At 60.9% G+C, this 115,343-nt stretch carries 103 protein-coding genes, 1 tRNA gene and 1 pseudogene (2 of these 105 only partly in view); 70 read left to right on the top strand and 35 right to left on the bottom strand.

Annotated elements, in window-relative coordinates:
• From A6D6_RS03615 to A6D6_RS03560, 12 genes are all read left to right on the top strand, one after another.
• A protein-coding gene (locus A6D6_RS03615) for an NAD(P)H-hydrate dehydratase (protein ID WP_133491735.1) crosses the window boundary here: on the top strand, positions 1-277 show its 3' portion. Its footprint begins 1,214 nt before the window's first position; 277 of the gene's 1,491 nt are visible here — the last part of the coding sequence; its start codon lies off the left edge, out of view; the stop codon is at positions 275-277.
• On the top strand, positions 267-698 hold the full coding sequence (tsaE, locus tag A6D6_RS03610; RefSeq protein ID WP_133491736.1) for a tRNA (adenosine(37)-N6)-threonylcarbamoyltransferase complex ATPase subunit type 1 TsaE: 432 nt from the start codon (positions 267-269) through the stop codon (positions 696-698). The genes A6D6_RS03615 and tsaE overlap by 11 nt, the downstream gene beginning before the upstream one ends.
• A gap of 43 nt (positions 699-741) precedes the next feature.
• Entirely contained in the window at positions 742-2,058 is a 1,317-nt protein-coding gene (locus A6D6_RS03605) for an N-acetylmuramoyl-L-alanine amidase (RefSeq protein WP_159659958.1), read from the top strand.
• Between the two features lie 48 nt (positions 2,059-2,106).
• Positions 2,107-3,954: a DNA mismatch repair endonuclease MutL gene (gene mutL / locus A6D6_RS03600; RefSeq protein ID WP_159659957.1), complete on the top strand. Its 1,848-nt coding sequence runs from the start codon at positions 2,107-2,109 to the stop codon at positions 3,952-3,954.
• Between the two features lie 104 nt (positions 3,955-4,058).
• Positions 4,059-5,030 (top strand): tRNA (adenosine(37)-N6)-dimethylallyltransferase MiaA, encoded by a 972-nt coding sequence (gene miaA, locus A6D6_RS03595; protein WP_159660018.1) that lies wholly within the window; start codon positions 4,059-4,061, stop codon positions 5,028-5,030.
• A 199-nt stretch (positions 5,031-5,229) separates the two neighbouring features.
• Positions 5,230-5,526, top strand: coding sequence for an RNA chaperone Hfq (gene hfq, locus A6D6_RS03590; protein WP_133491738.1), 297 nt, complete (start codon positions 5,230-5,232; stop codon positions 5,524-5,526).
• 156 nt (positions 5,527-5,682) lie between these two features.
• Positions 5,683-7,050: a ribosome rescue GTPase HflX gene (gene hflX / locus A6D6_RS03585; RefSeq protein ID WP_133491739.1), complete on the top strand. Its 1,368-nt coding sequence runs from the start codon at positions 5,683-5,685 to the stop codon at positions 7,048-7,050.
• 11 nt (positions 7,051-7,061) lie between these two features.
• Entirely contained in the window at positions 7,062-8,246 is a 1,185-nt protein-coding gene (hflK, locus tag A6D6_RS03580; protein WP_133491740.1) for an FtsH protease activity modulator HflK, read from the top strand.
• Positions 8,246-9,307: a protease modulator HflC gene (gene hflC, locus A6D6_RS03575; protein WP_133491741.1), complete on the top strand. Its 1,062-nt coding sequence runs from the start codon at positions 8,246-8,248 to the stop codon at positions 9,305-9,307. The genes hflK and hflC overlap by 1 nt, the downstream gene beginning before the upstream one ends.
• 75 nt (positions 9,308-9,382) lie before the next feature.
• Positions 9,383-9,580 carry a DUF2065 domain-containing protein gene (locus A6D6_RS03570; protein ID WP_133491742.1) on the top strand — a complete coding sequence of 66 codons (198 nt, stop codon included), beginning with the start codon at positions 9,383-9,385 and terminating at the stop codon, positions 9,578-9,580.
• 16 nt (positions 9,581-9,596) lie between these two features.
• On the top strand, positions 9,597-10,775 hold the full coding sequence (locus A6D6_RS03565) for an ATP phosphoribosyltransferase regulatory subunit (RefSeq protein WP_133491743.1): 1,179 nt from the start codon (positions 9,597-9,599) through the stop codon (positions 10,773-10,775).
• Positions 10,776-10,795: 20 nt separating this feature from the next.
• Positions 10,796-12,088 (top strand): adenylosuccinate synthase, encoded by a 1,293-nt coding sequence (locus A6D6_RS03560; RefSeq protein ID WP_159659956.1) that lies wholly within the window; start codon positions 10,796-10,798, stop codon positions 12,086-12,088.
• A 57-nt stretch (positions 12,089-12,145) separates the two neighbouring features.
• Here the strand turns inward: A6D6_RS03560 and A6D6_RS03555 are convergent, their stop codons facing one another.
• Together A6D6_RS03555 and A6D6_RS03550 are read right to left on the bottom strand one after the other, a co-directional pair.
• Positions 12,146-13,780, bottom strand: coding sequence for an Aq_1262 family (lipo)protein (locus A6D6_RS03555; protein ID WP_159659955.1), 1,635 nt, complete (start codon positions 13,778-13,780; stop codon positions 12,146-12,148).
• A gap of 82 nt (positions 13,781-13,862) precedes the next feature.
• Positions 13,863-15,608, bottom strand: coding sequence for a PhoX family protein (locus tag A6D6_RS03550; protein ID WP_159659954.1), 1,746 nt, complete (start codon positions 15,606-15,608; stop codon positions 13,863-13,865).
• 321 nt (positions 15,609-15,929) lie between these two features.
• On the opposite strand from A6D6_RS03550, the gene A6D6_RS03545 reads away from it, so the two are divergent.
• The 3 genes from A6D6_RS03545 (at position 15,930) to A6D6_RS03535 (ending at position 19,650) form a co-directional block, all read left to right on the top strand.
• The gene (locus tag A6D6_RS03545; RefSeq protein ID WP_201303694.1) at positions 15,930-17,387 is read left to right on the top strand and encodes an alkaline phosphatase; all 1,458 of its coding nucleotides are present in this window, start codon (positions 15,930-15,932) and stop codon (positions 17,385-17,387) included.
• Between the two features lie 26 nt (positions 17,388-17,413).
• A complete protein-coding gene (locus tag A6D6_RS03540; protein ID WP_159659953.1) occupies positions 17,414-18,820 on the top strand; it encodes an alkaline phosphatase in 1,407 nt (468 codons plus the stop codon).
• Between the two features lie 131 nt (positions 18,821-18,951).
• Positions 18,952-19,650, top strand: a complete 699-nt coding sequence (locus tag A6D6_RS03535; RefSeq protein WP_133491748.1) for a hypothetical protein — start codon at positions 18,952-18,954, stop codon at positions 19,648-19,650.
• A gap of 12 nt (positions 19,651-19,662) precedes the next feature.
• Here A6D6_RS03535 and A6D6_RS03530 read toward each other — a convergent pair whose 3' ends face one another.
• The 6 genes from A6D6_RS03530 to A6D6_RS03505 form a co-directional block, all read right to left on the bottom strand.
• Complete coding sequence (locus A6D6_RS03530) at positions 19,663-19,917, bottom strand: hypothetical protein (protein WP_133491749.1); 255 nt, start codon at positions 19,915-19,917, stop codon at positions 19,663-19,665.
• Between the two features lie 88 nt (positions 19,918-20,005).
• Positions 20,006-21,754 (bottom strand): alkaline phosphatase D family protein, encoded by a 1,749-nt coding sequence (locus tag A6D6_RS03525; protein ID WP_159659952.1) that lies wholly within the window; start codon positions 21,752-21,754, stop codon positions 20,006-20,008.
• 60 nt (positions 21,755-21,814) lie between these two features.
• A complete protein-coding gene (locus A6D6_RS03520; protein WP_159659951.1) occupies positions 21,815-23,053 on the bottom strand; it encodes a RhtX/FptX family siderophore transporter in 1,239 nt (412 codons plus the stop codon).
• Positions 23,054-23,104: 51 nt separating this feature from the next.
• Positions 23,105-25,246 (bottom strand): TonB-dependent siderophore receptor, encoded by a 2,142-nt coding sequence (locus A6D6_RS03515; protein ID WP_201303693.1) that lies wholly within the window; start codon positions 25,244-25,246, stop codon positions 23,105-23,107.
• A gap of 132 nt (positions 25,247-25,378) precedes the next feature.
• Positions 25,379-26,251: a helix-turn-helix transcriptional regulator gene (locus A6D6_RS03510; protein WP_159659950.1), complete on the bottom strand. Its 873-nt coding sequence runs from the start codon at positions 26,249-26,251 to the stop codon at positions 25,379-25,381.
• A gap of 382 nt (positions 26,252-26,633) precedes the next feature.
• A tRNA-Leu gene (locus A6D6_RS03505) sits at positions 26,634-26,720 on the bottom strand.
• A 240-nt stretch (positions 26,721-26,960) separates the two neighbouring features.
• Here A6D6_RS03505 and rnr point away from each other — a divergent pair.
• From rnr to A6D6_RS03450, 11 genes are all read left to right on the top strand, one after another.
• Positions 26,961-29,393 carry a ribonuclease R gene (gene rnr / locus A6D6_RS03500; RefSeq protein ID WP_133491751.1) on the top strand — a complete coding sequence of 811 codons (2,433 nt, stop codon included), beginning with the start codon at positions 26,961-26,963 and terminating at the stop codon, positions 29,391-29,393.
• Positions 29,390-30,199 carry a 23S rRNA (guanosine(2251)-2'-O)-methyltransferase RlmB gene (gene rlmB, locus A6D6_RS03495; protein ID WP_369412811.1) on the top strand — a complete coding sequence of 270 codons (810 nt, stop codon included), beginning with the start codon at positions 29,390-29,392 and terminating at the stop codon, positions 30,197-30,199. The genes rnr and rlmB overlap by 4 nt, the downstream gene beginning before the upstream one ends.
• Before the next feature lie 367 nt (positions 30,200-30,566).
• Positions 30,567-30,908: a 30S ribosomal protein S6 gene (gene rpsF, locus A6D6_RS03490; RefSeq protein WP_022993840.1), complete on the top strand. Its 342-nt coding sequence runs from the start codon at positions 30,567-30,569 to the stop codon at positions 30,906-30,908.
• Complete coding sequence (priB, locus tag A6D6_RS03485) at positions 30,878-31,219, top strand: primosomal replication protein N (protein WP_309599193.1); 342 nt, start codon at positions 30,878-30,880, stop codon at positions 31,217-31,219. The genes rpsF and priB overlap by 31 nt, the downstream gene beginning before the upstream one ends.
• 17 nt (positions 31,220-31,236) lie before the next feature.
• On the top strand, positions 31,237-31,467 hold the full coding sequence (gene rpsR, locus A6D6_RS03480; protein ID WP_014993157.1) for a 30S ribosomal protein S18: 231 nt from the start codon (positions 31,237-31,239) through the stop codon (positions 31,465-31,467).
• Between the two features lie 15 nt (positions 31,468-31,482).
• Complete coding sequence (gene rplI / locus A6D6_RS03475) at positions 31,483-31,935, top strand: 50S ribosomal protein L9 (protein WP_133491754.1); 453 nt, start codon at positions 31,483-31,485, stop codon at positions 31,933-31,935.
• A 504-nt stretch (positions 31,936-32,439) separates the two neighbouring features.
• Entirely contained in the window at positions 32,440-33,831 is a 1,392-nt protein-coding gene (dnaB, locus tag A6D6_RS03470; protein WP_022993838.1) for a replicative DNA helicase, read from the top strand.
• Positions 33,832-33,851: 20 nt separating this feature from the next.
• Complete coding sequence (alr, locus tag A6D6_RS03465; protein WP_159659949.1) at positions 33,852-34,940, top strand: alanine racemase; 1,089 nt, start codon at positions 33,852-33,854, stop codon at positions 34,938-34,940.
• Positions 34,941-35,064: 124 nt separating this feature from the next.
• On the top strand, positions 35,065-36,432 hold the full coding sequence (radA, locus tag A6D6_RS03460) for a DNA repair protein RadA (RefSeq protein ID WP_133491756.1): 1,368 nt from the start codon (positions 35,065-35,067) through the stop codon (positions 36,430-36,432).
• Between the two features lie 51 nt (positions 36,433-36,483).
• Complete coding sequence (locus tag A6D6_RS03455) at positions 36,484-37,134, top strand: potassium channel family protein (protein ID WP_133491757.1); 651 nt, start codon at positions 36,484-36,486, stop codon at positions 37,132-37,134.
• Positions 37,131-38,501 (top strand): TrkH family potassium uptake protein, encoded by a 1,371-nt coding sequence (locus A6D6_RS03450; protein ID WP_159659948.1) that lies wholly within the window; start codon positions 37,131-37,133, stop codon positions 38,499-38,501. Before A6D6_RS03455 ends, A6D6_RS03450 begins: the two co-directional genes overlap by 4 nt.
• 135 nt (positions 38,502-38,636) lie before the next feature.
• Here A6D6_RS03450 and A6D6_RS03445 read toward each other — a convergent pair whose 3' ends face one another.
• The 5 genes from A6D6_RS03445 to A6D6_RS03425 form a co-directional block, all read right to left on the bottom strand.
• Positions 38,637-39,713, bottom strand: coding sequence for a PepSY-associated TM helix domain-containing protein (locus tag A6D6_RS03445; RefSeq protein ID WP_159659947.1), 1,077 nt, complete (start codon positions 39,711-39,713; stop codon positions 38,637-38,639).
• A gap of 15 nt (positions 39,714-39,728) precedes the next feature.
• On the bottom strand, positions 39,729-41,861 hold the full coding sequence (locus tag A6D6_RS03440; RefSeq protein WP_159659946.1) for a TonB-dependent receptor: 2,133 nt from the start codon (positions 41,859-41,861) through the stop codon (positions 39,729-39,731).
• A gap of 176 nt (positions 41,862-42,037) precedes the next feature.
• On the bottom strand, positions 42,038-42,829 hold the full coding sequence (locus tag A6D6_RS03435) for a DUF547 domain-containing protein (protein ID WP_159659945.1): 792 nt from the start codon (positions 42,827-42,829) through the stop codon (positions 42,038-42,040).
• A gap of 11 nt (positions 42,830-42,840) precedes the next feature.
• Positions 42,841-44,985: a dihydrolipoyl dehydrogenase family protein gene (locus A6D6_RS03430; RefSeq protein ID WP_159659944.1), complete on the bottom strand. Its 2,145-nt coding sequence runs from the start codon at positions 44,983-44,985 to the stop codon at positions 42,841-42,843.
• Positions 44,986-45,004: 19 nt separating this feature from the next.
• Entirely contained in the window at positions 45,005-46,045 is a 1,041-nt protein-coding gene (locus tag A6D6_RS03425; protein WP_159659943.1) for a methyltransferase domain-containing protein, read from the bottom strand.
• 184 nt (positions 46,046-46,229) lie between these two features.
• Between A6D6_RS03425 and A6D6_RS03420 the strand changes: the two genes are divergently transcribed.
• The 3 genes from A6D6_RS03420 to A6D6_RS03410 all read left to right on the top strand — a co-directional run bounded on the left by A6D6_RS03420 (position 46,230) and on the right by A6D6_RS03410 (position 50,487).
• Positions 46,230-46,733 carry a sigma-70 family RNA polymerase sigma factor gene (locus A6D6_RS03420; RefSeq protein ID WP_159659942.1) on the top strand — a complete coding sequence of 168 codons (504 nt, stop codon included), beginning with the start codon at positions 46,230-46,232 and terminating at the stop codon, positions 46,731-46,733.
• Positions 46,730-47,680 (top strand): FecR domain-containing protein, encoded by a 951-nt coding sequence (locus tag A6D6_RS03415; RefSeq protein WP_159659941.1) that lies wholly within the window; start codon positions 46,730-46,732, stop codon positions 47,678-47,680. The genes A6D6_RS03420 and A6D6_RS03415 overlap by 4 nt, the downstream gene beginning before the upstream one ends.
• A gap of 428 nt (positions 47,681-48,108) precedes the next feature.
• The gene (locus tag A6D6_RS03410) at positions 48,109-50,487 is read left to right on the top strand and encodes a TonB-dependent receptor (RefSeq protein ID WP_159659940.1); all 2,379 of its coding nucleotides are present in this window, start codon (positions 48,109-48,111) and stop codon (positions 50,485-50,487) included.
• Positions 50,488-50,513: 26 nt separating this feature from the next.
• Here the strand turns inward: A6D6_RS03410 and A6D6_RS03405 are convergent, their stop codons facing one another.
• Positions 50,514-51,278 carry a YiiX/YebB-like N1pC/P60 family cysteine hydrolase gene (locus A6D6_RS03405; protein ID WP_159659939.1) on the bottom strand — a complete coding sequence of 255 codons (765 nt, stop codon included), beginning with the start codon at positions 51,276-51,278 and terminating at the stop codon, positions 50,514-50,516.
• Between the two features lie 145 nt (positions 51,279-51,423).
• On the opposite strand from A6D6_RS03405, the gene A6D6_RS03400 reads away from it, so the two are divergent.
• Complete coding sequence (locus A6D6_RS03400) at positions 51,424-52,215, top strand: helix-turn-helix transcriptional regulator (protein ID WP_159659938.1); 792 nt, start codon at positions 51,424-51,426, stop codon at positions 52,213-52,215.
• Here A6D6_RS03400 and A6D6_RS03395 read toward each other — a convergent pair.
• The 4 genes from A6D6_RS03395 to ettA form a co-directional block, all read right to left on the bottom strand.
• The gene (locus A6D6_RS03395) at positions 52,166-52,864 is read right to left on the bottom strand and encodes an HvfX family Cu-binding RiPP maturation protein (protein WP_159659937.1); all 699 of its coding nucleotides are present in this window, start codon (positions 52,862-52,864) and stop codon (positions 52,166-52,168) included. The genes A6D6_RS03400 and A6D6_RS03395 overlap by 50 nt on opposite strands.
• Positions 52,865-52,934: 70 nt before the next feature.
• Positions 52,935-53,171, bottom strand: a complete 237-nt coding sequence (locus tag A6D6_RS03390; RefSeq protein WP_133491788.1) for an anti-sigma factor family protein — start codon at positions 53,169-53,171, stop codon at positions 52,935-52,937.
• Positions 53,165-53,779 carry an RNA polymerase sigma factor gene (locus tag A6D6_RS03385; protein WP_159659936.1) on the bottom strand — a complete coding sequence of 205 codons (615 nt, stop codon included), beginning with the start codon at positions 53,777-53,779 and terminating at the stop codon, positions 53,165-53,167. Before A6D6_RS03385 ends, A6D6_RS03390 begins: the two co-directional genes overlap by 7 nt.
• Positions 53,780-53,807: 28 nt before the next feature.
• Positions 53,808-55,475: an energy-dependent translational throttle protein EttA gene (ettA, locus tag A6D6_RS03380; RefSeq protein WP_159659935.1), complete on the bottom strand. Its 1,668-nt coding sequence runs from the start codon at positions 55,473-55,475 to the stop codon at positions 53,808-53,810.
• A 203-nt stretch (positions 55,476-55,678) separates the two neighbouring features.
• Between ettA and A6D6_RS03375 the strand changes: the two genes are divergently transcribed.
• From A6D6_RS03375 to fos, 6 genes and pseudogenes are all read left to right on the top strand, one after another.
• Positions 55,679-57,268: a methyl-accepting chemotaxis protein gene (locus tag A6D6_RS03375; protein ID WP_159659934.1), complete on the top strand. Its 1,590-nt coding sequence runs from the start codon at positions 55,679-55,681 to the stop codon at positions 57,266-57,268.
• A 136-nt stretch (positions 57,269-57,404) separates the two neighbouring features.
• On the top strand, positions 57,405-58,661 hold the full coding sequence (glyA, locus tag A6D6_RS03370; RefSeq protein WP_133491792.1) for a serine hydroxymethyltransferase: 1,257 nt from the start codon (positions 57,405-57,407) through the stop codon (positions 58,659-58,661).
• A 125-nt stretch (positions 58,662-58,786) separates the two neighbouring features.
• Positions 58,787-58,921: pseudogene (locus tag A6D6_RS21805) on the top strand (four helix bundle protein); the annotation flags it as partial.
• Positions 58,922-58,974: 53 nt separating this feature from the next.
• Complete coding sequence (gene nrdR / locus A6D6_RS03360; protein ID WP_159659933.1) at positions 58,975-59,460, top strand: transcriptional regulator NrdR; 486 nt, start codon at positions 58,975-58,977, stop codon at positions 59,458-59,460.
• A complete protein-coding gene (gene ribD, locus A6D6_RS03355) occupies positions 59,457-60,575 on the top strand; it encodes a bifunctional diaminohydroxyphosphoribosylaminopyrimidine deaminase/5-amino-6-(5-phosphoribosylamino)uracil reductase RibD (protein WP_159659932.1) in 1,119 nt (372 codons plus the stop codon). The genes nrdR and ribD overlap by 4 nt, the downstream gene beginning before the upstream one ends.
• 105 nt (positions 60,576-60,680) lie before the next feature.
• Positions 60,681-61,127: a fosfomycin resistance glutathione transferase gene (fos, locus tag A6D6_RS03350; RefSeq protein ID WP_159659931.1), complete on the top strand. Its 447-nt coding sequence runs from the start codon at positions 60,681-60,683 to the stop codon at positions 61,125-61,127.
• Between the two features lie 135 nt (positions 61,128-61,262).
• Here the strand turns inward: fos and A6D6_RS03345 are convergent, their stop codons facing one another.
• Complete coding sequence (locus A6D6_RS03345) at positions 61,263-61,886, bottom strand: TetR/AcrR family transcriptional regulator (RefSeq protein ID WP_159659930.1); 624 nt, start codon at positions 61,884-61,886, stop codon at positions 61,263-61,265.
• Between the two features lie 118 nt (positions 61,887-62,004).
• Between A6D6_RS03345 and A6D6_RS03340 the strand changes: the two genes are divergently transcribed.
• The 12 genes from A6D6_RS03340 to A6D6_RS03285 all read left to right on the top strand — a co-directional run bounded on the left by A6D6_RS03340 (position 62,005) and on the right by A6D6_RS03285 (position 72,851).
• Positions 62,005-62,385, top strand: coding sequence for a cupin domain-containing protein (locus A6D6_RS03340; RefSeq protein WP_133491803.1), 381 nt, complete (start codon positions 62,005-62,007; stop codon positions 62,383-62,385).
• A 412-nt stretch (positions 62,386-62,797) separates the two neighbouring features.
• Positions 62,798-63,793, top strand: a complete 996-nt coding sequence (gene paaA, locus A6D6_RS03335; RefSeq protein ID WP_159659929.1) for a 1,2-phenylacetyl-CoA epoxidase subunit PaaA — start codon at positions 62,798-62,800, stop codon at positions 63,791-63,793.
• 25 nt (positions 63,794-63,818) lie between these two features.
• Positions 63,819-64,100 carry a 1,2-phenylacetyl-CoA epoxidase subunit PaaB gene (gene paaB, locus A6D6_RS03330; protein ID WP_133491805.1) on the top strand — a complete coding sequence of 94 codons (282 nt, stop codon included), beginning with the start codon at positions 63,819-63,821 and terminating at the stop codon, positions 64,098-64,100.
• 11 nt (positions 64,101-64,111) lie between these two features.
• Entirely contained in the window at positions 64,112-64,867 is a 756-nt protein-coding gene (gene paaC / locus A6D6_RS03325) for a 1,2-phenylacetyl-CoA epoxidase subunit PaaC (RefSeq protein ID WP_159659928.1), read from the top strand.
• On the top strand, positions 64,854-65,393 hold the full coding sequence (gene paaD / locus A6D6_RS03320) for a 1,2-phenylacetyl-CoA epoxidase subunit PaaD (RefSeq protein ID WP_133491807.1): 540 nt from the start codon (positions 64,854-64,856) through the stop codon (positions 65,391-65,393). Before paaC ends, paaD begins: the two co-directional genes overlap by 14 nt.
• A gap of 16 nt (positions 65,394-65,409) precedes the next feature.
• The gene (gene paaE, locus A6D6_RS03315) at positions 65,410-66,486 is read left to right on the top strand and encodes a 1,2-phenylacetyl-CoA epoxidase subunit PaaE (RefSeq protein ID WP_159659927.1); all 1,077 of its coding nucleotides are present in this window, start codon (positions 65,410-65,412) and stop codon (positions 66,484-66,486) included.
• Between the two features lie 126 nt (positions 66,487-66,612).
• Positions 66,613-68,664: a phenylacetic acid degradation bifunctional protein PaaZ gene (paaZ, locus tag A6D6_RS03310; protein WP_159659926.1), complete on the top strand. Its 2,052-nt coding sequence runs from the start codon at positions 66,613-66,615 to the stop codon at positions 68,662-68,664.
• A gap of 146 nt (positions 68,665-68,810) precedes the next feature.
• The gene (locus A6D6_RS03305; protein WP_159659925.1) at positions 68,811-69,854 is read left to right on the top strand and encodes an SIR2 family protein; all 1,044 of its coding nucleotides are present in this window, start codon (positions 68,811-68,813) and stop codon (positions 69,852-69,854) included.
• A 107-nt stretch (positions 69,855-69,961) separates the two neighbouring features.
• Positions 69,962-70,240: a SymE family type I addiction module toxin gene (locus tag A6D6_RS03300; RefSeq protein ID WP_159659924.1), complete on the top strand. Its 279-nt coding sequence runs from the start codon at positions 69,962-69,964 to the stop codon at positions 70,238-70,240.
• Between the two features lie 319 nt (positions 70,241-70,559).
• Positions 70,560-70,979 (top strand): very short patch repair endonuclease, encoded by a 420-nt coding sequence (locus A6D6_RS03295; RefSeq protein WP_236563962.1) that lies wholly within the window; start codon positions 70,560-70,562, stop codon positions 70,977-70,979.
• A 10-nt stretch (positions 70,980-70,989) separates the two neighbouring features.
• The gene (locus A6D6_RS03290) at positions 70,990-72,204 is read left to right on the top strand and encodes a DNA cytosine methyltransferase (protein ID WP_159659923.1); all 1,215 of its coding nucleotides are present in this window, start codon (positions 70,990-70,992) and stop codon (positions 72,202-72,204) included.
• Positions 72,201-72,851 carry an Eco29kI family restriction endonuclease gene (locus A6D6_RS03285; RefSeq protein ID WP_159659922.1) on the top strand — a complete coding sequence of 217 codons (651 nt, stop codon included), beginning with the start codon at positions 72,201-72,203 and terminating at the stop codon, positions 72,849-72,851. The genes A6D6_RS03290 and A6D6_RS03285 overlap by 4 nt, the downstream gene beginning before the upstream one ends.
• Before the next feature lie 41 nt (positions 72,852-72,892).
• Here A6D6_RS03285 and A6D6_RS03280 read toward each other — a convergent pair whose 3' ends face one another.
• Positions 72,893-73,162 (bottom strand): type II toxin-antitoxin system TacA family antitoxin, encoded by a 270-nt coding sequence (locus A6D6_RS03280; protein WP_159659921.1) that lies wholly within the window; start codon positions 73,160-73,162, stop codon positions 72,893-72,895.
• Between the two features lie 438 nt (positions 73,163-73,600).
• Between A6D6_RS03280 and A6D6_RS03275 the strand changes: the two genes are divergently transcribed.
• From A6D6_RS03275 to A6D6_RS03265, 3 genes are all read left to right on the top strand, one after another.
• The gene (locus A6D6_RS03275) at positions 73,601-75,205 is read left to right on the top strand and encodes a tannase/feruloyl esterase family alpha/beta hydrolase (protein ID WP_159659920.1); all 1,605 of its coding nucleotides are present in this window, start codon (positions 73,601-73,603) and stop codon (positions 75,203-75,205) included.
• Between the two features lie 285 nt (positions 75,206-75,490).
• Positions 75,491-75,781, top strand: coding sequence for an FAD-dependent oxidoreductase (locus A6D6_RS22085; RefSeq protein WP_159659919.1), 291 nt, complete (start codon positions 75,491-75,493; stop codon positions 75,779-75,781).
• A 141-nt stretch (positions 75,782-75,922) separates the two neighbouring features.
• Positions 75,923-76,714, top strand: a complete 792-nt coding sequence (locus tag A6D6_RS03265; protein ID WP_159659918.1) for a helix-turn-helix transcriptional regulator — start codon at positions 75,923-75,925, stop codon at positions 76,712-76,714.
• 35 nt (positions 76,715-76,749) lie between these two features.
• Here the strand turns inward: A6D6_RS03265 and A6D6_RS03260 are convergent, their stop codons facing one another.
• Positions 76,750-77,358 carry a GntR family transcriptional regulator gene (locus A6D6_RS03260; protein ID WP_159659917.1) on the bottom strand — a complete coding sequence of 203 codons (609 nt, stop codon included), beginning with the start codon at positions 77,356-77,358 and terminating at the stop codon, positions 76,750-76,752.
• A gap of 301 nt (positions 77,359-77,659) precedes the next feature.
• Between A6D6_RS03260 and A6D6_RS03255 the strand changes: the two genes are divergently transcribed.
• Genes A6D6_RS03255 through A6D6_RS03245 form a run of 3 tightly spaced genes read left to right on the top strand, consistent with a single transcriptional unit; the run spans position 77,660 to position 79,980 of the window.
• Positions 77,660-78,430: a glucose 1-dehydrogenase gene (locus A6D6_RS03255; protein ID WP_159659916.1), complete on the top strand. Its 771-nt coding sequence runs from the start codon at positions 77,660-77,662 to the stop codon at positions 78,428-78,430.
• Positions 78,431-78,474: 44 nt separating this feature from the next.
• Positions 78,475-79,254: an SDR family oxidoreductase gene (locus tag A6D6_RS03250; protein ID WP_159659915.1), complete on the top strand. Its 780-nt coding sequence runs from the start codon at positions 78,475-78,477 to the stop codon at positions 79,252-79,254.
• Positions 79,255-79,290: 36 nt separating this feature from the next.
• Positions 79,291-79,980, top strand: coding sequence for a histidine phosphatase family protein (locus tag A6D6_RS03245; RefSeq protein WP_159659914.1), 690 nt, complete (start codon positions 79,291-79,293; stop codon positions 79,978-79,980).
• On the opposite strand, the gene A6D6_RS03240 is transcribed toward A6D6_RS03245, so the two are convergent.
• The 5 genes from A6D6_RS03240 to A6D6_RS03220 form a co-directional block, all read right to left on the bottom strand.
• Complete coding sequence (locus A6D6_RS03240) at positions 79,977-81,026, bottom strand: phosphotransferase family protein (protein WP_201303692.1); 1,050 nt, start codon at positions 81,024-81,026, stop codon at positions 79,977-79,979. The genes A6D6_RS03245 and A6D6_RS03240 overlap by 4 nt on opposite strands.
• A complete protein-coding gene (locus A6D6_RS03235; RefSeq protein WP_159659913.1) occupies positions 81,023-82,255 on the bottom strand; it encodes an acyl-CoA dehydrogenase family protein in 1,233 nt (410 codons plus the stop codon). Before A6D6_RS03235 ends, A6D6_RS03240 begins: the two co-directional genes overlap by 4 nt.
• Before the next feature lie 51 nt (positions 82,256-82,306).
• On the bottom strand, positions 82,307-83,467 hold the full coding sequence (locus tag A6D6_RS03230; protein ID WP_159659912.1) for a C4-dicarboxylate TRAP transporter substrate-binding protein: 1,161 nt from the start codon (positions 83,465-83,467) through the stop codon (positions 82,307-82,309).
• A gap of 95 nt (positions 83,468-83,562) precedes the next feature.
• Positions 83,563-84,393 (bottom strand): SDR family NAD(P)-dependent oxidoreductase, encoded by an 831-nt coding sequence (locus A6D6_RS03225; protein WP_159659911.1) that lies wholly within the window; start codon positions 84,391-84,393, stop codon positions 83,563-83,565.
• Positions 84,390-85,724: a hypothetical protein gene (locus tag A6D6_RS03220; protein ID WP_159659910.1), complete on the bottom strand. Its 1,335-nt coding sequence runs from the start codon at positions 85,722-85,724 to the stop codon at positions 84,390-84,392. The genes A6D6_RS03225 and A6D6_RS03220 overlap by 4 nt, the downstream gene beginning before the upstream one ends.
• A gap of 289 nt (positions 85,725-86,013) precedes the next feature.
• Here A6D6_RS03220 and A6D6_RS03215 point away from each other — a divergent pair, with 289 nt between their 5' ends.
• Positions 86,014-86,649, top strand: a complete 636-nt coding sequence (locus tag A6D6_RS03215; protein WP_159659909.1) for a hypothetical protein — start codon at positions 86,014-86,016, stop codon at positions 86,647-86,649.
• 41 nt (positions 86,650-86,690) lie between these two features.
• Here the strand turns inward: A6D6_RS03215 and A6D6_RS03210 are convergent, their stop codons facing one another.
• Positions 86,691-88,514 carry a 5'-nucleotidase C-terminal domain-containing protein gene (locus tag A6D6_RS03210; protein ID WP_159659908.1) on the bottom strand — a complete coding sequence of 608 codons (1,824 nt, stop codon included), beginning with the start codon at positions 88,512-88,514 and terminating at the stop codon, positions 86,691-86,693.
• 253 nt (positions 88,515-88,767) lie between these two features.
• Here A6D6_RS03210 and A6D6_RS03205 point away from each other — a divergent pair, with 253 nt between their 5' ends.
• The 5 genes from A6D6_RS03205 (at position 88,768) to lepB (ending at position 94,790) form a co-directional block, all read left to right on the top strand.
• Positions 88,768-90,168 (top strand): hypothetical protein, encoded by a 1,401-nt coding sequence (locus tag A6D6_RS03205; protein ID WP_159659907.1) that lies wholly within the window; start codon positions 88,768-88,770, stop codon positions 90,166-90,168.
• Positions 90,169-90,249: 81 nt separating this feature from the next.
• The gene (locus tag A6D6_RS03200) at positions 90,250-90,708 is read left to right on the top strand and encodes a GNAT family N-acetyltransferase (protein ID WP_201303699.1); all 459 of its coding nucleotides are present in this window, start codon (positions 90,250-90,252) and stop codon (positions 90,706-90,708) included.
• A 292-nt stretch (positions 90,709-91,000) separates the two neighbouring features.
• A complete protein-coding gene (locus tag A6D6_RS03195; protein ID WP_159659905.1) occupies positions 91,001-91,984 on the top strand; it encodes a hypothetical protein in 984 nt (327 codons plus the stop codon).
• Positions 91,985-91,996: 12 nt separating this feature from the next.
• Entirely contained in the window at positions 91,997-93,931 is a 1,935-nt protein-coding gene (locus A6D6_RS03190; protein ID WP_159659904.1) for a WD40 repeat domain-containing protein, read from the top strand.
• A 34-nt stretch (positions 93,932-93,965) separates the two neighbouring features.
• Entirely contained in the window at positions 93,966-94,790 is an 825-nt protein-coding gene (gene lepB / locus A6D6_RS03185; protein ID WP_159659903.1) for a signal peptidase I, read from the top strand.
• 685 nt (positions 94,791-95,475) lie between these two features.
• Here the strand turns inward: lepB and A6D6_RS03180 are convergent.
• The 5 genes from A6D6_RS03180 to A6D6_RS03160 form a co-directional block, all read right to left on the bottom strand.
• A complete protein-coding gene (locus tag A6D6_RS03180; RefSeq protein WP_159659902.1) occupies positions 95,476-96,222 on the bottom strand; it encodes an ABC transporter ATP-binding protein in 747 nt (248 codons plus the stop codon).
• Positions 96,219-97,013 carry an ABC transporter ATP-binding protein gene (locus tag A6D6_RS03175; RefSeq protein ID WP_159659901.1) on the bottom strand — a complete coding sequence of 265 codons (795 nt, stop codon included), beginning with the start codon at positions 97,011-97,013 and terminating at the stop codon, positions 96,219-96,221. Before A6D6_RS03175 ends, A6D6_RS03180 begins: the two co-directional genes overlap by 4 nt.
• The gene (locus A6D6_RS03170) at positions 97,010-98,014 is read right to left on the bottom strand and encodes a branched-chain amino acid ABC transporter permease (RefSeq protein ID WP_133491828.1); all 1,005 of its coding nucleotides are present in this window, start codon (positions 98,012-98,014) and stop codon (positions 97,010-97,012) included. Before A6D6_RS03170 ends, A6D6_RS03175 begins: the two co-directional genes overlap by 4 nt.
• Entirely contained in the window at positions 98,014-98,889 is an 876-nt protein-coding gene (locus A6D6_RS03165; protein ID WP_159659900.1) for a branched-chain amino acid ABC transporter permease, read from the bottom strand. Before A6D6_RS03165 ends, A6D6_RS03170 begins: the two co-directional genes overlap by 1 nt.
• A gap of 70 nt (positions 98,890-98,959) precedes the next feature.
• On the bottom strand, positions 98,960-100,117 hold the full coding sequence (locus A6D6_RS03160; protein ID WP_133491830.1) for an ABC transporter substrate-binding protein: 1,158 nt from the start codon (positions 100,115-100,117) through the stop codon (positions 98,960-98,962).
• 312 nt (positions 100,118-100,429) lie between these two features.
• On the opposite strand from A6D6_RS03160, the gene paaX reads away from it, so the two are divergent.
• The 5 genes from paaX (at position 100,430) to paaK (ending at position 105,684) form a co-directional block, all read left to right on the top strand.
• Positions 100,430-101,356 carry a phenylacetic acid degradation operon negative regulatory protein PaaX gene (paaX, locus tag A6D6_RS03155; protein ID WP_133491831.1) on the top strand — a complete coding sequence of 309 codons (927 nt, stop codon included), beginning with the start codon at positions 100,430-100,432 and terminating at the stop codon, positions 101,354-101,356.
• A gap of 477 nt (positions 101,357-101,833) precedes the next feature.
• On the top strand, positions 101,834-102,625 hold the full coding sequence (gene paaG / locus A6D6_RS03150; RefSeq protein ID WP_159659899.1) for a 2-(1,2-epoxy-1,2-dihydrophenyl)acetyl-CoA isomerase PaaG: 792 nt from the start codon (positions 101,834-101,836) through the stop codon (positions 102,623-102,625).
• A gap of 27 nt (positions 102,626-102,652) precedes the next feature.
• Positions 102,653-103,123 carry a hydroxyphenylacetyl-CoA thioesterase PaaI gene (paaI, locus tag A6D6_RS03145; protein ID WP_201303691.1) on the top strand — a complete coding sequence of 157 codons (471 nt, stop codon included), beginning with the start codon at positions 102,653-102,655 and terminating at the stop codon, positions 103,121-103,123.
• The gene (gene pcaF, locus A6D6_RS03140) at positions 103,120-104,328 is read left to right on the top strand and encodes a 3-oxoadipyl-CoA thiolase (protein WP_159659898.1); all 1,209 of its coding nucleotides are present in this window, start codon (positions 103,120-103,122) and stop codon (positions 104,326-104,328) included. The genes paaI and pcaF overlap by 4 nt, the downstream gene beginning before the upstream one ends.
• A gap of 60 nt (positions 104,329-104,388) precedes the next feature.
• Positions 104,389-105,684, top strand: coding sequence for a phenylacetate--CoA ligase PaaK (gene paaK / locus A6D6_RS03135; RefSeq protein WP_159659897.1), 1,296 nt, complete (start codon positions 104,389-104,391; stop codon positions 105,682-105,684).
• 67 nt (positions 105,685-105,751) lie between these two features.
• Here the strand turns inward: paaK and A6D6_RS03130 are convergent, their stop codons facing one another.
• A complete protein-coding gene (locus A6D6_RS03130) occupies positions 105,752-107,962 on the bottom strand; it encodes a hypothetical protein (protein WP_159659896.1) in 2,211 nt (736 codons plus the stop codon).
• Entirely contained in the window at positions 107,952-108,593 is a 642-nt protein-coding gene (locus tag A6D6_RS03125) for a response regulator (protein WP_133491836.1), read from the bottom strand. Before A6D6_RS03125 ends, A6D6_RS03130 begins: the two co-directional genes overlap by 11 nt.
• A gap of 246 nt (positions 108,594-108,839) precedes the next feature.
• Here A6D6_RS03125 and A6D6_RS03120 point away from each other — a divergent pair, with 246 nt between their 5' ends.
• From A6D6_RS03120 to A6D6_RS03110, 3 genes are all read left to right on the top strand, one after another.
• Entirely contained in the window at positions 108,840-109,370 is a 531-nt protein-coding gene (locus A6D6_RS03120; protein WP_063140333.1) for a hypothetical protein, read from the top strand.
• Positions 109,371-109,479: 109 nt separating this feature from the next.
• Entirely contained in the window at positions 109,480-111,330 is a 1,851-nt protein-coding gene (locus A6D6_RS03115) for a hypothetical protein (protein ID WP_159659895.1), read from the top strand.
• Between the two features lie 109 nt (positions 111,331-111,439).
• Positions 111,440-113,167: a hypothetical protein gene (locus A6D6_RS03110; protein ID WP_159659894.1), complete on the top strand. Its 1,728-nt coding sequence runs from the start codon at positions 111,440-111,442 to the stop codon at positions 113,165-113,167.
• A 33-nt stretch (positions 113,168-113,200) separates the two neighbouring features.
• Here the strand turns inward: A6D6_RS03110 and A6D6_RS03105 are convergent, their stop codons facing one another.
• Positions 113,201-114,085 carry a LysR substrate-binding domain-containing protein gene (locus A6D6_RS03105; RefSeq protein WP_159659893.1) on the bottom strand — a complete coding sequence of 295 codons (885 nt, stop codon included), beginning with the start codon at positions 114,083-114,085 and terminating at the stop codon, positions 113,201-113,203.
• Positions 114,086-114,222: 137 nt separating this feature from the next.
• On the opposite strand from A6D6_RS03105, the gene A6D6_RS03100 reads away from it, so the two are divergent.
• Both A6D6_RS03100 and A6D6_RS03095 read left to right on the top strand, forming a co-directional pair.
• Entirely contained in the window at positions 114,223-114,918 is a 696-nt protein-coding gene (locus A6D6_RS03100) for an FMN-dependent NADH-azoreductase (protein ID WP_159659892.1), read from the top strand.
• 328 nt (positions 114,919-115,246) lie between these two features.
• Positions 115,247-115,343, top strand: partial view of a GFA family protein gene (locus A6D6_RS03095; protein WP_159659891.1) — the 5' portion only. The gene runs 311 nt beyond the window's last position; the window shows 97 of its 408 coding nt (coding positions 1-97); the start codon lies at positions 115,247-115,249; the stop codon falls past the right edge of the window.

Here is a 115,343-nt window from a genome sequence, read left to right as displayed (position 1 = left end):
CCTGCTCAAGGGGCTCGGTACCCTGGTGCGCGGTAAAGACGGTTGTGCCCTGGTCAGCGATGGCAATCCCGGCATGGGCAGCGGCGGTATGGGCGATGTGCTTACCGGTGTCATCGCCGCGCTGCTGGCCCAGGGCCTTCCGCCGTACCAGGCCGCGGCTCTTGGGGCCATGGCGCATGCCCGGGCCGCCGACCGGGCCGCCGCCGAGCACGGCGAGCGCGGGCTGTTGGCCACTGATCTTTTGCTGCCGTTACGATGGGAATTGAATGGAAAATAAACCAAGCGGGTCCCGCTATCTGGCGGACGAGACGGCCACTCTGGCGTTGGGCGCGGAATTGGCCGCCGTGCTCAAAACCGGCCAGTGCGTTTACCTGCTGGGGGACCTGGGGGCGGGCAAAACAACCCTGATGCGCGGGCTGCTGCGAGGGCTGGGCCACCAAGGGGCGGTGAAGAGCCCCACTTATACACTGGTGGAACCCTATGAGCTCGATGGCGTCCATATCTATCATTTTGACTTGTACCGGCTGGCGGACCCCGAGGAGCTGGAATTGATCGGCATTCGGGATTATTTCGACGGCCATGGGCTGTGTGTGTTGGAATGGCCGCAAAAAGGCGAGGGTGTGATTCCGGCGCCGGATCTCACCGTGACACTGACCGTGCAGCCGCCGGGGCGTAATGCGAATTTGGAGTGGGCATAGCCGAACTATGGGTGTAAATCAGCGAAAGTCCGCCTGGGGAACGATGGCATGGCGTCTGCTCATCGGTACGCTGGGCGGCCTTCTGACGATGGCGGCGCAGGCGGCGGTGAAAGTGGACTCCGTGCGCATGCACCGGGCCCCGGATCATACCCGGGTGGTGTTCGATCTGCCCGATCCGGTGGAACACAAGGTGGACATTCTCACCGGCCCGGATCGGGTGGTGGTGGATCTGATGGACACCGACTTTGACTTCGACGTCAAAACGCTGGATGCGGGTAACGGGCCGGTGGCCGATATCCGGGTGGGACAGCATGCGGACAAAACCCGTATCGTGTTCGATCTCAAGGCGGCGGTGCGCCCACGCACCAATCTGCTCAAGCCGGTGGCGCCGCACGGCTGGCGCCTGGTGGTGGATCTCTTCGACAAGGATCCGCCGCCGGCGAAGACCATTCCCAAACCCAAGGCCTCGGCGGAAAAACCCCGTGAAATGATCATCGCCGTGGATGCCGGCCACGGCGGCGAGGACCCCGGCGCCAGGGGGCCGCGCGGCACCAAGGAAAAAGTGGTGGTGCTGCAGATCGCCAAGAAGGTGTACAACATGATCAACAACGAGCCGGGCATGCGCGCGGTGCTGGTTCGTGATGGCGACTACTATGTGCCGCTGGCCGAGCGCCGGCGTATCGCCCGTGAGGACAACCACGCCGACGTGTTCATCTCGATCCACGCCGATGCCTTTACCGATGCCCGTGCCCGGGGTGCCAGTGTGTTCGCGCTCTCGAACAGCGGCGCCACCAGTGCCCGCGCCCGCTATCTGGCCAAGATCGCCAACGAATCCGACCGCGTCGCCGGGGTCTACGAAGAAGAGAAGGACGACTCCAATCTGCTCAGCGTGCTGGCGGACATGCGTATGTCTGGCTCCATGGCCCACAGCCTCTATCTGGGGCGGCAGATCCTGCAGGAGTTTGACGGCGTCACCAAATTGCACGGTAACCGGACCACGGTGGAGCAGGCCGGTTTCGCCGTGCTCAAGGAACCGGAAATGGTCTCGGTGCTGGTGGAGACCGGGTTTATCTCCAATCGGGAAGAAGAAGGGCTGCTGCGCTCCAGTACCCACCAGGCCCGTATCGCCCGGGCGGTGACCAATGGCGTGAAACGCTATTTCCAGACCCACCCGGCGCCGAACAGCTATTTCGCCGCCCAGCGCCGGCAGCAGGGGGACCAATACCGCATCCAGCCTGGTGATACGCTGTCCGCCATCGCCCGTGCCCATCAGGTGTCCGAGGACGCCCTGCGCGCCGCCAACAATATCAACGGTGACCGCATTGTGGTGGGGCAATTGTTGACCATTCCGGGCTCCTGACCCCGGAAAGCGGAAATAACGCAGGGGCCGCGACCCCGGGAGACCATTTTGTCCAAGATTCAATTGCTGGATTCCCGCCTTGCCAACCAGATCGCCGCTGGCGAGGTGGTGGAGCGGCCGGCATCGGTACTCAAGGAACTGCTGGAAAACGCCCTCGATGCCGGCGCCCGGCAGATCAGCGTGGATGTGGAGCAGGGCGGTACCAAGCTGATCCGGGTTCGTGACGATGGCGGTGGCATCGAGCGGGACGAACTGCCTCTGGCGTTGTCCCGGCATGCCACCAGCAAAATCCATGTGGCCGAGGACCTGGAAGCCATCGGCACCCTGGGATTCCGCGGCGAGGCGCTGGCGGCGATCAGCTCGGTGTCGCGGCTGAGGCTGACCAGCAACACCGGTGAGCAGGCGGAAGGCTGGGAAGTGGTGGTGGAAGGTCGCGACATGGCCCCTTCGGTGACGCCGGCGGGGCATCCGCGCGGTACCACCGTGACCATGCGCGACCTGTTCTTCAATACGCCGGCCCGGCGCCGTTTCCTGCGTACCGAGAAAACCGAATTCAACCATCTGGAAGAGGTGTTCCGGCGCATTGCCCTGAGCGAATTTCAGACCGGATTCCGGCTCAGCCACAACCAGAAAGTAGTGCATCAACTGCCCAGTGGCGACAACGAGGCGCTACGGGCCGCCCGGGTGGCGCGATTGTGCGGCAGTGCCTTCATGGAACAATCGATGCCGGTGGAGGTGTCCCACGCTGGCCTGCGCCTGCATGGCTGGCTCGGGCTGCCGACCTTCTCCCGCTCCCAGGCGGATCTGCAGTACTTTTACGTCAATGGCCGGGTGATCCGCGACAAGGTGGTTAGCCACGCGGTGCGGCAGGCCTATTCCGACGTGCTCTACCATGGCCGGCATCCGGCGTTCGTGCTGTTCCTGGAATTGGACCCGGCACTGGTGGATGTGAACGTGCACCCCACCAAGCACGAAGTGCGTTTCCGCGAGCAGCGCATGGTCCATGACTTCCTCTATCGGACCCTGCACCGGGCGATCGCCGAGGTACGCCCGGCGGACCGCATGGAGGTGCCGGCATCGGCGCGGACGATGCCATCCTGGTCGGCGCCGACCCAGGGCGCGATGCCGTTGACTCAGACCCGCGACAGCGGGGCGGGCGTCAGTGGGCATGGCTACCAGGGTGGGGGCGCGGCGCCGGCTTATCGCCCGTCGCCATCCATCGCCGACGGCGACCGTCAGGCCAGCGCTTATGGTTCGCTGGTGACGCCGCGACCGGGGGCCGCGCCGATGCCGGTGCCGGAACCGGGCCAGACGCCGCCGCTGGGCTACGCGGTGGCGCAGATCCACGGTATTTTCATCATCGCCGAGAACGAGCACGGCATGGTGCTGGTGGATATGCACGCGGCCCATGAGCGCATCACCTACGAGCGGCTCAAGCGCGACTGGGCCGAGGAGAAAGTGCGTGGGCAGCCCCTGCTGGTGCCGGTGTCGATGGCGGTGTCCTCGCGGGAGGCGGATTTCGCCGAGCAGCAGCCGGAAGTGTTCCAGCGCCTCGGTTTCGCTGTCGAACGGGCGGGGCCGGAAACCCTGATGGTGCGGGAAGTGCCGGTATTGCTGCGCAACGCCGATAGCGAGACGCTGGTCCGCGACGTGCTCTCCGATCTGCTCGCCCACGGCAGCAGTGAGCGTATCGAGCAGCATCTGGATGCGCTGCTGTCCTCCATGGCTTGCCACGGCAGCGTACGCGCCAATCGCAAGCTGACCATCCCGGAGATGAATGCCCTGCTGCGCGACATGGAAGCCACCGAGCGTTCAGGGCAATGCAACCACGGTCGCCCGACCTGGACCCAGATGAGCGTCAAGGACCTGGATCGTCTGTTCATGCGGGGGCAGTAATGGACGCCGGACGCCAAACGCCGGACGCCGGACGCGAAAAAAAAGAGAGCAGGCCTTTGAGCGTCCGGCGTCTGGCGTCTGGCGTCTGGCCCGTTGTCTTCCTGATGGGGCCAACCGGGGCCGGTAAAACCGCTCTCGCCATGGACGCCGTAAGCCGGCTGCCGATGGAAATCATCAATGTGGACTCTGCTTTGGTGTATCGGGGGTTGGAAATCGGTGCCGCATGCCCCACTAAGGAGGAACTGGCGAAGGCGCCCCATCGATTATTGGGGTTCCGGGATCCGTCGCGACCGTATTCGGCGGCGGATTTTCGTGCCGACGCGCTGGCTGAGATCGAGGATATTCAGCGGCGCGGTAAAGTGCCGCTGCTGGTAGGCGGCACCATGTTGTATTTCAAGGCGTTGGCGGACGGATTGGCGCCGATGCCGCCGGCGGACCCGGCAGTGCGGGCGGAAATCGCCGCCCTGGCCGAACAGGCGGGCTGGCCCGCGGTGCACGCGGAATTGGCGCGCGTCGATCCGGTCACCGCCGGGCGTCTCAAACCCGGCGACCGGCAACGGCTGCAGCGCGCGTTGGAAGTGTACCGGCTCACCGGTGAGCCGCTGTCGGCATTCCACGCCCGGCACGAGACTCGCGCGGAAGCGCTGGAGCAGGGTTTTTATCGTTTCAGCGGCCTGGCTTCGCCGGTGCTGAGTCTGGCGGTGGCGCCGCCGCGACAGGAGTTGCACCGGCGTATCGAGCAACGGTTCCACGCCATGTTGCGGGAAGGGTTGCTGGAGGAGGTGGAAAGACTGTTTGCCCGCGGTGACTTGCACGAGAACCTGCCGGCGATCAAAGCCGTGGGCTACCGACAGGTATGGGCTTATCTGGATGGCCAATGGGATTACCCGACCATGGTCGAAAAAGGTATCATTGCCACACGCCAGCTGGCGAAACGGCAGCTCACCTGGCTGCGAAAATGGCCCGGATTACAGTGGTACGACAGTACCGAGGAGAACCAGCGCATAGCGTGCGCGGCGCGGCTTGCGCAGGTTTGTAAATCCGTGTTTAGTAGCGGTGAGAATGATCTGGGGTGAAACTTTTTCAAGGTCATGTTGCCGGATGAGTCAATGAACGGATTCAGGGCCCGGAGTCAGGGATGGCCGGTCTCGAAGTGGGTCTTGGATGACCGGGTTATAACATTGAATTGAACGTCCGCGGGACGCGGATTCAATGCGCTGATTGCCCGAAACGTTGGGCGCTACTTTTTATATTTGGATGCTGAGGAGAACTGCCATGTCAAAAGGGCATTCGCTACAAGACCCTTTTCTCAATGCGCTGAGAAAGGAACGTATTCCGGTTTCAATCTTTCTGGTTAACGGAATCAAACTGCAGGGGCAAATCGAGTCTTTCGATCAGTACGTGGTACTGCTGAAAAACGCGGTAAGCCAAATGGTGTATAAACACGCCATTTCCACCGTGGTGCCGGCCCGCAACCCGCGTGCCTCCGGCGGTGGCAATCCGGCCATGCACGGTACCTCCGGTACCGGCGGCGGCCAGGCAGGGGCAGGTGACGAATACGGCAATCAATAACCGCGTCGCCAGTTCCGGCTTATGCAAAGCCACGCCCTTGCGGCGTGGCTTTGTTTTGTCGAACACCCCGCAGGACGCTGCTGTAGTGAGGCCGGAAATGACATTCGGACCGTCGTATTTGTGGCGTTCCCGGAGACTGTGGGTACACTGAGGTCCATGGATTTATTCGAACGTACTGAACAGGTACGCACCGGGGCTGGCGAACGGGCCATTCTGGTGCACATGGACCTGCCCGACGCTTTCGGGCGGGAGGATCTGGAGGAATTCCACCACCTGGTGGTGTCCAGTGGCGTGGTACCCGTGGCGGAGCTGCTGGGCAAGCGTGACCGTCCTGATCCGGCGCTGTTCATCGGCAGTGGCAAGAGCGAGGAACTGGCCCAACTGGTACGCCAGGAAGAGGCCGACGTGGTGTTGTTCAACCACGCCCTCAGCCCGGCTCAGGAACGCAATCTGGAACGGGCGGCGAAATGCCGGGTCCTGGACCGTACCGGCCTGATTCTGGACATCTTCGCCCAGCGTGCCCGTACCCATGAGGGGCGCTTGCAGGTGGAACTGGCCCAATTGCGGCACCTGGCCTCAAGGCTGGTGCGCGGCTGGACCCACCTGGAGCGGCAAAAAGGCGGTATTGGCCTGCGCGGCCCCGGTGAAACGCAGCTGGAAACGGACCGTCGTCTGATCCGTGACCGTATCCGTGCCATTGAGGCCCGCCTGGAAAAAGTGCGCAAACAGAGGGAGCAGGGACGTCGTGCCCGTGACCGTTCAGAAACGCCGCTGATTTCCCTGGTAGGCTATACCAACGCTGGCAAGTCCACCCTGTTCAATGCTCTGACCACCGGAGAGGTTTACGTGGCGGACCAGTTATTCGCCACCCTGGACCCGACTCTGCGAAAGGTGAGGGTGCCCGGCGTGGGGCCGGCGATTCTGGCGGATACCGTGGGTTTCATCCGCCATTTGCCGCACCGCCTGGTGGAGGCCTTCCGGGCCACCCTGGAGGAAACCGTCAATGCTTCTTTGCTGCTCCATATCACGGATTGCAGCGCCGAAGAACGCGACGATAACGTGGCATCGGTGAACGAGGTGTTGGAGGAGATCGGCGCCGATCAGGTGCCGGTGTTGCATGTTTACAACAAGGTGGACCGTCTCGGCGACGCTCCCCGGCTGGACCGGGATGAGCAGGGGCGGCCGTGGAGGGTATGGCTGTCGGCCCGGGAGCAGCAAGGGTTTGAATTGCTGCACCAGGCGATCGCCGAACGTCTGGCCGAACATTGGGTTGACCGGTGGCTGCGTCTGCCGCCGGAGGCCGGACGCTTGAGAGCACGTTTGCATGAGGCGGGCGAGGTGCTGGCGGAGGAGGCCGGCACCGACGGCGCCATGTTGCTGAGGGTGCATCTGAACCGGGTGCACTTTGAACGCCTGCTCCGAGAAGCGGGTCTCAGCGAAAAGGATGTATCGGTGCCCGCGCCTCAGGTTGCAGAGGGCTCGGCCCATTCCTACAATCCAGAACGCTCGCACAAAGCGGGATAACGGAGAAATCAATGGCCTGGAATGAACCTGGCGGCAACAAACCCAGGGATCCCTGGGGTGGGGGCGGTGGCGGAGATCAACGTCCACCCGATCTCGATGAAGCGCTGAAGAATCTGAAGGATCGCATCAACGGCCTGTTTGGCGGTAAAGGCGGCAGCGGTGGCGGCGGCAAGCGAGGTGGCGGCGTACCAAAAGGGCTGCTGATCATTCTCGCTCTGGTGCTGGTGGTCGGCTATGTGATGATGGGCTTTTACCAGGTGGACCAGCGGGAGCAGGCGGTAGTGCTGCGCTTCGGCAAGTTCAACCGCATGGTGGAGCCGGGCCTGAACTGGCGCGCGCCGGTGATCGAGCAGGCGATGAAAGTGGACGTCGGCCAGAACCGCAGCTACGAGCTGAGTGAGGAAATGCTCACCCGCGACACCAACATCGTGTCCGTGACGTTGGGTGTGCAGTACAAGGTGCTGGATCCCCAGGCGTTCCTGCTGCGGGTGTCCGCTCCTGAATCCATCCTCGAACACGCGACCAGTTCCGCCCTGCGTCACGTGGTGGGCAGTTCCACCATGGATGATGTCTTGCGCGACCAGCGTGAAGATATTCGCCTGGAAGTACGCAAGCGTCTGCAGGAGTACCTGGACCGCTACAACACCGGCCTGGTGATCAACCAGGTGGTGCTGGACCGTACCGCGGCGCCGGATGCCGTGCGTGATGCCTTTGACGACGTGGCCAAGGCGCGCGAGGACGAGGACCGCTTCAAGAAAGAAGCGGAAGCCTACTATAACGCGATCATTCCGCAGGCTCGCGGTAAAGCCGCCCGGATCACCGAGGAAGCCAAGGCCTACAAAGCCAAGGTGGTGGCCGAGGCGCAGGGTAATGCCGCGCGCTTCGAGGATCTGGTGGCCGAGTATGAAAAGGCGCCATCGGTTACCCGGCATCGCCTTTATCTGGACACCATCACCGAAGTGCTGGGGGCCTCCAGCAAGGTCCTGGTTGACGTGAAAAATGGCAACAACCTGATGTACCTGCCCCTGGATCAGCTGATGAAGCCCAGGGAGGCCGCAAAAGGTGCCGGAAGTGACTCCGGCGGGTCGTCCAATGGCTCACCGCGTACCACCAACGCCGGTGCCGATGACGGCGGAAGCAGCGGTCGTCAGGCGCCGCGCAGCCTGTATAACACCAACCGCACGGAGATTCGCTGATGGGTACACGAGGTTGGCTGATGCTGGTGGCGGTGGGCGTGCTGTTGCTGCTGGCGTTCGATTCATTCTATATCGTCAATGAGACCGAGAAGGCGGTGCTCAAGCGCTTCAGCCGGATCGAAAGCACGGACATCAAACCCGGGCTGTATCCCAAGGTGCCGCTGATCGACGAGGTGATTCGCGTGGATGGCCGTTTGTTGACCCACGACGTGCCCACCCAGGCGTTTCTCACTGGTGAGAAGAAGCTGCTCAATGTGGATGCCTTCGTGACCTGGCGCATTGCTGATGTGCAGCGCTATATCGTCAGTGTCGGGGCCGGTTCCAACAACAGTCTGGTGATGGAACGCCGGGCCCGGGAACTGCTCGATCCACGGGTTAACGAAGCGCTGCGGAACCAGTTCGCCGCCCGTACCGTGCAGGAAGTGGTCGCGGGTCGGGGTGGGGAACTGCCCGACGAGGCACTGGATCCGAACGCGGTGGTCAGCGGCGAAACGCTCGATAAGAGCGAGGAGCAACTGGTCACCGAGGAGGACGAGGAGTTCCGCAAGAAGGTGCAGGAAAAAGGCGCGACTCAGGCCCTGCTGGAAGACAAGCACGATCAGCGCGAAAAACTGATGAACTCGGTGGCCGAGGAAGTGAATGCCGCCACCCTTCAAGATCTCGGTATCGAGGTGGTGGACGTCCGCGTTAAGCAGGTGGACTGGCCGGATGAAGTGCGTGGGCGGGTGTTTGACCGGATGCGCGCCGAACGGGCCCGTGATGCCGCCGAGCACCGTTCCGAAGGGCGGGAAGAAGCTGAGCGGATTCGTGCCTCGGCCGATCGCGAAGAAACCGAGATCGTCGCCCAGGCCTACGAGGAAGCGCAGAAAGTCCGCGGTGAAGGGGATGCCCGCGCCACCGGCATTTATGCCCAGGCTTACTCCCGGGATGAAGAGTTCTTCCGCTTTTACCGCAGCCTGCAGGCCTATCGGGACAGCTTCAAGTCACCCAATGATATCCTGCTGCTGGAACCGGACAGTGACTTCTTCAGGTACCTGAAGGACTCCGAGGGCGGCCGTTAGTCGTCGGCCCTTGGTCCATGGTAGAATGCCGTAACCGGGTGCTTGGCACCCGGTTTTTTTGTGGACAGGCTCCGGATGGACTGGATTCTGCTGATCAAGGCGTTATGTCTGGTACTGGTGATCGAGGGGGTGCCCCTGGCGCTGGCGCCGGAGCGCATGCGCCGCGCCGCCCTCGAGCTGGCCCGTCTGGATGGCCGGATACTGCGCGTTTGTGGCCTGGTGGCCATGGCCGTGGGCGCCGGCATTCTGCTGTTTCTGCGGCCGGGCATGTAACTTTAAGAGCGTGACAATGAATCAGGAAGAACAGTGGTTGCTCCCCGATGGCGTGGAAGAGGTCCTTCCCGAACGCGCCAGGGCCATCGAGCACCTGCGGCGCCGGGCGCTGGACCTGTACCAGTCCTGGGGTTACGAGCTGGTATTCCCGCCGCTCATCGAATTCCTGGAATCCCTGCTCAACGGCGCCGGCCGTGACCTGGAGCGGGAAACCTTCAAGATTACAGATCAACTCAGTGGCCGCCTGATGGGCGTGCGCGCGGACATGACCCCCCAGGTGGCGCGCATGGACGCTCACAGCCTGCGTCAAGGCGCCCCGACGCGGTTGTGTTACTGTTCCACCGCGCTGCGTGCCCGCCCGGCACAGGCCGGCGGCAGCCGCGTGCCTTACCAGTTGGGCGTGGAACTGTTCGGCCATGACGGCGCTGAAAGCGACCTGGAAGTCATCCTGCTGATGCTGGAAACCATGGCGCTGGCCGGCATTCAGGATCAGGTGGTGCTGGATCTGGGCCATGTGGGCATTTTCCGCTCCCTGGTGGCGGCCTGTGATCTGACCGGCGCTGACCAGGCGCGCCTGGAAGACATCTATCTGCGCAAGGCGCGCACCGAACTGAACGCGTTTCTGGCCGAACGGGCGCTGCCGGCGGCGGCCAGCCGGGCGCTGGCGGAATTGCCGTTCCTGGACGGCGACAGCACGGTGTTTGAGCAGGCCCGGGCGTTGCTGGCGGCTTTCCCGGAGGCACTGACGGCGCTGGCCTCCCTTGAGGCGCTGGCCGGCGCCTTGGCTGACAGCCCGGCGCGATTGCACCTGGATCTCGGAGAGCTGCGCGGATATCACTACCATACCGGTGTGGTGCTCGCCGCTTATCTGCCTGGTGACAGCGAACCGCTGGCCAAGGGCGGTCGCTATGACCACATCGGTGAGGTGTTTGGCCGGGCCCGGCCAGCCACCGGTTTCAGCGCCGATCTGAAGAAACTGGCGGCCCTGGCCGCCGTAACCCGGAAGGGCGGTGTGCTCGCCCGGGGCGAGTTGTCCGATGCCTCCTTCGCCGCTGAAGTGGCGGCGTTGCGCGCGGACGGCGAGCGCGTGGTGCTGGCTCTGCCCGGCGCCGATAACGACCCCGGCGAACTGGGGTGTGACCGGCAACTGGTGGCCGCCAACGATGGCTGGACCATTCAACCCATTTCCTCCTGAACAGCGAAGCAGCGATAGCCATGGGCAAGAACGTCGTAATTCTCGGCACCCAATGGGGTGATGAAGGCAAGGGCAAGATCGTCGATCTGCTCACCGATCAGGCGGCCTACGTGGCCCGTTTCCAGGGTGGCCATAATGCCGGCCATACCCTGGTGATTGATGGCAAGAAGACCGTGCTGCATCTGATTCCGTCCGGCATTCTCCGCGACGGCGTGCAGTGCCTGATTGGTAACGGCGTGGTGCTGGCGCCGGATGCGCTGCTCAAGGAGATGCGTGGTCTTGAGGAGCAGGGCGTGCCGGTGCGTGAGCGCTTGCGTCTGTCCGCCGCCTGTCCGCTGATCCTGCCCGTGCACGTGGCGCTGGATCAGGCCCGCGAAGTGGCCCGCGGTGCCCAGAAGATTGGTACCACCGGTCGCGGTATCGGTCCGGCTTACGAAGACAAAGTGGCGCGCCGTGGCGTGCGCCTTGGTGACTTGTTCCACCGGGAACGGTTCGCCGCCAAGCTGGGTGAAGTGATGGATTACCATAACTTCATTCTGCGCGGCTTCTACAATGCCGAGCCGGTGGACTTCCAGAAGACCCTGGACGAGATGCTGGCCATGGGAGAGGAATTGCGCCCCATGGTGTGCGATGTCACCGCCCAGCTGCACGGGGCCCGTGAGCGCGACGAGAACATCATGTTCGAGGGGGCTCAGGGCACTTTGTTGGATATTGATCACGGCACCTACCCCTACGTAACCAGCTCCAATACCACTGCCGGTGGCACCGCCACCGGTTCCGGTTTCGGCCCGCTGTATCTGGACTACGTGCTGGGGATCACCAAGGCCTACACCACCCGGGTGGGCAGCGGTCCTTTCCCCACCGAGCTGTTCGATGAAACCGGCCGTTACCTGGCCGAGAAAGGTCATGAGTTCGGTGCCACCACCGGTCGTGCCCGCCGTTGTGGCTGGTTTGACGCCATTGCGCTGAAGCGGGCCATCCAGATCAACTCCATCAGCGGTCTGTGTCTGACCAAACTGGACGTGCTGGATGGTCTGGAAGAAGTGCGAATCTGTGTGGGATACGAAAACGCCGCTGGCGAGAAGCTGGAATGCGCTTGGGATGCGGACAGCTACGCCGAAGTAACGCCGGTGTACGAATCCCTGCCCGGCTGGAAGGAATCCACCCTGGGTGTGAAGAAACTCGAGGACCTGCCGGAAAACGCGCGGGCCTACCTCAAACGCATCGAGGAAGTGACCGGCGCGCCCATCGATATCATTTCCACCGGCCCGGACCGGGTGGAAACCATCATCAAGCGCAATCCGTTCTCCTGAGTTCGAATTCCGCTGATAAAAAGGCCGGCTATTGCCGGCCTTTTTCATGCTTGTAACTCAGTCCTCGGCGGTGGACCAGTCCAGACGGATTTCGTAGCCGTCGATGCGCTTTTCCGGTTTCAGAGGAGCGATCTCGTCCGGGTTGATATGGCGGAAGACGTTCTCCGCCGGCGCCAGGGTCGCATCGCGTCCGTACAGGAAGCTCTGCTCCTCGACGATCAGCTTGTAGGCCTTGTTCAATGACAGGGCACGATCCTGGCTCGGTGTGATCAGCTCGTGCACATCGGCCTTGGCGACTTTCTCCAGATCGACCTCGCCGTCCTCGTTGAACCAGCGTGCCCGCATCTCGTCATTTTCGCGGAACTCATTGCCGCCGCCGACCAGATCTAGGTATTGGGCGATCTCGCCCAGGGGCTGATTCATTGCCGGTGCATCGCGCATGCCGTGCAGGTTGATATAGCCCCAGCCTTCCGCCCCGGTGACTTTGCGCGGAAATGCGAAGGTCTGATCGATGGTGGTACCGACGGTGGTGTGACAGCCCATGCAGAAACGCTGCTCCTGGTTGCTCTGAGGGCGCAGGGTGCCGTCCGCCTTTTCGATGAAGCCCAACACCATCCAGCCAAAGCCGTTGTCCATGCCACGGTCTCCGTGGTCGGTATAGGTCGGCAAGTTGCCTTCGGCCTTTTCCTGGTGTTCGTTGCCGTACAATGATTTCAACTGGGCATTATTGAAAGAACGTATCTTGTTCATGTAGCGCACTTCCTTCATGCGCCGGGGAATGCCGATGTTGCCCTGATCGTCCACGCCGACGTAACGCACGGTATGAAGAAACTCGATGCCGGCGGGATAGAGCATATCGGTGACGGGTACGTCCTTGGCGTTGCCGAGATAATGATCCCGCCGCAGCATTTCGCGGGCGGTGGTCACGGTACCGTCGCCGTCCAGATCCGCGCAGACCATGGTTTCATCGATGGCTGGCGTGGTGATGCTGTCCAGCTCCTTAATCGCCATCTCCATCAGCGAGAGGTTGGCCAGATAGACGTCCCGGGACTCGCCGGCCTGGCAGGTGCTGGTGCGGAATTTCTCGGGCAGTCGCACCATGACATCGTCGGTGCTGCCGTTGGTGGGCCAGAAGGTGCTGGGAAGAGGTTTGTAGTTGAACGCCACCCAGTGGCTGCCGTCGCGGGCGAAGCCCAGGTTGTCGAAGGCGGTGGCGCCTTCCTGCAGATCGCGGATGTAAGGAACCGGGCCTTTCCAGTCGTTGCTCTCGGCCAGCGCCTTCATGTAAGGCGTGTAGTTATCCCCATTGATATAGCGAATGATGTCGTGGTCCGACATCCTGGCCACGGCGTCGCGGCGGTCCACGAACAGGTTGAGCCAGTGATTGGTCTCTCCCAATTCGGAAAAATCGTAGCTGCCTTGCAGATAACCATCCCACATGGTGTTGGGGCGAGTCCGGTCCGGATAGGTCTGATGGCAGGTGTAGCAGGGATTGAAGTCGCCTTCGGTGCGGGTATAGCACTGCGGCGGAATCGGCGCTTCCTGATTGTAGATGCGGTTGAGGTCCGGTGGAATTTGCCGTTGGGGCCCAGCGTTCCCGGCGGCCTCGACCGTGCGGTTTTCCACTTGGCCGGCCTGGTCGCAGGCGGCCAGAAGCAGGCCGGCGAGCAAGGGCACGAAGGTGTATTTCATCGGGATAAACCTGTTGCAGCGAGACGACAAGGGGGAGGGCGCCTGAGCGCTCCTCCCCCCTTGGACGGTGAAACCGGGACGATCAGGATTCCGGATCCAGCAGCCAGACCATGTTGTTTTCGTGTTTGTTGGTGTCTTCGCCGATCAGCACGCGACCGTCATTCATGACCGCCACGTTATCCGGGCCGGACAGGCCATTCACGCTGCAGGTGTTGGCTTCGTCGGTGGGATCATAGGGGCCGCCGAGTTCCACCATATCCAGTCGGGATACGTTGTAGTCCGCTTCCAGAGGCATGCGGAACACGCCGCCGCAACGGGCGTCGTCGTTGGTCAGTTGAATGGCGCCTTCTTCGTCCAGCATGGCGCCGGAGATGTCGGACATGGCCACGTAGACGTAGGCCTGAGGGCCCTCGCCCTCGACGCTGGCCTTGGCCAGGGCCGGGTTGATGTTGATCCCTTCCATCTTGTTGAACTCGCCGGTGGCGCCCAGTTTTACCGCCGCCTTACGGGACTCCAGGAAGGCCACGCGGTTGTCGCCGAACGGATTGGCGGCGACGTCACCGCTGCCGTCCAGGTCCTGGTTCAGTTTGCTTTCCGCCCAGTCGTTGATCTGCTGATCGCTGATATAGCTGTTCTCACCTTCCACGTAGTCGGCGGCGGTGATGTCGTCGTAATCGGCGACCCAGTCTTTGATCTGGTCGTTGCCGCCATGGGCCAGCTCAACCCACTCCAGATCGAAACCGGCCTGGGCGGCGTCCATGGGAATGGCGTCGGAGGTGACCTTGGCGGCGTAGAGGGTGCCGCTGCTCAGGTCGCCCGCGTTGTCGGCGACGAACTTGAACATGATCACACCGCCGCCATCGTCGCTCATGTACACCGTTTTCTGGTCCGGCATCACCACGGCGTTTTCATGGGAGTAACGTCCCAGAGTGAAGTGCTTCACCGGGGTGGGGGTGCCGGTGGGATCGGTGATTTCGACGATGTAGCCGTAGTTATACGGGTTCGGGTAGGCAGCGGTGTAGTCGGAATTGGCTTTGCCGGCCAGATAATCCGCCAGATCCTGCACTCCGCCTTCGCCGGGTGCGTTCCAGCTCGCGGTTTCGTCAAAGTAGAGCTCTTCGGAGGTCAGCGGAGTGTTCCAGGGAGAAACCGTTCCGAAGCAGTTAACCCAGGTGCCGTGCACGGCGGAGAAGTCCACCATGGACGCATCGTTACCGTGCACCACCCAACGGCCTTCCGCGGTGCGGATCAGGTGCAGACGGCTCATTCCGCCGGGACGGTCTTCCCAGTTGGTGAACAGATAGCCTTCGTCCTCGCTGACTTGGACCCAGCCGTTGAAATCGGGGTCATTGGAAACACGGATCAGGGCGGTGCCGTCGTTTACTTCGATGGCGCCCAGACCGGTGCCAGGGGTGCCGGCCCAGGACTGGCCTTGCTGTCCCAACACGTTGTAGCGGCCTACCGCCACGCGCATGATTTGTTTCTCTTCATCGGTTTCCGGAACGGAAATCGACTCGAAGTGCTCATGGATGTCCGCCCCTTCGATCAGTCCCACGGTGGCGTGTTTATAGACGTGCCCTTCGCCATCAACGGTGACGTTGGCATCGGACGGATGCTGGATGTTGGTGAAGACCTCACCGTCCTCTTTCATGAACAGACCGGTGGCTTCCGAACCCAGCGGCAGGGTGGCGATACGGGTCAGCCGCTCCATCCGCGGCTGCGGGTCAGGGTTGCCGTCGTTATCACTATCGCTTCCGCAACCGGTCAGTGCCATGGAGATGGCAACAGCCAGCGCGCCCAGTTTAAAAGCGTCGTTCCTCAGAGACATGAATAGCTCCGTCTACTATTGTTTGGAATTGGGGTGGCGATCAGGGTGAGGCGGGGAAATGGCGTTTTAATGAGAGAAAAATGACGAAAATATTTCGCCATGATGGGAGGTGCCGGCAACGGAGCGGTCACCGTTGGTTGGGGTGAGGAAAGGAGGTCTCAGGTTGGAATTGGTGTAACTCGGCTTTGTATCGTTATATCGTTACATTTAGCGAAAGATGTCCGCGATTTAGCGGCACATTCCTGGGGGTATCTCAAAACTGTCATAAAGATTTTGAATACTCCATGCCGGGGTGGCCCTCTCCCAGTGGGGCTCGAAGACATGACGATGAGACAGGAAGTGCCGATGAAAATGCTCAAGATGGCGGGGCTCGCTCTCGCCGTAACGCTGACTGGCTGCGGCAGTGACAGCGACAATAACGATGCGCCACCGCCCGCCGCCAAGAAAAACGTGCTGTTCTTCCTCGGTGATGGCATGGGTATCACCACGCTGACCGCCATGCGCATCTTCGAAGCCGGTGAGGCGGGCAGTATCACCATCGATACGCTGCCGGAAACCGCTTTCGTTCGCACCTACTCCGCGGATGGTCAGGTGACCGACAGCGCGCCCTCCATGGCCGCTTACATGACCGGCGTGAAGATGAAGAATGAAGTCATCTCCATGACCACCGAAACCAATGCCTACGCACCGGACGGGTCTCAGTACGTGGATGCCGACGGCAACAGCACCTGTGAGCAAGGTAATGGCGCTCCGGTGGAAACGCTGCTGGAAATGATGAAAGGGCAGGGCTTCGCCACCGGCGTGGTTACCACCACCCGGGTTACCCACGCCACTCCGGCAACCACCTACGCCCATATCTGTAATCGCAATGGTGAAAACACCATCGCGGCGCAAATGGTACCGGGGGGAGAAGGCTTCAATGCCGCCCTTGGCGATGGCGTTGACGTCGTCCTCGGTGGCGGCCGTCGTCACTTCCTGCCCGCGGATCAGAGTGGTCGTCGCACCGACGGTCGTAATCTGATTGAGGAAATGCGGACCGCCGGCTATCAGTACGTGGACAGCACCGACGCTTTGATGGGCGTGACCGACGATACCGCGAAGCTGCTCGGCATCTTCACCAGCAGCGACATGAGCTATGAGCTGGATCGTATTCCCACGCAAGAGCCGAGCCTGGCCGAGATGACCGGTAAAGCCATCGACATGCTCAGTACTCGTGACAATGGCTTCTTCCTGATGGTGGAAGGCGGCCGTATTGACCATGCTCTTCATGCCACCAGCGGCAAGCGCGCGCTGACCGACGGTATTGCGTTCGATAACGCGGTAAAAACCGCGCTCGATAAAATGGAAGAGATCGATCCCGGGCTTGAAAACACGCTGATCGTGGTAACCGCGGACCATGACCACACCCTGGTGATCAATGGCTATGCCGAGCGTACCGGCAAGACCACCGAGGACCACGCGGGCGTTCTGGGCATGGTTCGTAACTACGCCAACGGTCCGAACAAAGGGGAGCCGCGCACCGATGTTGATGGTAACCCCTACACCATTCTCGGTTTCGGTAATGGCCCGAATCGTCCCGCTACCCGCGTCGCGTTGACGGAGACCCAAACCGCCGCGGATGACTACCTGCAGGAAGCGGTCATTCAGCTCAGCAGTGAAACCCACGGTGGTGGTGACGTATTCCTGGGGGCGGTTGGTATGGGGGCCGACGTTTTCCACGGTGTCATCGACAACACTGAAGTCTTCGGCAAGATCAAGGCCGCTCTGGATCTGGATTGAACCGCCAATTAAAGCAGGAGAGAAACATGAAACGTTCCGTTATTGGCGGTGCACTGATCTGCTGTGCCGCCACTCTGATGACCCAGCCGGTCAACGCCGCTCAGGCCAAGAATATTATTTTCTTCCTCGGCGATGGCATGGGCCCGGTTACTCAGACCGCCGCTCGCATCTACGCTGGTGAAAAGGCCGGTCTGGAAGTGCCGGAGACCCATAAGCTGGCGATGGAAAAGCTGGGCTACGCCGCGCGTATCAAAACCTACTCCGAGGATGCTCAGACCACCGACAGCGCTCCCGGCATGGCCAGCTACATGACCGGTATGAAATCCAAGAACGAAGTGATTTCGATGACGCCGGATGCCAACCCCAACGATGACGATGGTAATCCGTACCAGAACAATGGTGACAGCCTGTGCCCGGAAACCGGTAATGGCGAAGCGGCGGAAACTCTGCTCGAGATCCTCAAAGCCAAGGGCTACGGCACTGGCGTGGTGACCACCACGCGCATTACTCATGCCACGCCCGCCACCACCTACGCCCACATCTGCAACCGCAATGCTGAGAATACCATTGCCACGCAAATGGTGCCGGACGGCGACGGTTATAACAACGCGCTGGGGACTGACGGTCTCGATGTGATTCTCGGTGGCGGCCGCCGCCACTTCCTGCCAGCTCCGGAAGGGCGCCGCAGTGATGATCGTGATCTGATTCTGGAAATGCAGGACAGCGGTTACACCTATGTGAGCAGCGGCTCCGAGCTGGCAGGTGTCGACCTGGCCAGCACCGATAAGCTGTTCGGGCTGTTCAATAACAGCGACTTGAACTACGAGCTGGATCGGGTCAATAACGATCTGGATGAACCGAGTCTGGCGGAGATGACCAGTGCCGCCATCGATATCCTGTCCCGCAATCAGGACGGTTATTTCCTGATGGTGGAAGGCGGTCGTATCGATCACGCCCTGCATGGCACCAACGCCAAGCGCGCACTGGAGGACACGCTGGCGTTCGACGAAGCCATCGCCGCCGCGGTGGGCAAGGTGAATCTGGAAAATACTCTGATCATCGTTACCGCGGATCACGATCACGTCATGGCGTTCAATGGCTACTCCAAGATCGGTAACCCGGTACTCGGTTTGCTGAAGGAATACCGCACCGGCGGGCTGGCGCTTGATGCTCAGGGCAAACCCTTCACCACTCTGGTGTTCGGTAATGGTGGCGGTCCCCGCGAGGCGGATCGGACCACGCTGACCGAAGACGAAGTGCTGCGGGATGATTACCTGCAGGAAGTGGGCGTGAAACTGGGCGGACCCGGCAGTGAAACCCACGGCGGTGGTGATATTCGTCTGACCGCGGGTGGTGCCGGCAGCGATCTGTTCAAAGGCACCCTGGATAACGTGGAAGTATTCGGCTTGATCCACGAAGCCATGGGCCTCTGAGTTTTCGGGTATTCATGGGTGGCCCTTCGGCCACCCTTTTTTATGGCCGCCGTCCGTGGCGGTCACTCTTTGGGCCGTCGCGGAGCAACGTTAAAAATTGCTCCCGGCCATTCTTAATGGGTAGTGGAACAATGGTTGTTGAAAGAATCGGGCGTCTGGCCCGGCTGAGCCTGCTGGGGACGATGGTGTCCCTGGCCTGGCCGGTGACCGCCTGGGCGGACGCCGCCTCCGCGCTGCGCGTGGAGTATCACCAGTGGCAGGTGGGCAAGGATGGCGTGCGGCAGGAATTGTCCTACGCGGAAAAGCTGTATCGCCAGGAAAACGCCTTGTGGGTGGAACGGGAGGTCCCGGAAGCGGCGCAACGGGACCATGACGATCATCACCACGGCGGTCTGGGCCACAAGCATGCGGATGTGGTGGGGGCGCCATTGTGGATCCAGAGGGACGGCGACGGTAACGTCGACGTCAAACTGGTGGACCGTTACGAACAGCGCCTCATTGATATCGCGCCACCGTATTACGGCAACGTGGGCTACGACGGCCACTGGGTGGAGACCTGGGCGCTGTTGGACCCGGCCACCTTGTCTGCTCTGGAACCATCCTCGGTGGCTGAGAATGGTGTCGAAACCTACCAGATCCAGCGCGGCTCTCAGTATATTACCCTGGTGTGGAACCCCGAGCGGCGTTACGCGGTATCGATCCGAGCCCGGGACGAGCACGGTTTGTCCGGCCGCACCATCGAAGCAGAGGAAATCACTGACCCCAACCCTCTGCCCTGGACCGCCCTGGAGGGGTACAGGAACCGGGATTACTCGGATCTGCTTGATTGACCATCGGCGGTCTCAGCGGCGTTTGATGATGATCAGCGCGATGGTGATGCCGAGGGCGGCGGCGGGAAACAGTAGCAGAAATTTCTGACGTCGCTCGGCTCGGGCTCTCTGTTCGTTAGCCTTCTGGATTTCCGGGTGTACCTCGGCCTGCGCGGTTGCCGGCAGATAGGCCGGCGCCTGCAAGGCCAGAAACAGGGCCAGTGCCAATACGGGCAGGCGGCGGCCCCGGGAGGCATGAGGGGCGGGGGTGGCTTGATTCTTTTGCATAGGGACCACGTTATCGCTCGGTTCAGCGTGCGGCCCGGATATTGGGCCACTTCGGCGGCGTATGCAAGTTCACCATCCCCCGCTGTTTTCAGTCCGCCTGGGTCAGAGCCGGACTCCCTGCCTGCACCGTCATCGAATGCCCGCGTGCCTCGTCCACCTGATAGTCGCTGCTTTTCACCGTGGAGACAAAACGCCAGTCCGCCCGGGCTTTCTCGGCGGTGAAGGTGACTCGCAGATAACCGCGCTGGCTGGCGTTGAGGTACTGCAGGTCATCCACCAGCAGAGTGATGGCCTGCTCCGCCTGGGGAACTGCCTCCGCCGGTAACTGCAGATAGGACTCCAGGCCCGGCGAGGACACCGAGGCGGTGGCCAGTTCCACGCCGACGCTCTGCTTGTCCTCGCCACTGCCAACGGTGAGATGGCTGGCCCAGGCATTGTGGGTATCGCCGGCCAGTACCACCAGGTTCTTGCTCAGATCCTTCGCCGTTCGCAGCAGGATCTCGCGCTCCGCCATGTAGCCGTCCCAGGCGTCCAGGTTGTAGGGCAGGACGGTGGTCAGACGGGCGACTTCCTCTTCGGTCAGCGTTGGATCGCCTTGCAGATAGCGTCCTTTCAGGGTGGTCAGTTCACCAATAAGAGCGACCAGCTCGGGGCCCGGAGCCAGCAGCCCCTGTAGCATTTCCGCCGGCATCAGCATGCGCCCCATCAGCACTTGCTGGCCCAGCACCTGCCAGGTGGCGCTGGAAGTCGCCAGTGCCCCGCTGAGCCAGTTCAATTGGGTGGTGCCAAGCAGATGCCGCTCGGGATCGGTGGCCGCGGCGGTGAAGGCCTCGGCGTCGATGCCGGTTTCGGTCAGGAAGTCGGTGTAGCTGAGCTGCTGGTCCCGGCCGATGATGCGAGTGTCGAGCATGTGCAGGCTGACCAGGTCGCCGTAGTGGAAGCTGCGGTAGATGATTTCCCGATCGTTGTCGTCGAACGGCCGGATCGGCATCCACTCGAAGTAGGCCTGCAGGGCGTACTGCTTGCGCATCAGATAATCGCCTTCGGTGCTGTCGTGGTTCTCGGCGCCTTCCATCCAGGCGTCGTTGGCGATTTCGTGATCATCCCAGACGGCGATGAACGGCGTCTTGGCATGGAGGGCCTGCAGATCCGCGTCGGTGCGATAGAGCGCATAGCGGCGGCGGTAGTCCTCCAGCTTGATCATTTCCAGGTCGTTGTTATTCGGCAGGGCGCGGCCCATCTCCTCGGCGTTGTCGCCGTCGTAGCCGTCGGTGGCATATTCATAGAGATAGTCGCCAAGGTGCAGCACCGCATCCAGCTGTTCTTCCTTGGCGGCCTCGGCGTAGACATGGAAAAAGCCCGCTGGATAGTTGGAGCAGGACAGCACCGCGAAGGTGACCTGATCCACATTGCCCTCCGGCAGGGTGCGGGTTACGCCCACGGGAGAGGTGACACCGGCGGCGTGGAAGCGATAGTAGTAAGTCTTGCCGGGCTCCAGTCCCCGTACATCCACCTTGAGGGTATAGTCGTAGGCTTGCCGGACTTCGGCGCTGTCCTCATTCACCAATTGGGTGAAGTCCGCGTCACTGGCCACTTCCCAACTCACCGGTACCGGCGCGGTGTCACCGTCTTCCGGGGTTACCCGGGTCCACAGAATGACGCCCTGGGTCTGCGGGTCACCGCTGGCCACACCGTGATGGAACGCCACCCGGCGACCATCGTCATTATTATTGTTGGAGGACGACCCTCCACAGCCGGTCAGGCCGGTGGATACCACCACCGCGCCCATGCCCAGCGCCGAGGCACGAATAAAATCACGACGTGTCAGGCGTCTCATAGTGCTCTTCCCTGTCAGGTTATTGGGTGTGAGCGATGCTAAAGAGACGCCGTGACGATTTTATGTTGGTCGCACGTCCGTGTTGCCAGCGCTTGTGGCCGTCCTGCCTGACTTCCAGACCAGCGCCAGGGCGATCAGCGCGATCAGCATGCCGCCCAGGAACCCACCGCGGTAACCAATGCTGGCGGTCACCGTGATCAGCAGAGAGGAGGACAGCAGCTCCCCCAGGTCCCGGGTGCTTTGAACCGCGGTGACATCGGTGCCGGCCTGTTGTCCGGTGCCGGCGAAGCCCATGGCGGCGGTAAAAATGGACACCGAAGTAATGCCGGTGGCGAGGGCGCCGAACGCCACGCTGATCCAGGCGCCGGTGACGGAAGGCGGGGATTCGCTGGCGGCCTGGATCAGCCAGAGCAGGGCGGAAACGGCGGCCAGCACGACACCGACGGCGAAAGCGCGCCAGGCCCCGAGAGACCGGGCCAGCCAGGCCCCGCCGCCGCAGCCGAGCAATACGGTAATCACGCCGCTGCCCATGCCCAGGCGGCCCACGGCCTCCAGGGACCAGCCGGCGTCGGTCAGATACAGCTTGGACAAACCGAAACCGGAAACCGATGTCATCGCCGAAAGCAGCGCTAACGCCAGCAGCGACGGCGCCAGGGGGCGTCGCAGGAACCTGGGCAAGCTGGCTCTGGTGTCGACGGCGCGAGGGGGTACTGGTGTTGTATCGCCAGCGAACAGAAGGCTGAGCAGGCTCAATAGCGGTATCAGAGAAAGGACCATAAAGGCGGCGGTTTGTCCGAAATGGCCGCTCAGTATCAGGCTGCCGGCGCCACCGGCGAAGAAACCGACCATAACGCCGCCAACCTGGATGGCGTTGACCTTGGCAAGCAGAGTGCCCTGGAACTGTTCCGCCGCCATGCCATCGGTGGCGATGTCCTGGGTGGCGCTGGCCAGAGAGGCCAGCGCCAGAAGCGCCACGGCGCTGCCCGCCGTCGCCAGCGAAATGCCGTGAATCGCAAGTGCGAGCAGGCAGGCCAGGACGATGGTCTGCATCGGCAGGATCCAACTGCGCCGCCGCCCTAGAAGGTCGGACCAGTGGTTGTCCACCACCGGGGCCCACAGGAACTTCACTACCCAGGGCAGGCCCACCAATGGCAGGAACGCGAGAGCGGGCAGAGGGGCGCCATCATGACGCAATAGTGTGGGCAGGGCGTCCATGGCGACGCCGATGGGAATGCCCTGCGATAAGTAAAGAAACACCAGCGGCAGAATGCGCCAGCGATACTGGAACAACTCAAACATGGCTTCCTCCGGGAACGGTTTGGGCGCTCCGCCACGGTGGCGGGCGCTGGCTCATCGGAACTGTCCTCGCAGACTGATGGTGACGTTGCGTGGTTCTCCGTAGCGGTTGCTCCAGGCCGGGCTGAATAGCTCCTGGTAGTAGTGCCGGTCGAACACGTTGTTGACGTTAAGCGCGATTCGCCACTGACGATTAAGGCGATAGCCGGCACGCAGGTTGACCAGGACATAGCCTCCCTGGCGTTGAGTCACTGCCCCCGAGGTCTTGCTGATATCGCTTTGCGCCTGAATGCCGCCGCCAACGCTCAGGCGGCGGTCGTGCCAGGGCAGATCGTAGTGGGACCACAGCTTGAACAGGTGGCGGGGGGTGATTGAGGAAAAGTCTTCCCCCTGATTGTCGGCATCTTTCCTGTATTCGCTGTCGGTATAGGTATAGCCGGCGTACAACTGCCAATGACGGGTAAGGCGGCCATTGACTTCCAGTTCGGCCCCTTCGCTGCGAACTTCGCCGCCATGGATGTAATAGGTATCGTTGCCGGCTCCGGGGTGCTCCGGATCTTCCTGGGCCCGGTCGCTCTGGTCGATGCGGAACACCGCGGCGGATACCGTCAGGGCCTCGCCGGGCGTGGTCGCCTTGATGCCGGCCTCGTAGGCTTCGCCGTCCATTGGATCAAGTACTTCGCCGCTGTAGGTCCGCTGGGTTTGAGGTTTGAATACATCCGCATAACTGACGTATCCGGACCAGTGTGGATGGAAATCCCAGATCACGCCGCCGTAAGGTGTAAGTTGCCGGTCCGGTTTATAGTGGTCGGTGGCGGTGCGCTGGTCCCACCAGGACGTGCGGGCTCCGGTAATCAAAGTGAGGCTATCACTGACATGGAAACGTCCCATGGCGTAGGCGCCGGTTTGTCGGGTCTTGTTGTCGCCAGCGGAGGTGTAGGCGATCACCGTTGGTTCCGGGATGCTGCGTGGATCCCAGTCATGGATATTCACCGGGCCGCTGACATCGATATCAAACTGTCCCTGGTGCATGGCGTGATCGATACGGGCGTAGCTTAAACCGAGCACCGCCTCATGTTGCCGCCCGAGCCAATGGAACGGCCCCTGGAGACTGATATCGGCGCTGTGGGATTGGGTGTCGAACTTGTAGGCGCCGGGTGACAGCATGGCGCCGTCTCCGGTTTCCGGGTCGATGGCGTAGCCGTAGACGCCGGCGTATTTGAGTTTTGACTGGGTATCCTCGTATTCACCATTAAGCTTGGCGATCCAGTCTCCGGCGAGGCGATGCTCGACGGCGGCAAAAAACCTGCGTGTGGTCCAGTCGAATTGATCCCAGTCCACGTCGAAGTAGCGAGAGCGTGACAGCTTCAGGTCGGAACCGTCCCGGGCGAAGGGCACGCCGGCCATGTTGGTGGTGGAATCAATGGTTTGGTATTGGACACCGGTGGTCAGCACGGTGCGCGCGCCCAGGTCCGCTTCCAGCACGCCATGGAAGACATTGGTATTCTGGTCGGCGACATCGTAAAAAAAATCCCGTTCTTCACGGGCGGTGACCAGGCGCCCGCGCAGTGTGCCAGCCTCGTTTAATGGACCACTGAGATCCAGCTCGCCGCGATGGCGGTCCCAGCGGCCAGTGCTGAGCAAGATATTGGCTTGTCCTTTACGGGTGGGCTTCTTGCGCACCAGGTTTAAGGTGGCGGCCGGATTGCCGGCGCCGTGCAGCAGACCATTGGCGCCGCGCAGAATTTCCACCCGCTGATAGATGGACATGTCCTGAGGAGAGGAAGCCTGGCCGCCTATGGCAACCGGAACGCCGTCCAGTTCGAACCCATCAACCTGAAAGCCGCGGGCATAATATTGGGTGGTCAGGTTCTGAAAAGGTTGCACGGTGATGCCGGTGGCCTGTTCCAGAACTTCGTCCAGGCTGTAAAGGTTCTGCTGCTCTATTCGCTGCCGTTCGATGACGCTGGCGGATTGCGGTATTTCACGCGGCGACAAGGGAAATTTCGATAAGGTGGTGACGCCGGTGCCAAGATCCCGCGAAGTGGTATCGCCAGCGACGTCCACGGTTTCCAGTTGATGTGGCCCGGACGTGTCGGCATGGAGGGCGGTGGGCAGCATCAGTACCGATGTCAGACTGGTGCAAAGCAAGTAAGGTCGCCGTCGCGGGTGGGCCGGATGGTACGGTTTCGCCATGGTGTTGTGTCCCCAAGCTACAGATGAGAAAAACGCGGGTTGGCCGGATAGCCCGGTAATGGGAACCATTATCGATTGTGGCGAGGGAGGGTGTTTTCGTTGGCGGGACGTTTTCTTTCGCCGGCGGGACTGTTAGCGCAGATCGCCAGGGGAAATACCGAAGCGCTTGCGAAAGACGGTGGAGAAATGAGCAGGGCTGTAACCGACCCGATGGGCCACGGTGGACACCGGCAGGGCCTCCTCGCAAAGCAGCCGGCGCGCCTCCTGCAAACGGTATTCCTGCAGATAGCCGAACACGGAAGTGCCGAACAGGCTGCGGAACCCCGCGGTGAGCTTGCGTGTGCTCATGCCGGCCTGCGCCGCCAGCCCGTGCAGTGACGGCGGCGTTTGCAGATCTTCGGTGAGCAACTCGCGGGCCCTGTGAAGCCGCTCGGTATCGCTGTTGCCGAGCCGGCGGCCGGTGTCTTGAGGGGATGAAAGCAGGCGCGCGCTGAGGGCCGCCAGTTCCATGGTTTTTGCGCCCAGGTACAAATCCCGGGCCGGCATGTTGTCCTGGCAGGTAGCGATCTGCAGGGCCAGGGCCCGCAGAGTCCGTGGTGCCGGGATCACCGCCATGCGGGGGTCACTGCCGGGGCGCCAATGGAGGTGCGCGGGTAAGAACCCCTGATCCTGGTCCAGAGCTTCCCGTCCCAACTGGACTATGGTGTAACGCAACGGCTCCCGAGTGCCATACAGCTGCGTGGAACTGAAATCACCGTCATTGGCAATGATGCAAAGGCTGGGGCCTTCCATTACCTGTTCCGACTGACCGGGAATTCGGCAACGCAACCGGCCGCTTTGCACCAGCACCAGTTTTACTCCCCGTGGCAACGTTTCTTCCTCCCAGCGCTGCCGCGAAGTGCGCAGCGTGCCGGAGGTCAGTGTCATGTTCGGGTCCACGTACTGTACGCCGGATTGGTGGCCGGGCAATGGGGGGCGGCCGGGGGTAATAATCGTGATCGCCATAATGATCCTTTTTGATAATGGGTATCATTATCATGACGAGGTGGTAATGATCAATGCCGCCAATCCGGCTTGGACTTTATTGACAAGGTATCTCCGGTAGCGAGAAAGCGCATGCCAGGACACGGCCAGGACACGGAGAACAAGGTGGGGATACCGCCCGCGGCGAGTCTTTGCGTGGGCCGGGAGTTGGAGTCGTGCCGTAACGAAAAAAGGCTCCCGTTTGGGAGCCTTTTTCAAATTGGTGCCGAGGAGAGGGCGGAAAGCATGGCTTTGCGCGCCCACGCCACAGCGGGATATCGCCCGCTGTGAGTCTTCGCGTGGGCCGGGAGTCCGAGCCTCGCCATAACGAAAAAAGGCTCCCGTTTGGGAGCCTTTTCAGGATTGGTGCCGAGGAGAGGACTTGAACCTCCACGGGGTTGCCCCCACTAGCACCTGAAGCTAGCGTGTCTACCAATTTCACCACCTCGGCTTGGCGTGAAAGGCTGAAAAAATCAGGCCGTTCATCGCGAAAGCGCGTGCATTCTAGTATATGATGGCCCGATGTCAAACGGTTTCTGCAAAAAAGTCGTCCCATTTTCTTCATACCGGTTTCATCTCCGGAGTTCACAACGCCTTGCCAGGGAGACCGGCTTGTCACGCTTTTCCCACGAGCCAAATTGAGGCGCATCAGGCGCCGGCCAACCCATACATTTGTTTTTGAGGGTATTGAATGTCATCAAAAAAACGCTACACGGATCCCCACGCGGATCGGGAAGCGGCGAAATACGAGAATCCGGTTCCCAGCCGAGAGTTGATCCTTGAAGTGTTGAATGACCAGGGCAAGCCGCTGGATCAGCGGCAACTGGCGGAACTGCTGGCGGTGGGTGAAGACGGCCTGGTCGGTCTGGAGCGCCGCCTCAAGGCCATGCTCCGTGACGGCCAACTGGTGGAAAACCGCAACGGTAAACTGGGGATCGTCTCCCGCATGAATCTGGTCGCGGGCACCGTGCAGGGCCATCGCGACGGTTTCGGTTTCCTGATCCCCGATGACCGCGGTCTGTCCGATCTGTTCCTGGCGCCGCGCCAGATGGAAAAGGTCATGGACGGCGACCGGGTGCTGGTGAACGAGGCCGGATTCAACCGCTTTGGCAAGCGCGAGGCGCGCATCGTCGAGATCGCCGAGCGGGCGGTGACCGAGGTGGTCGGCCGATTCCGCCGCGAGGCGGGAGTCAGTTTCATCGAGCCGGAGAACCGGCGTATCGCCAAGGAAGTTCTGGTGGAGGACCATAACGGTCTCAAGCCGAGCCCGGGCGATCATGTGCGCGGGGTCATCACCCAGTACCCCTCGCGTGACCACCATGTGCTGGTGCGCCTGGAGGAGATCATCGCCACCCCGGATCAACCGGGAATGGAAGTGGAAGTGGCGCTGCGCCGTTTTGAGATCCCTCACCAGTGGCCGGAAGGCGTGGAGGAGGCCGCCTCCCGCTTCGGTGTGAACGTGCCCCATGAAGCGAAGGCCCACCGGGTGGATCTGCGCGACCTGCCGTTGGTGACCATCGATGGCGAGGACGCCCGCGATTTCGACGATGCCGTTTACGTGGCCCGCCGCCGCCGCGGCGGCTGGCGTCTGATCGTCGCCATCGCCGACGTCAGCCACTATGTGCATCCCAACAGCCCGCTGGACAACGAAGCCCACAAGCGCGGCAACTCGGTGTACTTCCCCAACCGGGTGGTGCCGATGCTGCCGGAAGCGCTGTCCAACGGACTGTGCTCACTCAACCCCCATGTGGACCGGTTGTGTCTCTACTGTGACATGCTGGTCTCCGCCAACGGCCGGGTGTCGCGTTTCGTGTTCCGTGAAGGGGTGATGCGCTCCCGTCACCGACTGACCTATACCAAGGTCGGGGCGATGATCGAGGAGCCGGAATCCCAACTGGCGCAGCAAACGGTGGCGTCGCTGGACGACGAGTCCATCGACATGATCTGGTCCTTCCATGAGATGTTCCAGGCCCTGCGCAGCCGCCGGGAGTTGCGGGGCGCCATCGACTTCGACAGTGACGAGAGCCGGATTCTCTACGATGAGAACCAGAAGATCCGCGCCATCGTGCCGGTGGTGCGCAATGTGGCGCACATCATGATCGAGGAGGCGATGTTGGCGGCCAATATCTGTGCCGCCCGCCTGCTGGAGAAATCCGAGGTGGCAACCCTCTATCGTAATCACGAGCCGCCCAAGGAAGAGCGCCTGAGCAACCTGCAGCAGTTCCTCGGCGGACTCGGGCTGAGTCTGGCCTGGTCCGAGGGGGCGATTCTGCCGAGCGTGTTCCAGGCGCTGGGCGAGGATATCGCCGACCGGCCGGACCGGCAGGTGATTCAGACCATGATGTTGCGCTCCATGAGCCAGGCCAAATACGAGGCCGGCAACAAAGGGCACTTTGGTCTGGCCTACAACGCCTACACCCACTTCACCTCGCCGATCCGCCGTTACCCGGATCTGCTGGTGCACCGGGCCATCCGTTATCTGATCCGCTCCGGTGCCGAGAGCCCTCATGTGGACAATCCCGGCGAACTGCCGGCGATTCCGCGCGAACGCATCCTGCCTTACAGTCCGGCGGACATGGTGACCATGGGCGAGCACTGCTCGATGACCGAGCGGCGTGCCGATGATGCCACCCGTGACGTGGTGCAGTGGCTCAAGTGCCAGTATATGGAGGAGCATCTGGGGCAGGAATTCGACGGGGTGATCAGCGGCGTGGCGGCGTTCGGGCTGTTTGTCCAGATCAACGATCTGCATATTGACGGTCTGGTGCACGTGGCCAACCTGGACAGTGATTACTACCGCTTCGATGACGTCAACATGGTGCTGGTGGGGGAATCCTCCGGGCGCCGTTATGGTCTGGGGGACGCGGTCTGCGTGAAGGTGGCCGGAGTGCACACCGAGGAGCGCAAGATCGACCTGGAACTGATCAGTTCCAGTTCCGCCCGGCCGGGCAAGAAGGGCCGTTCCGGCAAGGGCAAGAAGGCCGCCCAGTCATCGAAACAGGCCGCCGAGCCGGCCGCCAGGGGCGGCGGCACTCGTGAAAAACTGGCCAAGGGCGAGATTCCCAAGGACGGCAAGCGTAAGCCCAAGTCCAAATCCGCTCGCCGGGGGCGTCGCCGCGGATGAGCAAGCGTCCCTCCGGCCCGCCCCGGGGTAAATCGGGGTCCCGTAAAGGTGCCATGGACAAGCCGGTGATGTACTCCGGTATCCACGCGGTGGAGTCGCTGCTGCGGCATCGGCCGGAAGCGGTCCTGGAGCTGTTTGTCCTGGACCGCCGGGCCGAACGTGGCGAGGCCCGCCTGGAGGCGTTGATGCAACAGGCGCTGGCGCAGGGCATCGCGGTGCAGTCGGCGCGCCGGGAATCGCTGGAGAAACTGGCGGGGCCGCAGAATCAGGGTGTGGTGGCCCGGGCCCGGCCGCGCGTGCCGGGCGGGGAAGCCGAATTGGCGACCTTGCTGGATGGTCTCGGGCGGCCGCCGTTGCTGCTGATCCTGGAAGGCGTCACGGACCCTCATAACCTGGGGGCCTGCCTGCGCAGCGGCGACGCCGCTGGTGTCGATGCCGTGATTGTGCCTCGCCGCCACGCCGCCGGGCTGACGCCGGTGGCCTGCCGCAGTGCCGCTGGCGCCGCCGAGTCACTGCGTTACTTCGAGGTGGGCAATCTGGCCCAGTTGCTGGCGGCGCTGCGGGAACGGGGCATCCGCGTGGCCGGAGCGGCCCTGGATCAGCGCAGTGTGTCGTTGTTCGACTATCGGCCCGATCCGGGCCTGGCGGTGGTCATGGGCGCCGAAGGTGAGGGGCTGCGACGTTTGACCCTGGAGCGTTGCGATGACCTGGTGTCGATCCCCATGGCCGGTGACGTGCAGAGTCTGAACGTGTCGGTGGCCACCGGAGTGATGCTGTTTCATATCCGCGCCCGGGATGGGGGCTGATTTGGGGCGGCTCGCATACACGCACCACGCCGGCACGCCAACACGCTTTGAAAACACTCGGGCATCCCGGGGTAGAGAGTGCCATGGTTTAAGACCATTGAACTCCCGCTTTGGGGCGCATGGCTTCGTGGAAGGAGATGCCGGATCAAGTCCGGCATGACGTTTCCAAGGGTTTTGGGGTTGGCGTGCCAGCGTGCTAGCGAATTACGGGACACCAGTGGCCCATGGACCCCAAGGCTTTTGGCCTTGAGCCCGCGCGCCTTCTGAGCTAGAATCCCCGCCCTTCGCCTGTCGCCGGCCCGGTGGCGGGCGGACCTCCTTGCTTCACCGATATTCGGGAAGCTGCCCAATCCGTAAGGAGCCGACAATGCGTCACTACGAAATCGTGTTCCTGGTTCACCCGGACCAGAGCGAGCAAGTGCCCGCCATGATCGAGCGTTACAGCGCGATCGTTACCGATGGCAAAGGCACGATCCACCGTCTTGAAGACTGGGGCCGCCGTCAACTGGCTTACCCGATCAACAAGATCCACAAAGCACACTACGTGATGCTGAACATCGAATGTGACGGCGAAACCCTCGCCGAGCTGGAAAACACCTTCCGGTTCAACGATGCCGTAATCCGTCACCTCGTGATTCGTCGCGAAAAGGCCATCACCGAGCCGTCCCCGCTGGCGAAATCCAACGAGAAGGAGGAGGCCGCCAGCTGATTTCCGAGCGTAATCACTGCGAGCTCACCGGCATCATCGTCACCCTTGAAAAGGTGGCCGTAACGCCGGGTGGCGTGCCCCGCCAGCGTCTCTGGCTGGAGCACCGGTCCCGGCAGCTTGAAGACGGCCATCCCCGTGAAGTCCAGGCCCGCATCGGGTTGGTACTCGCCGGCGGCAAGACCGCCCTGGCGAAACACCTGAAAGAAGGACAACGGGTCAGAGTCGGCGGCTTTCTCAGCCGCGCGGGCTACAAGGGCGAAGCCCGGGACCGTTTGCAGTTGATCGTGGAAACACTGGAGCCCCTGGACTAGGAATCGAGGAGAAAACCATGGCCCGTTTTTATCGCCGTCGCAAATTCTGCCGCTTCACCGCGGAAGGTGTTGAGTACATTGATTTCAAGGATCTCGACACCCTGAAAGCCTACATCACCGAAACCGGCAAGATCGTGCCCAGCCGTATCACCGGCACCAAAGCACGTTATCAGCGCCAGCTGGCCTCCGCGGTCAAGCAGGCCCGCTTCCTGGCGCTGCTGCCGTACTCCGACAGCCACGACAATTAAGCCGAGGGGACCGTCATGCAAGTGATCCTGCTGGAAACCATCAAGAACCTGGGTGATCTGGGCTCCGTGGTGGACGTTCGCCCCGGCTATGGCCGTAACTTCCTGATCCCGCAAGGCAAAGCCCTGCCGGCGACCAAGGACAACCTGGCCGAAGTGGAAGCCCGTCGCGCGGAACTGGAAAAACAAGCCTCCGAGCAACTGGCGGCTGCCCAGGAGCGTGCCGACAAGCTGGCCGAAGCGTCCGTGACCATCGGCGCCAAGTCCGGTGACGAAGGAAAGCTGTTTGGCTCCGTCGGCACCCGCGACATCGCCGACGCCATCACCGAGCAAACCGGTGTGGAAATGTCCAAGGCCGAAGTGAAACTCCCGCACGGCGCGCTGCGTCAAACCGGTGAGTACGAAATCGACCTGGCGTTGCACGCCGATGTGACCGTGACCATCAAGCTGGCGGTGGTACCGGCCGAGTAATCACGGCCGCTATCCCGCACCGGTTTGCCCCTCCCCGGGGCGCGGTGACACAATCAAGGCACTGTCCGACCATCGGGCGGTGCCTTTTTTGTGGTGGAACGGGCCGCTAACACGCACCACGCACCACGCTGGCACGCCAACACGCTTTGAAAACACTCGGGCATCCCGGGGTAGAGAGTTCCCTGGCTTAAGACCATCGAACTCCCCCTTCGGGGCGCCCTGTGGGGCGTCCAAACGGTGCTCTAAGCACCGTTGTGTGGCCCAGGATCTCCCTCTACAGGGCGCATGGCTTCGTGGAAGGAGATGCTGGATCAAGTCCGGCATGACGGAGTTGCTTTGAATTCGTGTCCCCAAGGCCGGCAAGCGGGCCTTGGCTTTGGCGTGCAGGCGTGCAGGCGTGCAGGCGTGTTGCGTGCCCGCGGATGGTGGGGCACTAATCGTTCCTGGCGATTTTTTGTTATGATCGCCTCCTGGCCTTTTTGCATACCATCTGACGGACCCACCATGAACGAGTCTCTTGCGTTGGACGACCATCTTCCCGACAGCCTGCGTATTCCGCCCCATTCCGTGGAAGCGGAACAGGCGGTATTGGGGGGACTGCTGCTCAACAATGAAGCCTGGGATGATGTCGCCGAACGGGTCGGCGAGAAGGACTTCTATCGTAAAGAGCACCGGCTGATCTTCCAGGTTATCGGTCAGTTGGTGGAGGAAGAAAAGCCCAGTGACCTGGTGACCGTTTCCCAGGCTCTGACGCACCGCGGCGAATTGGACGACGTGGGCGGAGCCACCTATCTCTCGGAGCTGGCCCGCAACACGCCGAGTACCGCCAATATCAACGCCTATGCGGAGATCGTTCGCGAGCGCAGTATTTTGCGGCAGTTGATCCAGGTGTCGCACAAGGTGTCGGATCTGGCGTTCAATCCCAAGGGCAAGCCTTCCCTGGAAATTCTGGATACCGCCGAGTCGTCGATTTTCGAGATCGCGGAACAGCAGAAGAAGGGTTCCGGTCCGCAGAATATCAAGTCGGTGTTGAAGAAAGCGGTGGACCGTATCGACGAGCTGTACCGCACCAAGAATTCCCTGACCGGGGTTACCACCGGTTTCGAGGAAATGGACAAGATGACCGCCGGGCTGCAACCGTCGGACATGGTGGTGGTGGCGGGGCGGCCCTCCATGGGTAAGACCACCTTTGCCATGAACCTGTGCGAGAACGTGGCGATCAAAGCCGGCAAGCCGGTGCTGGTGTTCTCCATGGAGATGCCCGCCGACGCCATCGTGATGCGGATGCTGTCCTCCCTGGGGCGCATCAACCAGGGCGCGATCCGCTCCGGTCGCCTGGAGCAGGATGACTGGCCGCGCATCACCTCGGCGATCCAGATGCTCAGCGAGCAGAAATTCTTCATCGACGATACCGCCGCGCTCAGCCCGCTGGAAATGCGCGCCAGAGCCCGCCGGGTGGCGCGGGAATGTGGCGGAGAGATCGGCCTGATCATGGTCGACTATCTGCAGCTGATGCAGGTCCCCGGCGCCGACAACCGGGTCAACGAAATCTCGGAAATCTCCCGGAACCTCAAGGGACTGGCCAAGGAAATGAATTGCCCGGTGATCGCCCTGTCGCAGTTGAACCGCTCCCTGGAACAGCGCCCCAACAAAAGGCCGGTGATGTCCGACCTGCGGGAATCCGGGGCGATCGAGCAGGACGCGGATTTGATCGTGTTCCTCTATCGTGACGAGGTCTACAACAAGGACACGCCGGAGAAGGGCATCGCCGAGATCATCATCGGCAAGCACCGGAACGGGCCCATCGGTACCGTGCGGCTGGCGTTCCGCGGCGAATTCACCCGCTTCGACGATCTGGCGCCGGAGTACTACCAGCAATACCAGGACAACGAATAACCGGGGCGGGAGAGAGCACCATGCGCGGTACCCGGTTACAGATACGGCCAGCGGCTCTGGCCCATAACGCTGGCGTGGCCCGGACCCTGGCGAACGGCGCCCAGGTGTTTGCCATGATCAAGGCCAACGGCTACGGCCATGGCCTGACGTTGGCCGCCGATGCCCTGGCCGGGCAGGTGGATGGCCTGGGCGTGGCGTTGCTGGACGAGGCCCGGGCAGTGCGTGAGCACGGCGTCCGTGAGCCGGTCCTGGTGGCGGAAGGGTTCTTCGACCAGGAGGAGATCGAGGAAGCCTCCCGCCTGGACGTGGAAGTGGTGGTGCATGCGCCCTGGCAGGTGGCGCTGCTGCGCAAGCGGCCGGCGCCCCTGGGCGTATGGTTGAAAATCAATACCGGCATGAATCGGCTGGGCATGGTGCCGGAGCAGGCACGGGAACAGGCGGCGATACTGCGGGCCATCCCTGGTGTGCGGCTGCTCGGCCTGATGAGCCACTTTGCCTGCGCCGATCAGCAGGACGATCCGTTCAGTGAACAGCAACTGGCGGCGGTGCTGGCACTGTCCGGGGAGCTGGGATTGCCGGTCACCGCCGCCAACTCCGCCGCTCTGATCCGTTATCCGGCGGCGCGCCAGCAGCGGGTCCGGCCCGGCATCATGCTGTACGGGTCGTCGCCGTTCCCGTGGCGCTCCGCCGGCGAATTGGGGCTGCGCCCGACCCAGCGTTTCAGTGCCCGCCTGATCGCCGTGAATCCCATTTACGCTGGCCAGACCGTGGGCTACGGCGCCACCTGGACCGCGCCGGAAAACGGCACCATCGGCGTGGTGGCGGTGGGCTACGGCGACGGCTACCCGCGCCACGCTCCCAATGGCACGCCGGTGGCGGTCAACGGCCGGCGCACCGAGCTGGTCGGCCGGGTCTCCATGGACATGATCACGGTGAGACTGGATGGCCTCGAGGCTCGCGTCGGCGATGAAGTGGAGCTATGGGGTGACACTGTTTCCGTGGATGACGTGGCCGCCGCCTGCGGTACCATCAGCTACGAGTTATTCTGTCAGGTCACCAGCCGGCCGGAGCGGGTGGTGGACGCCGGACGCCAGGCGCGGAGCCCTTAACCCGCATGGGGTGGTGTTACCTGCCTCCCGTCAGTGTCTTCCCTCCGGCGGCAGGAAGCACCGCGACGGTTTCCGCACCGGGTTAAGCGTCCGGCGCCTGGCCCGGTAAGAAAAGGAGCCTCTTTTGGCGAAGAAGAAAACCGCTTTTGTCTGCACCGAATGCGGTGGGGATTTCCCCAAGTGGCAGGGCCAGTGCCCGGCCTGTGGTCAGTGGAATACCCTGCAGGAATTCGTGGTGGACAGCGCCCCGTCCCGTGCCGGTGGCTCCGCCGGCCGTGGTGGCTTTAGCGGGCAACTGGCGGAAGTGCGCAACCTGGATGAGATCGTCCTCGAGGAAACCCCGCGCATCAGCGCCGGCATGGGCGAGCTGGATCGGGTGCTCGGCGGGGGGCTGGTGCCCGGTTCCGCCATCCTGATCGGCGGACATCCCGGTGCCGGCAAGTCCACCTTGTTGTTGCAGACGCTGTGCCGGCTCGCCCACGCTCATTCCTGTCTTTATGTCACCGGCGAGGAGTCGCTGTCCCAGGTGGCCATGCGCGCCGATCGTTTGAAGCTGCCCAAGGACAAACTGCGTCTGGCGGCGGAAACCGATGTGGAGCGCATCATCGAGCTGGCGCGCAAGGAGCAGCCGCGCCTGCTGGTGGTGGATTCCATTCAGGTCATGTATCTGGCCGGCCTGCAATCGGCGCCGGGTTCCGTGGCTCAGGTGCGCGAGTGCGCGGCGGCGCTGACCCGCTTCGCCAAGCAAACCGGCACCGTGCTGCTGCTGGTGGGGCACGTCACCAAGGACGGCACCCTGGCTGGCCCGAAAGTGCTGGAGCACATGATCGACTGCTCGCTGATGCTGGAGGGCTCTTCCGATTCCCGTTTCCGTACCTTGCGTGGCCTGAAGAACCGTTTCGGCGCGGTCAATGAGCTGGGCGTGTTCGCCATGACTGGCGAGGGGCTCAAGGAAGTGAAGAATCCGTCGGCGATTTTCCTCAACCGCGCGGAGGAGATCGCCCCCGGCTCTCTGGTCACGGTGGTGTGGGAAGGCACCCGGCCATTATTGGTGGAATTGCAGGCGCTGGTGGACGCCAGTCACTTCGGCAATCCCCGTCGCGTTTGTGTTGGTCTGGAGGCCAACCGGCTGGCCATGCTGCTGGCGGTGCTGCACCGCCACGGCGGTATCCAGGTCGGTGACCAGGACGTGTTCGCCAATGTGGTGGGCGGCGTCAAAATCGGAGAAACGTCCGCCGATCTGGCCTTGGTGCTGTCCATTGTTTCCAGCTTCCGTGACCGGCCTTTGGGGCGGGATCTGGTGGTCTTTGGCGAGATCGGCTTGTCCGGCGAGATACGCCCGGTGCCGCAGGGCCAGGAGCGGTTGTACGAAGCGGTCAAACATGGGTTCCGCCGCGCCGTGATCCCCAAATCCAATCAGCCGCGCAACCTGCCGGAAGGGGTGGAACTGATCGCCGTGAGCACTCTGGCGGAAGCGTTGGAACAATTGTAATGAGCCGTCCGGCGTCGGCGCTCCGGCGTCCGGTCCGACAAGGGAGCCGTTATGAAAAAGCAATTCGCCGTGCTCGGATTGGGCAGCTTTGGCGAGGCGGTGGCGCTGGAACTGATGCGTCTGGGGCATCAGGTCCTGGGAGTCGATAATCGGGAAGCCCAGGCCAATCGCCTGGTCGACAAACTGACCCAGACGGTGATCGCTGACGCCACCGACGAGGACGCCCTGCGTGAACTGGACCTGGAAAGTTTCGATGCCGTGTTGGTGGCCATCGGCGAGAACATCGAAGCCAGCATCCTTTGCACCATGGCGGTGAAATCCCTGGAGGCGAAGGAAGTGTGGGTCAAGGCGATTACGCCGGTCCACCACCGCATCGTCGAAAAGCTCGGTGCCGACCGTGTTCTGCATCCCGAATACGAAATGGGGTTGCGCGCCGCCCAGACCATGGCGCATCCCAATATGCTCGATTACATCAGCCTGGGCGATAACTACTTCGTCATCGAGATCCGTCCCGGCGAGGTGCTGGAAGACCGCCCGCTATCGGACCTCAAGATCGAGGAGATCGGTGTGCGCCTGCTGGCCATCAAGCATGGTCAGAACGTGGATTTGCAACCGAGTCCGCATCAACGGCTCAAGCGTAACGATCACCTGGTACTGCTGGGTGAAGAACCGGCCTTGCGTCGATTCTCCGAGAGTTTATGAGAACCTGGTTTCCCGGCCTGCGCGCCCGCACCGAGTCGGTCCTGTCCCTGCGTCATCCCTGGCGTTACAGTCCGCCGGCGATTCTGGCCGGCAGTTTCCTGTTGCTGATCGCGATCGGCACCGTCCTGTTGTGGCTGCCGGTCTCCGGCACGCCACCGTTGACGTTTTTCCAGGCTCTGTTCACCGCCTGCTCGGCGGTCACCGTCACCGGTCTGGTGGTGGTGGATACCGGCTCGCATCTCAGTCCGTTCGGGCAATCGGTGGTGCTGGGCCTGATGCAATTGGGCGGCCTCGGCCTGATGACCTTTGCCGCGTTGACGCTGATGGCGCTGGGCGGCCGGTTGGGACTGCGCGGGCAGCGCCTGGTGCGCGAGGCCACCGACCAGACGTCGCCGGCGGACATGCTGGTGCTGGTCAGGCATACCGCGTTGCTGGCGCTGATCATGGAGGCCATTGGCGCGGGATTGCTGAGCGTGGTCTGGATTCCGGAGCTGGGGGTGGCGCGGGGCTTGTGGTTCAGCATTTTTCACAGCGTCTCCGCGTTCAACAACGCCGGTTTCGCCTTACTGCCTGACAGCCTGTCACGGTGGGCCGCCAATCCCATGGTCAACCTGGTGATCACCGCGCTGTTCATCATCGGTGGTCTGGGGTTCACCGTGTTACTGGATCTGTGGCGCAAGCGGCAATGGCGCACGCTCTCCCTGCACAGCAAACTGACTCTGGCCGGTACCCTGGTGCTGTGCCTCGGTGCCTGGTTTCTGGTAATCGGTTTCGAATGGAACAACGCCCGCACTTTTGGAGAACTGCCGGAATCCGGCCGGCTCTGGGCCGCCTGGTTCACCGCGGTGACCCCCCGCACCGCCGGTTTCAATACCGTGGACATGGGCAGTCTGATGGCGCCCACGGTATTGCTGATCATGTTCCTGATGTTCATCGGCGGCGGCAGCAACTCCACCGCTTCCGGTATCAAGGTCAGCACCTTCATGGTGATGCTGTTGGCCACGCGGGCGTTCTTGCATGGGCGTCAACGGCCCACGGTGTTCCGGCGCGCCATTGCCGTGGAGTCGGTGTTTCGGGCCCAGACCGTGGTCATGCTGAGTTTGCTGGCGGTGGTGCTGAGCGGATTCCTGATGGTGGTGCTGGAGCCGGCGCTGCCAGTGATGGACGTGTTGTTCGAGGCGTTTTCGGCGTTCTCCACGGTGGGGCTGTCCCGGGGGATTACCGGGGAACTGTCCTGGCCGTCGCAGTGTGTGCTTATGCTGCTGATGTTCATGGGCCGCATTGGGCCACTGGCTCTGGCGTTCTCGTTGGCACGGCCACAAACACCGAAATTGCGCTACGTCGAGGACCATGTGCAGATTGGTTAATGAGGCTCTCTGCCCATCCGTATTCGCCAGCAAGCTGGCTTCCCTAAGCGGTTGGTTCCATAACGCTTTGTGGGAAGCTGCCTTGGCAGCGAATACTGGGCGAATTGATATAACGGCACGGCCAATGATTCAGCGTCACTTCAGCCGCCGTTTACGCCACCACAAATAAACGCCGGTGACGAACAGCAGGGCGGGTAACCCACCGGATACCAACACGAGCCAGCGCCCGGGCAGCCCCAGGGCCTCGCCGTTGTGCAGTGGAAACTGCCAGGCCAGCACGGTATCGGCGGCGCCCAGTTTGCGTTCGTCCCACACCTCCAGAACATCGCCGCTGTACTGATCCACCCAGACCGAGCTGGGCGCGTAGCGCTGCCAGTTGGATTCGGGCAGAACATAGGCCAGCCGGTAACTGTCTCGCTCGGAACGTGGCAGGTAGACCCGGCTCAACCGGGCTCCGGGAAAGACCGGGGCGGCGGCGGCAACCGCCTGGTCCAGGTCCACCGGAGCGGAGCCTGATGGCGTCGATTGCGGTTGAGGTGTCGGCGTCACCGTGGCCAGCGCGGCGACGGCAGCGGTGATCGGTGCGCGAAACACCATGAACACCCCGGACAGCGCCACCACCAGCAGCACTGGAAACAGGTACAAACCGAGTGCGCCGTGCAGGTCGAAATAGAAGCGGAAACGGCCCTTGCCACGTTCAATGGCGAGGGCGCGCCGCCAGCGGCCGCGTTTGGGCCAGCGCAGATACACCCCTGTAATCGCGAACAGCGCCAGCAGAATGCCGCATACACCGACCACGTACTTGCCGGTGGTGCCGCCAAGCAGGGTGTAGTGCAGCCGATAGATCCAGGTCATCGGATACGCACCCCAGGCGCGCACGGTGGCGACCTCGCCGGTGTAGGGATCCACATTGACTTGCAGCGGTCCTGGCGCGTCCATTGGGGTATCGAAACGGACCATATGGTAATCGCCACTGGTGCCGGGCAGATAGAGCCGACGGGGTTCGGCGCCGTCCGCTGCCTCGCTGGCATTAGCGAGTATCTGGTTGAGGGGCAGAGAGGACTGGCCGGCCGGCGTGGTCAGTGCCGGCGTCAGCCATTGGTCCAACTGCGGGTAGAACACCAGCAGACTGCCGGTGATGCCGATCAGGGCGAGCAACAGGCCCGACCCCAGACCGGCGTACAGATGCAGGGAAAAGATCAGCCTGCGCATAACAGGTTATGGCCCTTAGAAATCCAGATTGTAGCCTATGGTAAAGACTCGCCCTCTGCCTTTGAAATATTGGTCGGACCGGGTGGTGGCACTTTGCGAGAAGTAGGTGAAGTAGTCCTGGTCAAGAAAGTTCTCGATGCCGGCGTTGAGTTGCCCTTTGGGCAGACGATAAGCCAGCGACAGGTCAAACAGGTTGTAGCCGTCGAACTTTTTTTCCGGGTCATTGAAATCGAGACTGAAATAACGGGTGCCCTGAAGGTAGGTACTGAAGCGGTCTGTCCAGCGTGCCTGCCAGCTCAAAGTGAGATGATCGGGGGGAATGTCACGTGCTCCCATGCGCGTGTCGACGTGGTTGTCGTCATCGCTGTCATACTTGCCACTAACGTGGGCGTAGCTGGCGCCGAGGCGATGGCCTTCACGGAATGCCCAGCCCAGACTGGCTTCGGCACCGTGAATTTCCGTTTTCTGTCGCTGCACCTCAAACACGCCAGTGGCCGGGTTTTCGGACAGGCGCGAGCCGAGATCAGCATCGGAGCGAAAATAACTGACTTCGAAGTCCACTGGCCCTTGAACCACCCTTATGCCCGCTTCCTTATTGTCGGTGACGATAGGGCGAAGGTCGAGGAAAGTGTCGACGCTTTGACCGGGCACCGAAATGGCTCGCAGAACCCGTCCCACATCTGGCATGCCGAAGCCTTCGGAATAATTGGCGAAGAGCTGAACGGCTTCGGTGATCTGGAACGTCACGCCGGCATTATAAAGGGTATCGTCAAAGCTGGGGTTGCCGCCCTCAACGGCCACTCCCGGCTTGCTTGCTGGAGGGTTGGTGGCGTTGTATTGATAAATGGTGGTGAAGTCATCCACATTCAGTTTGGCGTATTCGTAACGGGCGCCGCCATGAATCGTAATACGGTCAGTGGCCTTGTACTGCGCTTGCAGGAAAGGTGCGATGTTTCGGAATTGAGTCTCCGGAACCCAGTCGCGATCAGTCTGAATCAAGCGCTGACGGGTTTCGTCTTGCAACAGATCCAGACCGGTGGTGAGCTTGAGCCGGTCATCCAGCAAACCGTCCCGAATCAGCGTGAATTTGGCACCCACTTTGTCGGACTCATTTTGTGATTGCTCCACCAGAGTTCCAGTTGGCGCAATGTTCGGATCTTGCAGGTAGGTGGTATCCGCTCCATAACGAGCCCGGAAACGTTGGGTGTAGAGCTGAGCCTGAATGTTGTTGCCAAGAAAATTCATATTTTTGTACGACAGGCTGGAGGTCCATACATCATTGTTGACCGGATCTCCGAGGCCTGCCGCCTTTCGGGAGGTAGTGGGAATGCCAATGTCGCGGTCCCCCGGGACCTCCTGGTAATCGTGATTGCTTTCCAGGAAAAAGCGATTAATGCTCAGTTCCACATTCTGGTTATCATCGATCCAGTAACCGACCTTCACCATCACGTCATGGCTTTGCGAATCCATGATATCGCCCTGGGCATTGTCCACACCGATGGTTTTGCCGTCGGCGTCGTAGAACATTCCCCTGGATTGATAGGTGACACCCGCCAGGAAATCCCAGTTGTCGTGAAGGCCTTCGAGACGATAATTGAGTTTGTAACCCAGCCCGTCTGAATCGAAATCATCGGGGGAGGTGAGCATGGCGCCGGCATGCTGCCGGGTTTGAGTGCCCTGCGGACGACGGGTAACGAAGTTGATGATGCCGCCGGTCGCCCCCAGTCCATGTTCCGCGGTGGCGCCATGAATCACCTCAATGCGCTCCACCAGAGATAAGTCCAGGGTATAGCCGTCCCGCGACCCCGGCCTCAGAGGGTTGGACTGAGGAATGCCGTCGACCATATAAAGGGGGGCGCGTCCACGGAGCGTCTGGCCAGCGCCGCTGAGCTTTTGCCGGCTGGGACTGAAGGATGGGATCAGATTGCTGAGGACCTGAGCTTGATCACCGGTGATGGCGAGCTGCTCATCAAGTTGCTGACGGGTAATAATGGTCACTTTCTGAGGTGTTTCCCCGACCTTTTCCTGGGAGCGGCTGGCGGTGACCGTGACGGCGTCCAGTTTGTGAGGATCGTTTTGTGCCATGGCCACGGTGGTCATGGTCAGTGACAGTAAGGCAGCAGGCAAGCCGAGGCGCGGAGGGCGCATGGGCGTTCTCCATTTTGTTGGTAATCGTTATGTATGATTTGTAAGGGTGAGGCGACACTAAGAGAAATGAGAATCGTTGTCTATTGCGAAATGGTTAAAGCCGCTCTATGAAGCTCCAAGAGCAAAGCAGGGGGGGAGTGCCCCGCTTGATTGACGCCCGTCCAGCCTGCGGCGGGTTACTGATCGGTTGGAAGCCCGTTTAGTGACCAGTCGTACGGTAGAAACCGAATAGCCAGCCGATTGTCACGCAGCAGATCAGCATCCCTGGTGGTCAGCCCGAGAGGGCCGGAGTAATCGGCAAGCCAGGCTCCCAGGTCGCCGGCGGCATTGGCGAAGTCGTCGCGGTACCATTTGAAGATCGAGGACACCGAGAGGCGTCGGCTTTCTTGATCGAACTGATTGCGGCTGCGATCGGAGAGGAAGCGGTGAGTGCTGTCCTCCAGTTGCCAGTCGAGCCGCTCGCTGGTGTAGGCCTCCGGTCGCAGTGCCGGACAGCCTATCGAAGCGCAGTTCACGGCAAAATGAATGCGCGGATCCATGAGGTCCGGATTGTCGCGAATCAGGCCGTGCTCCACCTCATCCAGGGTGCGACGCTCTCCCAGCAGGGTGAAGAAGCGCTGATCCCAGGGCCCGGAAAACAGGCCGCCGATATCGCGGATGGAATCGGGGTGGGGCGTCTGGTCCAGGATCAGTCGCAGGGTAAAGGCATTGTAGGCGTTGATCAGAAAGGCCAGCTGTTGATTGCGGTCGAAGTCCTGGAATTGGCGCTCGGACACTGTGCTCAGATCATCCAGATAGCGATCCAGGCGGGGCCGGTCGGCGGCCATGCCCTGATAATCCACCTGTGAGGCGACGCCGCCACGTACCCAGTGCACGTGCTTTTTCAGCAGCGTGTCCCAGTCGCCATGGTCGAAGGCGATGGCGGTATGAGTGAACAGAACCAGGGCGATGGTGAGTAACGGTCGCATCAATACCTCCGTCAACGCCGCCAGTCATGAAAGCGTTCCACCCAACGCAGAAGACGCTCCGGTTTGTGGTTTTTCTTCCACTCTCCGGCGGCGTACTTGTTGGCTTCCGACAGGGTCGGATAGATGTGGATAGTGCCAAGAATTTTGTTCAACCCAAGGCCGTGCTTCATCGCCAGTACATATTCGCTGATCAGATCGGAAGCGGACTCGCCGACGATGGTGACGCCGAGAATATGATCCTTGCCCGGGGGCGTGAGTACCTTGACGAAACCTTGGGCGACGCCGTCGGCGATGGCCCGGTCCAGGTCATCAATTCCGTAGCGGGTGACTTCGTATTCAATACCCTGTTGCCGGGCTTCCTCTTCGCTCAGTCCCACCCGTGCCACTTCCGGGCTGGTGAAGGTGGCCCAGGGGATCACCCGGTAATCCACCTTGAAACGCTTCACGCCGCCGAACAGCGCGTTCACCGCCGCGTACCAGGCCTGGTGAGCGGCGGTATGGGTGAATTGATAAGGGCCGGCCACGTCTCCGCAGGCATAAATGTTGGGGAAGCGGGCCTGCAGGTACTCATTCACGGCGACGGTGCCGTTGGCCCCGGTGGGGATGCCCAGATCCGGCAGGCCCAGGCCCTCGGTGTGAGCCCGGCGCCCCACGGCCACCAGCACGGTGTCGAAGGGCAGGGCGATTTCCTCCCCGTCGTGTTCCGCATACAAAATGGACTGGCCGTCTTCCACTTCAAAGCGCAGCGCCTTGTGGCCGGTCAGCACCTTGACGCCGCTGTCTTCCAGAGCGGCTTTCACCAGGGTGGCGGCGTCTTCATCTTCCTTTGGCATCAGGCGCGGGAGCATCTCCACCTGAGTCACGCGGCTGCCGAGCCGGGCGAAGGCCTGCGCCAGTTCACAGCCGATCGGGCCGCCGCCCAGGACCAGCAGGCGTTCGGGCAAGTGGTCACGTTGCCAAAGTGTGTCCGAGGTGACCACGTCCACTTGATCCAGGCCCGCGATGGGTGGGATGAAGGGCGAGGCGCCGGTGGCAATGATGATAGAGCGGGCGGTGAGGCGCTGGCGGCCTTGCGCGCCCTGTATCTCCACTTCCCACGGGGTCAACAGACGGGCTTCTCCCCGCAGACACTCCACCCCCAGTCCGGTGTACCGCTCCACCGAGTCGTGCGGTGCGATGTCGCCAATCACCCGCCGGATGCGCGCCATGATGCTGGCGAACTCAAAGCGGGGTTGAATCTGGTCGAAGCCATAGTGGTCGGCCTGCCGGGCCAGATGTGCGATCCGGGCGCTCTTCAGCAGCGCTTTTGAGGGTACGCAGCCCGTGTTGAGGCAGTCGCCACCCATCTGGTGTTTCTCCACCAGGGTGACTTTGGCCTTCACCGTGGCGCCAATATACGCACTGACCAGACCGGCGGAGCCGCCACCGATCACGATCAGGTTGCGGTCGAAGTGACGGGGTTTGCGGTAGTCCCGGTAAACCCGCCGTGCCTGCCAGCGCTGGATCAGTCCACGTGCCAGCCAGGGGAACAGACCAAGCAGAACGAAGGCGCCGATCAGGCCCGGAGATAACAGGCCAGACAGGCTTTGCAGCTGGCCGAGCTGAGTGCCAGCATTCACATACACGGCGGTGCCCGCCAGCATGCCCAACTGGCTGACCCAGTAGAAAGTGGCGGCGCGAATCCCTGTCAAACCCATCAGAAGGTTAATGATGAAGAACGGAAAGATCGGGATCAGACGCAGCGTGAACAGGTAAAAGGGGCCGTCCTTTTCCATGCCCGCGTTGATCTTCTTCAGCCGCTCGCCGAAGCGGGCCTGCACGGAATCGCGGAACAGAAAACGGGAAGCCAGGAACGCCAGGGTGGCCCCCAGGCTGGAAGCGAAGGAAACCAGGATCAGCGCCCGCCAGAACCCGAACAAGGCCCCCGCCGCCAGCGTCAGGATGGCGGCACCCGGTAAGCTGAGAGCCGTGACCAGTACATACAAGACAAAGAACCCGCCAAGCACCGTTACCGGATGATCCTGCAGCAATTGTTGGAAGGCGGCCTGCTGGGCTTTCACATAATCCAAGCTCAGATATTGGCCCAGATCCAGCAGAAAATAAGCCGCCACCAGCGCCGTGATCAGAAACAGCAGGAGTCCTTTTTTCAGGTTCATCGTCACCTCGTCGGGATCCTCAGCAACAGCCGCCGCCGGAAGATGGGGTTGTGTCGTTGAAGGGCGGATTCAGGCCGCAATCCTGAAATATGCCGTAATGAGTGCTGAAATCGCCAATGTAGTCGAAATGGGAACGGAAGCGGCTTTCCGCCAACATGCGCCAACTGTTGCCGCATACCGGGAAAACCTTGCCGGTGGGCAGATAGTGATGGCCATCCAGCAGGAAGCCATGCGGTTGTTCCGCCACCGTGCCCTTGTAGACCACCGCCTGGCCATAGTCTTCGCAAGCCGGTTCCAGGCCGTCGAGATTGAACAGCCGGTAGGTGGCCGAGTAAAAGCGAATGTCGCCCAGTTTGGCTTCGATGGCCGGGTTGTCGATGGTCAGGCGGCGCGATTCCACCAATCTGGGATCGGCGAAACCACAGTCCTTGCTCAGATTGAGGAAATCATTCCAGTACAGTGCGCCCGACAGACATTCGCCGTAGAGTACCGGGTCCCGGGTGAGTGCCGCCGGCACTCGCCGGTCCGCGTACACATCGGAGAAATAGAACTCGCCGCCGGGTTTCAGCAGTCGTTTCAGGTCGGTCAGCACCTTGGCCTTGTCGGTGCTGAGATTGATCACGCAGTTGGAAACCACCACGTCGAACCCGCCGGGTTCCAGATCCAGTTGATCCAGTTCCTCGATAAAGCCCTTAAGAAACATAACGTTACTGCGGCCATGACCGAACTGGTCACGGTGAAAATCCTGATGGCGGCGGGCTACCGCCAATTGTTCCTCGGTCATGTCCACGCCCACCACCGAACCCCGCTCGCCGACCAGGGCGGAAAGCAGATACGCGTCACGGCCGGAACCGCAGCCCAGATCGAGCACCCGGGCCCCCTCCAGCGCGGCCGGTGCCACCAGGCCACAACCATAGTAGCGACTGATCACTTCGTCATGGAGCCGTGTCAGCAGCGGTTTCAGATGTTCCGGCGGCGTCTGATCACAGCAGGCGTTGGTTTGCAGATCGTCGCTGCCGGAGAGGTGTTTGCCGTAATAATCCTGAACCTCGTCTCTCATTGCTGTCTTCCTTTATCGGTTCCATGAATTGGATGCCCGGCGACGGCGATTGTTACGGAGCACTGAGTCCGCCACGGTATACAGAAAAACACATCGGAGCTCTTGTTATCGATAATTGATGATGGTTATCATTTCCATTCGTCGTCCAATTTCCCATTCTGCCCATGCGGCAGCCCGGTTGCCTATGTCCGACCCGTCACTGGAGACGCTTTACCGGCATCATCATAACTGGCTGCGAGCGGTGCTGTACCGGCGCTCGGGCTGCTCCGAGCTGGCCGCCGACCTGGCCCAGGATACCTTCGCGCGGTTGCTGCGCCGTGAAGACGACATTGCCGCTATCCGCGAACCGAAGGCCTTTCTTGGCCGTATCGCCAATGCACTGCTGGCCAATTACTGGCGCCGCAAAGCCATTGAGCAGGCCTACCTGGAGACGCTCCAGCAACAGCCCGAGCCTGTCGCGATATCGCCGGAAGCCTGCTACCTGGTGGTCGAGACCCTTTATCGCATTGACGTATTGCTGGATGCCTTGCCTTCCAGGGTGCGGCGGGCTTTCCTGATGTCCCGCCTGGATGGCATGCGCTATGTCGATATCGCCGCGCGGTTGGTGGTGTCGGAAAGGACGGTGCGCAATTACATCGAGCAGGCCATGTTTCACTGCTTGAAGGCGGATCCGGGGCTGCTGCCGTGAGCAACGCCGAAGTCTCAGAGGAGGCGTTGGAGCACGCCGCCCGCTGGTTCGCCCTTCTCGGTGATGGCGATGTCAGTGACGAGGACCGGGAACGCTGGCACCGGTGGCTCGCTGCCAGCGCCGATAACCAACGAGCCTGGGACAAGGTGGAGCGAATCGACCGCGCCTTTCATGCCATGCCGGTAAAGTCCGTGGGTGACATTCTGAGCGATGCCGGGCGCCGTCGCCGGCGCCTGTTGCGCGGGCTGGGCGGGGCGCTGTTCCTGGCACCGCTGGGATGGTGGGGCTGGCGGCAACGGCCCGCGGGGCTGGGGCGGGCGGATCTGCGCACCGCGGTGGGGGAAATTCACGAAGTGACACTGCCAGACGGCAGCCGTTTGTGGTTGAACACGCGCAGCGCGGTGTCTCTCGACTTCAATGCTGACCACCGGCTACTGCGTCTGTGGGCTGGCGAACTGTATCTGGAGACCGCCCGGGATGCCCGCCCCATGCGTGTCGCCACCGCTTTGGGTTCGGCGGCGCCGCTGGGCACCGCCTTCGGAGTGCGCCTCACCGATGGACGACTGCGGGTGCGCGTTGATCGTGGCCGGGTGGCGGTGAGCTCCGTCGTTGGCGACGTCGGCGAGCGACTGGTCGAGGCCGGGCAGGGCGTTATCGTCGATGGCGAGGGGCGTTGGGAGAACCCGCGGCTGCCGACGGAAGAGAGCGCCTGGCGTGACAACCTGCTGGTGGCCAATGGTCGTCGGCTGGGGGATTTCCTTGATGAACTGGCCCGCTATCGGCACGGCGTGCTCCGCTATGACCAGAGCGTGGCGGATCTGAAACTCAGCGGCGGCTTTCCGCTGGACGACACGGATCGCATTCTCCAGGTGCTGGAAGCGACCTTGCCGGTGAAAGTGACACGCCTGACACCCTGGTGGGTCAAAGTCGAATCCGCATCACGCTGATATTCCCTCCACAGTAGCACTGTAGTGGCCTCCGGGTTTATGTCTCAAGGGCAACTCGGTCTTTCTTTTGGTTCATCGCGGATTACCGGGAATGTGGACCTCCGTAAAGACCCGCTTTGAGTGAACCGCTGCGTTTGGGACGCCAACGACGACGGACCTTTCTGGAGAGAGGGAAGGATGCTCTTCATCCCGGTATGGAGTGGAAAGGACATCCGTCTTTCTCGGTTACCTCGAAGCGGAGCCGTGTTGCGCCTTTGCGGAACCTGCTTCACGACGTTCCCGCAAAGGCGTAACACGGCTCCGCTGTCCCTGATGGAAGGTAAGATCGTTTCCCGCTAAGCCGCGACGAACTTTTTTTTCCGGTTTTCGTTTTCCGCGGGGCTTAGATCACAAAGGCCCACGCACAAAACGAAAAACAGGAGAACGACATGCTTTTCAGGCTTCGCCGCCAGAGCTTGGTGTTGGCACTTTCCGTCCTTTTACTGCCCTGCCTGGTGGAACGCCCGGTATGGGCCCAGGCGGCACCAATCGCCACGTCGGAAACCAGTAAGCGAAACTATGACATTGCCGCCGGCCCTCTGGCGGAAGCGCTCGCCCGTTTCGCCGCGCAATCCGGTTGGATCGTCTCCGCCAGCGCTTCGGCAACGGCGGGCCGTCACACCCAAGGCGTACGGGGCACCTACACCCGGCAACAGGCCCTGGCGCAGTTGCTGGCCGGAACCGGCCTTGGCTGGCGGCGGGTGGATGAGCGCTCGGTGGTGCTGACCGCCGCGGCGGCTCCGGCGGTTCTGGAACCAGTGACCGTCACCGCCAGCCGGTCGCAGGCGCAATTGGGGAAAACGCCGCAGAAAGTCACCGTCATCACCCGGGAGCAGATCGAGGAACAGATGGCCATGACCAGTGACCAGTCCCTGGTGCTGAGCAGCCTGATTCCCTCCTATGCGCCGAGCCGGCAAAAATTGACCAACTACGGCGAGACCTTCCGTGGCCGCAAACCGCTGTTTCTGATCGACGGTGTACCGCAGTCAAACCCGCTGAGGGACAGCAGCCGGGGAAGCTATACCATTGATTTGTCCCTGGTGGACCGCATTGAGGTCATTCATGGCGCCAGCGCCGAGCACGGTCTGGGCGCCACCGGTGGCATCATCAATTTCGTCACCCGGCGCCCGCGAGGCGACGATGTCAGCCAGCATGTCGCCACCAGTATCAGCGCCCCCACCGACGCCGATTCCGACAGTGTCAGCTACATGGGCAGCTACCGGGTGGAAGGCATCGCCGGTAACTGGGACTACCTCGCCGGCGTCACTTATCACTCCCGGGGTCTATTCCATGACGCCAAGGGCGACCCGGTGGGTATCGACCGCAGCCAGGGCGATATCATGGATTCCCAGGGCCATGACGTGATGGTGAAGATCGGCTACTGGTTCGATGAAAATCAGAATCTGCAATTCACCGCCAACCGCTTTTTTCTCGAAAGCAACCACGACTACATAACCGTGGATGGAGATCGCTCCATCGGCAGGCCCACCACCTCGGTCAAGGGGGACCCCGGCGGCAAACCGCCCCGCAACGAAGTGCTGACCACCAGTCTCAACTATCACCACCGTGACTTCCTTGGCAACGACGTGCAGGCCCAGGTTTATACCCAACGGTTCCGGGCCCGGTACGGCGGAGGTGTTTTCTCCGTATTTCAGGATCCGTCTATTGATCCCGGTAACAATCTGTACGATCAATCGCAAAACGAGGCTGACAAGATTGGTGGCAAGTTCACGTTGAACCGGGATGGTCTTTTCGAAGGCCGGGTCAAACTCACTGCCGGTTTCGATGTGATTCAGGACGAGACCAGCCAGATCATGGTGCTGACTCATCGGGAGTGGGTGCCGGAGACACAATTCCGCAATATCGCGCCTTTCCTGCAGGGACTCTGGCGAGTCAATGACCGGCTCACCGCCCAGGCCGGTGTTCGCTACGAGTACGCCGAGCTGGATGTTGATGACTTCACCACGCTGGCGTCCTATGGCGGCGCTCGCATTACCGGCGGCACCCCCAGCTATGATGAAACGCTCTATAACGCCGGCCTGACCTATCAGATCACGGACGGCTGGCAGCTGTTCGCCAGCTACGCGGAAGGCTTCGGGCTGCCGGACGTGGGCCGGGTGTTGCGCGAGATCGACGATCCCAACACCGACATCGAGAAATTCCTCGATCTTCGTCCCATCATTACCGAAAACAGGGAGATCGGGCTGCGGTTTCACCAGCATCCGGTGGACTTTGAGGTCAGCTATTACCAATCTGATTCTGATCTGGGGCAGCGTCTCGAACAAGGTGCCGATGGCTTCACCAAGGTGCGCCGGGAGAAGACAGAGATCGATGGCATGGAAGCCAGTGTTGGCTGGCAGGTTCTGGAGAATCACCGCCTCAGCGCCACCTACGCCAAAGTTCGCGGCCGTTATGACAGCAACGAGGACGGTCGTGTGGATACCAAACTGGATGGACGCAATGTGGCGCCGGATCGGCTGACGCTGCGGTGGCAGGCCAATTGGACCGGGAAGCTGCGCTCCCAGATTCAGGGAACCCATTATTTCAGCCGCCATTTCGATGAGCCGGAGAAACGCTTCGAGGGCTACAACCTGGTGGATCTGGGCCTGATCTATCAATTACCGAAAGGGCAGTTGAGCGCGGGACTGGAAAACCTGTTCAACGAGGACTATTTCACCTACTTCTCGCAATCCGGGACCACCACCAACAGCCAGTATTTCAAAGGGCGTGGCCGTGTCGTGACGGTGGGATACAGCCTGGACTTCTAGCGGGCCCGGCGGCGTCAGCAAGCGGCTCAGTGATCCGATGCCGTCGCCGCGCTTTCCGGTGACCAATTGACCCGATAGGGATCGAAACCCCGCAGGGACGGCTTGATCACCTGAAAATACGGTGAAATATCAAAATCTCTCGGCGCGAACAGACTGTAGTGGCGAATATGCAGGATCTCCCTGCAATAGCTTTGTTGGGCCGGATCGCACTGATTTTCCCATTCGACGTCGGGCAGGATCGGGTAGCGAACCGACTGGAACGCCTGGGCGATCAGCGTCGAGCAGATGGCGCGGGTGGGGTCGCCACTGCCCAATGCCAGCATGCGGCGGCGCCAGCGGCTGGGAGCAGGCGGTGTCTGAATCAGGTAGCGGGCCAGATCGACGATATTGCGCAGGTCGTAGCGGTACCCCACCCGCTCGCGGGCGTAGTTGACCGCCCGCGACAGGTCTTCAGTGGTGAGCCCGACGCTGCGGCAGATCCGGGTGTGAAAGCCTTGGTAGTGATCAAGCGGAACCTCGCGCACGCCCTGTTCGAGGTCTGCCTCGATCAGGCGGCAGTGTCGCGGGGATGGGGCGGTGGCGACCACCAGCGCGGCGTGGGACCAGGTGGACTGGGTCAGATATTTCACCGCCGAACTGAACCGACTGGTACCTTCCACCAGCAGGACGTCACCCACTTGCACCGTGTCCGCGAGAAGTTGGAGCCCGGTGGCGGGGGCCAGCGACAGATGCGGCCGGTCGCGGCCCAGATAACGCACCAGATGGCGGCCTAACCACCAGCGAACGCCCATGATCCACCTCTTGTTTCAGTTTATTGAAACCATAACGCAAACGAATGCGAAACAGGAGATGAGCCGACCGGGCTTGCTATGTCGTGGCGGGAAACGGGTAGAATGGAGACGAAGCCGACCTTGGGGATCAATAATAATCCGCTTCATGTCCAATACTGTTCGCGAGCACATTCATCGTATTTGGGACCGACTGGCCGATTTTCCCGAGCCGTTGCTGGGGACGGATGGGCTGCGTTACCTGCTGGAATCCATCAGCGAGCTGATTGATGCCGATCATGGCTATTGGCTCAGCTGTTTCCTGCTCGGTCATCTGGATGCCAACAAGGACCCCATGCTGGGCTGGCGGCCCGGCCCCATGTTTTTCTACAAGGAAATGCCCGACGACAAGTCGGTGGTGAAGAACAACATGGAAAAGTTCGAGGCGGGGGAATACCCGGTGGATGAAAGTACGCGCAATCATGTGCGCAAGGCCGGGCGTTTTCGCGCCACGTTGATGCGGGACCACGTTTCGGCGGCCTTCTTCAACGGACCGCACTACCGGCATTATTATCAACGCCGCAACATCACCGATACCCTCTTCGTGGCGGCACCGGTCAATGCCGACACCGAAGTCTATTTCTGCTTCAACCGGGTCGGCAGCGAACAGCCATTTGGCAAGGCGGAACTGGATATCGCCGTGGAGGCGTTGCGCAGCCTGGGCTGGTTCCACAAAAAAGTACTGCTGGGGCACGGTCTGCTGATCGCCCGTCAGCCACTCACGCCCACCGAAAAAAAGGTGATGCATCATCTGTTGACCGGCCTGGCGGAAAAACAGATCGCGGAAAAGCTGGATCAGAAAGCCGACACCACTCATAAACATGTCGGCAGTATCTATCGTAAGTTCAATGTCAGGAGCCGGGCCGCTCTAACGGCTCTCTGGCTGGGACAGCGGAACTGAGGCCACTGATGAGGCGGGATGCCCAGTAATCCAGACTCAGAAATCGGCCCGCGCCATGGAAAAACAAGATCATCAGCAGGACCAGATAAGTGGCGGCGAACTCGATGCCGTTATTGAGTACCACGAAAGTGCCTTTCTCCGTTAGCCAATCATAATGGCCATGTTCCCGTAACAGAGCACGGGCCTGCGTCAATCGTTCGCCGACGCCGGCGCTGTTCTCAAGGCTTGCCTCGGCGGCGGGAATGCCCAGCGCCGCCAGCGGGCGTGCCATGCTGGTTTCCGCGTTGGACGGCGCGATGGCGAACCAGCCGTTGGGCCAATGCACGGCGAAGATGGCGACCAGCATGGTGGCCATCAAGGGGAGGCTGATCAGGCGGGTGGCCAGGCCAAGAAGCAGCATAACGCCACCGATCAACTCGGCGGCGGTGGCCAGGAATGCCAGCAGCCAGGGAAAGGGCAGGCCCAGGCCCCAATCCGGGTTACCGAACCAGGCGACGGTGGCGTCGAAGGCGTTCAGTTTGTTGAGACCGGCGCTGAAAAACACCGGTGCCAGGTATAACCTCAGCGCCAGGGGCGCCAGGAAGTCCAGAGTACGGGCGCGCTCCAGCAGCGCCTGGACGCGAAGGCCAAGAACAGAGGGGAATGACATGCCGGCATCCTGTTTTATGGAAGTCGGAATAGAGATGCCGTGGTGGTGTGAATGTTACAAACAGCGCCGCTCAGGAAGGGCGGCGCGGCAATCGCGCCAGGATGGCGTCCACCTGGTCATCACCAAGAGGGGCATCCGGGGCTTGATGGCGTAGATGCTCGGTAAGCGCGTCCAACTGCCGCACGTAGCGGCGGCAGTGGCGACAGATCATGAGATGGGTGCGCAGGGCCAGGCGTTCTCCAAGGCTCAACGGAGTACCATCGACCAGGGCGTCGGCGCGCTGTACCACTTCTTTGCACTTCAACATTCGCCGGTCTCCTGAAAGTGATCCACCAGTTGGAACAGCCGCGTGCGGGCGCGATGCAGCAGTACCCGGACATTGGATGGGCTGATCTCGAGAATGTTACAGATAGCATCGAAATCCAGGCCCTGAATATCGCGCAGCTCCAGTACCAGGCGCTGGTTCTCCGGCATGGCTCCAAGATGCTTGTCCATGCAGCGCTTCAATTCGTCCCGGGTCAATAACGCGTCCGGCCCGTGCAGTTCCCAGGTGAGTGGCGGCGTCCGCCAGTGACCGTCGCCGCGAAAGCGGTGGGCCAGGGCGTCGCCGGTGTCCTCGGTGGGGTCAAACTGGATCTCGCGGCCGTGGCGGCGCAGTTGCATGCGGGCCTGATTAATGACGATGCGGGTGAGCCAGGTCAGCAGGGTGCTGCGGCCCTCGAAACGGGCCAGGGCGCCGTGGGCGGCGATCCAGCCGTCCTGCACCGCCTCCTCTGCGTCCGCCGGTTGCAGCAGGCTGCGGGCGGTACTGAGAAGCCGGGGATGGTAGTGCTTTACCAACAGGGCAAAAGCAGCGCGGTCACCGCGGCGCAAGCGCTCGACAAAATCCGGACTTTCCAGTTGCGATTCGCTCATCGGCCGCGGTTTCCGCCTGGTGGGAGAGTTACACCTCGATACGCTTGTACTTCATGCGTTTGGGCTGCAGGGCATCATCGCCCAGCTGCTTGCGCTTGAACTCCTCGTATTCGGTGTAGGATCCCTCGAACCACTCCACGTTGGCGTCGCCTTCGAACGAGAGGATGTGGGTCGCCACCCGGTCCAGGAACCAGCGATCGTGGGAGATCACGATGGCGCAGCCGGGGAACGCCAGCAGTGCTTCTTCAAGGGCTCTCAGGGTTTCCACGTCCAGGTCGTTGGTGGGTTCGTCCAACAGCAGCACGTTGGCGCCCTGCTTGAGCAACTTGGCCAGATGCAGCCGGTTGCGTTCCCCGCCGGACAGGTCCTTGACCCGTTTCTGCTGGTCGGCGCCCTTGAAGTTGAAGCGGCCGAGATAGGCGCGGCTCGGGACTTCGTAGTTGCCGATCTTGAGGATATCCAAACCGTCGGAGACTTCCTCCCACACGCTCTTGTTGCCGTCCAGGTCCTCGCGGCTCTGATCCACATAGGCCAGGTCCACGGTGTCGCCGATCTCGATCTCGCCGCTGTCCGGTGTCTCCTGTCCGGCGAACATACGGAACAGGGTGGTTTTACCGGCGCCGTTGGGGCCGATGATGCCGACGATGGCGCCGCGGGGCACCGAGAAATTCAGATTCTCGTAGAGCATCTTGTCATCGAAGTGCTTGCTGACGTCCTTCACTTCGAACACTTTCTCGCCAAGGCGTTCGCCCGGCGGGATATACAGCTCCTGGGTTTCGTTGCGCTTCTGGAATTCCTGGCTGGCCAGTTCCTCGAAGGCGGACACCCGGGCCTTGTTCTTGGCACGACGGCCCTTCGGATTCTGCCGTACCCATTCCAGTTCTTTCTCCACCGTCTTGCGGTGCGCGGATTCGCTCTTGGCTTCCTGCTCCAGGCGCTGTTCCTTCTGCTCCAGCCAGGAGGAATAGTTGCCTTTCCAGGGGATGCCTTCGCCGCGGTCCAGCTCCAGGATCCATTCGCAGGAGTTGTCCAGGAAGTAGCGGTCGTGGGTCACCGCCACCACGGTGCCGGGGAACTCGTGCAGGAAGCGTTCCAGCCAGGCCACGGACTCGGCGTCCAGGTGGTTGGTGGGCTCGTCCAGCAACAGCATGTCCGGAGCGCTCATCAGCAGCCGGCACAGGGCCACCCGGCGCTTCTCGCCCCCGGACAGGTTCTTCACCGAGGCTTCCCAGGGCGGCAAGCGCAAGGCGTCGGCGGCGATATCCAGTTTGCGCTCCAGATTGTGGGCGTCGGCGGTTTCGATGATCGCTTCCAGCCGCGCCTGCTCCTCGGCCAGCTTGTCGAAGTCGGCATTTTCGTCGGCGTAGGCGGCGTAGACCTCTTCCAGCCGGGTCTGGGCATTGCGGATTTCGGACAGCGCTTCCTCAACGATCTCGCGCACGTTCTTTTCCGGATCCAGCTCCGGTTCCTGGGGCAGATAGCCGATATTGATGCCGGCCATCGGGCGGGCTTCGCCGATGTAGTCCTTGTCCACCCCGGCCATGATTTTCAGCAGGGTGGATTTCCCCGAGCCGTTGAGACCGAGCACGCCGATCTTGGCACCGGGGAAGAATGACAGGGAGATGTCCTTCAGGATCTGCTTCTTCGGGGGGACCACCTTGCCCACCCGGTCCAGGGTGAAGATGTATTGAGACATAGAAAATGGCTTGCCTGACAGTGCGTTAAGGCCCCGCTAGGCGGGGGCCGGGGTGTGGCGCCTAAACTAACCGAAGGCGCGGGAGGATGAAAGCCCGGTGCGGGCCGGGATCCTCAAGAAGCGGCTGGTTCCGCCGATAACACGGCCACGAAACCCGATTCCACTTTCCGAAGCGGGTGTGTTGGACCTTTCAGGAGCAGGCCGTGCTGGCAAAACTCAACCGGATCAATGTGAAGTATGGGGTCGCCTTCATCGGGGTGGCATTGGCGTTGTGGATCGTGGTGGGAGTGAACGTGTTGCTGGTGAACTCGGTGAAACAGCGGATGCTGGAGTTCGGCGACCGGTTCACGCCGGCCATCACCGAAGTGGTCAACGCCGACCGCGACCTGTATCAGGCCCGGCTGGCGGAAATGGCCTTTCTGCGCGGCATTCCCGGTACGCCGGAAGCGCGGGCCAATCAGGCTTTCTATGAGGAGAACGCGGTCCAGGCCCAGGAGCGTATCACGCGCATGGCGGAGCTCATGGACGGCTACATGGATACCGGCGGCAAGGCCGATGAATACCGGCAACTCTACGAAACCTGGCGGCGTGAATCGGCCAAGGTGTTCCAGCTTTATAATGACGAGTTGGTGGGGGAGGCCATGGAGCAGCTGGACGGGCCATCCCTGGCCAGCTTCGACGCCCTGCGCGCCTTCTATGATCACGCCGGTGACAATGTCGCCGCGCGCATTCGGGCGTTGCAGGAAGAGACCTTGGAGACGGTTCGGCTCCAGCAACTGGCCATCAGTGTCTTCGCCGTGATCATCGGCGTGCTGGCGATCGCCATCGCCTTGATCGGCCCGCACCTGATGTCCCGGGCGATCCGCCAGATCACCCGGCGTATCCGTGAGATCAGCGAAGGGGACGGCGACCTGACTGCCCGCATCCACAGTCGTCGTCGGGATGAGATCGGCGAACTGGCGGATCAATTCAACGCCTTCATCGGGCGTATCGATGGCACCCTGTCAAAAGTGCGCGACAGCGCCTTGAGCGTGAAGACCGCCGCCGAGGAGATCGCCCGTGGCAGCCAGGAACTGTCCGCCCGTACCGAGCAAACGGCGGCCAACCTGCAGGAAACCTCCGCCTCCATGGAGCAAATCACCCACACCGTGCACAACACCTCGGACGCCAGCGGCAAGGCGACCCAACTGGTTCGTGGCACCGTGGATGTGGCGCGGCGGGGGCAAGCGGCCATGCAGGAAGTGGAGCAGACCATGGCGCGCATCAACGACTCTTCCACCCGCATTGCCGATATCGTCACCCTGATCGATGGCATTGCCTTCCAGACCAACATCCTGGCGTTGAACGCGTCGGTGGAGGCGGCCCGGGCTGGTGAGCACGGCAAAGGCTTCGCGGTGGTGGCCCAGGAAGTGCGTACCCTGGCCAGCCGTTCCGGGGAAGCGGCCAAGGAGATCCGCGAGCTGATCGGTACCTCGGTGAACTGGACTCGCTCCGGCGCCACCCAGGTGGAGGACACTGGCCGCACCATGGAGGAGATCCTCGCCGCCATCGAGAAGGTCAACGCGGTGATCGCCGAGATCAGCACTGGCGCCCAGGAGCAGAGTCTCGGTATTGGCCAGGTCAACACCGCGGTGACGGAACTGGACACCATGACCCAGCACAACGCCTCCATGGTCGAGGAAACCAACGCCGCCGCTGGCGAGATGCGCGACCAGGCCGAGTCCCTGAGCGCGGTGATCGGTGCTTTTCGGCTCAGTGAGCGCGCCTCCGGCCGGGAGCAGACGCCCTCCTGAGGCCAAATGGCCCCGCGCCGGCGGGATTTGCCCGGTTCAAGTCGTCATGAGCGCCATTCAAGTGCCAAAGGGCGGGGTTTTGGTTAGAATACGCGCCCCTGAATCCCCAACCAGACCGTACCTTAGAGGGTAGCCCATGTTCCCCAAGTCCATGTCCATCGCCGAGTTCGACCCGGAAATCCAGGCCGCCATCGACGCCGAGCGTCTGCGCCAGGAGCAGCACATCGAGTTGATCGCCTCCGAGAACTACGCTTCTCCGCGGGTGATGGAAGCCCAGGGCTCCGTGCTCACCAACAAGTACGCCGAGGGCTACCCGGGCAAGCGCTACTACGGTGGCTGCGAGAACGTGGACGTGGTGGAGCAACTGGCCATCGACCGTGCCTGCCAGCTGTTCGGCGCGGACTGGGCCAACGTGCAGCCGCACTCCGGCTCCCAGGCCAACGCCGCCGTCTACATGGCGGTGCTGCAACCCGGTGACACCGTGCTGGGCATGAGCCTGGACGCCGGTGGCCACCTGACCCACGGCGCCAAGCCCAACTTCTCCGGCAAGATGTACAACGCCATTCAGTATGGTCTGGACAACGAAACCGGCCTGATCGACTATGATCAGGTGGCGGAACTGGCCCGCGAGCACAAGCCGAAAATGATCGTCGCCGGCTTCTCCGCGTATTCCCAGGTGGTGGACTGGCAGCGTTTCCGCGCCATCGCCGACGAGGTGGGCGCGGTGTTGATGGTGGACATGGCCCACGTGGCCGGTCTGATCGCCGCTGGCGTCTACCCGAGCCCGGTGGGCATCGCCGACATCACCACCACCACCACCCACAAAACCCTGGGTGGCCCCCGTGGCGGCCTGATCATGGGCAAGGCCAACGAAGACCTGCAGAAGAAGATCAATTCCGCCGTCTTCCCCGGCGGCCAGGGCGGCCCTCTGGAGCATGTCATCGCCGCCAAGGCGATCTGCTTCAAGGAAGCCATGGACGAGTCCTTCAAGAGCTATCAGCAGAACGTGGTCAAGAACGCCCAGGCCATGGCCCGGGTGTTCATCGAGCGCGGTTTCGATGTGGTCTCCAACGGTACCGAAAACCACCTGTTCCTGCTCAGCCTGATCAAGCAGGACATCACCGGTAAGGACGCCGACGCCGCCCTCGGCCGCGCCCACATCACCGTCAACAAGAATGCCGTCCCCAACGATCCGCGTTCCCCGTTCGTCACCTCCGGCCTGCGCATCGGCTCCCCCGCCATCACCCGCCGCGGCTTCAACGAGCAGGACGCCGCCGACCTCGCCGGCTGGATCTGCGACATCCTCGACAACATGGGCGACGAAGCGGTGATCGACGAAGTGCGTGGGAAGGTCGGTGAGATCTGCGCGCGGTTGCCGGTCTATGAGCGGTAACAAAGTGAATAGTTAACAGGGAACAGTTAACAGCGAAAAACGGGGGTCATGGATGACGGACCGGCATGTGGCGCGGGGGAAATCCCGCGCTTTTGCGTTGAGGGTGGTGAAAAGCTGCCAATGAAACGGACTACTGGATAGATCTGTTGTCGGAAGCAGGCTACTTTGGCCCGGACGCGGGTCTGTCCATGCGCGCTGACTGTCAGGAACTGTTACGGATCTTGATCGCCATTATCAAAACCGCCAAAAGTCAGCGATAATGAGCTTGTTTCCTCTATTCACTGTTCACTTTTAACTGTCAACTGGTCTTCCCATGTACTGTCCCTTCTGCGGCGCTCAAGACACCAAGGTGATCGACTCCCGGCTGGTGGCCGATGGTGGCCAGGTGCGGCGTCGCCGTGAGTGTCTGAGCTGCAACGAGCGGTTCACCACCTTTGAAACCGCCGAGCTGGTGATGCCGCGGGTGATCAAGTCCGACGGTACCCGTCAGCCGTTCGATGAGAACAAGCTTCGTGCCGGTATGCAGCGGGCACTGGAGAAGCGTCCGGTGAGCGTGGAGGACCTGGAAGCCGCCATCAGTCGCATTTGTCATCAACTGCGGGCCACCGGTGAGCGGGAATTGCCGGCGCGGGAGCTGGGGGAATTCGTCATGGAGGCGTTGCAACAGTTGGACGACGTGGCCTACGTGCGCTTCGCCTCGGTCTACCGCAGCTTCCAGGACATTTCCGAATTCGCCGCCGAAGTGGATCGATTGCGAAGCCGGACTGGTGATAAAAAGGACGGCAAGGACGGCGCATGAGCGATCCGGCCTTTGATCAGCATTGCATGATCCGGGCCCTGCAACTGGCCCGGAGAGGACTGTATACCACCGATCCCAACCCCCGTGTGGGCTGCGTCATCGCCCGGGACGGGCGGATCATCGCCGAGGGCTTTCATGCCCGCGCCGGCGAGCCCCATGCCGAACGTCATGCGCTCGCCATCGCTGGCGCCGAGGCGCGCGGCGCCACCGCCTATGTCACCCTCGAGCCCTGTTCCCACACCGGCCGCACCGGCCCCTGCGCCGACGCCCTGGTCGAGGCCGGCGTCGTCCGCGTGGTGGCGGCCATGGAGGACCCGAACCCGCAAGTGGCCGGTAACGGTTTTGGCAAGTTGCGCGCCGCCGGTATTCAGGTGGAAGTGGGGCTGCAAGAGGCGGAAGCCCGGACCCTGAATCCCGGGTTCAGCCGCCGCATGCGCGGTGAGCGGCCCTGGGTGCGTATCAAAGTGGCCGCCAGCGTGGACGGCCGGACCGCCATGGCCAGCGGCGAATCCCAGTGGATTACGGGCCCAGAGGCCCGCGAGGACGTGCAACGGCTGCGCGCGCGCAGCTCGGCGGTGATCACCGGCATCGGCACGGTGCTGGCGGACCGGCCTTCCTACACCGTGCGCGCGGACCAGTGGCGGCTGGGCGAATACGGCTCCGATCAGGTCCGCCAACCTTTGCGGGTGATCCTCGACCGGCGCTTGCGCACGCCGGTGGACGTCCCCGTGGTCACCGCCGCGGGTCCCTGCCTGATCGTCGGCGGCGAAGCCCATCCCGAACGGCAGCGTGCCCTGGAAGCGACCGGCGCCGAGGTCATGCACCTGCCCAGCTCCGGCTCCGGCGTGGATCTGAAAGCGCTGCTGGCGGACCTGAGCCGGCGGGAATGTAACGAAATCCTGGTGGAATGCGGCGCCACCCTGGCGGGGGCTTTCGTCCGCGAAGCGCTGTTCGACGAATTGATTGTCTACATGGCGCCGGCGCTGCTCGGCACCGATGCCCGTGGCCTGCTCACCTTGCCGCTGGTACGCATGGCGGAAAAAGTATCCCTGCGCTGGGCTGATGTGCGGCAACTGGGCAACGACCTGCGGCTGACGCTGGTACCAGGATATTGAACCGCTGTGGGAAGCTGCCTGGGCAGCGAATAGTTTGTCCCGGTGTTCGACGCTATCCTCTAAAAGGGAAGAGGGAAGAATCAGAGCCAAAGAGCGGATTGGTCTATGCATCGAGGCGGCGGACAAGGTATTAACCACATAACACTGTCGGTCTCCGACCTGGACCGCTCCCTGAGGTTCTATACCGATATCGTTGGCATGACAGCCGCTGTGCGTTGGGATGGCGGTGCTTATCTTCGGTCCGGTGGCGATTGGGTTTGCTTATCCTTGGACAATCGGACTCGGCAAGGCCCTTTGCCGGAATACTCGCACGTTGCCTTTTCCCTCACGGAATCGGCGTTCTGGGAAAAGGCTGACCTGCTGCGCCGCCATGGCGTCTCTCTCTGGAAAGACAACCGCAGCGAAGGCGACTCCCTTTATTTCCTTGATCCCGACGGCCATAAGCTGGAGTTTCACCGCGGCGATCTGGCCTCCCGTTTAAGAGCGTTGAGGGAGAAACCCTATTCCGGATTGCAGTGGCTGGAGGACGAGGCCGGGGATAAGTCATCCTGAGTCCACGGCGAGTCGGGGGGACCGTTCCGGAAGCCATGGCGGTTGTCGAATCCCGGCCTTTCCGTCCGACCATGAGACCCGGTCGTACCGGCCTCTGTTCCCGTTGGGCGCGCCGGATCGGGACTAACCAGCCCGCTAACGGGTGAGATAGTTCCGCAGCAGGTCATACAGCTCATCCTGGAGTTGTTGCTGTTCCGCCGCTGACGGGTAATCGTTCACCGCCCGGTGCGCCACGGCTTCCAGGCTGGTTTCCACCACCACGGCGGCCAGAGCCGGCTGGCGTCCGGGAGCCAGCTGATCGGCATGACGGCATAGAAAGGCTTCGATCAGGCCGGTGAGACGGTGGCTGGTGTCCCGCGCCCGGCGTAAGCGGTCCACATTGGGCAATTGCTCCATCAACACCCGGTGCAGCGCCGGGTCCAGGCGTTGCATGTCCAGGCCGGCGTGAATCAGCGTCCGCAGACCGCCTTCCAACCCGGCCGCGTCGTCGCCTTCCAGAGCCCGGTCCATCACCTCCAGCAGGCCCTGGGCATGCCGATCCACCAGCGCCGCCACCAGCGACTCCAGATTGGGAAAGTACTGATACAGCGAACCGATGCTGACGCCGGCCCGTTCGGCGATGCGGGCGGTGGTGGCGCCCTTGTAATCGTGGGCCACCAAAACCTGAGCCGTGGCTTCCAGCAGGGCTTCCACCGTGGCGTGGGAGCGGGCCTGACGCGGCTGTTTACGGGGCTCCGTGGGCGTCGAGGAGGGTGGCATGGCGGGCTCCGGAATGCGAATGGGAAATGTGAGGAAACACTCGCATAATTTCTGAAGCGCAACAACGTTGCCATCCTTCGACCCCCTGTTGTCCATCACTGCTAACAAGGAGCCCGCTATGTCCTCCGTCGCCGTCAATCTGCGGCAAGCCGTGGACGCCATTCCCGACGATCAGCCTTTCTCCCTGCTCGGCCACCATCGCTGCGACGAGGAGTCCATGGTCGGGGTGATCACCATTCACAACACTCGTTCCGATGGCAGTTGGGAGCGTCACCCACGTGGCGATGAGCTGCTGGTGATCCTGGACGGTCGTCTGACCATGCGGGTGCGGCAGCCGGATGGGACCTTGCTGGCCCATGAACTGGCCTCCGGCCACGCGCTGCTGATTCCCCGTGGCCTGCCGCACACGGCCACCCTGCATACCCCTTCCATCCAGGTGCTGTTCGTCACCCCCCGTCACGGTACCGAGGAGTGGGTGGAACCACTGCCTGCCGGTTAGGGCCTGTTCACGCTATTTGCATCCAGCAGGCGCGATGCAAATAGCGTGAACAGGCCCTAAGAGCGTCGGTCTTCCCTGATTCATATCGCCGCGCCGGTCCGGATACCCGACCGGCGTTTTGCTATGCGCGGAAAAATCCCCTAAAGAGTCCGCGATTTGGATCCTCATTCTGGGTACTACCGTATCGGATTGATGATCCTTTGGGCTATCAAGATGTCTTTTAAAGGAATGGGGCTGTGTTTCTATTTTTGGATAACTTATTGATTAATAAGAATATATATAAAAAACAGTGAAATAATGATAAGGGACGTCAAAACATGACACATAAACTTGCTATTGACATAAATTTATGTGTCATATAATACTGCCCCTATGGGTGGCACCACCGCCACGACGGAGCAGGGAGAACCTCATGTACGCACAGCAGGTGGATACCGGCGCCAAGCGCCTGAAAAGCCTGGAGGAGATGAGTCCGGAAGAGAGGCACTTCCAGGAGAAGGTGGATGCGGAAGTGCGCATCGAGCCGAAGAACTGGATGCCCGAAGGCTACCGCAAGACGCTGATCCGGCAGATCTCGCAGCACGCCCATTCCGAGATCGTCGGCATGCTGCCGGAAGGCAACTGGCTGACCCGGGCGCCGACCTTGAAGCGTAAGTTGCAGCTGATGGCGAAGATCCAGGACGAAGCCGGTCACGGCCTGTACCTGTACAGCGCCATGGAGACCCTCGGCGCCGACCGCGACGAGGAAATCGAAAAGCTGCATCGCGGCGAGGTGAAATTCTCCTCCATCTTCACCTACCCGACATTGACCTGGGCCGACATGGGCGCCATCGGCTGGTTGGTGGACGGTGCCGCCATCGTCAACCAGGTGCCGCTGCAGCGTTGCTCCTACGGACCCTATGCCCGCGCCATGATCCGCGTGTGCAAGGAAGAGAGTTTCCACCAGCGCCAGGGTTACGAAATCCTGCTCACCATGATGCGTGAAGGCACCGACGAGCAGAAAGCCATGGTGCAGGATGCGATCAATCGTTTCTGGTGGCCATCACTGATGATGTTCGGCCCCTCCGACGCCAACTCACCGAACTCCGCCCAATCCATGGCCTGGAAAATCAAACGCCACGGCAACGACGAACTGCGCCAGCGTTTCCTCGATCAGACCGTGCCGCAACTGGAATTCCTTGGCTGTACCGCGCCGGACCCGGACCTGAAATGGAATGAGGAAACCGGCCACTACGAATTCGGTGAGATCAACTGGCAGGAGTTCTTCGATGTGCTCAAGGGCCACAGCCCCTGCGGCGTCGAGCGTATTCAACAGCGCAAGAGCGCCATCGACGAAGGCCAGTGGGTGCGTGACGCCGCCGTGGCGTATGCCCGCAATCAAGAGCGGAAAGCAAAAAGCGCCGCCTGAACTGAATCAACCCATCGAGATGAACATGGCTGACTGGACCCTCTACGAAGTCTTCGTGCGCAGCAAGCACGGCCTCAACCACAAACACGTGGGCAGCGTGCATGCCGCTGATGCCCAGATGGCGCTGGAAAACGCCCGCGAGCTGTACACCCGCCGCAGTGAAGGCGTGAGCCTGTGGGTGGTGCCCGCCGGGCAAATCACCGCCAGCGCCGGCGACGAGAAAGAGCCCTTCTTTGATCCGGCCGACGACAAGGTCTACCGCCACGCCAGCTTCTACAAGCTGCCTCCTGAAGTGGACCAGATGTGAGGATGCCGACCATGGAAACCCGTGAAGCACTCACCGAATACCTTCTTCGCCTGGCCGATACCGATATGGTCTTGGCTCAACGGCTGTGCGAATGGTGCGGGAACGCCCCGGCACTGGAAGAAGAAGTGGCGATGATGAACGTGGGCCTTGATCTGCTGGGGCAGGCGCGCAACTGGTACGACTACGCCGCCGAACTGCTCGACGACGGCCGTGACGCCGATCACCTGGCCTTCCGCCGCAACGAGCGCGAATACCGCAATCTGCTGATCGCGGAGCAGCCGCGCGGCGACTACGCCGTGACCACCGCCAAGCAGTTCCTGTTTGACGTCTGGCATCACCAGGTGCTTGCCCGGCTCACCGGATCCAGCGATGAACGCATCGCCGCGGTCGCCGCGAAGGCCCTTAAGGAAGCCACCTACCACCGCCGCCGTTCCACCGAATGGATGCTGCGGCTGGGGCAGGGCACTGAGGAAAGCCACCGCCGTCTTGCCGACGCGGTGCAAAACCTGTGGCGCTTCACTTACGAACTGACCGACACCGACGCCATTGAAGACCAACTCGCCGACGCCAACATTGGCGCGGGTAATGTCGGGGAGGCCTGGCGTGATGAAGTGGCCCGCGTGTTCCGCGAAGCCGATCTGGAATTGCCGGAACCGGCGCGTCACTTCTACATGGATGGCAAGAACGGCAAGCACACCGAGCATCTGGGCTTTTTGCTGGCCGAGATGCAGTACCTGCAACGAGCGTACCCCGATGCAACCTGGTGAGCTGATCTATCGCGAGCGGACCGCTTTTACCGGCACCCCTCTGGGCGAAGCGGATCTCGAGCGTGCCTGGGACTGTCTGGTCGAAGTGATGGATCCGGAAGTGCCGGTGGTCAGCGTCGTGGATCTCGGCATGATCCGCGCGGTGGCGTGGGACCAGGACCGTCTGCACGTAAAAGTCTCGCCCACCTATTCCGGCTGTCCGGCCACCGAGGTGATCGAGCGCGATGTCAGAGACGCGCTGGAACGCTTCGGCTTTCGCGACCCGTGTATCGAGCGGGTGCTGGCGCCGGCCTGGACCACCGACTGGATCACCGACACGGGCCGCGAAGCGCTCAAGAGCTACGGCATCGCGCCGCCGCCCAAGGGGCGCGGTCGAGATACTTTGCGTGATCCGGGACCGGCGGACTGCCCGCACTGCGGCAGCACTCACACCGAACAACTCAGCGAATTCGGCTCCACCGCGTGCAAGGCGCTTTACCGCTGCCGTGACTGCCTGGAGCCGTTCGACTATTTCAAGTGCCTTTAAGACAAGAGCGCCTGACATGAACCAATTTCATCCATTAAAAATTCGCGAAGTGCGACCGGAAACCCGAGAGGCGGTGTCCATCGCCTTCGACATCCCGCCGGAACTGACCGACGCTTTCCGTTTCACCCAGGGCCAGCACCTGATCGTGCGCACCCGGATGGACGGCGAGGAGGTGCGCCGCTCCTACTCCATCTGCACCGGCGTCCATGATGGTGACCTGCGCGTGGCGGTGAAGAAAGTGCCCGGCGGCCGTTTCTCCGGCTTTGCCAATGGTGAACTGAAGGAAGGCGACACTCTGGAGGTCATGCCGCCCAGTGGTCACTTCTACGTCGATCTGGACTCGGAACGTGAAGTCGAGTACCTGGCCGTGGCCGCCGGCAGCGGTATCACGCCAATTCTGTCGATCATAAAAACCACCCTGGAAACCGAACCGAAAAGCCGCTTCACGCTGCTTTATGGCAACCGCTCCAGTAATTCCACCCTGTTCCGGGAAGCGCTCAGTGACCTGAAGAACGCGTATCTCGGCCGCCTGAATATCATCTATCTGTTCAGCCGCGAACAGCAGGACGTGGACCTTTATAACGGCCGCCTCGACGCCGACAAATGCGACGCCATCTTCTCCCGCTGGCTCGACACCCCGAACCTGCACGCCGCCTTCCTCTGCGGCCCGCAATCCATGACCGAAACCGTCCGCGACCGTCTCGTTGCCAACGGCCTGGACAAAAGCCGCGTGCACTTCGAACTGTTCGGCGTGGAAGGGCAAACCCAGCGCAAGCACCGCGCCCCGGAAGAAGTGACCGACGACGAAGACAAAACCCAGGTCACCATCATCGCCGACGGCCGCGAAGTGCTTGTCGAACTGCCCCGGGACAGCAAGAACATCCTCGACGCCGCCAACGAACACGGCGCTGACCTGCCGTTCTCCTGCAAGGCCGGCGTCTGCTCCACCTGCCGCTGCAAGGTGGTGGAAGGCGAAGTGGAAATGGACAACAACTTCGCCCTGGAGGACTACGAAGTCGCCGCCGGTTACGTGCTCTCCTGCCAGAGCTACCCGATCACCGACAAGGTCGTCCTCGACTTCGACCAGCCCTAAGGCATCGCTGACAGAGCCCGCTCCCACAAGAGAGCCAAGGAACCCTGTTTTTGTGGGAGCAGGCCTTGCCAGCGAATGAGCGGCTGAGGCCGCGAACATCCAACCGATTAAAACAGGAGCCACGCCATGACCGTTCTCCAAAGCTACCTCGCCGGCCAATGGTTCGGCAGCCAGGCCGCCAAACCCCTGGCCAGCGCCATCAACGGCGAGATCGTCGCCCACACCCACGACGACGCCCCCGACTTCGCCGCCGCCGTGGACTACGCCCGCACCACCGGCACCCGCGAACTGCTCAAGCTCGACTTCCAGGAGCGCGCCGCCCGCCTCAAGGCCATGGCGCTCTACCTGCAGGAACACAAAAAAGAGCTCTACACGCTCTCGCGCCACACCGGCGCCACCAAAGGCGACAACGCCTTCGACATCGACGGCGGCTTCGGCACCCTGTTCGCCTACGCCAGCATGGGCCGCAAGGAACTGCCCTCCGGCAACGTCCTCCACGAAGGCCCGGTGGTCCCCCTCGGCAAGGAAAACCACTTCGCCGCCACCCACATCCTGGTGCCGCGCCGGGGCGTCGCCGTGCACATCAACGCCTTCAACTTCCCGGTCTGGGGCATGCTGGAGAAATTCGCCGGCAACTTCCTCGCCGGCATGCCGTGCCTGGTGAAACCGGCCACCGCCACCAGCTACCTCACCGCTGCCTGCGTGCGCCTCATGCAAGACTCCGGCGCGCTGCCGGAAGGCGCCCTTCAGCTGATCATCGGCGGCACCGGTGACCTGCTCGACCAGCTCGACGAACAGGACATGGTCACCTTCACCGGCTCGGCCAGCACCGCCCGCAAACTGCGCGCGCACCCCAACCTCATCAACCGCTCCATCCCCTTCAACGCCGAAGCGGACTCCCTCAACAGCGCCATCCTCGCCCCGGACGTCACCCCCGAAGACAGCGAATTCGACCTGCTGGCCAAGGAAGTGGTCCGCGAAATGACCGTCAAAGCCGGCCAGAAATGCACCGCCATCCGCCGCATCCTGGTGCCCCAACAGCACCTGGACGCCTTCGGCGAACGCCTGATCCAACGCCTGGAAAAAATCACCCTCGGCGACCCGAACGAAGAAGGCGTGCGCATGGGCGCGCTCGCCTCCCTGGACCAGAAAGAAGACGTGGCCGCCGCCGTCAACGACCTGCTCAACACCAGTGAATGTATCTTCGGCGGCAACGGCGACCCGCAGCCCATTGGCCAGGGCACCGACAAAGGCGCCTTCTTCGGCCCGCGCCTGCTGCGCAGCACCGATCCTCATGCGGAAGGCGGCGCCCACGACATCGAAGCTTTCGGCCCGGTCAGCACCCTCATGGGCTACGGCGACCTGGATGAAGCCATCGCCCTCGCCGACAAAGGCAAAGGCAGCCTGGTCACCACCTTCGCCACCAAGGACCCGAAAAACGCCGCCCGCGCCATCCCCGTGCTCGCCGCCCGCCACGGCCGCCTGCAAGTGCTCAACGCCGAATCCGCCCAGGAATCCACCGGCCACGGCGCGCCGCTCCCCATGCTCAAACACGGCGGCCCCGGCCGCGCCGGCGGCGGTGAAGAACTCGGCGGCATCCGCGCCGTGCGCCACTACCTCCAGCGCACCGCCATCCAAGGCTCCCCCACCATGCTCGCCGCCGTCACCGGCGAATACGCGCGCGGCGCCGACGTCCTCGAAACCGAAGTGCACCCCTTCCGCCGCCACTTCGACGACCTCGCCATCGGCGAATCCCTGCTCACCCACCGCCGCACCGTCACCGAAGCCGACATCGTCAACTTCGGCTGCCTCTCCGGCGACCACTTCTACATGCACTTCGACGACATCGCCGCCAAAGACTCCCAATTCGGCAAACGCATCGCCCACGGCTACTTCCTCCTCTCCGCCGCCGCCGGCCTCTTCGTCTCCCCGGCCCCCGGCCCCGTCCTCGCCAACTACGGCCTCGACACCCTGCGCTTCATCACCCCCGTCGGCGCCGGCGACACCATCCAGGCCCGCCTCACCTGCAAACGCAAAATCGACCAGGGCAAAGCCGCCCCCGACGGCACCCCCCAAGGCGTGGTGGTCTGGGACGTACAGGTCACCAATCAGGACGACGAACTTGTCGCCAGCTACGACATTCTGACGCTGGTGGCGAAGAAGAAAGGGGACGCATAACCGCCATGTGGTGAGTTGGTCCTTACTCTTTAAATCCAGGCTTCCTTGGTGATGGCCGCTCCTTTTGGGGCGGCCTTTTTTTTGCAATCATCGTGGCTCTGTTGTTCGTGTACACATAAGCCTTACTATCTGGCGAAGGAGAGAGTATGGATAGGATCGTCTATGTATTAGGTGCTGGCTTTTCGGCGCCTTTAGGCTTGCCCGTCATGAGTAATTTCTTGTTCAAATCGAAGGATATGTATCTTTCTGATCCAGAAAAATATGAACACTTCGATAAGGTTTTTGAAAAAATACAAGAGATATCAGTGGCGAAAAATTACTACAAGACAAATCTTTTCAATATAGAAGAAATTCTTTCCATACTGGAAATGTCTGAGTTTTTGGATGGCCTCAGGCTAAAAGACGAATTTGTGCGTTATATAAGGGATGTCATCGATTTTTATACGCCTCGCCTGGGTGAGATTCATAGGCCTGGGAATTGGGATGATTTCGTGTTCGGGCGTGGTGAAAATAACAAGCTGTTCGGTTTTTTTGTTGCCAACCTTTTTGGAATAAAGTTTAGGGAGCATGATGATAGGCAGAGAGGGAAAAGAGCTTTTTTTGCTGATATTTCACGAAATAGAAATAAATATGATGTTATTTCTTTGAATTATGATTTGGTTTTAGAGGGTTACTCCGATTTCATAAATGAAAATTATCAAGTGGATAGGCCGTTAAGTTTTATAAAGTCTCAATATAAGGAGGGTGACGATTCCCCTCATTTGGCGAAGTTGCACGGATGTGTGGAGGATGGGAATATTGTTCCGCCAACATGGGCTAAGGGGAGGGATTCAGGTATTGTTCCTGCTTGGAAAGCTGCTTTCTCGATCTTGGAGGGTGCCTCTCATTTGAGGTTTATAGGCTACTCTCTTCCGGATGCGGATTCCTATATTAAATATCTTCTGAAGTCTGCTGTTCTGAAGTCCCAAAACTTGAAGTCGATAGATGTTATATGTATCGACTCTGATGGAAGCACAAAGAAGCGGTACGATGATTTTTTTGACTTTCCCTTCTATAGATTTAAAAATTGCTCGGTTTTGGATTATTTAAAAGGTTTGCTGGAAACTATGCCGAGCAAGGTAGCTCAGCCATTTAAAGAAGTTGATGCGGCTTTAATTGAAAGGGGGCATGAAAAGTTCATGAAAAGTTGATTTTCTATTGTTTTTCGGAGTGGGTTGTGCCAGATTTAAAAGCACTGCCCCCGGGTGCGGCAACACCCGAAGGCAGCTAACCACAACAGACTGTAGGAGAGTCCATCATGGCTGCTCGCAATCATAAGCCACGCGCCCGCGTGGGTAAAAGCGAATCCCCCAAACCCAACCGCGAATTTCCCTATATTCGCCACCTCAAGGTCCACCCGGGCCAGTACTACCATCAAACGCTATCCAACAGCTGCCGGGTCAGGCTTGTGCCCTGGGTCCATATCAAGGGCTATTGGCTGGAGGAAGCCGGCTTTACCGTCGGCACCCCGGTGCACGTGGAAGTCAGCGAGGGCCGCTTGGTGATCTCCGCCGCCCCGGAGCCCGCCGACACTTGATATCGCCCGTGCCCCCGCCTTGCCGGGCGGCGGCTGCCGCTATGGAGCCGGAGCTCCACTCGACATTATCCGACGGATTTGATCGGCGGGAAAATACTCGGACAGAAGTGTTTCCCTATAGGCGGCAATGGCCATGCCTTGCAGGCGCCAGATGGTCCGCCAGAAGAAAACGATTGAAATTTGATCGGCTGGAGCCATGCTGCTTGTTTGATTGACTGTCCTTATGTACAGTTTTTGGGTGTTCGCGCCGAGGGTGCCCGGCGGGCCCATCTCTACTATCATGGCGGCCAGCATTGAGCCGCCATCCCAGAGAGAGCCCGTGTCGGATACCCTTTCGCCCAAGGCCCGCAGCGAGCGCATGTCGCGCGTGAAGGCCAAGGATACGAAGCCCGAGATGACGCTGCGGCGCCTGGTGCATGGCCTCGGGTTCCGGTACCGGCTTCACCGGCGCGATCTGCCGGGGACGCCGGACCTGGTGTTTCCCGGCCGTAGGGCCGTGATCTTCATGCACGGCTGCTTTTGGCATCGCCATCCCGGCTGCGGCCTTACCCGGATGCCGAAATCCCGGGTGGAGTTTTGGCGGACCAAGCTGGAGGCCAACCGCGAGCGGGATTTGCGGCATCAGCGGGCGCTGGCTGAGATGGGGTGGCGGGTGCTGGTGGTCTGGGAATGCGAATTGCGAGATTTGGACGCCGTGGCCAGTAAGGTCGAGGCTTTTCTAACCCAGGAAGAAGCGTGAGAGGGAACCAGTGAAATCAGTGGAGCTTTTCGCGGGCGCTGGCGGTCTCGCCCTGGGCGCCTCACTGGCGGGGTTCGAGCCACTGGCGGTGGTGGAGTGGGACAGATGGGCCTGCGACACCATTCGTGAGAACCAAAAGCGTGGCTACCCGGTGGTCAAGGATTGGCCGGTCTGGCAAGGCGATGTGCGCGCTTTTGATTGGTCATCCATTCCGGAAGATATCGACCTTCTGGCCGGCGGGCCGCCCTGCCAACCCTTCTCCATGGGCGGCAAACACAAGGCCTTCGGTGACAAACGCGACATGTTCCCCGCTACCGCCGAGGCGGTGCGCCGCCTCAAGCCCAAGGCGTTCATTGTCGAGAACGTGCGCGGCCTGTTGCGGCCCGCCTTCAGTAATTACTTTGAGTACATCAAGCTCCAGTTGGAGTTTCCCGAGGCGGGCCGAAAGTCCGGTGAGGATTGGGTTGCTCATTTCAAGCGGCTGCAGCGGGAGAAAACGTCCGGCGTGCTTCATCGCACGGGGTTGGCTTATAACATCGTCACCAATCTGGTGAATGCCGCCGACTATGGTATTCCGCAAAAACGGGAACGTGTGTTCATCGTGGGCTTTCGCTCCGATCTGGACATCCGATGGAACATTCCGGACCTGACGCATAGCCATGATTCACTGCTTTATTCCCAGTGGGTTTCCGGCGAGTACTGGGATCGGCATGGCATCTCGTCGCGAAAGCGCCCCCAGGTCCCCGCGAATCTGGAAAACCGGGTTAAGAAGCTGAGTTCATCGCTGCCTCTGGCGCCGCTGAAACCCTGGCGCACGGTCCGTGACGCGCTCCAGGGCATTCCCGACCCGCGCAAGCGCAAGCCCCATGATTTCTTCAATCATCGCCACCAACCCGGCGCCAAGGTTTATCCCGGCCATACCGGTAGCCCTTTGGATTTGCCCGCCAAGACGCTCAAGGCCGGTGACCATGGCGTGCCCGGCGGTGAGAACATGATGATTCTTGACAATGGCGAGCCCAGATATTTTAGTGTTCGCGAATCCGCCCGAATTCAGACCTTCCCGGACGGCTTCGTTTTTCATGGCTCATGGACCGAGACCATGCGGCAATTGGGGAACGCCGTGCCCGTCGCGTTGGCCCGCACCATCGCGGCTTCCGTTGGAGAACAGCTCATGGAACGACGGATACAGCTAGAGGCACGCACCCGACAACAAGGCGTTGCATGAGCGATAAAAAGAGTTCCGTCGTACCCTTCAACCCTCTCGATAAACGGCATCTCGGCGAAAGCGTGGGACAGGCCATGCTCCGACAGCCCGTGTTCCCGCTGGAAGAGCTTGAAGCCTTTCAAGGCGCCGGGATCTACGCCATTTACTACACGGGCGACTTCGAGGGCTACGAGGTCATCGCCGAAGCGAATCGCAATGATGCTTTTCGAGCGCCGATTTACGTGGGCAAGGCCGTGCCGTCGGGCGCGCGGAAAGGCGGGGATCTGGAAGCCAAGCCCGGCAAGGTGCTGTTCAATCGCATCAAGCAGCACCTCAAGAGCGTTCGCGAAGCCGAGAATCTGGATTCCAACGACTTTCACTGCCGCTACCTGATCGTCGATGACATTTGGATCCCTCTCGGCGAATCACTGCTCATCGCCAAGTTCAATCCGATCTGGAATAAGCTGATCGATGGCTTTGGCAATCACGATCCCGGCAAGGGACGCCACAAGGGAATGCGGCCTAGATGGGACGTACTGCATCCCGGTAGGGCGTGGGCCGAAAAATGCGAGCCCCGCTCGGAAAGTTCTTCTCAAATAACGTCCGAAATCAAGGACTATCTGAGGAACAATCCGCCCAGCACGGATAATGTGCTGATAACGAGCTAAAGGTCGTTCTTTGCTTGTCCTGGCAAATACCTTGCCGTTGTCTACCGAAGCGCGTCGACCAGATCGTCCATGGGGGTGGGTGGATTTTCAATCGCGTCTAGCACCCGGCAAAAGTCGTCATGGCTGACGCGGGTGGCCGTGATCTGGCTGAGCAGCCGCGGAGCTTGGGCTACCGCGCTGGTTCGAACAAACTCGGCTAAACACAGACCCCTGGCGTCGGCGGCTCGCTGCATCAGCGCCTTTGTATGGGTATCCATGTGTAAAGTGATTCTTTCCATTTCTTGATCGGAACTGGCGGATGGCTTTTCCATCGTTGTTGTCCCCGGTGTGGTGGTCGTTACGGGCAATCTTTCTTGGAATAGCCTGCTCCTGCTCTTAACTGGTTTCAAGGCACTAGGAAGCCGCCCCCGCAAACCTATCCTTCAAAGGCTTCTCCATCACCTCCATACGAGGCTGCGGTAACGCTACCGCCTCTTGATGCCTCCACTCCCGAGTGAACACTCGACGAAAAAGGCCTATGATCCCCAGACACCCTGTTCGCGGCTTGCTGTCCGGCAGCATCATCGGATAAGCCATCCGGGGCGGTATAAGCAACAAAAGCAGCACCCATCCAATAACGACAAAACCGGGAGAGCAGCATGAAAACAAGAAACGGCCTGACAAGGCTGAGTATGGCGCTATTCGGGATTTCCTCCGTCGCTCTTGTGAGCTGCGGGGGTGGCGGTAGTGATTCACACGTGCAACGGCCGATGTCCTGTGATCAGCTGGTCGGCCTGGCGATTCCGGCCGACGCCATGGGACTAGCCACGTCCGGCGGTGAAGTGACCGCGGCGGAGGTGGTCGAGGCCAGCGGCTCCGGCGCGGCGGCAGTGCCTGAGCATTGCCTGGTATCCGGGCGCATTGCGCCGGTGGATCCGCGGGCGCCGGACATTCAATTCAAGGTGGCGTTGCCCACCGAGTGGAATTCGAAAGTGCTGATGTTTGGCGGTGGCGGTTTCAATGGCTCCATTCCGGCGATCACCGGTGATATATCCCAGGGCGCGCCGGATCAGCCGACGCCGCTGGGCCGGGGCTACGCCACCTTCGCCAGCGATTCCGGGCACCAGGCCAATGAGTATGGCTCCCAGGATGGTCGCTGGGGTCTGAATGACGAAGCGGTGCGTAACTTCTCCGGCGAGGCGCTGAAGAAGACCCGCGATGCCGCTACCTTCGTGATCGAGAAGCGGTATGCCCGCAAACCGGCGCAGCGTTACTTTGCCGGCGGTTCCACCGGCGGCCGCGAGGCGCTGACCAATATTCAACGTTGGCCCGACGATTGGGATGGCGCCATCGCCTGGTATCCGGCCTGGAACAACGTGGCCGCGCTGCTTGCCGGACAATACATCAGCCGTGCCCTGGCGGAACCCGGTGCTTATCCGGATTCCGGCGAGCGCCAGAAGTTACTCGATGCTGCTCTGGAAGCCTGTGATGGGCTGGATGGGGTTGAGGACGGGTTGATCAGCGCTCAGCGCCAATGCAACGAGACCTTCGATCCGGCAACCGCCATGGTGGACGGCAGCGATCTGCGTTGTCCGGGTGGCGCCGACGACGGTGACCATTGCCTGTCCGATGCTCAGATCGACGCTTTGCAGGCGATGGATGCCGGCGTTGAGTTCAACTTTACCCTGGCCAGTGGCGAGACCGGCTATCCTGGCAGTAACGTCTGGGGCGCGGATCTTGGCATCACCACCATCGATACGCCGGTGCAGCCCACGGTGGTCTTTCTCGCATTGGGCACCGCGCAGCCGGTGCAGCCGGACATGCCCCGCAACGCGCCGTACCTGAGTGTGTTGGTGGATCAGTGGGTGAAGTATTCGGTGGCCGGTGACGCGGATTTCAATTCCTTTGAGCTGGACCCGATCAACCCTGAGCAGCAATACGCGGAACGGATCAGCGAACTGAGTGGTATGCTCAATTCCGGCACGGATATCTCCGAGTTCGCGGATCGCGGTGGCAAATTACTGCTGGCGCATGGGCTGGCGGATGTGCTGGTCAGCTCCCGGGCCACGGAAATTTACTACCAGCGGTTGTTGGAGCAGATGGGGCAGGAAAAGGTGGATTCCTTTGTGCGCTATTACGAAATCCCGGGATTCGGCCACGGCGCCAGCTCGCATTTCCACGCCACCTGGGATTCCCTGACCGCCCTGGAAAACTGGGTGGAGCGGGATGTGGCGCCGGAAGATCAGGTGACCATGGACCTGATCGGCGCACCGGGCCGCACCCGGCCGTTGTGTGACTACCCGGCGTGGCCGCGTTACGTCAGTGGCGGCGATCCGATGTTCGCGACATCTTTCGAATGCGTGACGGAAGACTAAGGCACCGATCCTGAGCGTGTCAGTGCCTGCTGGACTGACACGCCAACAGGCTTTGGTGTCCTGCTACACGTACAACGGGCTCGCCGCTGTGGCAGCGGCCTTGGCCACGAATGCCGAGCCTCTACAAGGAGGCGGCCGTAATCTCCAGGCCGCTTCCTTTCTTGACCTGCATCAAGGAGATTCAACCCGCCTCCGCGACTCTGACTACTTTGTGATCATTTGGGCCGGCCTCTCGCCACGCGGAGACAACGGTTGCGTCGGGCCGACAACTGACAGGAGGTTGTCATGAGTAATAAGCAGACGAAAGATCGGCATGCTGTGACGCGCCGACAGATACTCAAGGCTGGCGCCACATCGGTTCTGGGTGGCCTGGCGATTGGCGCCGCCGGGGTGAGCGTCCGTGCTCAAGCCGATGAGCTGCTCAGGAAGTGGAATGAGGAAGTGGACGTCATCGTGGTCGGTTCCGGCTTTGCCGGGCTGGCCGCCGCCCATGAAGTGGCCAGGGCGGGCGCCTCCGTGGCGTTGCTGGAAAAGATGCGCACGCCCGGCGGCAATTCCATCATCGTCCAGGGCTGATTCAGTGAATGAATCGTCAGACGAAAAGGTTGACAATATGAGTCGTCACTTCTAACTTTTCATATCGGAGAGAACGCCAGGAAGTCATCTTGGTACGCCGGGTGGGGTATTTCCGTATTTCCCCGGCGGCGGGAGACTTATGTGAAGAACAATCATGATGATCAAAAGGTAATGCTGGTTACCGGCGAGCGGCTGCTGTATTCCGGGTTGGTGGGGCGGCGTATGCGCCCGCGCAGGATGGGAGCGGCCAGTTTGTATGTGGCTCCGATTGGTGGCTTTCAACTGAAAGTCGCGGACCAACCCTGGGAACAAAGAACGCTGGCTCTATTGCCGCCTTATATACCGCACCGGGTGGCGTCGCCTTGTGGCAAGATCATCAATGTTCTGATCGAGACCGAACATGTGTCCGCCAGTGCCCTGGCGGAGATGATGGCGCGTTTCAATCAGCCCGGCGGTGATGCTGGGGTGGTCGATCGAGTCCGGCGGGTGCCCCGGCGGCTGCTCTCGGAGTTGGCGGACACCTCATTGAATGCACGGACCTTCGATGCCCTGGTGATGGGCACGGGGGTGGGTTACAAGGCGCTGGATCCTCGCATCGAGGTGGCGCTGGAAGCGTTCGGATCGGCATTGTGGAGAAAAGACATCTCCGCCGCCGATTACGCCCGTTCGATCGGCTTGTCCGCCTCCCGTTTCCTGCACCTGTTCAAAAAGGAAACCGGTACCTCATTTCGCAATCATCGAATGTGGAAGCGGGCGCGTAATTTTCTCAATCATGCCAACTGCGAGGGTAGTCTCACCGACCTTGCTTTCGATCTGGGCTATCCGGATTCCAGTCACTTCAGTCATTCGATCCGCAAGACGTTTGGTTTGCAGCCTCGTTCAATTCGTCTGGGTTCAAGGGGCCTGAAAATCGTTTCCGCCTTGCCGGCTTGAGCGGGCGGTAATGGCCGCATCCGTTGATGTGGCTTTTATTCCGGGAAGTACGGCAAGGTGGATGAGGCAATGCTGGCGATATACTGACGCGTGACGTGTTCCGCGCCTTGTCCGTCGCCACGTAGAACAGCCTGGGTGATACGGCGGTATCCCTTGATCCGCTCCGTGGGCGGAAGAATCGCGTGATTCCGAATCAGATGCACTTGCAACCGGGGTAACAGGCGCAGAATTTCCTCGTTACGGCCAATGTCGATCAATACACGGAAGTAGCGGTTCCGGTGCTGTAGAAAGGCGAAATGGCCGTCGCTTTCGGAATGGTTGGCGATGGCGGAAAAATGAGCCTGGAGTCGTTCCCGTTTTTCCTTGCTGTCCATGTGGTCGGCGGCCTGCCGTGCCACCAGGCCGAGCATCACCTCGGTAATCGCGAACAGATTGGCGGCTTCGGCGCGGGTCAGCTTACGGATCTGCGCTCCACGAAAAGCGTAGGTGACGACGATGCCGTCCGCGGTTAACTGCTTCAGCGCTTCACGGACCGTGCTCCTCCCGACGCCATAGTATCTGACCAGATCCGGCTCCACCAGCCGTTGCCCGGGAATGTAACGCCCCTCGTACAGCCCCCTGACGACGTCACGCACAACCAACATGGAGGCACTTTGTGGGTCCGTCGCGTTGGCTGACGATGCGGTTGGTGGCGGGAGATCCGTTTTCGGCATGATGAAGAATCCTGTTTCGTATGGTGCGCAAGTTACAACGTTTACCGGTGGCCGCCAAGCGGTTCGCCGGCAAGGTGCGGCACGTTACTCGCCAGCGAGCCCGCCTGCCGTGTGTGAGGCCTTGGAGCGATTGCGGGAGTCAGCTTCTCGACACAAGTCCGTGGGGTGGTGCCGGTGTTAGCCTGTTTCGGGGACTGGCCACCGACGGCTGGTATCTTGGAGGAGGAAGACGGTGATTGATCCCACGGACATGTTTCGTCTTGACGGCAAAGTGGCGCTGATTACCGGGTCCACCAAGGGCCTGGGTCTGGCCACGGCCAGGGTGTTGGCGGGAGCCGGCGCCCATGTGTTGATCAGTAGTCGCAAGCCCGATGAGTGCGAATCAGTGGTGGCGGCGCTCAAGGGCGAGGGCATGAGCGTGGAAGCGCGCCCCTGTCACATCGGCAAACTGGAAGACATCGATGCCATGGAGGCCCATCTCGATAATGTTCATGGTGGCTTGGATATTCTCGTCAATAACGCGGTATTGAGTCCTTTGCGCTCGATTGATGATACCGATCCGGGGCTGTTCCGAAAGACCGTGGAAGTGGATCTTCAGGGGTATTGGTATATGTCCGTCGCCGCCACGCGGCTGATGAAGAAAAAGGCCGGCGGTAGCATCATCAACGTGGCCTCGGTGGCGGCGTTGCATCCGGACAAAGGGCTGGCCCTTTACTCGACGCTGAAAACCGCCCTGATCGGCATGAGCCGTTCCTTTGCTCTGGAGTATGGCGAACATGGGATTCGCGTGAATACGATACTGCCCGGTTTGTTTGAGACCCAGCTGGCGGACAAGTACAGCAATGAAGACCGGCAAAAAATGTGTCGGACCATGTGTCTGCCGCGTTTGGGGCGGCCGGAGGAGATTGGCTACGCGGCGCTTTACCTGACGTCACCGGCCTCGGCGTTCGTCACTGGCGCCAGTCTGGTAGTGGACGGCGGTTTGTCCGTGGCTCTGATGTAAGACGCTGTCGCGGCGTTCTTTCCGTAACGGAGATGGGGAGTCCGATGAAAATCAAAGACGCCAATATCGTCGTCACCGGGGCCGGCAGCGGCATCGGCCGTGCATTGGCCCATGCCTTCGTACGGCATGGCGCCGCCAGCGTCGTCGTCGCCGATCGTGATGAAGTCGCCGCCATGGCGGTGGCGGATGAAATCAACGGACGGGCTTGCCAGGTCGATGTCGCGTCTCCGGCGGCGATGGATTGGCTGATAGAGATGGCGGAACAGGATGGGCCCGTGGACCTGTTTTGTTCCAATGCCGGTATTACTGTACGTGGCGGCACGGGGGTGTCCGAGCCGGAGTGGGAGCGGATCTGGCGTGTGAACGTGATGGCGCATGTGGCATGCGCGAAACGACTACTGCCGGGCATGCTGGAACGGGGATCGGGGCATTTCCTCAATGTGGCGTCGGCGGCGGGACTGCTGTCTCAGTTCGATGCGCCCTATACGGTAACCAAACACGCTGCGGTGGCTTTCGCCGAATGGCTTTCAATCACCTATGGAGATCAGGGAATCGGTGTCAGTTGCCTGTGTCCCGGCGGTGTCGATACGCCGTTGTTTCGTTCGGAAAGCGAGGCCCGCCAGCATGCCATGGGAGAGGGGCTGCTCGGTCCGGACCAGGTCGCGGAAATCGCGATCGAGGGCTTGCTGGAGAATCGGTTCCTGATCCTTACCCATGAAGCGGTCCGTGAACAGGCCATGCGCCGGGCCCGGGACACCGACCGCTGGGTCCATGGCATGCGGAAATTCTTTTCGTCCGTGCGCGACAAAGAACAGCGCCATTGAACCGATGGAATCATTACAACAGGAGGCGGATATCCAATGGGACGTATTTTCCTGGTTCGCCATGGACAGGCCAGCTTGCTGGGCGGGGATTACGATCAGTTGTCGGAGCTTGGGATGGCCCAGGCCGGCGAAACCGGACTGGCGTTTCTGCGCCGGGGGATTCTGCCCGATATTATTGTGTCCGGCAGCTTGAAACGTCAAAGCGAGACGGCGCGATGTGCCGCCGCGGCGGCACAATGGACGACACCTTTGGAGCAAGATGACCACTTCGACGAGTATCGTCACGAGGACATGTTCGCGCCGGTCTTTCCTGAGTTCCAGGATCATGCCGCCCTGGCGCAGTATGTGTCGAAACAAGAACGCCCGCGGCGGGAATTTCAACGCCTGTTCGAACAGGCTTTCGAAGCCTGGTTGGCCGGTCATGAGCGTGTCCAGGGCAGGCGCTGGGAGGACTTCCGTGTCCGTGCGCTGGAGGCAACGGTAAGGGTGGCGGAGAGGCTGTACACCGGACAGAGTGCGATGGTGGTCACCTCCGGAGGGGTGATCGCCGCGATCACCCAGGCGTTGCTGGATCTGCCGGACGAGCATGTTCTGCGTCTTCACAATCCAATCTACAATGCGTCGGTAACCCGTCTGGTGAGCAAAAGGGAAAAGCTGTTCTTCAGCGGCTTCAACGATGTCGCGCATCTCGAAGTATTGGGCCGTGACTGGGTGACCTACCGTTAAAGGGCATGATTTCCGGCTTGGCCACCGTTGAGGATTTCAAGGCCGAGCCCGGCAAATGTATCCAGACTATTACCGAAAGCGAGCGCCTGATCGGAGACCGCGGTGCCAAGCAAGGCCCGCCGTCGCAGCCCCGCGGACATGGCCGCTTGGCGGAACAGCGCGAAAGCCTTATAGAATTTCAAATCGACATGGGGACGGCGGGTGGCCTCGAAATAGCGGGTGGCCATCGATGTTTCGGAAGGGATACCGAGGGCGGCACGATCCAGTCCTCTCAATCCTGGCAATAAATAATCCGGCGGCAGATCCAGGACCGCAAGAAACTGACCCAGGTCCGCCAAGGGATCGCCTAGTGTCGACAGCTCCCAGTCCAACACCGCGAGGATCTGGCTTTCGCTGGAAAACATCAAATTATCCAATCGTGAATCACCGTGTAAAAGAACAGCGGGCGGGTCGTCCTCGGGAAGCTGCTGTCGCAGCTTCCCGATCAGAGCGTCAAGCGTTGCATCGCCATCCGGAAGGGCCGTTGCCACCTGCTTCGACCAGCGATGCAGCTGCCGTTCGAAGTAGTTACCTTGACGGCCAAAATCGGACAGTCCGACACGGTCCACGTCCACGCTATGGATTCGGGCCAGCATGTCAATGGCGGCATTGAAAATGGCGGTTCGCTCGGCGTTTGATTTGCCGGGCAGGGCGGGGTTGCGAAACACGTCCCCTTCGAGAAAATCCATTAAATAGAACTGGACGCCGATAACGTCCGGATCATTGCACAATGCGTGGACCGGTGCGATGGGAATGGCGCCGTTCTGTAGCGCTGAAATAACGCGGTATTCGCGATCCAGCGCATGAGCGGATTGCAACAGTTCCCCGGCGGGTTGGGTGCGCAGAACATAAATGCCGCTGTCCGCTTCAAGCTTCCAGATCGGATTCGAGTTTCCTCCGGTCAGTGGCTTGGCCTGGCGCAGACCATGAAAACCGGCCACGTGTCGCTCCAGCCAGTCTCCCAGCCGGGGCAGATCCAGGGGAGGGGTGCTTTTCATACTGGTCATGATCTCTCGCGGGCCGGGTTCCGGGCGGAATAGCGTTTGAGTAACGTACGACCCAACTGATTCAAGTGCACCTGGTCCGGTCCGTCCCCCATACGCATGAAGCGTGCATAGACGTAGGCCTCGGCAAGGAAAGTATCCTGGGTGACACCCATGCCTCCGTGAATCTGGATGGCGCGGTCGATGACGGTGCACGCCATGTTGGGAACCGCGATCTTGGCGGCGGCGATCAGATCCCGGGCTTCTTTGTTGCCTTCCTGATCCATTTTTTCCGCCGCCCGCAGCGTTAGCAGACGTGCCTGCTCGATCTCGGTGAAGGAGCGGCCAATGTCTTCCCTTACCGAACCGTGATCAGCCAGAAGTTGCCCGAATGCAAAACGTGAGCTGGCTCTTTGACACATCATTTCCAGTGCACGCTGGGCGCAGCCGATCAGGCGCATACAGTGGTGGATACGGCCCGGCCCCAGGCGACCCTGGGCGACCTCGAAGCCCCGGCCCTCGCCCAGAATCAGGTTGCTGGCGGGAACCCTGACATTGTCATAGATGATCTCCGGATGCCCCACCGGGGCATCGTCATAACCGAAGACGGTGAGATCCCGAACGATTCGAATGCCAGGCGTGTCCTTGGGAACCAGAATCATGGACTGCTGCTTGTGCACTTCCGCGTCGGGATCGGTCTTGCCCATCACGATTAGTATCTTGCAATCCTCGTTCATGGCGCCGGAGGTGAACCATTTTCGCCCATTGATAACATAGTGGTCGCCATCCCGGCGGATCTCACAACGAATGTTGGTGGCATCGGAAGACGCCACTTCCGGCTCGGTCATCGAGAAGCTGGAACGGATCTCACCATTGAGGAGCGGTGTCAGCCATTGCCGTTGTTGCTCTTCAGAACCATACATGGACAGCACTTCCATGTTGCCGGTGTCCGGTGCCGAGCAGTTGAACACCTCCGAGGCCCATAGTACCCGGCCCATGCATTCGGCCAGAGGCGCGTAATCCAGATTGCTCAAGCCGGCGCCGTGTTCTCCGGGCAGGAACAGATTCCACAGCCCGGCGGCTTTCGCTTTAAGCTTCAGGTCTTGAACGATCCGGGGTGTTCGATAGCGACTTTCTCCCTGGCTTTGTTCTTTATAAAGGTGCTCCGCGGGATAGACCTCATCACGCATGAAGGCGTCCAGGCGCGCCAAAAGGGCGGTGTCACCGGTACTGATTGATTGCTTTTTTTCCATGGTTGTTTTCCTCCGCCTAAGATCTGAACCGGAACCGGCTATGTGGATTTTTTATTGCAAGCCATAGGTGGACGGATCCACCTTCGAAAACACTTCGTTCCAGTAAAGCTCCTGATACTCTTCCAGGGAATCCACGCCCTGTGTCAGGCCAACCCATTTTTCCAGAATGACGCGGAAATCCTTGAGCATTTGGGCGCCGTTTTCCACGCCGTGCTTTTCCTCGTAGTACTGAGCAATAGTGTCCATATCCCGGGTGATGAACGCTTCGGATTTAGCCAGAAGGTCGGGGTCAAGATCGTGGACTTTTATGCCCTTCTTCTGAAGGCGGCCGAGTATTTCCTTTTCTCTTTCATGGTAGCTGTAGGGCACCATGGCGGCCGGAACGGCGGCGGCGCGCAACAGGGCTCCCCGCTGGTCGTCGCTCAGCTTTTGCCAGACCTGGCGGTTGACGTTCTGTCCGGCGGTACTGAAGATGCCGCCGGGGGCCCCCATGGAGATGTCCGTGACCGCTTCGGCAAGGCCGAAGTTGTCGATTTCAGGTGTGGAGAGCACGATGCAATCCACCACGCCCTGACTGAGTGCTTCCAGCATTTCATTGGCCGACATGGTGATGGGCGTGCCTCCCATTTCCTTGACCCAGCGGGACCAGTTGGCGGCTCCCACCCGGAAGCGCTTACCCGCCATGTCCGCCTGGTTGGTAATCGGCGTATTGCAGACCAGGCCATAAGAGGAGCCGCCGACCAGACCGGTAAATACTTGATTTTGCGCTTTGAATTCATCCAGGCACGCGTCGCAATGCTGGAAAATGTATTCGGAGAGTGCGGGAATGAAGGCCATACCCTCACGCCCTTTTACATCCTCTCCCATGAGCTGCAACAGCATGGACGCTTCGGTGAGCATGTTGTTGTGCGGGTATTCGGCCGGGAAATAAGGGGTCAGAACAAAGCCGACGTCAGCGATGCCGTCGCGAAGGCCGGCGGAGGTTTCCGCCATGCTCAGCAGTGAAAGGGCATAAACCTTGACGGTCAGTTCTCCCTCGGTGTAATCACCCACCGCTTTGGCGAAGGCTTCGCCGGCGATTACCGGCAGAGCTTTCGGGGGTTGGCCGATAGCGTACCGGAGTTCGCGGGCTTCGGCATTGGAGGGCATGGCGCCAAGGCCAAGCAGTATGCCGGATAACATCACGAGAAGGGTGTGCTTGCAGGTCAACATGATCGTCGTCTCCTTGTTCTTATAGGGCTTGTTACTGTTGAGTGATGTGCGCTTCTAACGGGCAGTATCATTGTGCTGGTAAGGATCGGATCCGCTTACGCGTCGGGCGGGCTTAGGCCTCCGGATGCCAGAGCGTGGCGTTCGGCGATGGCCTTTTGACTGCCCAGTACCACCGGGCAGAGGCGGGCACCGCCATCGATATCGATTTCGGCGCCGTTGATAAAGCCGGCCTGGTCGCTGCACAGAAACCCCACCAGCGCGGCAATTTCCTCGGGCTTGCCAAGCCGGCGGGCGGGAACCAGAGAAAGAGCATCGTTTTGGATCAGCGAAGGCATGCCACGCACCGCGGGGGTATCCACAAGGCCAGGCAGAACCGCGTTGCAGGTGATGCCGTCGCGGGCGCACTCCAGCGCGACGTTGCGGGTTAATCCCAGCAGACCGGTTTTAGTGGCGGCGTAGCCGGTTTGCTGATACAGACCCCCTCGTGCCGCCATGGAGGAAATATTGACGATTCGTCCCCATTGGTATCGGCGCATGGCGGGCGTCACCGCCTGAATCAGTGTTAACGGCGCGGACAGATTTACCATCAGTTCCCGTTGCCATGCATCGGTGGTTATCTTTTCCAACGGTGCGATCTGTGCGGTCAGACCGGCATTGTTGATCAGGCAGAGGATTGGGCCGAGCTGTTCCTGGCAACTTTCCGCGGCGTCAGGGATGGCGGATTGGTCGTATAAATCGGCGCTAACGGTGTGAACGCGGGTGCCATATTGGCCAAGTTCGTCGAGTAGTGCCGGCGGTGGTGCTGTCTGGTCCAATAAACCCAGATCCCAGCCCTGTCGGGCCAGATGCAAGGCGATGGCCCGGCCGATGCCGCCGCTGGCGCCGGTCACCAATGCCGCGCCGGAATGCTCCCTGGTGTGACTCATGACGAACTCCTCGTCGTTTTCGGAGAGGGCGGAGCCAGGCTGATTTGCCTCAGCAGGGCGGGGTCCACATTGGTTCTGGGGGCGTCACGTTTGTAAACATAAGTTCGGCAGGGCATGCCGGGACGTTGCTGGGCATGGCCATCAATGACGAAGAAAATAGGGACCTTGGGGTCGGAAAGGCGGCTTAGCTGAGCCCGATTGGAAGCCGCGCAGTGTGTGCAGTAAGTCGGGGCATCCTCACGCAGAAAATTGATTCGGTGCGGCTTGGACATGATGGGAGAGAGAGGACGGCCATACCGGAACATATCCCGCCATACCGTGCCCCGGAACAGGCGTCCACCGCTGCCGCAAGGATCCAGAGTAAAGACGAAACGGTCATCCTCCTCGCTGAGTCGGAAGTCGGCGCAATGATAATTCCAGGTGCGAGCGATTTCCCGGGCCAGGGCCTCGTCGTCGAGAGAAGCGTAGTGGGGAAAACCGGCAACAAAGGCGGGTTCATAAGTTTGTGCCAGCATTTCATCGAGATAGTCGGCGCCGCCCAGTTCCAAGGCGACGGCGTAGAAGTGCGCCAGCCAGACCACGCCGAAATCATGCCAGGGCATCCACTCCTTACGTTGTCCGTCGAGCAGCGCTTCTATATCCGTGTCGCCCTGATCCAGTTTGTGTTCGGCCCGACGCGTGCGGGTCTGTGTCACAGTCACCGCTTGTTCTCCGGGGAACAGGGTTTTGCCACTCTGAGAGCCTTTGGAGAAACGCAAGGTGCAGTGGCCTTCAGCGCCTTTTTGGGTTGTCCACACCGGTTCCCCCAGAGCCTCGTTGAGGGCGGCCTGGTTAGCCTTGCACGCCTGACAAAGGCTGTTGACGCCGTCGCTCCAGTCACCGTAAGCCTGCGGGTGACGCTCTGGCAGTCCCTGGCGATCCAGGCGGCCGCCACTGCCGCAGGGCGCCAGTTCCAGTGTCACTGCATCGTGCTCTTCCTTTACCGGAATCAATTCGGCGCCGATCTGGTAGCGGAATACAGCGATCAAATCATGAATGGCGCCTTGGGCGTCGCCCCGGCGCCACTGCTCGATCCAGCTTGCCATCAACTGCGTACCAATTTTATGTAGCGCTTCGAGGGCCCGTTGCTCGCCGAAATCCTGCCGTAACTTCCCCGCCTTGCGAGCGAGGGCATGACAGGACAGCGCATCCAGCCCGGCGTGACCGCGTGCCATTTCTTCAAGATGTAGACGGGCTTCGGCAAGATCGCCGCGTCGTAATGCCTCGATGGCATGCGCTTCCGGAGGCCGGGCAATGTCTTCCAGTTCGGTATCGCTGAACAGCCGTGACATGATCTCTCCCGCGCAGTGTTGATAGGAACCTGTGCTTATCCCTGTCTGATAGTCCCGCAACATGAAAGCGTTAACTTGTGCTGAGTGGTTACCGGACAATATTGAAGGGAAGAACAGGCTGTCCGCGGTAGGAGCTCTTTGTTGATTAGGAAAATGTGTCGATCGGGAAGGTGGAACCTTGGTGCCAGTTGTTTATTGATCCGATCGTTCCTGGAGCCTGGGGCCATTGACCCGGATACCGTGGCTGGGTAGGTTGAGCCCCCTTTCCTTATCTTCTCGGTGTTTGCGCATGTTGGCGGTAGCCCGATCCCTGATTTTGTCCGTCTTTGGTGTGGTCTGCATGGCGTTTGCCCTGGCGCATTGGGGCGAACCGGCCACGGCGGAGGAACGCACCGGCTGGTTGTACCAGCGTTTCGGTGATCAGGGCGTGGTGTACGGTATGTTGGCCATGGGCGGCCTGATGTTGCTCTCCGGGATTGTTTCTCTGATACGCCATCGCGGCCGCCAGAAAGCCCATGAACGGGCCATGGAAATCGCCCGGGACCCGGCCCGTCACGTGCCGGAAGCACCGGTTCAGGCCAAGGCACCCCCGGATCCGAAAAAAGGGGCTTTGCTCGTCGGCCTGGTGTTTTTGGCGTTCGGGCTTGGATGGAGTGTCTATTACGTTCGCGATACGCTGCAGGCGCTTGCCGCGGGCGCGCCGTTGGTGTCCTATTCCTGGTGGAAGACCCTGATTGGTCCTTTCGTGGCGGCGATGGGGCTGTTCTACGTACTGGTCCGTCCCGGTACGCTGGAAGGCGTGAAGCACATGACGCCGGGGGAGCGAGTGGGCTTCCTGGTGTTCGTGTCGCTGGGGCTGGCTGCCGGATTGGGTCTGTTGTTCTGGCTCTCCGCTCAGGCGGAAGCCTATGGGTACCTGTCCTAATAGCGGAGCCGGGGATTGGCACCCGGCTCCGGGGGTGACGCCTATTGCTGGGTCACGGATTTTAGGCAGTAGAGGTTCGGGTCCAGGGCTGGCAGCGTATTGTCCGGCAGCTCCTCCCGGAAGTACTCCAGCAGTGGCACCACATAGGCGACATCGGAATTCTCGAAGGCCTCTGGGCGGGCCTCGCGCACTTCACCGAACGTATCGTAGCCATCCTTGCCGAGGCCGGTGAAAGAGTTGGTGGCCACGGAGTAGGTGGCGTTGCCGCCAATGGCGCTCCAATTCCCGTTTTCATCCCGTACCTCGACGTTTTGAATACCCGTTCCCGCCGGCGCGCCGAGCACCACGTCGTAACGCAGGTTGGCGGAATAGGGGAAGGCGCCAGTGGACGCCGAGATACCCTGGGCATAATCGAGCGCTTCGTTGAGCACTTTGACGATCTCCGTGCCGGTCATATCAATGGTCACCACGGTGTTGGAGAACGGCAGGATGTTGTAGGCGTCCGCCACGGTGAAGGCCCCATCCTCGAGCGGCGCACGCACGCCGCCGGCGTTCTGGATCGCCACATCGGCTTTTGGTAGATAGGTGAGGAAGGCGTCGGCCACGACCTGGGCGGCGTAGCTGCCCGTGGGGGTTTCCCCAGCCTGGAACGGTGTGGGAATACGTTCGAACGGCATGTACTGCACCACGTCCCCCAGCGTTTCCTGCTTGAAGCTCTCCATTTCCGCTTTGTATGGCGTGAGAATATCGAGAATGGCCTCGGACTCCTTGGCGATCCGCACCGTGGCGAGGCCGTCAATCACACCGTTGATCCGCGCCGCTTGTTCGCTGCTGGCCGCCACCCAGGCGCCACTGGCGTCCTGCACCTGATAGTTATCGCCAACCAGGAGTTCAACATTGCCGTCAATGTCGGTGATGACGCCCTCGGCGTCGAAATTGACTTCCAGTTTGCCCAGCCCCTTGGCGTACTCCCAGGCCTGAACGATATAAACCGGCTGCCCGTCCGGGTTGTTCACCACTGTCGGGTAGTCACCATCCACGTCCAGCCCCAGGGTCTCGAACTCGCCGGTGGTGTCGAGAAGATCGTGGGTATCACCGCCAACGATCAGATCGATGTCGCGGACGTTGGCGGCCAGCTCCTGGTCGAAGTCGTAGCCCAGGTGGCTGAGGACGATGAACTTGTTGATGCCTTCATTCTTCAGGGTGTAGATGTGTTCACGTACCGAGGTGATCTCGTCATCAAATTCCACGGCGTCGGTGACCAGGGAAGATTCCTGAGTCTTCTCCACCTTGAGAACGCCGATGATGGCTACTTTCTCTCCGTCGATTTCCTTGACCACATAGGGGGCGATATCAGAACCAAACAGCGGGCTGTCCGTGGTCGGGTGAACGTTGCCGGCGATCACCGGGAAATTGACCGTTTTCAGCAGTTCGGCGAGATGCGCTTCACCCTCGTCGAATTCGTGGTTGCCCAGCTCATAGGCGTCCAGACCGATAGCGTTGAACACCTTGAAATCCACCTCTCCCTTGAAAAGGCTGAAGTAGAGGGTGCCGTTCAATTCGCCGCTATTGAGGACCAGAGTGTGGTCGTCGCGATATTCGTCGATGGCCGTTGCGATACGCGGGAATCCGCCAAGGTCGACACGCACGGTTTCAGCGCCGACCAGGGCCGGATCGTAGTCCAGGCTCAGGTCCTGGCTTTGTCCCTCGAAATAGGAGTGGTGGTCGTTGGTGTGGAGCACCTGCAACCGCAGCGGTTTCGCCTCCGGAGCCGGATTGTCATTGTCACTGTCGCCCCCGCAGCCGGCCAGAAATAGTGTGAAGCCAGCCAAGGCCAGGGCCGGAAGAGTTCTGTAAATAGCCACGATTCAACTCCGATTCGAATAAATGGAAGGCAAGTCGATGCGCATCCTAGAAGCTGTTGATGACAGTCTGGTGGCCGTTTTGTGGACGGAATATGGCTATGTGTGGCAGTGACTTATCCGCGAAACAGCAGGGCGCAGCTCAATGTCAGGGAGACAGGCCCGCACCCCTTGCCGGTTAGTTATGCTAAATTGCGCCATTGGGGGCTGCCTTGGGGTGGCTATATTTTTGAAATAATACGAGCAGGGATATGCCATGAAAAAGAACGCTTTTTATAAGCAAGCACTAGCGGTAGTGATCGGTACCCTTATATCTGGCGCCCTCGGAGCGGCCTCTATCTTCGATGCCGATGAGGTGGTGGATCTCTACCAGGCTGGAGCTCAGGTGCGGTTTCAGGGGTTCGATATCACGTCGCTACCGGATGACCGGTTTGCGGCGACTTGGGTGGAACATAATATTGAAACCGACTTGGATCGGGTCAGGCTGGCACGCTTCGACCAGAACGGTCACATCGTGGGAGACATTCTGACAGTATCTGAAAATAGCGCTTACCCGGATTTCGGCTTGTCAGAACCCATGGTCGATGCCAGTGGTAGTGGTGGCCTGGTGGTGGTTTGGGGTGGTGGCTCGAAAATGGACTCCTCGGATTGCCGAACAAACGTGATGTTAGGTCGAGTGGGGATTGACGATAGCGTATCAAGTCCATGGCTGGCCTCGCCTGGATACGGGTATAGCTGTAATCCGGATTTATCGGTAAATCAAGATGGGTGGTCCCTGGTAGCTATGTCCTACGATATTGGGCACGGTTATGTCTATCAATTGTCCGTTCCCGAGGGCGGGGGAGGGGGGCATTTTCTCCTTGGCTCGGACACTAATCTGGACATACCTGTAGCAGTAGCCATACAAGAGGGTAGTGGCCAGATTATCTGGCCGGTAATTAAAGATGGTGACACGGTTCTGATGGTGATGCGTTACAGCTATTTTGGTTCGGAACCGCCTAGAGAGCCCTGGGCGCTGGATGCTGGGATAGGCGAGGGCGAAAGGTTATATCAAACTTTCCCGGTCTTGGCGGCTGGCTCGGATGGTGGATATGCCAGCGCTTGGTTTCAAAGTGCCACAGTTAACACGCAAAAGGTATTTAGTCAGCGAATTCAATATATAAACGCCGATGGTAGTGCGGGTGCATCGGCCACTATTGGAGAGGATTCACTCGATGTCTTGTCAGGTAAACCGGATATGGCCGGGGACCGAAACGGAACATTTCTCATCGGCTGGACCGTTTTGGAGAATGGAGAGCCTCGTTACCGAAAAGTCACGGCTTTCGACGAGGAAGGGGTAATAGATACCCCGGCAGTCATTGTGTCCAAGGGCGCCCCGGGTTTGTTCGATGCATCTGCCAACACCAGAGTGGCGTTGAACGCCGACCTGGCGGTGGCCGCTTGGTATGAGCAGGCTGATGGTAACAGTGGCCCTGTTTTGAAGGCTCGTATTGGTTCCGCTCCGAAGCGTTCGGATGTCGGACAGGGTAGTGGTGGTGGGGGCGGTTCTACCGGACCTGTGTTGTTTTTGGGGCTGGCCCTATTGGCACTGCGACGTCAGCTCACTTATAAACAGACCATTCGCCATGACTCTGAATTGAAAGGGTATTCAACGTAAGAGGAGGCGGGATGGGGTAGGTTGCCATCATGTGTCGCCTGGGGCGTTTCTGTGGGTTTATAGGACGTAAGGGTGGAAGAAATGTTGGGGTTCTCGGTTTCTGAGGTTGATGCCGAATCATTGCCTTGGGCTTTGTTGCTGGAAGCCGATCCTTCCGAACGGAATGTGCGTAAGTATTTGACGGGTGCTCGGTGCTTCTCAGTGAAAAAGAGCAACGACATAGTCGGCGTCTGCGTACTCAACACCATCGGCGACGGCGTCCTGGAGCTATTCAATATCGCCGTATCCCCTGATGTGCAAGGCCAGGGTGTAGGCTCGGCCCTGCTGCGCCAAGTGATTGACCAGTGCCGGTCCGAGGGCGTGCGCCGTATCGAGCTGGGTACCGGTACCTTTGGCTATCAGCTGGCGTTCTATCAGCGCCAGGGGTTTCGTGTGGAGGGCGTGGTCCGGGATTTCTTCCTTGATCATTATGATGAGCCGGTGATGGAAATGGGGATCCAGCATAAGGACATGCTAAGGTTGGGGCTGGATCTCCATTAACGCAAGCACAGGATGTGGTCATGAAATTGGATACAGGGCTGTCCCGAAATTTTGACATAGCCCGCTTGCACGCAACACGCTGGCACGCCAACACGCCCATCGAGACTCGTGAGCCGTTCCCTCCGCGGCTTCGTTGCTCCCAATTGCGGGAACGGTGGGCTGAGGGAGCGGTGGGCGATCCTCCGTTCACCTACGCGGATTTGGAACAGTGAACAGGGGCCTGTTGTATGTCACATCGGCCGTTTTTCTGGGCATGGCGTCAACCGCCTGGTCTCAAGTCACGATCGAGGGAATGTCCGCCAAGCACGCGACTTTGGGCGATTATGCCGAGTTTCATTTTCCTCTGGTGCAAGATAAGACGAAAGCCGCGCGACGGATCAACACCTGGTTGCAGGTGAGCTTGCTGGAGCGCTTCCCCGGCGGCCCCGGCGAGACGCCGTTCGATGCCGTTTGGCCAAAGGAAGGCAGTTGGACCGGGGTGACCTATCTGGATTATCAGGTAGTGACCAACAGCGAGGGATTTCTCTCCATCGTTTTCAACGGTGAATACACCGGTGCCTACCCGTCGGCTTTTTCCCAGAGTTACCGGTTTGAAACGCGGACCGGACAACCCCTGTTTCTGACTACTTTGTTTACTGATGATGGCGTGCAAAAACTGCGGTACCGGGTGGATGAGCTGCAGCTTGATGATATCGATGCCTTCCTGAAAGCGGCTCCTTCGAGTGGTCTGGATCAGGAGGAAGCGGAGACCCAGGCGGATCTGTATCGGGAGTGCGGCGAGAACATCCGCAAGGGATTGTACGATGAGCGCGAGTGGCAGCTGCGTGCCGATGCCCTGGTGATGATGCGAGGGTGCGGTTTTCCCCATGTGGCGCAGGCGCTGGATGACCTCGGCGATAAGGAAAGCCGGTTTGACTATGAGACGCTGGCGCCCTGGCTGAACGAATATGGCCGCTGCCTGTTGCTGGAGAAACGAACCGATTGTCCGTTGCCGGAGCGCGGCCCGGAGGGGGTGTTCTTTGGGGAAATCGACGATCGTTTCCCCGTGACGCTGGTTCTGGGCGCCTGGTCCGGCCCGGCCTGGTATGCCTACGATAAGTACAAGGTGCCGATACGTTTGCATCGGGAAGCGAGTAAGGAGGGAGAACGGGTGCTGACGCGCCGTGATGATGGGGATAGCACCGAAACCTTTACCTTGAAATGGACCGACCAGGGTGGTCTGGCCGGGACATGGCGGCGTCCGGGCAAGGTGCCACTGCCTGTCCGCTTGAACTGATTGGAGCGCGCCATGTTGGGTCGGCGGACAAAACAGGCAGGGATGGGGCTGGCGGTTCTGGTGGCGTCCTTGAGCCATGGGGAGGAGACCATGCCGGCCTTTCCTGATGAGACCGCCGTCTCCTGGCGGGTGCTGGACGACGGTGTGCGTAGCCGCACACCGGATGCCTTGCGCATCCCCGTGGTGACCCTGGACCCGGGGCGCCTGATCGGTTCGGAGCGTGCCTATATTCTGGTTCAGGCGCCCTATGGTCGAGTCTGGCCGGTAGTGGCGGAGGCGCTGGCGGATCACGGGGTGGTGTTCGAGCAAGGCACGCCGCCGCTGTACAGTCTTGAGGAGCCCTGGCTCGAGGTGCTGTTATCCAGAAACGGAGAATGGCGGGCACTGCTGTCGTCGACACCGGAGGGGCGAGATCTGGATGCGGCGGTAGCCGATGGCGCACTAACGGCCGAGGAACGGACCTGGCGTCGCCATCAGGCCCGGGCGCGGACCGAGGTGTCCCGAGAGAGGCTGTCCCGCTTGCCGGTGGCCCAGGCGGAATATGCACGGGCCGAATCTGTCCGTGAGTGGACTCAGGGGCGGCAGGGCAAACAGCAAGTGACATTGACGGTCACCGTGTTTGATGCCGGGGCGGTGTTTGGCACCACGGCGACGGTGATCGATGTTTTCCGTGATCAGCGGTTTCCCAATCCGGACTACCCGAGGCTGTGGGCGGCGGATGGGGTACCGACCCTTTTTTCCCAATCGCTGGTTCCCGCGGACCTGTTCGGTGAGGTCATGCGCGCACTGGATGTGGAACTGCCTGGCGCGGCCCGCCGTTTAAGCGACACCCCATCCCGTTGGCATGGGCCCGTGGCGCCACCGCCGGGGCCAGTAGAGCCTGGTTTACGGTATGCCACTCAATCGGATCTGACGATCACGCCGGAGATCCATACTCTCGCCAGCGCGGATCCCTTTACACCGAAAACTCTGCAGGCTCTGGCCAACGGTAGCCTGGCTATTGGTGTGGAGCGGGCGGCGTTGCTCGATGGTGAACAAGGCTGGATCGCCGAGCTTTGGCATTTGATGCCCAGGGAGCAACGTCTGGAAGTGTTATGGCAGGGATGGCAGGGGGTGGACTCGCTGTTCCTGGACCCGGCCACCGGGGCCTTGTGGTTCCGTGGCGATAAACACTGGTTTCGTTTTCGATCCGATCAGCAGGGGGCGCGGCCGGTGTCACTGTCGTTGCCCGCCGCCGACCCCGATGCGCGGATGTCCTGGCAACTGGATTCCCACGGGCACCCCCGACTCTGCTCTGATCGTGTGGACCGGATTTATCGTTACCGGGAACAGAAGGGTGGAAAGGGACACTATGCCGTGGCGGAGGTGCCCCGCGCGGCGTTTTTCAGTCAACCCCCGCGGCCTGTGCTCTGGCAGGGAGACGCTGTATGGGTGCAGGATCAGTATGGCATGGCGGAGCTGGATCCGGCGTCGGGGCGGGTGGCGCGCGTGATCCGGGCGCCACAACGTTCTGGCCGTGTTTTCGACGAAGGAACGCCGGAGGGCAGCGTATCCGGGGACGTCATCCCGCCCTGGCCGGCGGTCGGGTCACCGTCGGGGCAGTGGGTTACCGGAGGTTTCCGATTGCATCGGGGGCAAGGAGAAAGCGAAGCCCCGTTAGTGGGACTGCATGTCTTCGACACCGCCAGAGCCGAGTACCTGTATTCCGCGGTGCTTGATGGCCAGAGCCGGGTATCGGCGGTGGCGGCGTCGGCGGAAGGGTGGTGGCTGGCAATGGCGGCGGGTAATCACGTGCAGTTGTGGGAGGCGCGTACGGGGCGTACACCGATCACGTTGAACGTGCCCACTTCGGTCTCCGTGACGGCATTGTCCTTCGCCCCGGATGGCGGTGGCCTTTATGCTCTCACCGGGTCGTCGGTGTTGCACTGGCGCTTGCCATCCCTGTAATCGCGCGTTCTCTTTTTTTGATTAAGGAGTACACATGCCGAACCGCTGGTTTGCCGCCGTGATGGGCGTGTTGGTGCCGCCGCTGGCCTTTGTTTATCTGTCACGCTGGTGGTGGGTGCTGGTGTATTTGCTGGCAATGCTGGCGGCCGGTGGGGCGGATCTGGCCTTGGCCGGCCAGGGGGTTCCATCCGGTATCGGGCTGCTGGTGTCCATCGCCGCCGCGGTGCACGCCTTTGTGCTTGCCGGGCGCGTTCGTTTCGATGGCCGGCGACGCTGGTTCAACACCTGGTGGGGCGCGCTCAGCCTGCCACTGGCCTTCGTTGTGGTTATCTTCACCGCGAGAGCGTTCCTGTTTGACCTGTTCCGGATTCCGTCCTCCTCCATGGCGCCGACGCTGCAACCGGGCGGTTACGCGGTGATGCAGCGCTGGGGGTACGGCGTCCATGGCGCTTTTGGTCTGACTCTGCACGAAACCGAAGTGGCTGAACGCACACCGCCACGCCGGGGAGAGTTGTTCGTGTTCCGTCCGCCGGAAATGGCCGGGCAGCTGTTCGTCATGCGGGTGGTCGGTTTGCCGGGGGACCATGTTCAGTACGCGAACAAACAGTTGGTCATAAATGGTGGGCCGGTACTCACGGTATTTCGGGACGTAGGGGGATTCGCCGCCGAAACACTCGGCGGCCAGAGCTATTCGGTGCAGTATTCGATGACGGACGGGCCGGGACGTCGATTCGATCACGTTGTTCCGGATGGGCACTTCTTTGTTATGGGCGATAATCGCGACAACAGTTATGACAGCCGTTACCTCGGCATGATCCCCGCCGCGAACATGGTTGGCAAAATCGTGTTGAGCTGGTGATCAAGGGCGAGCAAAGAAAAGGTTCATCGCGGTTTGGAGGGATTTGGAATTATCCTCCATCAGGGACAGCGGGGCCGTGTTACGCCTTTGCGGAAACTAGTGAAGCAGGTTCCCGCAAAGGCGTAACGCGGCTCCGCTTCGAGGTGAGGGGCTAACGCCTGTGCTTTTCCAATCGCTGGCATGGACGGACTTCGAAGTCGCTGTGGGAGCCAGCTTGCTGGCGAATGGGCTTGCGGGCCTTAACATTTGCTTGCAGCGGCCCGCCGCCCGGACAAGCCCCCACAGTGGCGCTGTGGTGACCTCCGAGTTCAGGTCTCCAAGGCCAGCAAAGGCATAACGCACCTCCGCTATTTCGCGATGAGCCATAAAAAATGCCGGGAGCAATTTGTAGCGTTGCTCCGCGACGGCCTGTCATGCCACGAAGCCGCTGTGGGAAGCGGCCCGGGCGGCGCTCCGTTTGGCCGCGAAGGCCCTGGACTGTTGGCGATTCGCTTGCCAGCAAGCTTCCCACAGCGGCTTCGTGGCATGATCCGTGGGAGACCAGCTTGCTGGCGAATACAGCGGTTGGTAGCCAGGCCCGTGCCCGTGATTGAAGCGCAGTGGCCCGCGAAACCGCGATGAACCTAAAAAAAGCGCCGCGCCTGCCAGCACGGCGCCTGCTCGAAAAGCCATTCACTCAAATCACTTACCCGCCTAAATAGGCGGCCTTGACGCTGTCGTTATCCAGCAGCGAGGTGCCTTCTCCGCTGGCGACGATGCGCCCGGTTTCCAGTACATAACCGCGATCGGCCACCGCCAGTGCTTCGGCGGCGTTCTGTTCGACCACGAACTGGGTAATGCCCTCTGCTTTCAATTCGCGCACGATGTCGAAGATCTGCTCGATGATCAGCGGCGCCAGTCCCATGCTCGGTTCGTCCAGCAATAGCAGCCGTGGCCGTCCCATCAGGGCGCGACCCATGGCCAACATTTGCTGTTGGCCTCCGGACAGCGTGCCGGCGGTTTGGCGCCGCTTGTCCTTGAGGATGGGAAAGCGTTGATATTGCTTTTCCAGATCCTCGGCGATAGCGGCTTTGTCGTTCCGGGTATAGGCACCGAGCATCAAGTTGTCTTCCACCGACAGTCCGGAGAACACCTGGCGTCCCTCCGGTACTTGAACGATGCCGCGGCGAACGCGATCGGCGGCGTCACCGCGCGACAAATCGCCGCCGTTGAAGCGGATCTCCCCACTGGCGGGTTGCAGGCCGGAGATCACCCGCAGCAGGGTGCTCTTGCCGGCGCCGTTGGCGCCCACCAAGGCCACGGTTTCCCCGGGGGCTATGGTCAGCCCCAGCTCGTGAAGCACCTCGATGCGGCCATAGGCGCTGGTGATGTTGTTGAGTGACAGTAACGGTGTCGGCTCGGAACGGGGAGTGAAGGGGGCGGCGCTGGTCATGCCGGGACCTCCCGTGCCTGACGTTCGCGAGCGCCGCCGCCGAGATAGGCGGCGATGACTTCGGGGTGCTCGCGAATCTGCTCCGGAGTGCCTTCCGCCAGTTTGCGGCCGTAGCTGATCACCAAAAGATGATCGGATACGTTCATCACCAGTTTCATGTCGTGCTCCACCAGCACCACGGTGATGCCTTTACCGGCGATCTTCTGAATCACCGATTTCAAGGCGTCGGTTTCGGTGGCGTTGAGGCCGGCGGCGGGTTCGTCCAGCAGCAGAATATCGGGCTCCGCCGCCAGGGCCCGGGCGATCTCCAGTCGTTTGAGTGCGCCGTAGGGCATGGCGGAGGCGGCGTGATCCTGATAATCGCCGCAGCCGACGAAGTGCATCAACTCCCGGCATTGTTCGCGGCAGGCTCGATCCGCCTTTCTCAAGCCCGGCAGTTTGAGCATGGCGGCGAGCGCGCCGCTGCCGAGATGGCGGTGACGGCCCAGCATGACGTTTTCCAGCGCGCTCATGTTCATGCAGATCTGCAGATTCTGAAACGTCCGGGCCATGCCCATTTCGCAGAGCTTGTGGGGTGCCCGGCCAGTGATGTCGCGGCCCCCGAGGGTGATCGCGCCGTCGCTGGGCTGGTACAGACCGGTCACCAGATTAAACAATGTGGTTTTACCGGCGCCGTTGGGGCCGATGATCGAGTGCACATGGCCACGTTGTACCTCGAAAGACAGATCCTCGATGGCATGCACGCCGCCGAACTCCTTGCTCAGATGGGTGACGGAAAGCAGAGCGCTCATTGGGCACCTCGCTGCAGTCGCTGGAGCACGCTGGGCAGCAGGCCCCGCGGCAGAAAGATCATCACCGCCATCAGAATAGCACCGAACACCACCATCTCCAGCTCCTGAAAATCGGTAAGGAACTGGGGAATGAGCACCAGGATCGCGGCGCCGATGATGACACCGAAAGTGGATGCCATTCCGCCAAGTACGACGATGGTAATCAGTTCGATGGAATGTTCGAAGGACGCCACGGTGGGGGTGATGAAGCCGCTGTAGTGGCCGTAAAGGCTGCCGGCGACGCTGGCGTAGACAGCGGATATGACAAACACACGCAGCTTGTATTTGGCGGTGTCCACGCCTGCCACCTGGGCGGCGATCTCGGAACCGTGCAGGGCACGCAAGGCCCGGCCCAACGGGGAGTCGATGATGTTCAGCGCCAGCAGGACCGCGATCACCAGGACCGCGGCGGCAAGCAGATACCACAGTTCCACGCCGGTGAATGTCAGGCCGGCGAACTGATACTCGCCGAATACGCTCAGCTCGTGACCGAACAGGGACAGCGGCGGCAGACCGACGCCGTCCGGGCCACCGGTAAGTTGCTCTTCGTTGTTGAGTACGATGGCGGCGATCACGCCCAGGCCCAGGGTGGCCATGGAAAGATAGTGACCTTTCAGGTGCAGAATCGGCCGCCCCACCAGCCAGGCCATTACGCCAACGCCGGCGGCGGCGCTGAGCAGGGCCACCATAGGGCTCAGATTGTATTGGCTGGTGAGAATGGCGCTGGCGTAGGCGCCGGCACCATAGAAGGCGGCGTGGCCGAGGCTGACCTGGCCGGCGTAGCCCACCAGCAGATTCAATCCCACCGCCACGGTGGCGGTGAGGCAGATCTTGGTCAGCAGGTCATAGTGAAAATCGTTACTCACCGCCAATGGCATCAGTGCCAGCATCAGCGCCAACAGCAGCAAGCCCCCATAAGGGGAGATCAGAATATTCTTCTTCATCGCGCGCGCTTCCTTCATCACACCCGCTCCGCGGCCCGGCTGCCGAACAAACCGTTGGGCAGGAAAAACAAAATGGCGAGGATGATCACGAACGGCACCGCGTCCTTGTAATCGGAGGAGATATAGCCGGCGGTGTAGGCTTCGCTCAAACCCAATAACAAACCACCGACCACGGCTCCGGTGCTGCTGCCCAGGCCGCCGATGGCGGCGGCGACGAAGCCTTTCAGGCCCAGCATGATGCCGACGTCATAGGCGGTGAAGGTGATCGGTGTAACGATCAGGCCGGCGGCGGCGCCGAGCAACGCGGAAATACCAAAGGCAACGCCGAGGATAACCTGGGTCTTGATGCCGGCGAGCCGGGCGGCGTCCTTGTTCATGGAAGTGGCGAGAATCGCCTTGCCGAGCCGGCTGCGGCCGAAGAACAGGGCCAGCGCCACCACCAGAACCACGGCGATACCCAGGATCCACAGGCTTTGCGTCAACAGGGTGGCGCCGCCGATGGAAAGCGATTCGGTGGCACTGAAGCGGGGCAGCGCATGATACTCCTTGCCCCAGAAAAACTGGGCCAGGCCCCGCAGAAAGATGGACGCGCCGATGGTGATGATGATGAGCGTCACCACGTCGGCGTCCCGTGCCGGTGCGATGGCCAGACGATGCAGTAGAATACCGGCCACGGTCGCCAGTACCAGGGCGCCGACCATGGCCGCCGGCAAAGGCAGGCCGGCTCCCACCAGCACCACCGTGCCCATGCCTCCGATCATTAGAAACTCGCCCTGGGCGAAATTGATTACATGGCTGGCGTTGTAGATCAGGGTGAAACCCAGTGCCACCAAGGCATAGATGGCGCCCAGGGTGATCCCCGAGAACGTGAATTGGAAAAACTCGCTGAACATGTTCGGTCCTGCCCGGAAAGATAGCGGTGAGCAAGTGCCCGGGCGCCGTCCGGGGCGCCCGGATGGCGGATCATTCCACCAGAGCCCAGTGGCCGTCCTTCACCTCGAGAATGCGGAAGGAATCATAGGACAGCCCCATGTGATCCTCGGGGCTCAGGTGGTAGGTGCCGGTGACGCCTGCGTAACCCTGAATGTTTTCCAGAGCGTCACGCACTTTCGCCGGATCAGTGGAGCCTGCCTGTTTGATGGCTTGCACCGCCAACTGGAAGCCGTCGTAAGCGTAGCCGCCAAAGGTTGACACCGAACTGTTGTAGCGATCCTCGTAAGCCTGTTTGTAGCCGGTGACAACGCCGTGTTGGGGATCGTTATCAGGGATGGTGTCGGCCACCAACAAGGCGGTGGCGGGCAGGCGCAGGCCATTGGCGGCGTCGCCGGCCAGTTTCAGGAAGCTGTCGGAAGCGACGCCATGGGATTGGTAAAACGGCAGTTCGATGCCCAGTTGCTTGTAGTTCTTGGTGACGATGGCCGGGCCCTGGCCGAAGTCGAAGTTGAGCACCGCCTGGACGCCCTCGGTATTGCGGATACGGGTGAGCTGGGCGGTGACGTCGGTGTCTTTCGGGTTATAGGTCTCGTCGGCGACCACTTCGATCCCCATGGCCTTGGCTTCTTCCAGGGTCACGTTACGGCCGGAAGCGCCGAAGCCGCCGGTACCGGAAATCAGGCCGATATGGGTGAGACCTCGTTCCTTCATGTCGGTGAGTACGCGCCGGGCGGCCTGGCGATCGGATTGCGGCATCTTGAACACCCATTTCTTCACCGGGGTGGAGATGGTTTCCGCGCCGGCCAGGGAAATGAAAGGCACACGGGCCTGTTCAATCACTGGCACCGCCGCCATGGTGGCGCCGGTGGTACTGCCGCCGATGATGAGATCGACCTTGTCCTGCCGCAGCAGGCGGGTAACGAAGGTCCGGGCTTTGGACGCGTCTCCGGAATCGTCGTAGTGAACCAATTGAACCTCGCGGCCCAGCAGGCCGCCGTTTTCGTTCAGTTGGTCTACATACAGTTCCAGGGTTTTCAGTTCCGGGTCGCCGAGAAACGCGGCCGGGCCGGTAACGGAGAGGAATGAACCGATGCGAATCGGGTCTTCCGCCTTCACGACTGGGGACAGGGAGGTCAGACCCAGCGCCGCCACGGCGCCCACCGCCAGGGTTTTCAGCTTTGTTTTCATTATCACACCTATCTGCGTATGCCCCGGAGGGGCTTTGTTTTTATGCGCCTGACCGGGCTCCGGTGGCGCGGGACGTCCCATTAGCGTCCATGTTTTTTCAGGTATAAAGCGATACGAATTTTAAGTCAAGATCAAATTTAATGTGTCATAAAAGTTGCTATATTGGTCCAAGCCGCTGTTTTATGGTGCTATTCATTGGCCTTTTATGTCTCCGGACAGGAGGCTTTGGTAGCATGTCGCGCCGCCGAAAAGGCCGGTATCACGCTGATTTGAATGCCCCCGGAAAGGGCCCGGAGATAGGAAGATCACCCAGTGGATTTGCAATGCGAGCAATTGGAACGCTTGATCGAACGTTTTCAGCAGCGCCGGCCGCTGCGTACCGGTTCCCTGATCATCACCCTGTTCGGTGACGCCATCGTGCCCAGAGGCGGCGCGGTGTGGTTGGGCAGCCTGATCGATCTGCTGGAACCCATGGGCATCAATCAGCGTCTGGTGCGCACCTCGGTGTTCCGGCTGACCCGGGAAGGCTGGCTTATCGCGGAGAAAGTAGGGCGCCGCAGCTACTACGGACTCACCGCCGCTGGCCGTCGCCGTTTCGAGAAGGCTTTCAAGCGCGTCTATTCCGGCGTGCGGCCCACCTGGGACGGTGCCTGGACCCTGGTCATTCTCAATCAACTGGATCCGGAGGCCCGCCGTGATGTGCGCCAGGAACTGGAATGGATGGGGTTCGGCGGGCTGACGCCGGGTATGGTGGCTCATCCGATGGTGGACCGGGCCGAGTTGAACGCGACGCTGCAGGAGCAGAACGCGCTGGAAGACACGATCATATTCGAGACCCGGGCCCAGGACAGCTTTGCATCACGGCCGTTGCGTTTGCAGGTGAGGGACGCCTGGAATCTGGAGCAGCTCTCGGAGGGGTATCGGGAGTTTCTCGACCAGTTCCGTCCGCTCTGGCAGGAAATGAGCAAGCTGGAGACGCCGCCGCCGATGGAGTGTTTTCTGGCGCGTACGTTGTTGATTCACGAATATCGCAAACTGCTGTTGCGCGATCCGTTGTTGCCGGAGGAACTGTTGCCCTCGGACTGGGAAGGCCGCGCCGCGCGCCAGCTTTGCCGCAACCTGTATCGACTGACCTATCGTGGCGCGGAAGCCTGGATGAGCGAGCGCACGGAAACCGCGGAAGGCCCCTTGCCGGAGCCGGGGGATGGTTTCTATCTGCGCTTTGGCGGACTGGATTGACAAAGCTGCTGTGGGAGCTTCTATGGTGCCTTGCAAGCTCTGGCGCGCCATTCGCCAGCAGGCTGGCTCCCACGGATCATGCTACGAAGCCGCTGTGGGAAGCTTGCTGGCAAGCGAATAGCCAACGGCCCAGGGGCATCGCGGCCAAGCGGAGCACCGCTCGGGCCTCTTCCTGCAGCGGTTTCGTAGTTTGCCCGGTGATTCCTTATTTAATTGCCTTTTGGGAACTTTGGTAACATAAAGGGAATGGCCTGTTTATCAGGCTTATCCTGATGAAATTAAAGGAAAAAAGTTCCTTATTCCGGATTTTCTTCTTGTTCTATTCTTCTAATTCGATACATAAATATAGAATCCATGTGTTGACTTGTGTCATGTCTGGGCTATGCTTTCCGACCATAGTTTGGCGTCGGAACTGCGCGGCGGGCCACTGCCTGGCAGGTCTGATCATCGATACCAAGAAAAGGGCAGGACCGGATTATGGAGTTCGCCACCATTCAGTTTCGTCTGGAGGACGGCGTCGCTACCCTGGCGCTGAATCGTCCGGAACGTCTGAACAGTTTCAATGAGCAGATGCACCGGGAAGTACGGGAAGCCCTGTCCATGGTGGAGCAGGATCAAACCGTGCGGGCCCTGCTGATCACCGGGAACGGCCGTGGTTTTTGCGCCGGCCAGGATCTTTCCGACCGGAGCGTGGCGCCCGGCGCCGAAGCGCCCGATCTGGGCTCTTCCATCGAAACCTGGTACAACCCGCTGATTCGTACCCTGCAGCGTTTGCCGATGCCGGTGATCGCGGCGGTCAACGGTGTCGCCGCCGGTGCCGGCGCCAATATCGCCCTGGCCTGCGATCTGGTCATCGCCGCCCGCTCCGCCAGTTTCACTCAAGCGTTCTGCAAAATCGGTCTGGTGCCGGACTCCGGTGGCACCTGGCAACTGCCGCGCCTTGTGGGGATGGCCCGCGCCAAGGGGCTGTCCATGCTGGGTGACAAATTGACCGCCGAGCAAGCGGCCGCCTGGGGTCTGATCTGGCGATGCGTGGACGATGATGCGTTGCGCGCCACCGCCACCGACCTCGCTCGCCATCTGGCCACTCAGCCGACCCGTGGTCTTGCCCTGATCAAGCAGGCTTTGAATCAAAGCTTTGACAACGATCTCGATACACAGCTCGACGTGGAGCGGGACTTGCAGCGTGATGCGGGCCGCACCGGAGACTATCGGGAAGGCGTCGCCGCGTTCATGGAAAAGCGCGCACCCGAGTTCCAGGGTCGTTAAGGCTGCCCATCCGATTTGGAGATTTGCATGGCTGACCCGAATACCGCCACGACGGCGCTGGACGGTGTTGCTTTGGCCAGACGTTGTGCTGAATCCATGTACGCGAGGGACACCGCGACCCGCGAACTGGGCATGACGCTGGAAACCGTTGCGCCGGGATGCGCGATCCTGTGCATGCCAATACGTGACGACATGATTCAGGGGCACGGCTCCTGTCACGGCGGTTTTATTTTTGCGCTGGCGGATTCCGCTTTCGCCTTTGCTTGTAACACCTATAACGAAGCCACCGTCGCTGCCGGCTGTTCCATCGAGTATGTGTCGCCGGGATTACCCGGTGATGTGCTCACCGCGGAAGCGCGGGAACTGACCCGTAAAGGGCGAACCGGTGTTTACGATGTACGTGTCACCGGCGGTGATGGCCAGTTGGTGGCCCTGTTTCGCGGCAAATCCTATCGCGTTCGCGGGCCGGTGATTCACGATGAGGAGAGCCAGGCATGAATGAAGCGCTGATTTTTGATGCCGTGCGCACCCCGGTGGGACGCTTCGGCGGCGCTTTGGCGACGATGCGCGCCGATGACCTTGGCGCGGTGCCGATGAAGGCATTGATGGAACGTCATGCGGATCTGGATTGGTCACAGCTGGATGATGTGTTCTATGGCTGCGCCAACCAGGCCGGCGAGGACAACCGTAACGTGGCGAGGATGAGCGCGCTGTTGGCCGGCTTGCCGGTGAGTGTGCCCGGTGTGACGCTGAACCGTCTTTGCGGTTCCGGCATGGACGCGGTGGGCACTGCCGCTCGTGCTCTGCGTTGTGGCGAGGGCAGTCTGATGCTGGCGGGCGGAGTGGAATCCATGTCCCGGGCGCCGTTCGTGATGGGCAAGGCCGAGCAGCCGTTCTCCCGCAAGGCGGAAATATTCGACACCACCATCGGCTGGCGCTTTGTCAATTCACTGATGAAACAGCAATACGGTATCGATTCGATGCCGGAAACCGCGGAGAACGTGGCGGAGCAATTCAAAATCGGCCGTGAGGACCAGGACGCTTTTGCATTGCGCAGTCAGCAGAGAGCAGGCCGTGCCATGACCGCTGGTGTGTTCGACGTTGAGATCGTGCCGGTGAGTGTGCCGCGCCGAAAAGCCGATGCTCTGATCGTCGGCGAAGATGAGCACCCGCGACCGGATACCACGGCGGAAGCGCTGGCGAAACTGGGCACACCCTTCCGCAAGGAGGGCGGCACGGTCACCGCCGGTAATGCCTCCGGCGTCAATGACGGCGCTTGCGCGGTGCTGCTGGGCAGCGAAGCGGCGGCGCGCCGCTGGAACCTGAAGCCCCGCGCCCGGGTGGTGGGAATGGCCACCGCCGGTGTTGAGCCGCGCATCATGGGTATCGGTCCGGCACCGGCCACTCGCAAGGTGTTGGCGCGGACCGGTCTGAATCTGGTGGATATGGACGTCATCGAACTGAACGAAGCCTTTGCATCCCAGTCCCTGGCGGTGCTGCGGGAGCTGGGTTTGCCGGATGACGCCGAACACGTGAACCCTAACGGCGGCGCCATCGCGCTGGGGCACCCGCTGGGCATGAGCGGTGCCCGTCTTATCACCACCGCTTTGTGCGAGCTGGAGCGGCGTCAGGGCCGCTATGCGCTGTGCACCATGTGTATCGGCGTGGGACAAGGCATTGCCGTGGTGATCGAGCGGCTTTAAGCGAACAAAAAGCAACGCAGACAGACCTAAAGACAGAATAACGAGAGGCGGAGCATGAACATGCCATTCAACCTGGAGAATCGTTTCGATCCGGTGGAGCGGGTCAGCGTGGATGAGCTCAAGCAGTTGCAAGTGGAGCGTCTTCGTTGGAGTCTCACGCACGCCTACAACAATGTGGCGTTCTACCGCAAAGCGTTCGATGACGCCGGTGTTCATCCTTATGATCTGAAATCGCTGGACGATCTGCGCCATTTTCCCTTCACCACCAAAGCGGATCTGCGCGACAACTATCCGTTCGGCATGCTCGCCACGCCCATGCGGGAAGTGGTGCGGGTGCACGCTTCCAGTGGCACCACCGGGAAACCCACGGTGGTGGCCTACACCCGGAACGACATCAATAACTGGGCCGACGTCATGGCGCGCTCCATCCGTGCCGCCGGTGGCCATGCCGGCGACAAGGTCCACGTGGCCTACGGTTACGGTCTCTTCACCGGTGGGTTGGGCGCCCATTACGGCGCCGAGCGACTCGGTTGCACGGTGATTCCCATGTCCGGTGGCCAGACCGAGAAGCAGGTTCAGCTGATCCGCGACTTCGAGCCGGACATCATCATGGTGACACCGTCCTACATGCTCAACATCGCCGACGAAATGGAGCGGCAGGGCATGGACCCGCGCGAGTCCAGCCTGAGACTGGGCATCTTCGGCGCCGAGCCATGGACCCAGACCATGCGCGAGGAGCTGGAAAACCGTCTCGGTATCAGTGCACTGGATATCTACGGCCTGTCCGAGGTGATGGGGCCGGGTGTGGGTATGGAGTGCATCGAAACCAAGGACGGCCCGACCATCTGGGAAGACCACTTCTATCCGGAAATCATCAACCCGGAAACCGGTGAAGTGGTGCCCGATGGCGAGTACGGCGAGTTGGTTTTCACCTCCTTGACCAAGGAAGCGCTGCCGATCGTTCGTTACCGGACCCGCGACCTGACCCGGCTTCTGCCCGGTCAGGCTCGTCCCATGCGTCGCATCGACAAGATCACCGGCCGCAGCGACGACATGCTGATTATCCGTGGTGTGAATGTTTTCCCCACCCAGGTGGAGGAACAGATTCTCAAGATCGAGGATCTGGCTCCGCACTATGAAATCCATGTGGAGAAGGATGGCAATCTGGACTGCGTGACGGTGCGGGTCGAGCGCAAGCCAGAGTCCTCCGCCGCATCGGCGGACGTGGCCAGAGCCTTGCAACAGCGGGTGAAAACGCACATCGGTATCAGCACCAAAGTGGAGGTCGCCGATACGGGTTCGCTGGCGCGGTCCGAGGGCAAGGCCAGGCATGTGTTTGACCGGCGTCTGAAATAGGGGGGGCTGAGGGGGGCGCTGGGGATTCAGGCGCCTCGAAAAGCCGGCAAGGGATAGAAAGGCTGGTTCACTTGGCGGTAATGAAGTACCCCGCGTCGGCCTTTGGTAGGGGAATGCGTGCTTCCATGCAAAACTGCCGTGGACTCCCAGGTACACAATAAAGTGACAGTTCTCCACTGATCTCTTCAATACGTGTGCGCATGTTGCTGAGTCCACGGCCGGGTAGGCCGTCGCTCCATTCAGAGCAAGGAAAGCGGTTCACTTCATTGCGCAGCAGTAAACAGAGCTCTCCCTGCTGGTCCAACTGAGCATTAAAGGTCAGCGTGTTTGGCACGCCATGTTTGAGCGCGTTGGTGACCGATTCGTCCAGGATACGCCGCAGGTTTATGTAGTGACGCGGGGGCAGGGAGGTTTTATCCATATCGCCTGATATTGACCAGTTGAGGTCGAAGCGCGGCCCCAGTCGCTCCCGAAGGTCTCCGTACCAGTCCTCGAGTAGCGCCTGAAGATCATAGCAGTGCCTGTGATCCAGAGCGTGAATCGCCTCTCTCAAGGCGGTTAGGGCGTTGCGCGCCAACTCTTCGTTATGTTCGTTGGGGGCGGTGTGTATCAGGGTAAGAAGACGGCCACCAACATCATCATGTAAATCCCTCATGATCCTTTGGCGCTCCTGGATGGCGCCGGCTTCGCGTGCTTGCCTTACATTGTTGATCCGCTTCGCGGTTGAAACCAGCGCTTGAGCGATCTCGGTATCCCGCTTGCCGAAGAGTCGGCGGCCTCCTTGCCCATAGAGCAGACAGAGCCCACCTGAAGGCGTACCTGGCGAGGGAAGGAGAAGCCGGGAACCATTTCCGGCAAGGCGTGCCTTTTCAATGGTTTCGTCGATCCGGTCGAGAGAAAGGGGCTGGAATACTTTCCGGAGTAGCTCCTGCCAAAGCGGGAAGGCGCGATCATCGGGATTGCTGTATAGGGCTTCGACGAAGTCCGGAAGATGACGCTCCATGTTTACTTCCGAGGAAGCGGCCAGCCGCCGCCACAGCCACTGCCGAACGGGGAAATAAACCCAGCCCACCGCGATGACGGAGAAGGCAAGTGCATGGGCATGACTCAGGCCGAAGGCGGAAATCACCAGGATATCCACCAGAACCACGGTGAGACCACCGAGAAACCAGGCCCAGGCGGTAAACCACCATCGCTCCAACTGGAATAACCGGTAACGGAGAATGCCCAGTGCGAAACCCAGGTATAAGGTGACCACCAGTCCTACCATAGTGGCGGGGTTGGCGATGGGACTTACCTTGAAGGCCACGGGCAGGAAATACACCACCAACCCTGCCCCCATGGCGATAAGGATTGAAAGGAAAACCCAGCGCAGCGCGGCACGGTCCAGCGGATTGTTCCTGGCGCGTCGCCACTGGGATACAACGAGAGTTATGCCAAGGGGATAGTAGAGCACCAGAGGCAAATAGAAGCTGTGTAGAGGAAGATCCAGCATCTGGGTATTTTCGTTGATTTGCTGGAGCACGACCGCGGTGGTGATAAGGAAAATGAGCTTCGAAGCATGTTTCAAGGGCTTTGGGTAGATGATCAACAGCACAAGAAAGGCAACAAGAAGAAGGTGAACGCCAATATGGTTCAGTCTCATCAAGGCATCGAATTGCCATGCGGGCAAGGCGAGTTCGCGGACTTCCCACAAGCTATGTTGCCAAGTGGCCAGGAACATGCCTGAGCCGGAAATGGCGAGCAGGCGAGGGGGCCAGTTGGCGGGTAAAAAAACCCATACTGAAAGGCCGATCAGAAAAGCAATCAAGCCATAGGTATGTAGCAACCAGAACGTCCACGGAAGGGATGACAGTGGGCGATGAAGCGCGGGCTCGAACGTCAGAGGCTGGTCGTTGTTGACTATCAATGTCACGGTGGGTGCGCGGAGGGCTTGTGCTATCTGGTTTTCCACGTCGAGATAGGTGTTGTAGTGCTGGAAGGTGGGCTCGGCGTGGGGTTGGAGATGGTGATCATAACCTTTTAGCGAAAACGGGCGGCCGTGAATGATCAGAGCGCGTATGTGGTCGCCGGGATGCAGTCGTCCAGCCAAGGGGCCCCGTTGATCGACCTTCGTTACCTGTAGTCCTTCAGTGTCAGCGGGTATCAGCTTCACGCCAAGCCAAGGCCCGCGTGTGGCCAGCCAGGCGGCAAGTGCTATGGTTGCGAGGAGAAGGAAACTGGCTATCAAAAGCGTCTGAAGGGGGGCAAGCCTCCATCGTGACGTGTCAGAGATCATTGTTGATGACCCCCAGTCGTACCGCCTGCAGCGCGGCTTCGGCACGGCCGGAAACGCCCAGCTTCCGATAAATAGTCTTGGTATAGCTGGCCACGGTATTGGCGGTGATATCCAACGCTTCTGAGATTTCTCCGCGGGTAAAGCCTCTGGCGAGTAAACGCAGTACATCCGTTTCTCTCTGGGTCAGATCGGGGACCTCCTCGGGCAGGGAGGTGCGCCGGAAGTGGCGGAGAATTCGGCGGGCCACGCTGGGAGAAAGGGGCGGTTCCCCACGGGCGATACCTTGCAGTTGAGCCAGTAAGCGGGTTCGAGGCTGGTCTTTCAGGATATAGCCGAGGGCTCCGGCTTGCAGAGCGGAGAAAAGATGATTGTCGTCATCATAGATCGTTGCCATGACGATATAGGTGTCCGGTGCCGTGGCCTGCAACTCGGTTACCAGATCCACGCCGCTACCGTCGGGCAGGCTGATATCAACCACGGCCAGGTTGAAATTCTCCTTGCTGGCCTTCGCGCTGGCATTGGATAGCGTATCCGCCGTTACCACGGATATACCGGGGAATGCCTGCCGAAGCAGCTCCGTGAGCCATTCCCTGCTTTCCCGGTGATCTTCAACAATGAGCGCCGTTTTCATTGGTTTTCCCCTCTCCCCGGTTACCCGAACACATATACCACATCGCACTCCATTCATTCACATCGATCGGGAACCGTATCGGCGGCCCCGTTGCCCGCCCATCCCCCCTTTGAGGGTACCCGTTTGTGGGATTGGGCTTGCGGCGGTGTCTCTCTATGCTGCCATGACCGATGACCATGAAGGGCAGGACGTCCTTGGCACCGTCCCTTCCTCTTGTGGTGAGAGTGGCATTAAGGGAGAGGTTTGATGAAACAGAAAGGGACTGATCTGTTGATGTGTACGATTCAGGGCGCGGTCTTGGTCGTATTGCTCACGGCGAAAGCTGAGTCGGCGGGCGCTGATACTCTGGAGGGAGAACTGGGCGGAGAGTCCCGCTCCTGGCATGTGTTGCGTGACGGTCAAACATCCACTGCCCGCTTTTCAAATGTTGCGCCCGGGGTGGTGGTGTACCAGGTGCAGGGCCATGCGGAGGAAAAGTTCGCGATAGCGGAATCCGTGGCGCTTTCCTTCACCGCGATGAACGGCCGCCTTATTGGCACTCCGGAAGTGTCCTACTTTCCCGAAAACAGTCTTTTCCCGGTGTATAGCAATCAAGGCGGCGGAAAGCTCACTCTTGAGCATCTGAAAAGTGGAGAGGACACGGTGGTGCTCAAAGGGCGCTACCAGGGCTCCCTGGAGCGTTTGGAAGGCATCGGCAAAGACGCCTCCGGCGGCGATTCGCTGACGCTGGATCTGTTCTTTGATGTGCGTCTACGGCCGGGGGATGAGCAGGAGTGAGAGGCGTTTCGTGTAGTCCCGCCTGGGGCGGTCGCCACGAGAAAACTGGAAATCGTCCGATGGAAAAAGGCCGGGTTCATATCAACAGGGGAGTATAAGGAATAAAGCTATGAATAATGACGGAAAAGTATGGAAGGGTGCGGCCGTATTGGCGCTGGGTATTGCCATTGCCGCCTGTGGCGGCGGAGGTGGCGGTTCGGCTAGTGGCGGGAATGTTTCAGGAGGTGATGATCCCGGTGATGGCTCTGATGGTGGGGCCGGAACGCTGTCCGGCCTGACCGGTGATGCCGACAATCAGGATCTATTGTACTTCAGCCACTCTTACGAGACCGGAGAGAGCCCGGGCACTGGCCAAACCATGTATCGTTCGGTGCTTTACGCCCTGGATCCGGCCAACCCCGAGATGCCGACAGCGCTGCCGCTGGATACCCGGGATTCCGCGCAGGGTGATGATATGGGGCGAAGCCACTATGTGCCGCTCCATGAAGCCAACATTGATGCGAGCGATGGTAGCGTCAGCGATTACCGTGTGGCGGACGTGCTGTTTCTGCATAACCGCTTGAACGGCAGCGAAACCTCCGAGGGCTTTGCCCGGGTGGGCGCGGAGGTGGGGGCACCCGACCCGGTTCGGGTGTCGTCGGAAACCTATCTCGGCGCGGCGGTGACCGGCGCCGGCACCCTGGTTCGCCAGAATTACTCGGACTCGGGCGATGCGGCGGTGGTGTATGGCTTGCCAGGTAATGAAAAGCGCGTGCGGATGACCTTTGGGCCTGGCGATGCGCCAGGGTCAAGTGGCGGAGGAACGGTCCATCATGTTGTTGATATTGATGCCTTTGGTGCAAATGATTCACTGAACAGACAGACCTATCTTGTTCTCAGTGACTATGGCGGCACTCAATGTGATGGGGGCTATCGGCTGGCCATGGATCATATGTACCCCGAAGGCGGTAACAGTATTTCCAATACAAACCTGCTGCCAGGCGGCAGGGAAGCAAAAAGAGCGGTTCCGCTGGGTGGTCCGCTGAACGATGGCTCCCAATATCTGATCATTGATACGGTTATTGATACGGGTATTGCCGGGCGCCCTTGTCTTTCCGAAGGCGGCACTTTATGGCGTTACGACGCCACTCAGCCATTTGAAAAATTGGTTCAGGTTCTGGATGAAAGCAATGAACCTCTGGTTTTCCCCGAGGGCATTGCCGGAGGGGCGGTAGTGCCTCAGGAACGGCATCTGGCCCGGGAGGGCGGCGTGCTGTATTTCGGTATCGCTGAACTTTTCGGTATGACCCCACAAGATATCTACCGGGTGGAAGGCGAGGGTTGGTCCGTGTTGTCCGAACAGGAACAACCGCTTGGCTGGGAGCTTGGTTTTATCATTGCTGATGAAGGGCGGGTGGTGGCTTCGGCTGGCAATGGCGTGGTGAGCTGGAACAGCCAGGGCGGTGATCGAAAAGTGCTGGATACCACCGAGGCGGACTGGAGCGGCAGTATCCAGAGCGAGGTGCTTGGCAGCCGCGACGGTTGGATCTTCTATACCCGTGCGCACATCACCGGTCGTGATGACGCGGTGGCCAGAAAGATTGACGGCAGTGATGCCGTGGTGATCGAGGACGCCCGCTGGATCGGTGCTTCTCTCAGCGGTAACGGCGACGCCATCAGCAATATGACAGAGCTGAGCGAGGTGTTTCTGGAAACCAATGACAGGGAAATCGCCGCCGTCAGCGCCGCCGATCCCAAGGCGGGATATGTGGTGCTGGGCCAGCATAACGGCCAGTGTGAAGCCGGCGTTTGCTATTCCGCTTCCATGTACGGTCTGGCCCCTGGCCCGCACCGCCTGATTCAGGTACAGCGGGATGACGACACCACCGAGGTGTATTACGCCAACACCCGTGAGCAGGGTTCCTTGCGCAAAGTCATTGACGATCCCACCGGCGAGCAGCGTCCGGTCACGGGCTTCTAATTCAACCACCTTGGTATAACAAGCCGGATACGCCTGCTGGTTCTTGCTCCATGCTCCCAATACCCGGGTGAGTGGGGCAAGCCGCGGGCGGTCCTGGGAGGGGAAAATAATGACATTGCGTATTTGGGCCATGTTGCCAGTGTTGATGTTATTGGTCGCTTGTGGCGGTTCATCATCCAGCGGGCCGGCTTCGTCAGGCGCTTTACCGGATCATGACGAGCCTCCGTTGGAAGATCCCGAGCAGGACAATCCCCCGGAAGAGCCGTCCCCGCCGGAGGGTGGGCGGTTGGCGGGAGTGGTGCAAAAAGGGCCTTTTCAGGCGGGATCCAAGGTAACGCTGGTGCCATTGATTCTGGGGGCCGTGGATGAAGGTGCGCGAGTTCTGGAAACCACGGTGGACGAGCAAGGCCGCTATGCGTTTGCGGCGACCGGGCTGAGCGGTCCGGCATTGCTGAAAGTTCAGGGCTATTGGTTCGACGAGCGTAACGGCCGGTTCAGTTCGGAGCCGATAACGCTGAGAGCGGTGGTGAACGTGGCGGACGGCAAGGGCAACATTAATCCGCTCACGGATTTGATCAGCGCGCGCTTGCAAGCGGCTTTGGCGGAGCATGATGACGATTATCCGGCGGCGCTACAAAGCACCCTGTTGGAATACCACGCGCTGACGGGGCTGCGCATGCCGCCGGGGGCACTGGACATGCTGAAAGGGTTTATCGTCGGCGAGACGCTGGATGTGGCCTACTATCAGGAAGTCGGCCTTTTGCCGATGATTCTGTCGGCAATGGCACAGGGGGGCATGGAAGGGCTGGCGGCGGCGCGGGAAGGCTTTGCCGCCGGTGGCGCCGAGAATGAAGAGGCCCGCGCGTTCTGGCAAACCATGTGGACGGGCTATGCCGAACTAATAGCGGAGCATAATGACGAGAGCGCGCTTCTGACCCATCTCCAGGGACATCTGTCGGGGCAGTACCCGCACGCCTCGGGGGAGGCGTTTCCGCCTTATTTGGGCGGTGTTCAGAGCCTGTTGGCAGGGTACGCGCCCAGTTGCTCGCCGGGGCCGGACGGAAGTCATTCGGAGCATAACCGGCGCCTGTGTCTTGGTGGCGACGGGCAGTCGTTGATGGTCGGCGGCGAGTATGGGCAAGCCGGGCTCTATCTGGACGCGCCGACGGACGCCAGTTATCGGGTTGTCGTGCAGCAGTCCGATCCCGTTCCGAATGATGCGCCTGTCTATCTGGAGAGCGTTTCCACCGGTAATAGCAATGCCAGTCTTTATGAGCAGTGTCAAAACCACGGCAATTGCTCGGTGGCGACCTCGGCCAGAAGACAAGGCAGTCGGATGTATTTTCGCATCCGAACCGGGGGCGAAGCGCGTCAAGTACGTGTTTATGTGGAGCGCCTGGGAGACGGGCACCCGCAGCAACCGATGGTGATTGCCCCGGATCGTGTGCCTCACCATGGCAGAGCGGGAATCCGTGATGGCGGCAGTACACCGCCGTTGACACACTCGGCATATGCCACGGAAAACAGCTTCTCGCACTACTTCTTTTATGTCGGCGTGGGGGACAAAACCCTGGTGGTGGATAATTTCCTCTGTGGCGATGAGGTGTTGCCGCCGGCATGGGGCATGGAAATACTGTTGGCGAAAGTCAGTGGGCAGGGCTATGAAACGGTGGCATCGAGCCCGGGAGCCCGAAACTGCGAAGGGATTCGTCATGATATCGTCGCGGGGGAAACCGGATTGTACTATCTGAGAGTTCATCCGGATTACGAACGCGCAACGGGAACCCAGCCGTCCTCCGTCAGTCACGATTATCGTATTCGTCTGTTACCGAGGTAGTGCCGGGGGCCGTGATTCGCTCTTATCCAGCGATCATCTGACCAGTCCCATCACCCAGTCCCGCACCGCGGCGATACCCTGCTCCCGTAGCCGTTCCTTTGGATAGACCAGGTGGAATGGCTGCGCCAGCAGTTCCGGTCCAAACGGTTGCACCAGGCGGCCGCTGCGCAGTTCATCCCGAATCAGTTCCCGGCTCATCAACGCAATGCCCTGGCCGTCCAGGGCCGCGCTGACGATGTGGGTGTCGTCCGAGAGCGCCAGACCGGCATCAATATCCAGACCCTCGACCCGGGCCCGTTTTTGCCAGGCGGGCCAGCCCAGTAGCGCTCCGGAGTTGGTGGAGGGCTGGTAGTGCAGCAGGGTGTGATGGCGCAGGTCGTCATGGTCGCGGATGTTCAGCGCCGGACTGCAGGCGGGCACGAAGACATTATCAAACAGCTTTTCCGACTCCAGTCCGGGCCATCGGCCATCGCCATAGCGGATTGCCATGTCGGCGGCGATGCCGTCCAGTGGCAGTACGTCATAAGTCACTTGAAGGCTCAGATTCAGGTCGGGTTGTTCTTCTCTCAGATAACAGACATTGGGCAGCAGCCAGCGCGCCGCCACCGACGGAATGGTGGACAGGGTGACGCTTTGTCGCTGGGGTGTCTGTCTCAGTCGTGACGCCACGTCATCGATGGCGTCGAAGGCGTCGGTGCATACCGCTCTCAGCGCCTGTCCCTGGGCGGTGAGAGTCAGTTGCCGTGGGCGGCGTATGAACAGAGGGACGCCCAGGTGTTCTTCCAACTGCCGCAACTGATGGCTGATCGCCGTGGGCGTTACCGACAGCTCCTCGGCGGCTTTTTTGGCGCTGCGCAGGCGTGCCGTCGCTTCGAAGGCGCGCAGGGCGGACAGAGGGGGTAGGTGTCGGGCGCTCATCAGTGGTGCCTCAATGGATGAATTTTATTTTCCGGAATCGACAAAAAAACGTCGTTTGTCGCTCTTTCGTGGCTCTGATGTCATGGGTTTCGAGTCAACAATGATTGAACTGGCCTCATTCATCAAGGAGCAGAGCCATGACTACGTTATTGCATATCGATGCCAGCCCTCGTCCCGGCCGTGCGGGAACCGACGAGCACGGCTCCCATACCCGCCGTCTCACCGATCATTTTGTCACTCAGTGGCGCCGCCGACGGCCTGGGGACACGGTGGTGCGCCGGGATATTGGCGCCCGCCCGCCGGCACTGACCACGGTGGAGTGGATCCAGGCCGCGTTTACCGCCCCGGAGCGTCATCAACCCTGGATGAGGGAGGTGCTGGCGGAAAGCGATACCCTGGTTCAGGAAGTATTGGACGCGGACGTTCTGGTGTTGGGTGTGCCCATGTATAACTTCAGCTATCCCGCCGCCTTCAAGGCCTGGATCGACAATATCGTACGGGTTGGGCGCACCGTGGATTTCGATCCGTCCAATCCGGAGGATTCGTTCACTCCGCTGCTCGCCGACCGGCCCCGCCATGCCGTGATTCTGTCTTCCCGGGGCGACCATGGGATGAATCCCGGCGGGCCCCTGGCGCATATGAATCACCTGGAAGCAAGCGTTCGCACCGCGCTGGGCTTCATCGGTATCGAGCGGTTCCATGAGATCGCCATTGAGCACCAGGAGGAGGGTGGTGAGCGCCTGGATGCGTCCATCGCCGATGCGTTGTCCCGGGTGGAAAGCCTGGTGGATGAGCTACAGCAAAGCCGGGAACCGGTGCCGGCTTGCGCCTGATCAATGGGAACAGACCGGGGCGTGGTCCGTGGATTAGTGCGATCCCACCGTTGTGTAACAGGCCGCCGACACGCCACACGCTCATTTGTTGGCAAGCCAGCTTCCCACGGCGGCTTCGTGGCTTTTTCCGTGGGAAGCGGGCTTGCTCGCGAATGCAGCGCGAATTCCTATCTCCAAACCAATAAACTGGCCACGGTTATGGATTCAGCGTTCAAATGTCGGAGCCGTCAAAATTGGTGGGGCCGCGGTGGTGTATGGACCGTGGTCAGCTCTGGCGAGGGCGGTATGATGAGCAGCATCAGGGGCGATCACCGGGAGAGGAGCGGTAATGTACACAGGACAATGTTTATGCGGCGGTGTCCGGTTCCGGATCGAAGGCGAACTGGCGCCGGTGCAGGTCTGTCATTGCTCCCAATGCCGGCATG

This window comes from Alcanivorax xiamenensis (assembly GCF_009846745.1).
Classification (GTDB): domain Bacteria; phylum Pseudomonadota; class Gammaproteobacteria; order Pseudomonadales; family Alcanivoracaceae; genus Alloalcanivorax; species Alloalcanivorax xiamenensis.
Note: the sequence above shows the minus strand (reverse complement) of the source record. Positions and strands in the feature narration are given on the sequence as shown.

Coding starts and splice junctions, on each gene's coding strand:
- A6D6_RS03565 (WP_133491743.1), top strand. CDS start 9,597: ATGAATCAGGAAGAACAGTGGTTGCTCCCCGATGGCGTGGAAGAGGTC.
- A6D6_RS03430 (WP_159659944.1), bottom strand. CDS start 44,985: ATGAACCTGAAAAAAGGACTCCTGCTGTTTCTGATCACGGCGCTGGTG.
- pcaF (WP_159659898.1), top strand. CDS start 103,120: ATGAATGAAGCGCTGATTTTTGATGCCGTGCGCACCCCGGTGGGACGC.
- A6D6_RS03605 (WP_159659958.1), top strand. CDS start 742: ATGGCATGGCGTCTGCTCATCGGTACGCTGGGCGGCCTTCTGACGATG.
- A6D6_RS03400 (WP_159659938.1), top strand. CDS start 51,424: ATGTCCAATACTGTTCGCGAGCACATTCATCGTATTTGGGACCGACTG.
- nrdR (WP_159659933.1), top strand. CDS start 58,975: ATGTACTGTCCCTTCTGCGGCGCTCAAGACACCAAGGTGATCGACTCC.
- paaE (WP_159659927.1), top strand. CDS start 65,410: ATGAACCAATTTCATCCATTAAAAATTCGCGAAGTGCGACCGGAAACC.
- A6D6_RS03195 (WP_159659905.1), top strand. CDS start 91,001: ATGTCCGCCAAGCACGCGACTTTGGGCGATTATGCCGAGTTTCATTTT.
- rpsF (WP_022993840.1), top strand. CDS start 30,567: ATGCGTCACTACGAAATCGTGTTCCTGGTTCACCCGGACCAGAGCGAG.
- A6D6_RS03240 (WP_201303692.1), bottom strand. CDS start 81,026: ATGACCAGTATGAAAAGCACCCCTCCCCTGGATCTGCCCCGGCTGGGA.
- A6D6_RS03385 (WP_159659936.1), bottom strand. CDS start 53,779: ATGAGCGAATCGCAACTGGAAAGTCCGGATTTTGTCGAGCGCTTGCGC.
- A6D6_RS03390 (WP_133491788.1), bottom strand. CDS start 53,171: ATGTTGAAGTGCAAAGAAGTGGTACAGCGCGCCGACGCCCTGGTCGAT.
- A6D6_RS03530 (WP_133491749.1), bottom strand. CDS start 19,917: ATGCAAAAGAATCAAGCCACCCCCGCCCCTCATGCCTCCCGGGGCCGC.
- A6D6_RS22085 (WP_159659919.1), top strand. CDS start 75,491: ATGAGTAATAAGCAGACGAAAGATCGGCATGCTGTGACGCGCCGACAG.
- A6D6_RS03175 (WP_159659901.1), bottom strand. CDS start 97,013: ATGAGCGCTCTGCTTTCCGTCACCCATCTGAGCAAGGAGTTCGGCGGC.
- A6D6_RS03280 (WP_159659921.1), bottom strand. CDS start 73,162: ATGGAAAAGCCATCCGCCAGTTCCGATCAAGAAATGGAAAGAATCACT.
- A6D6_RS03525 (WP_159659952.1), bottom strand. CDS start 21,754: ATGAGACGCCTGACACGTCGTGATTTTATTCGTGCCTCGGCGCTGGGC.
- A6D6_RS03305 (WP_159659925.1), top strand. CDS start 68,811: ATGGATAGGATCGTCTATGTATTAGGTGCTGGCTTTTCGGCGCCTTTA.
- rlmB (WP_369412811.1), top strand. CDS start 29,390: ATGAGCAAGCGTCCCTCCGGCCCGCCCCGGGGTAAATCGGGGTCCCGT.
- paaA (WP_159659929.1), top strand. CDS start 62,798: ATGTACGCACAGCAGGTGGATACCGGCGCCAAGCGCCTGAAAAGCCTG.
- A6D6_RS03445 (WP_159659947.1), bottom strand. CDS start 39,713: ATGCGCAGGCTGATCTTTTCCCTGCATCTGTACGCCGGTCTGGGGTCG.
- paaI (WP_201303691.1), top strand. CDS start 102,653: ATGGCTGACCCGAATACCGCCACGACGGCGCTGGACGGTGTTGCTTTG.
- A6D6_RS03110 (WP_159659894.1), top strand. CDS start 111,440: ATGACATTGCGTATTTGGGCCATGTTGCCAGTGTTGATGTTATTGGTC.
- A6D6_RS03450 (WP_159659948.1), top strand. CDS start 37,131: ATGAGAACCTGGTTTCCCGGCCTGCGCGCCCGCACCGAGTCGGTCCTG.
- A6D6_RS03160 (WP_133491830.1), bottom strand. CDS start 100,117: ATGAAAACAAAGCTGAAAACCCTGGCGGTGGGCGCCGTGGCGGCGCTG.
- A6D6_RS03230 (WP_159659912.1), bottom strand. CDS start 83,467: ATGTTGACCTGCAAGCACACCCTTCTCGTGATGTTATCCGGCATACTG.
- alr (WP_159659949.1), top strand. CDS start 33,852: ATGCGCGGTACCCGGTTACAGATACGGCCAGCGGCTCTGGCCCATAAC.
- A6D6_RS03570 (WP_133491742.1), top strand. CDS start 9,383: ATGGACTGGATTCTGCTGATCAAGGCGTTATGTCTGGTACTGGTGATC.
- glyA (WP_133491792.1), top strand. CDS start 57,405: ATGTTCCCCAAGTCCATGTCCATCGCCGAGTTCGACCCGGAAATCCAG.
- A6D6_RS03180 (WP_159659902.1), bottom strand. CDS start 96,222: ATGACCAGCGCCGCCCCCTTCACTCCCCGTTCCGAGCCGACACCGTTA.
- A6D6_RS03540 (WP_159659953.1), top strand. CDS start 17,414: ATGAAACGTTCCGTTATTGGCGGTGCACTGATCTGCTGTGCCGCCACT.
- dnaB (WP_022993838.1), top strand. CDS start 32,440: ATGAACGAGTCTCTTGCGTTGGACGACCATCTTCCCGACAGCCTGCGT.
- A6D6_RS03550 (WP_159659954.1), bottom strand. CDS start 15,608: ATGTCTCTGAGGAACGACGCTTTTAAACTGGGCGCGCTGGCTGTTGCC.
- paaB (WP_133491805.1), top strand. CDS start 63,819: ATGGCTGACTGGACCCTCTACGAAGTCTTCGTGCGCAGCAAGCACGGC.
- A6D6_RS03545 (WP_201303694.1), top strand. CDS start 15,930: ATGACGATGAGACAGGAAGTGCCGATGAAAATGCTCAAGATGGCGGGG.
- fos (WP_159659931.1), top strand. CDS start 60,681: ATGCATCGAGGCGGCGGACAAGGTATTAACCACATAACACTGTCGGTC.
- A6D6_RS03235 (WP_159659913.1), bottom strand. CDS start 82,255: ATGGAAAAAAAGCAATCAATCAGTACCGGTGACACCGCCCTTTTGGCG.
- ettA (WP_159659935.1), bottom strand. CDS start 55,475: ATGTCTCAATACATCTTCACCCTGGACCGGGTGGGCAAGGTGGTCCCC.
- A6D6_RS03405 (WP_159659939.1), bottom strand. CDS start 51,278: ATGGGCGTTCGCTGGTGGTTAGGCCGCCATCTGGTGCGTTATCTGGGC.
- A6D6_RS03520 (WP_159659951.1), bottom strand. CDS start 23,053: ATGTTTGAGTTGTTCCAGTATCGCTGGCGCATTCTGCCGCTGGTGTTT.
- A6D6_RS03205 (WP_159659907.1), top strand. CDS start 88,768: ATGAAAAAGAACGCTTTTTATAAGCAAGCACTAGCGGTAGTGATCGGT.
- A6D6_RS03225 (WP_159659911.1), bottom strand. CDS start 84,393: ATGAGTCACACCAGGGAGCATTCCGGCGCGGCATTGGTGACCGGCGCC.
- A6D6_RS03200 (WP_201303699.1), top strand. CDS start 90,250: ATGTTGGGGTTCTCGGTTTCTGAGGTTGATGCCGAATCATTGCCTTGG.
- A6D6_RS03300 (WP_159659924.1), top strand. CDS start 69,962: ATGGCTGCTCGCAATCATAAGCCACGCGCCCGCGTGGGTAAAAGCGAA.
- A6D6_RS03560 (WP_159659956.1), top strand. CDS start 10,796: ATGGGCAAGAACGTCGTAATTCTCGGCACCCAATGGGGTGATGAAGGC.
- A6D6_RS03170 (WP_133491828.1), bottom strand. CDS start 98,014: ATGAAGGAAGCGCGCGCGATGAAGAAGAATATTCTGATCTCCCCTTAT.
- hflX (WP_133491739.1), top strand. CDS start 5,683: ATGGATTTATTCGAACGTACTGAACAGGTACGCACCGGGGCTGGCGAA.
- A6D6_RS03285 (WP_159659922.1), top strand. CDS start 72,201: ATGAGCGATAAAAAGAGTTCCGTCGTACCCTTCAACCCTCTCGATAAA.
- A6D6_RS03510 (WP_159659950.1), bottom strand. CDS start 26,251: ATGGCGATCACGATTATTACCCCCGGCCGCCCCCCATTGCCCGGCCAC.
- A6D6_RS03555 (WP_159659955.1), bottom strand. CDS start 13,780: ATGAAATACACCTTCGTGCCCTTGCTCGCCGGCCTGCTTCTGGCCGCC.
- paaZ (WP_159659926.1), top strand. CDS start 66,613: ATGACCGTTCTCCAAAGCTACCTCGCCGGCCAATGGTTCGGCAGCCAG.
- paaD (WP_133491807.1), top strand. CDS start 64,854: ATGCAACCTGGTGAGCTGATCTATCGCGAGCGGACCGCTTTTACCGGC.
- A6D6_RS03105 (WP_159659893.1), bottom strand. CDS start 114,085: ATGAGCGCCCGACACCTACCCCCTCTGTCCGCCCTGCGCGCCTTCGAA.
- rpsR (WP_014993157.1), top strand. CDS start 31,237: ATGGCCCGTTTTTATCGCCGTCGCAAATTCTGCCGCTTCACCGCGGAA.
- A6D6_RS03275 (WP_159659920.1), top strand. CDS start 73,601: ATGTCCTGTGATCAGCTGGTCGGCCTGGCGATTCCGGCCGACGCCATG.
- A6D6_RS03165 (WP_159659900.1), bottom strand. CDS start 98,889: ATGTTCAGCGAGTTTTTCCAATTCACGTTCTCGGGGATCACCCTGGGC.
- A6D6_RS03420 (WP_159659942.1), top strand. CDS start 46,230: ATGTCCGACCCGTCACTGGAGACGCTTTACCGGCATCATCATAACTGG.
- A6D6_RS03260 (WP_159659917.1), bottom strand. CDS start 77,358: ATGTTGGTTGTGCGTGACGTCGTCAGGGGGCTGTACGAGGGGCGTTAC.
- hfq (WP_133491738.1), top strand. CDS start 5,230: ATGTCAAAAGGGCATTCGCTACAAGACCCTTTTCTCAATGCGCTGAGA.
- paaG (WP_159659899.1), top strand. CDS start 101,834: ATGGAGTTCGCCACCATTCAGTTTCGTCTGGAGGACGGCGTCGCTACC.
- A6D6_RS03130 (WP_159659896.1), bottom strand. CDS start 107,962: ATGATCTCTGACACGTCACGATGGAGGCTTGCCCCCCTTCAGACGCTT.
- hflC (WP_133491741.1), top strand. CDS start 8,246: ATGGGTACACGAGGTTGGCTGATGCTGGTGGCGGTGGGCGTGCTGTTG.
- A6D6_RS03410 (WP_159659940.1), top strand. CDS start 48,109: ATGCTTTTCAGGCTTCGCCGCCAGAGCTTGGTGTTGGCACTTTCCGTC.
- A6D6_RS03125 (WP_133491836.1), bottom strand. CDS start 108,593: ATGAAAACGGCGCTCATTGTTGAAGATCACCGGGAAAGCAGGGAATGG.
- lepB (WP_159659903.1), top strand. CDS start 93,966: ATGCCGAACCGCTGGTTTGCCGCCGTGATGGGCGTGTTGGTGCCGCCG.
- A6D6_RS03535 (WP_133491748.1), top strand. CDS start 18,952: ATGGTTGTTGAAAGAATCGGGCGTCTGGCCCGGCTGAGCCTGCTGGGG.
- paaC (WP_159659928.1), top strand. CDS start 64,112: ATGGAAACCCGTGAAGCACTCACCGAATACCTTCTTCGCCTGGCCGAT.
- A6D6_RS03435 (WP_159659945.1), bottom strand. CDS start 42,829: ATGCGACCGTTACTCACCATCGCCCTGGTTCTGTTCACTCATACCGCC.
- tsaE (WP_133491736.1), top strand. CDS start 267: ATGGAAAATAAACCAAGCGGGTCCCGCTATCTGGCGGACGAGACGGCC.
- rnr (WP_133491751.1), top strand. CDS start 26,961: ATGTCATCAAAAAAACGCTACACGGATCCCCACGCGGATCGGGAAGCG.
- A6D6_RS03340 (WP_133491803.1), top strand. CDS start 62,005: ATGTCCTCCGTCGCCGTCAATCTGCGGCAAGCCGTGGACGCCATTCCC.
- A6D6_RS03455 (WP_133491757.1), top strand. CDS start 36,484: ATGAAAAAGCAATTCGCCGTGCTCGGATTGGGCAGCTTTGGCGAGGCG.
- A6D6_RS03245 (WP_159659914.1), top strand. CDS start 79,291: ATGGGACGTATTTTCCTGGTTCGCCATGGACAGGCCAGCTTGCTGGGC.
- A6D6_RS03250 (WP_159659915.1), top strand. CDS start 78,475: ATGAAAATCAAAGACGCCAATATCGTCGTCACCGGGGCCGGCAGCGGC.
- ribD (WP_159659932.1), top strand. CDS start 59,457: ATGAGCGATCCGGCCTTTGATCAGCATTGCATGATCCGGGCCCTGCAA.
- hflK (WP_133491740.1), top strand. CDS start 7,062: ATGGCCTGGAATGAACCTGGCGGCAACAAACCCAGGGATCCCTGGGGT.
- A6D6_RS03215 (WP_159659909.1), top strand. CDS start 86,014: ATGTTGGCGGTAGCCCGATCCCTGATTTTGTCCGTCTTTGGTGTGGTC.
- A6D6_RS03440 (WP_159659946.1), bottom strand. CDS start 41,861: ATGCGCCCTCCGCGCCTCGGCTTGCCTGCTGCCTTACTGTCACTGACC.
- A6D6_RS03115 (WP_159659895.1), top strand. CDS start 109,480: ATGAATAATGACGGAAAAGTATGGAAGGGTGCGGCCGTATTGGCGCTG.
- A6D6_RS03395 (WP_159659937.1), bottom strand. CDS start 52,864: ATGTCATTCCCCTCTGTTCTTGGCCTTCGCGTCCAGGCGCTGCTGGAG.
- miaA (WP_159660018.1), top strand. CDS start 4,059: ATGGGGCCAACCGGGGCCGGTAAAACCGCTCTCGCCATGGACGCCGTA.
- A6D6_RS03345 (WP_159659930.1), bottom strand. CDS start 61,886: ATGCCACCCTCCTCGACGCCCACGGAGCCCCGTAAACAGCCGCGTCAG.
- A6D6_RS03220 (WP_159659910.1), bottom strand. CDS start 85,724: ATGTCACGGCTGTTCAGCGATACCGAACTGGAAGACATTGCCCGGCCT.
- A6D6_RS03515 (WP_201303693.1), bottom strand. CDS start 25,246: ATGGCGAAACCGTACCATCCGGCCCACCCGCGACGGCGACCTTACTTG.
- A6D6_RS03190 (WP_159659904.1), top strand. CDS start 91,997: ATGTTGGGTCGGCGGACAAAACAGGCAGGGATGGGGCTGGCGGTTCTG.
- A6D6_RS03100 (WP_159659892.1), top strand. CDS start 114,223: ATGACTACGTTATTGCATATCGATGCCAGCCCTCGTCCCGGCCGTGCG.
- A6D6_RS03120 (WP_063140333.1), top strand. CDS start 108,840: ATGAAACAGAAAGGGACTGATCTGTTGATGTGTACGATTCAGGGCGCG.
- rplI (WP_133491754.1), top strand. CDS start 31,483: ATGCAAGTGATCCTGCTGGAAACCATCAAGAACCTGGGTGATCTGGGC.
- A6D6_RS03425 (WP_159659943.1), bottom strand. CDS start 46,045: ATGAGAGACGAGGTTCAGGATTATTACGGCAAACACCTCTCCGGCAGC.
- paaK (WP_159659897.1), top strand. CDS start 104,389: ATGCCATTCAACCTGGAGAATCGTTTCGATCCGGTGGAGCGGGTCAGC.